The organism is Pseudomonas sp. AC112 (genome assembly GCF_979253545.1).
The window spans coordinates 1,182,572-1,294,293 of sequence record NZ_CEEDCM010000001.1 but is presented as its reverse complement, the minus strand read 5'-3'; the positions used below and the strand labels follow the sequence as shown (position 1 = coordinate 1,294,293).

The following is a 111,722-nucleotide window of genomic DNA, read 5'->3' as shown; positions in this document are numbered from 1 at the left end:
CTGCAGGGCCAGCAGCAGGTCCATGATCTGCGCTTGAATCGTTACGTCCAGCGCGGTGGTCGGTTCGTCGGCAATCAGTAGCTTTGGCTCGCCGGCAATCGCCATGGCGATTGCCACACGCTGGCTCATGCCGCCGGACAGTTGGTGCGGGTAGGCATCCATACGGCTGGCAGCGCCCGGAATTTCAACCTTTTCCAACAGCTCGATGGCCCGCTTGCGCGCTTGCTTGCCGGACATTTTCAGGTGCAGGCGCAGCACTTCTTCAATCTGGAAACCCACGGTGTAGCTGGGGTTCAGCGCGGTCATCGGGTCCTGGAACACCATCGCCAGGTCTTTGCCGACGATCTGGCGGCGCTGGCGGCTGCTCAACTTGAGCATGTCCTTGCCGTCGAAGTTCAGGGCATCGGCGGTGACGATGCCCGGGTGCTCGATCAGGCCCATCAGCGCCATCATGGTCACGGATTTACCCGAGCCCGACTCGCCAACGATTGCCAGTACTTCGCCTTTGTCGACGGAAATGTCGAGGCCATCGACCACCGGCACGGCGGTCTTGTCGCCGAAGCGGACATTGAGATTCTTGATTTCTAACAGTGACATGGGAATCTCCTCAGGCGGCGTTCTTGAGTTTCGGGTCCAGCGCGTCGCGCAGGCCGTCACCCATCAAGTTGATTGCCAGCACGCTGAGCAAAATGGTCAAACCAGGCAGGCTCACCACCCACCAGGCGCGTTCGATGTAGTCACGGGCCGACGCCAGCATGGTGCCCCACTCAGGGGTTGGCGGTTGTACGCCAAGGCCCAGGAAGCCCAGGGCCGCAGCATCGAGGATCGCCGAGGAGAAGCTCAGGGTGGCCTGGACGATCAGCGGCGCCATGCAGTTGGGCAGGACGGTGATGAACATCAGGCGTGGCAGGCCGGCGCCGGCGAGGCGGGCGGCAGTCACATAGTCGCGGTTCAGTTCGCCCATCACCGCCGCGCGGGTCAGGCGGACGTAGGACGGCAGCGATACGATGGCGATCGCAATCACGGTGTTGATCAGGCCAGGGCCGAGGATCGCGACAATGGCGACAGCCAGCAGCAGCGACGGCAGGGCCAGCATGATGTCCATCAGGCGCATGATGGTCGGGCCGAGCAAGCGCGGGAAGAACCCGGCGAAAAGACCCAGCAGGATCCCCGGGATCAGCGACATCACCACCGACGACAAACCGATCAGCAAGGACAGGCGCGAGCCCTGGATCAGGCGCGACAGCAAGTCACGGCCCAGTTCATCGGTGCCGAGCAGGAACTGCATCTGCCCGCCTTCCAGCCAAGCCGGCGGGGTCAGCAGGAAGTCGCGGTATTGTTCGCTCGGGTTATGCGGTGCAACCCACGGGGCAAAGATCGCGCAGAACACGATCAGCAACATGAACAGCAGGCCGGCAACCGCGCCTTTGTTCTTGGAGAAGGCTTGCCAGAATTCTTTGTACGGGGACGGGTACAGCAGGCTTTGATCGACTGCTGACACTTGAGTAGGTGTGGTCATGGTCATGATCTCAGCGCTGGTGACGGATGCGTGGGTTGGCGAAGCCGTAGAGGATATCCACCACGAAGTTCACCAGGATCACCAGGCAGGCGATCAGCAGGATGCCGTTCTGCACCACCGGGTAGTCCCGCGCGCCAATGGCTTCGATCAGCCATTTGCCGATGCCGGGCCAGGAGAAGATGGTTTCGGTCAAAACCGCACCGGCCAGCAGGGTGCCGACTTGCAGGCCGACCACGGTCAGTACCGGGATCAGCGCGTTACGCAGGCCGTGCACGAACACCACGCGCGCCGGCGACAGGCCCTTGGCCTTGGCGGTGCGGATGTAGTCTTCACGCAGGACTTCGAGCATCGACGAACGGGTCATCCGCGCGATCACCGCCAGCGGGATGGTGCCGAGCACGATGGCCGGCAGGATCAGGTGGTGCAGGGCGTCGAAGAATGCGTCCGGCTCGTCAGCCAGCAGGGTGTCGATCAGCATGAAGCCGGTGCGTGGCTCGATGTCGTAGAGCAGGTCGATACGCCCGGAAACCGGGGTCCAGCCCAGGCTTACCGAGAAGAACATGATCAGGATAAGGCCCCACCAGAAGATCGGCATCGAATATCCCGCCAGGGAGATGCCCATCACCCCATGGTCGAACAGGGATCCTCGCTTCAAGGCCGCGATCACCCCGGCCAACAGGCCCAGGATACCGGCGAACAGCAGGGCGGCCATGGACAGTTCCAGGGTCGCCGGGAAGAGTGCGGTGAATTCGGTCCACACGCTGGTGCGAGTACGCAGCGATTCGCCAAGGTCGCCCTGGGCTAATTTGCCGACGTAATCCAGGTATTGCGCATACAACGGCTTGTTAAGGCCAAGGCGTTCCATTGCCTGTGCGTGCATCTCGGGGTCGACGCGCCGCTCGCCCATCATGACTTCGACGGGGTCGCCAGGGATCATGCGAATCAACGCAAACGTGAGCAACGTTATGCCGAAAAACGTGGGGATCAGTAACCCCAGTCGGCGGGCAATAAAGCTAAACATCTTGTCGTGTACCTCAATCAGCCGGTTAGGCAGGTTCGGCACCGTCAGTGTCGACGGTGCCGAGCGTTTTTCTTATTTACTTCACCTGGGTAGTGGCGAAGTTATTGTTCGTCAGAGGGCTTTGGGTATAACCCTCGACGTTCTTGCGCATGGCGGTGAACATTTTCGGGTAAGCCATGGGGATCCATGGTTGGTCCTTGTCGAAAACGTCCATGGCTTGTTCATAGAGTGCAGCGCGTTGTGCGGGTTCAGCGACAGCGCGCGCCTTGTCGATCAAGTCTTGAAACTCTTTGTTACACCAGCGCGCGTAGTTTTCGCCGTTTTTCGCTGCATCGCAACTCAGGTTCGGCGTGAGGAAGTTATCCGGGTCGCCGTTATCCCCCGCCCATCCGGCGGACACCATGTCGTGTTCACCGTTTTTAGCACGCTTGAGCATTTCGCCCCATTCCATGACTTTGATATTCACCTTCAGGCCAATCTGCGCCAGATCCGCCTGCATGCGCTGGGCGCCGAGCATCGGGTTAGGGTTGGTCGGGCCGCCGCCGTTACGGGTGAACAGGGTGAACTCGGTGCCTTCCGGCACACCGGCTTCCTTGAGCAGGGCGCGGGCCTTGTCGAGGTCGCGCGGTGGGTTTTTCAGCTTGTCGTTGAAGCCCAGCAGCGTGGGGGGAAACGGGCCGGTGGCATCGACAGCGTTGCCTTTGCCGTACAGCGATTCGTTGTAGCCTTTTTTGTCGAACGCGATGTTGATCGCATGACGCACCCGCGCGTCGCTCATGTACTTGTGGGTGGTGTTCAGCGCGGTGTAGGCGGTGGTCATCGCTGCCAGTTCATCGACCTTCAGGTTCGGGTCTTTCTTGATGCTGGGCAGGTCATCGGGTTTGGGATATAGCGCGACCTGGCATTCGTTGGCCTTGAGCTTCTGCAGGCGAACGTTGTTGTCGACCGCAATGGCCAGGATCAACGGATCGGCGGGCGGCTTGCCACGGAAGTACTCCGGGTTGGCCTTGAAGCGTACCTGGGCATCTTTCTGGTAGCGGATGAAGATGAACGGGCCGGTACCGATCGGCTTACTATTGAGCTCATCGGTCTTACCGGCGGCGAGCAGTTTGTCGGCGTATTCAGCGGAGTGGATGGCGGTAAACGGCATCGCGACATCGGCCAGGAACGGTGCTTCAGGGCGCGTCAGGGTGAAGACCACCGTGTGGTCATCAGTCTTCTCGACACTTTTGAGCAGTTCCTTGAAGCCCATGCTTTCGAAATAAGGGAAACCCGTGGCGGATTTGTTATGCCAAGGGTGTTTCGGGTCCAACTGGCGCTGGAAGCTCCAGAGCACGTCATCGGCATTCAAGTTGCGCGTGGGTTTGAAGTAGTCGGTGGTGTGGAACTTGACGTCATCGCGCAGGTGGAACGTATAGGTCAGGCCGTCGTCACTGATTTCCCAGGTCTTGGCGAGCGCGGGAACGACTTCAGTGGTGCCTGGCTTGAAGTCCACCAAACGGTTGAACATGGTTTCAGCAGCGGCGTCAGCGGTCACGGCCGTGGTGTACAGGACCGGGTCGAAACCTTCCGGGCTGGCTTCGGTGCAGACCACCAGTGGTTTGGCCGAAACACTGATCGCCACGCTCAACAACGCGGCTGCCATGGCGGCTTGTAGCGGGAGCATTTTCATTCAGAGCCCTCTGCAATCGATGGGACCAGACAAGCGTAGACGGCGGGCTCGTCCTGAGCCCGCCGTCTACCTGGCGCTAATTAAAGAATGTTGAACGGAATGGTGGTGACCAGACGGAACTCTTTGATGCTGCCGTCGGATTGGAACTCGCTGCCACGGTGCTCAACGTAGGTTGCGCGTACGGTGGTAGCCTTGAGAGCGCCGCTCTGGATGGCGTAAGAGGCGCCTACACCGTATTCCTGGTGTTTTTCGCCGTCTTGTTTCTGGATGCCGTCGTAGGCGAACTTGGCCCGACCACCGTTGCCGGTGTAATGGGTGCCGTCGATGTCCCAGCCGCGCGCCGAGTAGGCGTTGAACTTCAGGCCTGGCACGCCGTATTCGGCCATGTTGATGCCGTAGGCGATCTGGAAGGACTTCTCGTTCGGACCGTTGAAGTCAGAGGTCAGGGAGTTGGCCAGGTAGATGCCGTTGGTTTCGTGCAGGTAGTCGAAGTACTCGTTACCGTTCACTTGCTGGTAGGAGAAGGTCAGGCTATGAGCCTGGTGGGCCAGGCCCAGGGACAGGGAGTAGGTATCGTTGTCGATTTCCCCCATCTCTTTTTTGCCTTCATCGACCGTCTTGTAGTAGTTGAAACCAGTGGTCAGCGCCAGTTGCTGTGCATCACCCAGCTCGTGGGTTGCGCCGAAGTAGTACTGGTTCCAGAAGTCCTTCACGTTAGCGCCGAAGACGCTGACTTTCAGGCTTTTCAGCGGCTGGTAGTTCAGGCCCAGGGTGGACACCTTATCGGTCTCCGCGCCATTGCCGTATTCGGTACGGAATTTCGACAGGCTCTGTTCGGTACGTGGCGAAACGCGGTCAAACACGCCGCCTTGGAACGACAGGTTGCTGAACTCTTCGCTGTTGAAGCTCACACCCTCGAAACTCGATGGCAGTGCACGGTTGCCGATGGTGTCGACGATGCCGCTGCTGAAGTTCTGACGACCGGCGGTCAAGGTGGTGTTCGATACGCGGAACTGCACGTTGGCCAGGCCCAGTTTGCTCCACTGGCCTACTGCATCACCGTCGGAGTCCGCCAGGGTACGGTTGGAACCACCCTTGATGTCACGCTTGCTACGGTCCAGGACCAGCGCGTTGTAGACCGCCAGTTCAGTCTTGACGCCTACGGTGCCTTGGGTGAAGCCCGAGCTGCCGTTGATGATGGTGCCCTGTACCCAGTTGGTACGGTTACGGTCGGTACGGGTTACACCGTGCTTCTGGTATTCGAAGGTGCCGCCACGGTATTTGCTTTCGTGGGAGTACCAGTTACGCGTGGTGCCGCCCAGGCTGAAATCTTCGATAAAGCCTTTGGCTTCGCTTTGAGCGCTGGTGCCGGCCAATGTGGTGGGGACGAAGTCCTGGCTGGCGGATTCAGCGTAGGCGGTGGCCGTGATGCTGCTGATGGCCAGGGCCAGAAGCGCTTTGCTGCTCAGTTTCATTGATGAAGCTCCTTTGGTTCTCTTTTTAATGCCGGTCTTTTTTGGTGATCCGGCTATTGGGTGTGTAACTCGTTCAAGCCTTTGCAAACGTTTGGCGTAGGAAAAATCCCAACAAAAGGCCGCGCGTTTGCAGCAAGGCGGGGCTCGCCTTGCACAATCCGGTTATTTTCTTATGGGGTGATACTGACGCCCGAGAACACGTTCCGGCCGAAGGGGCTTACTTTGAAACCTTCGACTTTGGCGCTTAACGGCTGGTTGACCGTCGAGTGGGCGACTGGCGTGATCGGCACCTGCTGCTTGAGCAGTTGCTGCGCCTGTTTGTACAGAACAGTCCTTTGTTCGCGGTCGGTCACGACCTTGGCTTGCTTGATCAGCTTGTCGTACGCCGGGTCACACCACATGGAGTAGTTGTTCCCGCCGATGGCGTCGCAGCTGTAGAGGGTGCCCAGCCAGTTGTCCGGGTCACCGTTGTCACCAGTCCAGCCGATCAGGCTTACATCGTGCTCACCGTTCTTGGTGCGCTTGATGTACTCGCCCCATTCGTAGCTGACGATCTTGACCTTGAGGCCGATCTTGGCCCAGTCGCTTTGCAGCATCTCGGCCATCAGCTTGGCGTTGGGGTTGTACGGCCGTTGTACCGGCATCGCCCACAGGGTGATCTCGGTACCTTCCTTCACGCCTGCGGCCTTGAGCAGTTCCTTGGCTTTTTCCGGGTTGTAGGCGGCGTCCTTGATGCTGTCGTCGTAGGACCACTGCGTCGGCGGCATGGCGTTGACCGCCAGTTGCCCCGCACCCTGGTACACGGCGTTCAGGATGCTCTGCTTGTTCACTGCCATGTCCAACGCCTGGCGCACTTCGAGCTGGTCGAAAGGTTTGTGGCGCACGTTGTAGGCGATGTAGCCGAGGTTGAAACCCGGTTTGGTCAGCAGTTGCAGGTTCGGGTCGGCCTTGAGGGCATCGACGTCAGCCGGGCGCGGATGCAGGGTCACCTGGCATTCGCCGGCCTTGAGCTTTTGCACCCGCACCGATGCGTCGGTGTTGATGGCGAAGATCAACTGGTCCAGCTTGACCTTGCTCGGGTCCCAGTACTGTTTGTTGGCCACGTAACGGATCTGCGAATCTTTCTGATACCGCTGGAACACGTAGGGGCCCGTGCCGATCGGCTTCTGATTGATGTCGCTGGGCTTGCCGGTCTTGAGCAATTGCTCGGCATATTCGGCCGAGAGGATCGCGGCGAAGCTCATGGCGATGTTCTGGATAAACGCGGCGTCCACCGTGTTCAGGGTGATCACCACGGTGTGCGGGTCGGTTTTCGCAACCTTGGCAATGTTCTTGTTCAGGCTCATCCCGTTGAAGTACGGAAATTCGGTGGGGTAGGCCTTGCGGAACGGGTGGTCGGGGTCAAGCATGCGGTTGAAGGTGAACAGCACGTCGTCGGCGTTGAAGTCGCGCGTCGGCTTGAATTCCTTGTTGCTGTGGAATTTCACCCCTTCACGCAGGTGAAAGGTGTAGGTCAGTCCGTCTGGCGAAATATCCCACTTGGTTGCCAGCGCAGGTACGACACCCGTCTCGCCCTTTTCAAACTCAACCAGGCGGTTGTACAGCGGCTCGGCCGCATCGTTATCGGTGGCGGTGGTGTATTGCGCGGTGTCAAAGCCTGCCGGGCTGCCTTCCGAGCAGAACACCAGGCTCTGCTTGTCGGCGGCATGGCCCATCGTGGCCGCAGCCAACAGGCTGGTGCCAAAAATTGCGGATAGAACGGTGGTATGGCGCATGACGATCCCGATCCTTGTTTGTAATTGTCATCAGCGAGCAATCACCCCGGCGTGCCAGGGCGACATCACTGATCCCACACGCAGCAAGTGCCTATCCATGTAAGGAGCTTCTGCTGTCCTACGACGTTATGGGTCGTGGACCTGGCAGTAAATGCACCAAATTGGATTGACCTTGTAGGCAACGGAGACACACATCGCAGTTCATTGCTGTAGGACGCAACGATTTCGAGCGTGGTCTGTTTCCTACGGTCTAGGCGGATGCAATAACGGCGACGTTATGAAACGTCGCCGTCATGGCTTCTTACTTGCCGCTTACGCTCACGCCGTAGAAGGAGTTCAAGCCAAACGGGCTGATCTTGAAGTCCTGCACGGTGTTGCGCATGGGTTGATACACCGTCGAGTGCGCGATAGGTGTCATCGGGACTGCATCTTTGAGGATATGTTGCGCCTGCTTGTACAGCTCGGTGCGTTTGGCGACATCCGATGTAGCCTTGGCTTCTTTCACGATGCCGTCGAATTTCTTGTCGCACCATTTGGAGAAGTTGTTACCGGACAGCGAGTCGCAGCCGAACAGCACGTTCAGCCAGTTGTCCGGGTCACCATTGTCACCGCTCCAGCCAATGATCATGGCCTGGTTCTCGCCACCTTTGGAGCGCTTGATGTACTCGCCCCACTCGTAGCTGGTGATCTTCACGTTGAGACCGATCTTCTTCCAGTCGTTTTGCAGCATTTCTGCCATCAGCTTGGCGTTCGGGTTGTACGGACGCTGAACCGGCATGGCCCACAGAACGATTTCAGTACCTTCCTTGACGCCGGCTTCCTTGAGCAGCGACTTGGCTTTCTCAGGGTCGTACTTGGCGTCCTTGATGGTGGTGTCATACGACCATTGGGTCGGCGGCATGGCGTTGACAGCCAGTTGGCCGGCGCCCTGGTACACGGAGTCGATGATCTGCTGTTTGTTCACCGACATGTCCAGCGCCTGGCGTACGCGCAGGTCAGCCAATGGGTTTGGCTGGTCGCTGCCCTTGACCTTGTCCATGACGTTGTAGGCGATATAGCCCAGGTTGAAACCGGCCTGGTTCGGCAGTTTCAGGTCCTTGTCCGCTTCCAGCGCCTTGAGGTCGGCCGGACGTGGGAACAGGGTGATCTGGCATTCGTTTTTCTTCAGCTTCTGGATACGCACCGACGGGTCGGTGGTGATGGCGAAGATCAGGTTGTCGATCTTCACGTCTTCAGGTTTCCAGTAATCCTTGTTGCCGGTGTAACGGATGTTCGAGTCTTTCTGGTAGCTCTTGAACACGAACGGGCCAGTGCCAACCGGCTTCTGGTTGATGTCCGCAGCCTTGCCTTCTTTCAACAGTTGGGCGGCATATTCAGCCGACTGGATCGAAGCGAAGCTCATCGCCAGGTTCTGGATGAAGGCGGCGTCCACGGTGCCAAGGGTGAACTTGACGGTGTGTTCATCGACCTTCTCGATGTTCTTGATGTTGGTGTCCATCCCCATGTCCGTGAAGTACGGGAACTCGGTGGGGTAGGCTTTGCGGAACGGATCGTCCTTGTTGATCATGCGGTTGAACGTGAACAGCACGTCATCGGCATTGAAGGTACGGGTCGGCTTGAAGTACGCGGTGGTGTGGAACTTGACGCCATCACGCAGGTGGAAGGTGTAGGTCAAGCCATCCGGGGACACGTCCCAGCTGGTGGCCAACCCAGGAATCACAGCGGTGCCGCCGCGTTCGAACTGGGTCAGGCGGTTGAACATGGTTTCGGCCGAGGCATCGAAGTCTGTTCCGGTGGTGTACTGGCCTGGGTCGAAACCGGCCGGGCTCCCTTCGGAGCAGAACACCAGGTTAGTCGCCGCTTGGGCGAAAGGAGCTGCGGCCATAAGGCCAGCGCTAACAATTAACGGAATGACTGCGTGTTTAAGCATGTTGGCCTCATGATTTGTTGTCATTTTTGGTGGTGAGGGCGACCTCGTGAGTCGGCCTGCGGATACTTATGCAGGCGCCATACCCATTGCAAGATGCTGAACCGTTGTGAGGGTGAAACAGTGGTACGAACGTACAGGAATGTCGCAATTATGAAAGTTTGTACATATTTGCGCATATTTTGAGGGTTTTTTCGGTGCAGTGGGCGCACCAAAAATGACCAACCGAGGCGTCTAGCGCACTCGGTTGGGGCGCCGCTGTTACTTATCTAGACTCACGCCATAGAACGGCGTCAGGCCAAAGGGGCTGATCTTGAAGTCCTGCACTTCCTTGCGCAGCGGTTGGAAAACCGTCGAGTTCGCAATAGGCGTTATAGGTACTTGTTCCTTAAGGATTTTTTGTGCCTGTTGATACCACTTGATGCGCTGCTCGCGGTCATTGCTGACCTTGGCTTGCTGTACCAGCTTGTCGTAGGCTGGGTTACACCATTTGGCGTAGTTGCTGCCCTTGACCGCAGCACAACTGTAGAGCACGCCCAGCCAGTTATCCGGGTCGCCATTGTCACCGGTCCAGCCATAAATCATCGCGTCGTGCTCGCCGTTTTTGGCCCGCTTGATGTATTCGCCCCATTCATAGCTGACGATATTGGCCTTGATGCCAATCTTTTCCCAATCCTGCTGGATCATTTGTGCGGACATGCGCGCGTTGGGGTTGGAGGCGCGTTGCACGGTCATTGCCCACAGGTTGATGGTGGTACCTGGTGCAACCCCTGCTTCTTTTAGTAGCGCCTTGGCCTTCACCGGATCGTGAGGTGCGTCCTTGATGTTGGGGTCATAAGACCACTGCGCAGGTGGCAGCGCGTTCTGCGCCAATTGCCCGGCGCTCTGGTACACGGCCTTGATAATTGCCGGCTTGTCGATGGCCATGTCCAAGGCCTGGCGCACCTTGAGTTGATCCAGCGGCGGGTGGGTCACGTTGTAGGCCAGAAACCCCAGGTTGAAACCGGCTTGCTGCAGTACGCGCAAGTTCGGGTCCTGCTTCATCACTTCTATATCCGCAGGGCGCGGGTAACCGCTGACCTGGCATTCGCCGGCCTTGAGCTTTTGCAGGCGCGACGCGGCGTCCGGGGTGATGGCGAACACCAGGTTGTCGAGTTTCACATCCTCGGGCTTCCAGTACTGTTTGTTGGCCACGTAGCGGATCTGCGAGTCCTTCTGGTAGCGCTTGAACACAAAAGGCCCGGTGCCGACCGGTTTCTGGTTGATCTCTTCGGCCTTGCCTTGCTTGAGCAGTTGCGCGGCGTACTCGGCGGACTGCACCGAGGCGAAGCTCATGGCCAGGTTCTGCACAAACGACGCATCGACGTTATTCAGGTTGAAGCGCACGGTGTGTTCGTCGAGTTTGTCGACGCTCTTGATCGTGGTGTTCAAGCCCATGTCGGTGAAGTACGGCGACTCGGAGGGATAGGCCTTGCGGAATGGGCTTTGCGCATCCAGCAGGCGATTGAAGGTAAACAGCACGTCATCCGCGTTGAAGTCGCGGGTAGGGGTGAAGAAATCGGTGGTGTGAAACTTGACGCCATCGCGCAGGTGGAAGGTGTAGGTCAGGCCGTCTTTGGAGATGTCCCAGCTCGTCGCCAAGCCCGGTTCCACTTCGGTGCCGCCGCGTTTGAACTGCGTGAGGCGGTTGAACACGGTTTCGGCGGAGGCATCAAAATCGGTGCCGCTGGTGTACTGGCTGGGGTCGAAACCGGCGGGGCTGGCTTCGGAGCAGTAGACCAGGGTGCTGGCGGCCTGGGCCATCGGCATGAAGGCCAGCAGGCCTGCGGCGAGGAGGAGCGGTTTTAAGGCGATTCTTTCCATGGAGACCCCTGAGGTGGCAGGTAAATGCTGCCCGAACGAAAAACGGCGGTAACCGAGGTTACCGCCGTTCAGGGAGAGCTCATAGAGGGGGCGTTTTTATCCGCCCGGCTTAGGTGTTATTTCTACACGTATAGGCGCTGACTTATCCATGACATACCCGTCACTGTCTATTTCATTGCTAGGGCGGAAAGTGACGCTCCTCGACGATTTTGTATGCAGGTCAGTAATGGGCTCAATGTCTCGAGTATTTTCGTTGATTCGGAATAGGTCGAAGTCGGTTTTACCCGTGACGGTTGTTATTTCCTTGGCCGGATCATAGTCGACGACGTAGTGTTGATTCCCCCCTCTGATATAAATTTCGTCTTTAAATCGTGATGTCCTGAATTCCTCCGGGATTGGGCCAAATATCCATTGGTTGGCTACTTCAGACACCCGTGCCCTTAGTGCCGGGTCAGGCATGAACCTTTCTAAGGCTTCGATATTTTTCTGTTTGATCGCCTTGATTTCTTCTTCCGAGGCTAAAGCGCCCTTTTTGGTGCGTTGGAGAGCCCTTAAGTCTGCGCCGACGTCGATCTCCAACGTGCTGCCATCAGGCTTTTGTATCGTAAGCCTGCTTCGATTGAGATCGCTTATGAATTGTCCGCTGTAGTCGTTTGCACCAAAGCCCGCCGTGTCGGCCTTTGGTGGCAGTGTGGCCGTGGCAGGGTTCTCCTCGGCTTCCCAGGAAATCTGCGGAATGATTTCGCCTTCATCGTTCAGGTTTACGCCATAACTGTAAGGCTGGCTTTCATCCAGGTTGAAGTATTTATCCAACGTCTCGGCACCCTTCATTTTCGAACCACTTAGTTCAAGAAATTCGTCCGAGATTTGCGGTGGTGCAGTTGGCTTGGTACTGGGCGATGGTGAAGATGCACGTGTCCACCAGCCGCCACCGTCTCCAGGGGCGCGGGTCCACTCGCCATCGCGCCCGGGAGTTACAACCCCTATTCCTCTGCCGTTATTGGGATCAATGATTTTGGCCCAACGGTTACCCGATCTGTACTGGCCCGATATTTCAAATATCTTGCTTTTCCCTGTTTCATCGGTACAGCGTATAAATTGGCGCCATGCGCCTGCGTTATCTGTCATTCGATAAACGCCTTGTGCATCACGGGTGGCGTGCTCTATCAATGCCTCACCATCGGGGACGGCGTATCGCGCCATCGGTATGAGTGACGGTGACCTTGGCAAGGGCGGCTGTGCCGGCTCATTGATAGTGCGTCCACCGCGGGAAGGTCCCGGTTGCGGCTCATCGATTTGAGGGCGTTCGGGTTGGACAGGTCGCTCCAGCGGCGTCAGCTCTTCCTCTGGCGTGATAGCAAATGGATCTTCGGGGCGGGCGCCGGCTCCAACCGAAAACAATGCGTTCAGTAAGCCATCGAACGCCTTGGACGCGCCGTCCTTGCGTTCAGCCTCGGTGTCGCCGGACGACGCTTTTTCTTCGCCTAGGACCATCTCGGTCACACTGGTGATGAAGGCTACTACGGCGACCGGCGCAGCGATGGGGGCGAGCTTCACCAATAGGCTTGCGGCTACCGTAATGTCGTTCAGCCAAGTGTCGCGGATCACTTCGCTGTTGGACTTGATCACCGTATCCGCATCGCTGCTCATGCGTTCTTTGGTGGCAGTTGCCAGCGTGTTGAAAACATCTCCCTCGATTTTCGAAGCGCCGTCCTTGATCCCTGGGCTTTGGAGTTCTCCCTTGGCCATTTTATCAAAATAGGTGTTCAGGCCCTCTGTCTTGTCACCCACATGGGTGAACCACAGTATGGGCATCAGTGCTTTTCCCACCTTTGCCGCAAATCCGGCCTCCTGATCCTGTCGGTAAATCAGCGGAAAGTGAGACAGCAGCGCTTCGCGCTTTCTTGGGTTTTTGGTCTGTTCGATGACCCATTGATCCAGTTTTTCCAGCGAATCAAACCTCAGGAAGACAGGCTCGGCGCCTGGCATTGAGAGCACTTGCCGTCCGTCCGGTGCGCTGAACCGCACCATGTCGTTGGATGTAAAACCATGGATGTTGAAGGCATGTGTCTCAACGATGCCTTTTAAAGGAGCCTTGGCCTTGAGTTGCTCGACGCTAAGTGGCGCATTTTCATCCACTGGCAGATTGGACACTGCGCCCATCACCAAGCGGTAGTCTTCGTGGGTGAATTTATGCTCAGGAGCCAGCAGTGCCCGCTCGGCGGGGGACTTAGCCTCATACGCCTTGAACTGCTTGCGGGCCTGGTAGACGAACTCGCCTTTGATCGCAGTCTCGTAACTCTCTGCATGGGTGACCCAGAATTTGTCGATTTTCTGGGTCATCTGCGCCTGGAAGTTGGTCTTCCAGCTAGTGTGCATGAGTGTGGAAGGCGCGAGGGGAAACTGGTTATGGGCGCCGTATCCACCCTTTGTGCCCTGGCCGGGGCCGTCCAAGTACAGGCCAGCTTCCAGGTCCAGGTTGCCGGGAATCCCATCGTGTTCATTGAAGTTTTTCAGCAGGGCGTCCGGCAGACGCAAGGAGGAGAACGGTTCTTCATTGCGGTGCTCCCAGCCGGTGACGGTCGCGGTGTCATTGCTAAGAGGGGTGTTGGCGCCCTTGAAGCGGTTCAAGTAGATCGTGTCAGCATCGACCTGCTTGCCGGTCAGTTCGAAGATAAGCTTTTCCGCCCATTTCTTGGCCTCTGCCCGTGTATTGGGCAGGTCGTCGGCGACGTCGACCGCCAAGCGCTTGAACTCCAAGGCCTGCGGGGCGGTGCTGTAGAACCGGGCGGCATTCTGCTTTTGCGCCTCCAGGGCGTGCGTTGAACGGCTACCGGCCTTTCGCAGGCGATCGTCTGTCGGGATAGGGTCGAACGCCTTCTGGTGTTCCAGATGCTTGATTTGCTCACTGGCCTGAGAGCGCCTGGAAGGCAGCGGTATGCCCTGGAAATTTGCTACTACCTTTGCGCTGACCTGATTGAAACCATCGCGAAATCGCACGCGCAAAGGACCTTTGTCTTCCGGGGCTATCACTTTGGCAGCGGCCAGCAGGGGACCTGAAACCTGCCCCCAGCCCGATGTGTCCGAGAGGGAAAATGTTTTCATTTCTCCGCCTACCTCGGCGGACAAGGTGCCCTTGAATGGATCAACATAAACCGGAGTGGCCTGGTTGATTTTTTGATCACTCATCCAGCGTTGCATGACCGGGTGTTCTATGTGGTCCCGATACAATTCAAGCCACTTCCCCAAGGTACTCTGGGGTGGAACTTTTATAACGCCTGCGTCGTTGTGCAGCACTTTGCGTTGTACGGCATCAATGTAGGCCGTTAACAGCTCTGCCTCATGGGGGGAGGTTGTTGCGTTGGGCTCAAATTTTGGCGCCTGCGTAGCGGAAGTATCGGTAGCCCGTTTCAACCGGGTCGATAAATCGCCGGGAGGTTGCGGCAAGTGAGAAGCAGCGTAGTGGGGAGAGATAGACATGGTTTCGATACTCGTGAGGTAAACAAGGGTTCACGCAGCACTCCCTGTAACTGCGACCCTGTTTGTGTATCGAAAACTGGAGAATTGATTCCAATGAATATGCTGCGGCTTATGACGTCATCGGATACCGTCGCGCCGTAAAAACCGGCGCAACCCTATAAGGGCTGCGTCGTTTTACCGCGCGTTATTGCAAGACTTCAATCACCCCATCAGCACTCATGCTGACCTGGCTGGTGCCGGCCTCCACTTCAGGTGTCGGTGCGGAATCGGCCATCGCGGCTTTCATCATCATCCCGCCACGGGCGTAAGGCATCGGGTAGCCATTGGTGTTGAAGTTCAGGTTGACGATCTTGTAGCCCTTGCCGCCCAACGCATCGGTGGCCAGTTGCGCGCGTGCTTTAAACGCGGCGACCGCGTCCTTGAGCAGTGCATCTTCGCTGGACTTGCGCGTGGCGTCGGCAATGGCGAAGTCCATGTTTTCCATTTTCAGGGTGTTCAGCAGTTCGCCGGTGAGCTTGGACAGTGCCGGAAAGTCCGCGCTTTCCAGGCGCAGTTCGGCACGCTCGCGCCAGCCGGTGATCTTCTGGTTCTTGTTGTCGTAGATCGGGTAGCTGTTGCGGCTGCCCTGGCGCAGGGTCACGCCTTTGACTTCGCGGGCCTGGCCCAGTGCCTTGTTCAGGGTGGTGGTGATTTCGGCAGCGAGTTTGGCCGGGTCGCTGTTCTGGGATTCGGTGTACAGCGTCACGATCATCTTGTCGCGGGCCACCTCTTGGCTGACCTCGGCGCGCAGGGAAATCTGGTTGTAGTTCAGTGCGTCAGCGGCCAGTGCTGGCAGGCTGACCAGGGTGCCCACGCTGAGGGTGATGGCGGCTGCACTGCGAGTGAAACGAGACATGGAAGCTCCTTGGGATAGTCGTGTTCGGTATGACTGTAGACGGTGGGGTGGGGTTCTTCGGGTTTACACATTAGCTACAAGTTGCGGGGGTACCGACGAACGGTCATTTGCCCGGCCTGCGGCAAAGAGCCACACGCGCCGTGCCAGCCGGCCTGCTTCGTTTATACTCCTGCCGATCCGCCTGCAGCGCTCACCGGGAGAGCTCATGCTCGCCGCCGTAAAACTGACTTCCGCCACTCGCCAGAACCTCTGGCGCCTGACGTTCATCCGTACCCTGGTCCTGGCCGCACAGGCCGGCTCCGTCGGGCTCGCCTATTGGTTCGACCTGTTGCCGCTGCCGTGGCTGCAACTGGGAGTGACCCTCGGCTTTTCCATCGTGCTCTGTGTGTTCACCGCCATCCGGTTGCGCACCACGTGGCCTGTGACCGAGTTGGAATATGCTCTGCAGTTGGCTTGCGACCTGTTTATCCACAGTGTGTTGCTGTATTTCTCTGGCGGTTCCACCAATCCGTTTGTTTCGTATTACCTGGTGCCATTGACCATCGCCGCCGTAACCCTGCCGTGGCGCTATTCGGTGGTGCTGTCGGGCATTGCCCTGACCCTGTACACCCTGCTGTTGGCGCGCTTCTACCCGCTGCAAACTTTCCCCATCGCGCGGGAAAACCTGCAGATCTATGGGATGTGGCTGAGCTTTGCCCTGTCGGCTGCGGTCATCACCTTCTTCGCCGCGCGCATGGCCGAGGAACTGCGCCGCCAGGAAGAACTGCGCGCCATTCGCCGTGAAGAAGGCCTGCGCGATCAGCAGTTGCTGGCCGTCGCCACCCAGGCCGCCGGCGCCGCCCATGAACTGGGCACGCCGCTGGCGACCATGAGTGTGCTGCTCAACGAAATGACCCAGGACCATCACGACCCGGCGCTGCAGGAAGACCTCGGTGTGCTGCGCGAACAGGTCAAGCAGTGCAAGCAGACCTTGCAACAACTGGTACGCGCCGCCGAAGCCAATCGCCGCCTGGCAGTGGAGATGCAGGACGTGACCCAGTGGCTCGACGAAGCCCTGAACCGCTGGCACCTGATGCGCCCCGAAGCCAGTTACCGCTTTCATCTATTGGGGCAGGGCACCGTGCCACGCATGGCGCCGCCACCGGATTTGACCCAGGCGCTGCTCAACCTGCTGAACAACGCCGCCGACGCTTGCCCCGAAGGTCTGGGCGTACAGCTGGACTGGGATGCGGAAGACGTGACCATCAGCATTCGTGACCACGGCGCGGGCGTGCCGCTGGCCATTGCCGAACAGATCGGCAAACCCTTCTTTACCACCAAGGGCAAAGGCTTCGGCCTGGGCCTGTTTTTGAGCAAGGCCAGCGTGACCCGCGCGGGCGGCTCAGTGAAGCTCTATAGTCATGAGGAAGGTGGCACGCTCACCGAGCTGCGCCTGCCCCGTGTCGCACGAGGAGATATCGATGAGTGACGAGATCCAAGTCGAAGGCGAAGAACTGCCGCACCTGCTGCTGGTAGATGACGACGCCACCTTTACCCGCGTGATGGCGCGCGCCATGAGCCGGCGCGGTTTCCGTGTCAGCACCGCTGGGTCTGCCGAGGAGGGCTTCACCATCGCCCAGGCCGACTTGCCGGACTACGCCGCCCTCGACCTGAAAATGGACGGCGACTCCGGCCTGGTGCTGCTGCCCAAGCTGCTGGAACTCGACCCGGAAATGCGCGTGGTGATCCTCACCGGTTATTCCAGCATCGCCACTGCCGTCGAGGCGATCAAGCGCGGCGCCTGTAACTACCTGTGTAAGCCGGCGGATGCCGATGACGTACTGGCCGCCTTGCTCTCCGAGCACGCCGACCTCGACACCCTGGTGCCGGAAAACCCGATGTCGGTGGACCGTCTGCAGTGGGAACACATCCAGCGCGTGCTGACTGAGCACGAAGGCAACATCTCCGCCACTGCCCGCGCCCTGGGCATGCACCGCCGTACCTTGCAGCGCAAGTTGCAGAAGCGCCCGGTACGCCGCTGAGGCTGATCTGAACAACAGCTGAACAATCTGCTTCAGGCCGCACGGAGCCTCGAACCGATCAACTATGATCGGTTCGAACGCCTGTCACATTTTCTTACAGAGCCTGAACGATGAATCAGAACGCTGAGTATTCCGCGGTCAACGACGCGGTGCGTGGGCAATTTTTACGGCGGGTGTGGGGGTTGATCACGCCTTACTGGCGCAGCGAAGAAAAGGCCAAGGCCTGGCTGCTGCTGTTTGTAGTGCTGGGGTTGTCGCTGTTCAGTGTCGCCGTGTCGGTGTGGTTCAACAGCTGGAACCGCGATTTCTACAACGCGCTGGAAAACAAGGACTACGACGCCTTTACCCATCTGCTGATGTACTTCAGCGTGATTGCCGTGGTGTCGATCGTAACGGGCGTATTCACCTCCTACCTGCAACAGATGCTCACCATCCGCTGGCGCCGCTGGCTGACAGAAACCTACTTCGCCCAATGGCTGGGCCATAAGAATTACTACCACCTGGAATACGGCGGCTATACCGACAACCCCGACCAGCGTATCTCCGAAGACCTCAATGCCTTTACCAGCAGCACCCTCACACTGGGGTTGGGATTTATTGCCAACCTAGTGAGCCTGGTGTCGTTCTCGGTGATCCTGTGGGGCGTGTCGGGCAGCATCGAAATCTGGGGCATCACCATTCCCGGCTACATGTTCTGGGCCGCGTTGGTCTACGCGGTGCTTGGCAGTTGGTTAACCCACCTGATCGGGCGAAAACTGATCGGCTTGAGCAACCGCCAACAACGCTTTGAGGCTGACTTGCGTTTCAGCCTGGTGCGGGTACGGGAGAACGCGGAAAGCATCGCGCTGTTCAATGGCGAGCCTAACGAACATCAGCAATTGAGCGCGCGTTTCGGGCGGGTGTGGAGCAATTTCTGGAGCATCATGCAGCTCAAGAAGCGCCTGAACTTCTTTACCAGTGGTTATTCCCAGATCGCGATCATCTTTCCTTTTGTGGTCGCGGCACCGCGTTACTTTTCCGGCAAGATCGAACTGGGTGTGTTGATGCAGGTTGCCCAGGCGTTTGGCAGTGTGCAAGGCAGCCTGAGTTGGTTTGTCGATGCCTATACGCTGTTGGCCAGTTGGCGCGCCACCTGTGATCGTCTGCTGAGTTTCGGCCAGGCCATGCAGGACAACGAAAGCCGCACCATGGACATTGGCCTGCAGCATCAGGGCGACAACTTGCAGGTCAAGGACCTGAGCCTGGACCTGGCCGACGGCCGCCATTTGCTGCAGGGTGCCGACCTGACCGTCGCCGAAGGTGAGCGCTTGATGCTCAGTGGTCGCTCGGGCAGTGGCAAATCGACCTTGTTGCGCGCGATGGGCAACCTATGGCCCAACGGCCATGGCAACATCCGCCTGCCAGCCGAGCGTTATCTGTTCCTGCCGCAAAAACCTTACCTGCCGATCGGCACGTTGAAGGCGGTATTAAGTTATCCACAGGCCGACAGCGGTTACCCCGCCGAACGTTATGCACAGGTCCTGGAAACTTGTCGTTTGCCTCATTTGGTCGAACGGCTGGATGAAGCGAACCACTGGCAGCGCATGCTCTCACCCGGCGAGCAGCAACGCCTGGCCTTTGCCCGTGCGTTGCTGTTCGCGCCGCAATGGCTGTACATGGACGAAGCCACGTCGGCCATGGATGAAGAGGATGAAGCGACGCTGTACCAGGCGCTGATCGACGAGTTGCCGGGGTTGAGTATCGTCAGCGTCGGCCACCGCAGCAGCCTCAAGCGCTTCCATGGTCGGCATGTGCGGATCGAGGGTGGGATGTTGCAAGAACAGCCGATGGCCTGACGCGGTCCCTGTAGGAGCCGGCTTGCCGGCGATAACGGTAGATAGGGCGCAAATCGGTTGCCTGACACGCCGCCATCACCGGCAAGCCGGCTCCTACACATGCCGGCTCCTACAGTAGTGCGGTGGTGTATGAGGGATCGTGACCCAACAAAAAGCCCGGCTGATCATCGATCAGCCGGGCTTTTCAGTGCCTGAAGATGATTTACTTCTTCAAGCCGTAATGCTCATCCAGCATGCCTGGGGCGTTCGGCGTCTTTGGCGCGTAGTCCCGTGGTGGCTCCTGGTTTTCCCGCGGCGGGGTCAAGCGTTCCCGTGGGGTTTGCGGGGCATCGGAATGCAACGCGGCCAGCAGGCGCTGACGGGTGATGTCGTCGAGGGCCAGGCGGTTGGCGCCATCGGCGAGGTGATCCTGTACTTCCTGGTAGCTCTGGGTGAGCTTCTTGACCAGGGTCGCGGTGCTGTTGAAGTGGGTAACAACCTCGTTCTGATAACTGTCAAAACGTTCCTGAATGTCATCCAACTGACGCTGCGTGCGGTTAGGCGCGGCATTCGGCAGCAAGCGAGCAACCAGGAAACCAATGGCGACACCGGCAACCAGGGCAAGAGTCGGCAACAACCAAACTAAGAGCGAGTGTTCCACGAGTCCTTCCTCTATAAACGGCTTTGCTTTACGTTAACGGCTCGGACCTGCGCTGTATACCGCGATTAAGCTCGCAATGATGCCAAGCACAGACTTTTAGCTAGACGAGTCGACCCCTTGAGAGGTCACGGAGTTCATTCCTTGCTCATGCGTGAAACCCCCGTTTTGATCGATGGCCCGGTAGGCCAATTGGAAGCCTTGTACCTGGATCACCCCGAGCCACGTGGCCTGGCGCTGATCTGCCACCCCAACCCGGTGCAGGGTGGGACCATGCTCAATAAAGTTGTATCGACCCTGCAACGCACCGCCCGCGATGCCGGTTTGATTACGTTGCGTTTCAATTACCGTGGCGTCGGCGCGAGTGCCGGTACCCACGACATGGCCACCGGTGAAGTGGACGATGCCGAAGCGGCTGCCACCTGGCTGCGGGCAAAACACCCTGATTTGCCGATCACCTTGCTTGGTTTTTCCTTCGGTGGCTATGTTGCGGCGAGCCTCGGTGGTCGCCTGGAAGCCAGGGGGGAAAAGCTGTCGCATCTGTTCATGGTTGCCGCGGCGGTGATGCGCCTGCGCGATACCGATGTGTTGCCACAAGGCTGCCCGCTGACCCTGATCCAGCCCGAAACCGACGAAGTGGTCGACCCGCAACTGGTCTACGACTGGTCCGCCGCCCTGAAACGCCCCCATGAGCTGCTGAAAGTGGCAGAATGCGGACACTTTTTTCACGGCAAGCTCACCGATCTCAAGGATCTGGTACTGCCGCGCCTCTCGAATTGATAGCAGTCTGATAAGCGATTACCCATGACGACTCGTACCCGTATCCTCACCGGCATCACCACCACCGGCACGCCGCACCTGGGCAACTACGCCGGTGCGATCCGCCCGGCGATCCTCGCCAGCCAGGACGCCAATGCTGATTCCTTCTACTTCCTGGCCGACTACCACGCCCTGATCAAGTGCGATGACCCGCAGCGCATCCAGCGCTCGCGCATGGAAATCGCCGCGACCTGGCTGGCCGGTGGCCTGGATGTGAACCGGGTGACGTTCTATCGCCAGTCGGACATCCCGGAAATCCCCGAGCTGACCTGGCTGCTGACCTGCGTTGCCGCCAAGGGCCTGCTCAACCGCGCCCACGCCTACAAGGCCTCGGTGGACAAGAACGTGGAAGCCGGCGAAGACCCGGATGCGGGTATCAGCATGGGCCTGTACAGCTACCCGGTGCTGATGGCGGCGGACATCCTGATGTTCAACGCGCACAAGGTGCCGGTGGGTCGCGACCAGATCCAGCACGTGGAAATGGCCCGCGACATCGGCCAACGCTTCAACCACCTGTTCGGCAACGGTAAAGAATACTTCACCATGCCCGAGGCGTTGATCGAAGAAAGCGTCGCCACCTTGCCGGGCCTGGATGGCCGCAAGATGTCGAAGAGCTACGACAACACCATCCCGCTGTTCACCAGCGCCAAGGACATGAAGGACGCGATCTCGCGGATCGTCACCGACTCCCGCGCGCCGGGCGAAGCCAAGGACCCGGACAATTCGCACCTGTTCACCCTGTACCAGGCGTTTGCCAGCAAGGCCCAGGAAGAAGAGTTCCGCGCCGAGCTGCTGCAAGGGCTGGGTTGGGGCGAGGCGAAAAACCGTCTGTTCCAACTGCTCGATGGCCAACTGGGCGAAGCCCGTGAGCGCTACCATCAATTGATGTCGCGCCCATCGGACATGGAAGACCTGCTGCTGGTCGGCGCCAAGAAGGCGCGTGCCGTGGCCGCTCCGTTCCTGGCTGAACTGCGTGAAGCGGTCGGCCTGCGTTCGTTCGTCAACCAAGCGGCAGCGCCAGTCGCGGCCAAGAAGAAAGCCGCGAAAGCCGCGCGCTTCGTGAGCTTCCGTGAAGACGACGGCAGTTTCCGCTTCCGCCTGCTGGCCGCCGACGGCGAGCAACTGCTGTTGTCGCGCAACTTTGCCGATGGCAAGGCGGCGGGCGCAGTGACCAAGCAACTGCAAAGCGGCGACGCGCTGGACCTGCGCACCGAGGCCCTGGGCTTCAGCGTGTGGTTGGACGGCGTGACGGTGGCGGACAGTGCTGACTTCGCCGACGAAGCGTCCCGCGATGCGGCCATCGCTGCTCTGCGCGTCGCGTTGACCCCCATCGAGGATTAACCCGACCAAGGGTTGATTGCCATTATCCGGGGCCGTCGTTACAGTGACGGCCCGTTTTTGTTGCCTTGCTAACGAAATTATGACGCCCCTAGAACGATATCAAGCTGATCTGAAACGCCCTGAATTCTTCCATGACGCGGCCCAGGAAAACGCGGTGCGTCATTTGCAGCGCCTGTACGACGACCTGGTCGCGGCCTCGCAGAACAAGCCAGGGATGTTCAGCAAGCTGTTTGGCAAGAAAGACCACACGCCGGTAAAGGGCCTGTATTTCTGGGGTGGCGTAGGCCGGGGCAAGACCTATCTGGTCGACACCTTCTTCGAGGCGCTGCCGTTCAAGGAAAAGGTCCGGACGCACTTCCACCGCTTCATGAAGCGCGTGCACGAAGAGATGAAGACCCTGCCGGGCGAGAAAAACCCGCTGACCATCATCGCCAAGCGGTTCTCCGAAGAAGCCCGCGTGATCTGCTTCGATGAATTCTTCGTCTCTGACATCACTGACGCCATGATCCTCGGCACCTTAATGGAAGAATTGTTCAAGAACGGTGTGACCCTGGTCGCTACCTCGAACATTGTGCCGGACGGTCTGTACAAGGATGGCCTGCAACGCGCGCGTTTCCTGCCGGCCATCGCGCTGATCAAGCAGAACACCGAGATCGTCAACGTCGACAGCGGCGTCGACTACCGCCTGCGTCACCTGGAGCAAGCGGAGCTGTTCCACTTCCCGCTGAACGAAGCCGCTCACGAAAGCCTGAAAAAGAGCTTCCGCGCCCTCACGCCGGAATGCACCCAGGCGGTGGAAAACGACAAGCTGATGATCGAGAACCGCGAAATCATCGCGCTGCGCACCTGCGATGACGTGGCCTGGTTCGAGTTCCGCCAGCTGTGCGACGGCCCGCGTAGCCAGAACGACTACATCGAACTGGGCAAGATCTTCCACGCGGTGATCCTGAGCGGCGTGGAGCAGATGAGCGTTACCACCGACGACATCGCGCGACGTTTCATCAACATGGTCGACGAGTTCTACGACCGTAACGTGAAGCTGATCATCTCGGCGGAAGTTGAGTTGAAGGACCTGTACACCGGCGGTCGCCTGAACTTCGAATTTCAGCGCACCCTGAGCCGCTTGCTGGAAATGCAGTCCCATGAGTTCCTGTCGCGTGGGCACAAGCCGTAACTTGACGTAACGCCTATAAAAGGTCCGCAGCGATTGCGGTCCTTTTATAGTTTGGGCGCTGGTTAATAAGTGATCTGGTCTGTGCTGGGTGGTGCCGGTTCTATGAGGAGCATTTCGCCCTTTTTTAACTCGTAGAGCGCGCCGTCCGGACCCTTGAATATTACTTTAAGCTCCGGCTCCGGATATTTCTTCTCCTTGTTCTTTTTCTCATCCATTTGTGGATTCAACTGATCGGTCAGATTTTCGTTGAATTGACTTGCGTCTAACTTATTTGGTTGTACAGCTGGGTTGAACGATTGAGCGTTGCTGCCTATGGATGACATGATTGAGTCTCCGTCCTGATTTCAAGTAAGTCGGTTTGGAAAAAGCCCTTTGTGCATTCGGACCGTAGCTCGGCAGAAATCAACGGCTTCGACCTCGTTTAAAATGGCAGGCGTCCAAGGCGCAACCTAGCGACTTCATCTTATTCGTCAGTAGGAATTGGGTGGGGGGCTTGTAGGCGGGCGTAGGGTTCTCAATTCGACCCTGCACCATTGCGGTGTACAGGGTCGTTTGCTTCGTCAAGCGGCGAACCTACGCCGCTTGCTGAAACTGCTGGCGATACTGGTTCGGCGACAACTCCGTGTGCTGCCTGAACAGCCGTGCAAAGAAACTCGCATCGTCGTAACCCACCTCATAACTGATGGTCTTGATGCTCTTGCGGCTGCCCGAGAGCAGGCCCTTTGCCGTCTCGATACGCAGCCGTTGCAGGTAGTGCAGCGGCTTGTCGCCGGTGGCGGTCTGGAAGCGGCGCATGAAGTTGCGGATGCTCATGCCGTGTTCCCGGGCCACGTCTTCGAAGCGGAATTTGTCGGCGAAGTGTTCTTCGAGCCAGTGCTGGATCTGCAGGATGATCACGTCCTGATGCAGCTTCTGTCCGCCAAACCCGATGCGTCCGGGTGCATAGCTGCGCTGTACTTCATAGAGAATGTCGCGGGCCACAGCCTGGGCGATGTTGGCGCCGCAGAAGCGCTCGATCAGGTAGATGTAGAGGTCGCACGCCGAGGTGGTGCCGCCCGCGCAATACAGGTTGTCGGCGTCGGTGAGGTGCTTGTCCTGGTTGAGCTGGACCTTGGGGAAGCGCTCGCTGAACGCATTGAAGAAGCGCCAATAGGTGGTCGCCTCCTTGCCATCGAGCAGGCCGGCTTCGGCCAACCAGAACACCCCGGTGGCTTCGCCGCACAACACCGCACCGCGTGCGTGCTGATCGCGCAGCCAGGGCAACACCTGCGGGTAGCGTGTGCACAAGGCGTCGAAGTCATCCCAGAAGGCTGGCAGCACGATGATGTCGGCGTCTTCCAGGCCGCCGTCCACCGGCATGATCACATCACTGAAGCTACGCACCGATTGACCGTCGGGGCTGACCAGGCGCGTTTCAAACGCGGGGGTCAGGCCCAGGCCTTGCTGTTTGCCGTAACGCAGGCTGGCGAGGTGGAAGAAATCCTTGGCTTGCATGAGGGTTGAAGCGAATACCCGATCAATGGCCAAAATGCTGACGCGCCGCAAGGGCGTGGAGATTTGGTTAGACATAATTTCATTTATTCTTATAGGGGAAAGTGGTCACCAGACGGCTGGATCGTCTTATTTTTTGTCGCATGTGTCCAGTGTCCCGTGCTGCCTTCGCGGCATAGTCTCTGTGGGCTCGTCTTTGTCCGACAATCCACGCAGGTGACCCATGATTCCCAGAACCTTGTTCAGCCCGGAACACGAACTCTTCCGCGAGAGCGTGCGCACCTTCCTCGAAAAGGACGCCGCGCCGTTCCATGGGCAATGGGAGAAACAGGGCTACATCGACCGTGGTTTGTGGACCAAGGCAGGGGAGGCGGGCATGCTGTGTTCGCACTTGCCGGAGGAATATGGCGGGCTGGGCGCCGACTTCCTGTACAGCGCGGTGGTGATCGAAGAGATCAGCCGGCTGGGCCTGACCGGCATCGGTTTTTCCCTGCACTCGGACATTGTTGCGCCGTACATCCTGCATTACGGCAGTGAGGCGCTGAAGCACAAATACCTGCCCAAGTTGATCTCCGGCGAGATGGTCACGGCCATTGCCATGACCGAGCCGGGTGCCGGTTCCGACCTGCAAGGCGTCAAGACCACTGCTGTGCTAGACGGCGATGAGTACGTGATCAATGGCTCAAAGACGTTCATCACCAATGGCTACCTAGCTGAGCTGGTGATCGTGGTCGCCAAGACCGATCCCAAGGCGGGCGCCAAGGGCACCAGCCTGTTCCTGGTGGAAGCCGACACGCCAGGCTTCGACAAGGGTAAGCGCCTGGAGAAGGTGGGCATGAAGGCCCAGGACACCTCGGAGCTGTTCTTCCAGGATGTGCGGGTGCCCAAGGAAAACCTGCTGGGCCAGGCGGGCATGGGCTTCGCGTACTTGATGCAGGAGTTGCCTCAGGAGCGCCTGACCGTGGCGATTGGCGCGTTGTCGTCAGCCGAGGCGGCGTTGCAATGGACCCTGGAATACACCCGCGAGCGCAAGGCGTTTGGCAAGGCGATTGCGGACTTTCAGAACACGCGCTTCAAGCTGGCGGAGATGGCCACCGAGATTCAGATCGGTCGAGTATTCGTCGACAAATGCATGGCGCTGCATCTGGAAGGCAAGCTGGATGTGCCCACGGCGGCGATGGCCAAGTACTGGGCCACGGATCTGCAATGCAAGGTGCTCGATGAATGCGTGCAGTTGCACGGCGGCTACGGCTTTATGTGGGAATACCCGATTGCACGGGCGTGGGCGGATGCGCGGGTGCAGCGCATTTATGCGGGAACCAACGAGATCATGAAGGAGATCATTGCGCGGGCGCTTTGATCCAGGGTACGGCTGATGACGCCATCGCCGGCAAGCCGGCTCCTACATTGGCAACGCATTCCCCTGTAGGAGCCGGCTTAGGATCAATCAAGGCGCTGGGTTCGGGTGATCCTTCTGAATCGCCTCAATCCCTTCCAATACCTCTTTCGACAGTTTCAGGTCAGCACTGGCAATGTTGCTGTCCAGCTGCTCCAGGCTGGTGGCGCCAATGATATTGCTGGTCACGAATGGCTGCTGGGTCACGAACGCCAGCGCCATCTGCGCCGGGTCCAGGCCATGTTCGCGTGCCAGTGCCACATACCGGCTGCACGCCGCTTCAGACTGCGGGTTGAAGTAACGGCTGAAGCGGCTGTATTCCGTCAGGCGTGCCTTGGCCGGACGCGCGCCGTTTTCGTACTTGCCGCTGAGCATGCCGAACGCCAGTGGCGAATACGCCAGCAAGCCGCACTGTTCACGGATCGCGACTTCCGCCAGGCCCACTTCGAAGCTGCGGTTGAGCAGGTTGTAGGGGTTCTGGATCGACACCGCACGGGTCCAGCCACGGGCTTCGGCCAGGGCCAGGAATTTCATGGTGCCCCACGGGGTTTCGTTGGACAGGCCGATGTGGCGGATCTTGCCCGCCTTCACTTGCTCGTCCAGCGCCTCGAGGGTTTCTTCCAGCGGGGTGAGGTCGTCTTCGTCCTTGTGCTTGTAGCTCAGTTGGCCGAAGAAGTTGGTGCTGCGTTCTGGCCAATGCAGCTGGTAGAGGTCGATCCAGTCCGTTTGCAGGCGCTTGAGGCTGGCATCCAGTGCGTCGACGATGTGCTTGCGGTTGTGGCGCAGGTGGCCATCGCGGATGTAGTCGATGGTGTTGCCGGGGCCGGCGATCTTGCTGGCGAGGATCCAGTCGGCACGGTCGCCACGGCTTTTGAAGTAATTACCGATGTAGCGCTCGGTCGTGGCATAGGTGTCGGCCTTGGGCGGCACCGGGTACATTTCGGCCGTGTCGAGGAAGTTGATCCCCGCACCCTTGGCCCGCTCGATCTGCGCGAAGGCCTCTGCCTCGCTGTTCTGCTCGCCCCACGTCATGGTGCCCAGGGCTATCGCGCTCACGTTCAGATCCGTACGGCCCAGCTGTCGATAATCCATCGGGTACTCCTTCGGGGAAAACAATCATAAAAGCAGGTTGAATTTTTTTTCGCAATCTGCATAATTGCCCACCTCTTTCTGCAGTGGAAGTGATGCGCCGCCTGCCGAAGAATCTTGCCGTTGAACGGACGCGCCGACCCGAGCCCCCGATAGCGTCTGTATCCGGCTGCCTTTGACTTGTCAAAGTACGCACTATTCAGTAAGATCCGCCGTCTAATTTACAGGGCGGCCCCTGAGGCTATTAAAGAATGACAACTTTTACTGCAAAACCGGAAACAGTTCAGCGCGACTGGTTTGTCGTCGACGCCGCTGGTCAGACCCTGGGTCGTCTGGCCACTGAAGTCGCCAGCCGTCTGCGTGGCAAGCACAAGCCTGAGTACACCCCTCACGTTGACACCGGTGACTACATCGTGATCATCAACGCTGAGCAGGTTCGTGTAACCGGCAACAAAGCAAGCGACAAAATGTACTACCGTCACTCCGGTTTCCCAGGCGGTATCAAGTCTTCCAACTTCGAAGGCCTGATTGCCAAGAAGCCTGAAGCCCCGATCGAAATCGCGGTCAAAGGCATGCTGCCTAAGGGCCCACTGGGTCGCGATATGTTTCGCAAGCTGAAAGTCTATGCGGGCGCTGTACACCCTCATGCTGCTCAGCAGCCCCAAGAACTGAAGTTTTAACGGAATAGTTCATTATGTCGGCGACTCAAAATTACGGCACTGGCCGTCGCAAAACCGCAACCGCACGCGTTTTCCTGCGTCCGGGCACTGGTAACATCTCGATCAACAACCGCTCCCTGGACAACTTCTTCGGCCGCGAAACTGCCCGCATGGTAGTTCGTCAGCCGCTGGAACTGACCGAGACCGTTGAAAAGTTCGACATCTACGTCACCGTTATCGGTGGCGGTGTAAGTGGTCAAGCTGGCGCAATCCGCCACGGTATCACTCGCGCTCTGATGCAGTACGACGAAACCCTGCGTGGCGCTCTGCGCAAAGCTGGCTTCGTGACTCGCGATGCCCGTGAAGTTGAACGTAAGAAAGTCGGTCTGCGTAAAGCGCGTAAGCGTCCGCAGTACTCGAAGCGTTAATTCGCTTTACGTTCCACAAAAACGCCCAGCCTCCTCACGGAGCTGGGCGTTTTTTATTGCCTGCAATTTATGCAGAAAAATCACCGTGACAACTTGCCACATCCGTAGACCCCCTATACTACAAGGCCTGGAGGCTGAGCCCAGGGCAATTCCCTTGTCATACGTGGGGCTTTTCATTACCATTCGGCAAAATTTTTATAAGTAAAGATTCAACACTTAGTAGACGCCTGATTTAACAGGCCAAAAAGCTGATGGGAGAGGACTGAATGAGCAATGACGGCGTGAATGCAGGCCGGCGTCGCTTCTTGGTAGCAGCCACATCCGTGGTGGGTGCTGCAGGAGCGGTGGGGGCTGCGGTCCCGTTCGTGGGGTCATGGTTTCCCAGTGCCAAGGCGAAAGCCGCAGGTGCACCGGTGAAGGTGAATATCAGCAAGATCGAGCCAGGACAGCAGATGATTGCTGAGTGGCGCGGCCAGCCGGTCTTCATTGTTCGTCGTACCGAGGAAATCCTGGGGAATCTGAAAAAGATCGAAGGCCAGTTGTCTGACCCTAAATCCGAGAATTCCGACCAACCCGCCTACGCCAAGAACGAAGTACGTTCGATCAAGCCAGAGATCCTGCTGCTGGTCGGTCTCTGTACCCACCTGGGTTGCTCGCCTACCTTCCGCCCGGAGGTGGCCCCGGTCGACCTGGGCAAGGATTGGGTCGGCGGTTATTTCTGCCCTTGCCACGGCTCGCATTACGACCTTGCTGGTCGCGTCTACAAGTCCCAACCCGCTCCCTTGAACCTGCCGGTTCCTCCGCACACCTACGAAACTGACGACCTCATTGTCATTGGCCTCGATAAGGAGAACGCGTGATGAGCAAGTTCATGGATTGGGTGGATGCGCGCTTCCCCGCCACTAAAATGTGGGAAGACCATCTCAGCAAATATTACGCGCCAAAAAACTTCAACTTCTTCTACTTCTTCGGCTCCCTGGCGCTGCTGGTGCTGGTCAACCAGATCGTTACCGGCGTTTGGTTGACGATGAGCTACACCCCGTCGGCGGAAGAGGCGTTCGCCTCCGTCGAGTACATCATGCGTGACGTCGAGTACGGCTCGATCCTGCGCCTGTTGCACTCTACCGGCGCCTCGGCGTTCTTTATCGTCGTCTACCTGCACATGTTCCGCGGCCTGCTCTACGGCTCCTACCAGAAGCCTCGTGAGCTGGTGTGGGTGTTCGGCATGCTGATCTACCTGGCGCTGATGGCCGAAGCCTTCATGGGGTACCTGCTGCCGTGGGGCCAGATGTCGTACTGGGGCGCCCAGGTGATCATCTCGTTGTTCGGTGCGATCCCAGTGATCGGCAACGACCTGACCCAGTGGATCCGTGGTGACTACCTGATCTCTGGCATCACCCTGAACCGCTTCTTCGCCCTGCACGTGGTGGCCTTGCCGATCGTGATCCTGGGCCTGGTGGTGTTGCACATCCTGGCGCTGCACGAAGTGGGTTCCAACAACCCGGATGGCGTGGACATCAAGAAGCACAAGGACGAAAACGGCATCCCGCTGGACGGCATTCCGTTCCACCCTTACTACACCGTGAAAGACATTGTCGGCGTGGTGGTGTTCCTGTTCGTGTTCTGCTCGATCGTGTTCTTTTTCCCGGAGATGGGCGGGTATTTCCTCGAGAAGCCTAACTTCGAACAGGCCAACGCCTTCAAGACACCTGAGCACATTGCCCCAGTCTGGTACTTCACGCCGTTCTACGCGATCTTGCGGGCGATCCCGGACAAGCTCATGGGCGTAATCGCCATGGGCGCAGCCATCGCGGTGCTGTTCGTGTTGCCTTGGCTCGACCGCAGCCCGGTCAAGTCCATGCGCTACAAGGGCTGGCTGAGCAAGATCTGGCTGTGGGTGTTCTGCATTGCGTTCGTGATCCTGGGTGTACTGGGCGTATTGGCGCCGACCCCTGAGCGTACGTTGCTGTCGCAGGTTTGCACCTTCCTGTACTTCGCCTACTTCATTCTGATGCCGTTCTACACCCGGCTCGAGAAGACCAAACCGGTTCCGGAAAGGGTGACTGGCTGATGAAAAAGTTATTCGTTGCATTGATGCTTGCGGCCCTACCGCTACTGTCCTTCGCTGCCGAGCACGGCGGTCCGGAACTGGAAAAAGTCGATATCGACGTGTCTGACAAGGCGGCCATGCAAGACGGCGCACGTACGTTCGCCAACTACTGCATGGGGTGTCACAGCGCCAAGTTCCAGCGTTACGAACGGGTGGCCGATGACCTCGGTATCCCCCATGAAATGATGCTGGAGAAGCTGGTGTTCACCGGTGCCAAGATCGGCGACCACATGACCATCGGCATGAAGCCTGCCGACGCCAAGACCTGGTTTGGCGCAGCACCGCCTGACTTGACCCTGGTGGCACGTGTACGCGGCACCGACTGGCTCTACGGCTACCTGAAATCCTTCTACGAAGACCCGGCGCGCCCTTATGGCGTGAACAACCGTGTGTTCCCGAATGTCGGCATGCCTAACGTTCTGGTCGGCCTGCAAGGCAAGCAAGTGGTAGGATGCAAGCAGATTCAGGTCGTTGAAGACGGCAAGAAGCAATACGATCCGTTGACCGGCACGCCTTTGACTCATGAAGCGTGCGATCAACTGAAGATAGAAACCCCAGGTTCGTTGACAGACGAGCAGTTCGACGAGAAGGTCAAGAACCTCGTGACCTTCCTGGCCTACTCGGCCAACCCGGTCAAACTGCAGCATCAGCGCATCGGTACGTATGTGTTGCTGTACCTGGCCTTCTTCTTCGTATTCGCCTATCTGCTCAAACGCGAATACTGGAAGGATGTGCATTGATCCAACCGTAAGCAATTGCTGTTAATCTTGCGCGCCCAGCGGCATCTCTGAATACGTAGCGGTCTGGTTGTACCAGGCGTTACAGAGATGCTCACTGGGCGCGCTCGTTTTTGAGCTTTCGATAATTTCAACAAGCGAGGAGGACCGCCATGGGCGTGACCAACCGGTTGGCCTGTTACTCCGACCCCGCCGACCACTATTCCCACCGAGTACGTATCGTGCTCGCAGAGAAGGGTGTCAGCGCCGAGATCATCAGTGTGGAAGCAGGCCGTCATCCACCCAAACTGATCGAAGTGAACCCCTACGGCAGCTTGCCCACCCTGGTCGATCGTGACCTGGCGTTGTGGGAGTCGACCGTCGTGATGGAATACCTGGATGAGCGTTACCCGCATCCACCCTTGCTGCCGGTGTACCCGGTGGCGCGTGCCAATAGCCGCCTGCTGATCCATCGGATCCAGCGTGACTGGTGCGGGCTGGTGGATGTGATTCTGGATACCCGCAGCAAAGAGGCGGCACGTGTACAGGCGCGTAAGGAATTGCGCGAGAGCCTGACCGGCGTTTCGCCGCTGTTCGCCGATAAACCTTTTTTCCTCAGTGAGGAACAAAGTTTGGTCGATTGCTGCCTATTACCGATACTCTGGCGTTTGCCGATTCTCGGTATTGAACTGCCGCGGCCTGCCAAGCCGCTGCTTGATTACATGGAGCGCCAGTTTGCGCGTGAGGCTTTCCAGGCGAGTCTGTCTGGTGTCGAACGCGATATGCGCTAAGGCTTAAGGAGCCGCTGATGAACTCCAGTCGACCCTACTTGGTCCGCGCGCTCTATGAGTGGATTGTGGACAACGATTGCACCCCGCACATGCTGGTCAATTCCGAATTTGCTGCGGTTCAGGTACCGCAGGGTTTTGCCAGTGACGGGCAGATTGTGCTGAACGTATCACCCAGCGCCGTGCGCCACCTGCACATGGACAATGAAGCGGTTAGCTTCGAAGGGCGTTTCGGCGGTGTGCCGCATACGCTGTACGTGCCGATTGGCGCCATCCTCGGCATCTATGCCCGGGAGAACGGCCAAGGCATGGTGTTCGATCTGGAGTCGCCTTTCGAGGATGACGAATCGATTGAAACCGAAGAGGGCGATGAACTGCCGCCACCGGATTCCGAGCCACCGCGCCCCAGTGGCCGGCCTAGCCTGAAAGTCGTGAAATAACGAGCTGTCCCCTTGGGGGTGGCTGGAAAAATGCCTCGACCTGTGTCGGGGCATTTTTTTGCGCGCAGGATAAGGATGAAAGTCGCGCCCAGACGGTGATCGTACAACCACCATGGGCTATGATGCGTGCTCAAGCTCACCGAGAAAGATGATTCATCATGGAAAACGCCAACACCGCCCCTCGTCTTCCCCGCAAGCGCCGCAGCCTTGCCCAGGAATTGGTCACGGTGTTGTCCGAGCAGATCCGCGACGGCCAACTCAAGCGCGGCGACAAGCTGCCCACCGAGTCAGCGATCATGGACGCCCATGGGGTCAGCCGCACCGTAGTGCGAGAAGCGATCTCGCGCTTGCAGGCGGCGGGGCAGGTTGAAACCCGGCACGGTATCGGCACCTTTGTGCTGGATACGCCAAGCCCGAGCGGTTTTCGTATCGACCCGGCCACCGTGGTGACCCTGCGTGATGTGCTGGCGATCCTGGAGTTGCGGATCAGCCTGGAAGTGGAGTCCGCAGGTCTGGCCGCATTGCGCCGCAGCGATGAACAACTGGCCGCCATGCGCGCAGCGCTCGATGCCCTGAATGAAAGCGCGGCTCACGCCGGTGACGCGGTGGCCTCCGACTTTGCCTTCCACCTGGAAATTGCCCTGTCCACTGGCAACCGCTACTTCACCGACATCATGACGCACCTGGGCACCAGCATCATTCCACGCACCCGCCTGAACTCGGCGCGCCTGGCCCATGATGACCAGCAGCACTACATGAGCCGCTTAAGCCGTGAGCACGAAGAAATCTATGAAGCGATTGCCCGCCAGGATTCCGATGCGGCGCGGGCGGCGATGCGATTGCACCTGACCAACAGCCGTGAGCGGCTGCGCCATGCCCATGAAGAGGCAGAAGCGCAGCGCGGCTAGATACTTGCACCTGAACGCTTCACTTGATGAATATCCTATGCGTTTCGGATTTGTGTTCGCCCCCTGATTCAGTGTCCATCCTGTAGCTGATCTCTGCCGACTTGCCTTTGAGTTTTGCGAGATGCTCCTTAGGTATTACCCCTCCAAGGTCTGGTTTGATGAACTCCTCTTCGGTGTCGGGATTGAAGTCGCCTGTCTGGGTACCACTGCTTTGCCAGCGAGGTTGCATTTCGCCGGCTTTGGTCAGGAGTACGTACAGGGTGTTTGTGGGTGCGATTGGCTGACCGCTTGGAACTGAAACTTTCAGGTCTTTGGCAGCATCGACGATTGTTTCGCCCGCCGCGTTTTTTGCCTGGGATTCAAGGATGGGGGGGTTATATTCTGTTGCCATGGTAAGTCTCCTCAATTACCGAGAGACGCCACTGCACACTTCGGCGCAAGCCTGAACGGGCTCTTCAGCGTACTTAACGCCGGCTGCAACAGTAATGGATACTGTTAGAAATAACAGTCCCGATGAGCGGCCCCATGTCCAAAAACCAGGTGAAGGGCACACCGCGTTAATGTAGGAGCCGGCTTGCCGGCGATAGCGTTCGTGAGATCGCCATCGCCGGCAAGCCGGCTGCTACAGTTCAACGCTATTAGCTTGCTGGTTGATTTGGCTTGTAGTCCTTGAGCAGCAGGTACGTGCTCCACCCCCACCAATCGTTGGTCCAGTGCTTGTCGTTGAGGTCATTCACGTCCTTGCGGCGCAGCACCTTATTGCCTTCTGCCTTGAACAGCGGCGAAAAGTTGTTCGCCGGGTTCTGCGCGGCATTCAGGTCCGGCACATACAGCGGTGCCTTGAAGTTGGCCGGGGAGGGCGGGACACCACTGATGAAGGTGTCGAAGATCTCATCCGCCGAGGCCTGCACCGCACGTTTGACCTGCGTCCGGTTGTCCGCGTCGATGGCATCGAAGTAGCGCTTATCCCCATACGCATGCCATTGATCGCCCATGGCATTACGCACCTTAAGCCCGAACTTGCTGTCTTCGTCATGCATGAAGCGACTGATCAGCGAACCCAGTTCACCGGGTGTCACCACCGCTGCGAGTTGTTTGCGTGGGACACGCAAGTGCCCGGCTGAGAACAGGTCGGTCAAAAAGTGATCGGCAAAGCTGTTCATGGCATACGCCAGTTCCAGCGCCTGGTCGGTGCCGGTCTGGTGGGCCACAACGGCTTGTTGCAGCGCCGCCGTGTGGCCTGCCAGGTACGCCGACAGCGCCCATTCCCCGAAGTGATCGGCGTTGTCCGCTGCCAGTTTCAAGTAACGCCCCAGCGGAATCAGCGCCGATACCGCACTGCCGCCGCCGGTGATGCGATTCCATTCTTCCGACAACGTGTCACCCAGCGCGTCGTAGGCTTCGTGAGGTTGCTTGCCATCCTTGATCGCCTGCTTGACCGCATTGATCTCCTTTTGCATCACCGCGAGGATCTTGTGCGCTTCTTCCCGCGAGGCGGGCAGTACCGCCAGGCTGTTGAATGCGGCGGTAAAGCGTTGCACACGATCGGCAGGGGAGGCGCCGTCGCTGATGGGCTGGCCGGGGATGCCATAGAAGTCGCCGCCCAGGGCGATCACTTGACCATAGGTCAGCGCCAGCCCGTTGGGCAGGTGCAGTTCGACTTGGCGTGCGGGAATGGCCGGTGCGTCTTTGACGAAACGCAACAGCGTGTCGTCGCCTATGGCGGTGTGTTCACCCCCTTCGAAGCGCAGGGTAGGCGGGTTCTTTTCGGGTGCAGCGAGTTCTAGACCTGACATGTTAGCTCCTTGCTATGTCGTAGGAATCTTCCGTGATAACTGTATGCATATACAGTTATTCCGAGCATAGAGGAAAAACTTCCTACGTCAAGAACGCACGTCTAAACACGTCACCCGATGAAGTCTGATGAATTGCAGTTGACGAATCTTTTTATAGTTGTACGATGACGTACGACATCACCAAAACCAACAACAACCTTTCGACAGAAAGTCTTCGCCCAGGGTGTTCGAATAATGAATCCACAAGAACTGAAGTCCATCCTCTCCCACGGTCTGCTGTCTTTCCCGGTGACCGATTTCAACGCCCAGGGTGACTTCCACCAGGCGGGCTACATCAAGCGCCTGGAATGGCTTGCCCCTTACGGCGCCACTGCCTTGTTCGCTGCCGGCGGTACCGGTGAGTTTTTCTCCCTCGCTGCCAGCGAATATTCCCAGGTGGTGAAAACCGCCGTTGATACCTGCGCTACCAGCGTGCCTATCCTGGCCGGTGTAGGTGGTTCGACCCGCCAGGCCATCGAGTACGCCCAGGAAGCTGAGCGCCTCGGTGCCAAAGGCCTGCTGCTGCTGCCGCACTACCTCACCGAAGCCAGCCAGGACGGGGTTGCCGCCCACGTGGAAGCGGTGTGCAAGTCAGTCAAGATCGGCGTGGTGGTGTACAACCGCAACGTCTGCCGCCTGACCGCGCCGCTGCTGGAACGCTTGGCCGAGCGCTGCCCGAACTTGATCGGCTACAAGGATGGCCTGGGTGACATCGAGTTGATGGTGTCGATCCGCCGTCGCCTCGGTGATCGTTTCAGCTACCTCGGCGGCCTGCCGACTGCAGAGGTTTACGCCGCTGCCTACAAAGCCCTCGGTGTGCCGGTGTACTCCTCGGCGGTGTTCAACTTCATCCCGAAAACCGCGATGGACTTCTACCACGCCATCGCCAAGGACGATCACGCCACTGTCGCCAAGATCATCGACGACTTCTTCCTGCCGTACCTGGACATCCGTAACCGCAAGGCCGGGTATGCGGTGAGCATCGTCAAGGCCGGTGCGAAAATCGCCGGCTATGACGCAGGCCCGGTGCGTACGCCGCTGACCGACCTGCTGCCGGAAGAATATGAAGCCCTGGCCGCGCTGATCGACAAGCAAGGCGCGCAATAACCCATCTACAAGGCCGCTGAGTAATCAGCGGCCTTTTGCGTCAGGAGAAGATTTGTGTCCCAAGCCCAACGTTTCGATAACTTCATCAACGGCCAATGGGTGGCCGGTGCCGACTATTGCGTCAACCTCAACCCATCGGAGTTGTCCGATGTCATTGGTGAATACGCCAAGGCTGATGTTGCCCAAGTCAACGCTGCCATCGACGCTGCCCGCGCCGCATTCCCGGCCTGGTCCACTTCCGGCATCCAGGCGCGCCATGACGCCCTGGATAAAGTCGGCAGCGAAATCCTCGCGCGCCGCGAAGAACTCGGCACCCTGCTGGCCCGTGAAGAGGGCAAGACCCTGCCCGAAGCCATCGGCGAAGTAACCCGTGCCGGTAACATCTTCAAGTTTTTCGCCGGTGAATGCCTGCGGCTGTCCGGCGACTACGTGCCGTCGGTGCGTCCGGGCGTCAACGTTGAAGTCACCCGCGAAGCCCTGGGTGTGGTCGGCCTGATTACGCCGTGGAACTTCCCGATCGCCATCCCCGCCTGGAAGATCGCCCCGGCCCTGGCTTACGGTAACTGCGTGGTGATCAAGCCTGCCGAGTTGGTGCCAGGCTGCGCCTGGGCCCTGGCCGAAATCATTTCCCGCGCCGGTTTCCCTGCCGGCGTGTTCAACCTGGTGATGGGCAGCGGTCGCGTCGTGGGTGATGTGCTGGTCAACAGCCCGAAGGTCGATGGCATCAGCTTTACCGGTTCCGTCGGTGTTGGGCGCCAGATTGCAGTCAGCTGTGTGTCACGCCAGGCCAAGGTGCAGTTGGAAATGGGCGGCAAGAACCCGCAGATCATCCTCGACGACGCCGACCTCAAGCAGGCCGTCGAGCTGTCGGTGCAGAGCGCGTTCTACTCCACCGGCCAGCGTTGCACGGCGTCGAGCCGCTTGATCGTCACCGCCGGTATCCACGACCAGTTCGTCGCGGCCATGGCTGAGCGCATGAAGTCGATCAAGGTCGGCCACGCCCTCAAGAGCGGCACCGACATCGGCCCGGTGGTTTCCCAGGCCCAGTTGGACCAGGACCTCAAGTACATCGACATCGGCCAGAGCGAAGGTGCGCGGCTGGTGAGCGGTGGCGGCCTGGTGACCTGTGACACCGAAGGCTATTACCTGGCACCGACGCTGTTTGCCGACAGTGAAGCCGCCATGCGTATCAGCCGTGAAGAGATCTTCGGCCCAGTGGCCAACGTGGTGCGCGTGGCGGACTACGAAGCAGCGCTGGCGATGGCCAATGACACTGAGTTCGGGTTGTCAGCGGGCATTGCCACCACGTCGCTCAAGTACGCCAACCACTTCAAGCGCCATTCCCAGGCCGGGATGGTGATGGTCAACCTGCCGACTGCCGGCGTGGACTATCACGTTCCGTTTGGTGGTCGTAAGGGCTCGTCCTATGGTTCGCGTGAGCAAGGTCGCTATGCGCAAGAGTTCTACACCGTGGTGAAGACCAGCTACATCGGTTCGTAAAACGCGACACCCGTGGCGCCCGCTTTGTGTGGGAGCTGGCTTGCCTGCGATAGCATCACCGGTGTGTGCCTGACACACCGAGGTGCCTGTATCGCGGGCAAGCCCGGCTCCCACATGAAAGCGGTCCCCACCGACAAATAGACCATTACCCGCAAAAAAAATAATTAGTGGGAGTACTTCTACATGCAAGCGACCAAGCCGACCCACGTCCGCTATTTGATCCTGCTCATGCTGTTCCTGGTGACCACGATCAACTACGCCGACCGGGCCACCATCGCTATCGCAGGCTCCAGCCTGCAAAAAGACCTCGGCATCGACGCGGTCACCCTCGGTTACATCTTCTCTGCATTCGGTTGGGCCTACGTGGCCGGGCAAATCCCCGGCGGCTGGCTGCTGGACCGGTTCGGTTCGAAAAAAGTCTATGCCCTGAGCATCTTCACCTGGTCACTGTTCACCGTGCTGCAAGGCTATGTGGGTGAGTTTGGCGTCTCCACCGCCGTCGTTGCGCTGTTCATGCTGCGCTTCATGGTGGGCCTGGCCGAAGCGCCGTCCTTTCCCGGCAATGCTCGAATTGTCGCCGCCTGGTTCCCGACCGCTGAACGCGGTACGGCATCGGCGATCTTCAACTCGGCGCAATACTTCGCCACCGTGCTGTTTGCGCCACTGATGGGCTGGATCGTCTACAGCTTTGGCTGGCAGCACGTGTTTATCGTGATGGGCGTGATCGGCATCGTGTTCTCGCTGATCTGGCTGAAAGTGATCCACAGCCCGCGCCAGCATCCGATGATCAACGAAGCCGAGTTCAACCACATCGCCGCCAATGGGGCGATGGTCGACATGGACCAGGACAAAGGCAAGGGCAAGAAAACCGATGGGCCGAAGTGGGATTACATCCGCCAGTTGCTGACCAACCGCATGATGCTCGGCGTGTACCTGGGCCAGTACTGCATCAATGGCATCACCTACTTCTTCCTCACCTGGTTCCCGGTGTACCTGGTGCAGGACCGTGGCATGACCATCCTCAAGGCCGGTTTTATTGCCTCGTTGCCGGCAATCTGCGGGTTTATTGGTGGCGTTCTTGGCGGGGTGATTTCCGATTACCTGCTGCGCAAGGGCCACTCCCTGACCTTCGCCCGCAAGGCGCCGATCATTGGTGGCCTGCTGATCTCCAGCAGCATCGTGGCCTGCAACTACGTGGATATCGAATGGATGGTGGTGGGTTTCATGGCCTTGGCCTTCTTCGGTAAAGGTGTTGGCGCACTGGGTTGGGCGGTGGTGTCCGACACCTCGCCGAAACAAATCGCCGGCCTCAGTGGCGGCTTGTTCAACACCTTCGGTAACCTCGCGTCGATTACCACGCCGATTGTCATCGGCTACATCATCAGCACCACCGGTTCGTTCAAGTGGGCCCTGGTGTTCGTGGGCGCCAACGCCCTGGTGGCGGTGTTCAGCTACCTGGTCATCGTTGGCCCGATCAAACGTGTAGTACTCAAAGAGCCGCCTACCAAGGGGCCTGAGTTGACCAACCTAACCGAAGCGCATTCCTGAGGGGCCGTGTGATGCAGTTGATTGAACATGCCGACTCGCCGCGCTCGATTCGCTTGCACGAGCGCGACAACGTGGTGATCGTGGTCAATGACCAGGGCGTACCGGCCGGGACCGAGTTCCCGGACGGCCTGGTGACCGTGGATTTCATCCCCCAGAGCCACAAGGTGACCCTGGAAGATATCCCCGAAGGCGGTCAGATTATTCGCTATGGCCAGACCATTGGTTACGCCCTGGCGCCGATTCCGCGCGGCAGTTGGGTGCAGGAAGATCAACTGCGCATGCCGACCGCGCCTCCACTGGACAGCTTGCCGCTGTCCACCGAGGTGCCTGAAACCCAGGCACCGCTGGAGGGCTTTACCTTCGAGGGTTACCGCAACGCCGACGGCACCGTGGGCACGCGCAATATTCTCGGTATCACCACCACGGTGCAGTGCGTCACGGGCGTGCTGGACCATGCGGTCAAGCGCATCAAGGACGAATTGCTGCCCAAGTACCCGCACGTCGATGACGTGGTGGCGCTGACCCACAGCTACGGCTGTGGCGTGGCGATCACTGCGACGGACGCCTACATCCCGATCCGCACCGTGCGCAACCTGGCGCGCAACCCGAACCTGGGGGGCGAAGCCTTGGTGATCAGCTTGGGCTGCGAGAAATTGCAGGCCGGGCAGGTGATGCACGACAACGACAGCTCGGTCGACCTGAGTGAGCCCTGGCTGTACCGGCTGCAGGATTCCAGCCACGGCTTTACCGAGATGATCGAGCAGATCATGGAGCTGGCCGAGACGCGCCTGAAGAAGCTCGACCAGCGTCGCCGCGAAACGGTGCCGGCGTCCGAGCTGATCCTGGGCATGCAGTGCGGCGGCAGTGATGCGTTCTCCGGCATCACCGCCAACCCGGCGCTGGGCTATGCCTCGGATCTATTACTGCGGGCTGGGGCGACGGTGATATTTTCCGAAGTGACCGAAGTTCGCGATGCGATTTACCTGCTGACCTCTCGCGCTGAAAGCGAAGCCGTTGCCCAGGAGCTGGTCCGGGAAATGGATTGGTACGATCGCTACCTGGCCAAGGGCGAGGCGGACCGCAGCGCGAACACCACGCCGGGAAACAAGAAGGGCGGCTTGTCGAACATTGTCGAGAAGTCCCTGGGCTCCATCGTCAAATCCGGCAGCAGCGCGATCAATGGCGTGCTGGGTCCGGGCGAGCGCTTCAAGAGTAAAGGCCTGATCTTTTGCGCAACCCCGGCCAGTGACTTTGTGTGTGGCACCTTGCAATTGGCGGCGGGGATGAACCTGCATGTGTTCACCACCGGGCGTGGCACGCCTTACGGGCTGGCGATGGCGCCGGTGGTGAAGGTGTCGACGCGTACGGAGCTGGCGCAGCGTTGGCCAGACCTGATCGATATTGACGCCGGGCGCATTGCCACCGGGCGCGCGACCATCGAGGAGCTGGGTTGGGAGCTGTTTCACTTCTATCTGGATGTGGCCAGCGGCAAGAAGCAGACATGGGCGGAGCACCACAAGCTGCACAACGACATCACCTTGTTCAACCCGGCGCCCATTACCTGATTGTGGTGAGCGGGCACGCCCGCTCACTACAAGGATCTAGACCAGACGAAGCGGCCTACACTGGCTTATCATTAGCCACCTGACGACGCTCACCAAGGTTCTCCCCGGCATGCTGGCAATTTTCCTCACGACCCTGACCATCACTGCGCCGGTGTTTGCCATGCTGTTCCTGGGTGTGCTGCTCAAGCGCATCAACTGGATCAACGACAACTTTATCCATACCGCCTCGTCCCTGGTGTTCAACGTCACCATGCCGGCGCTGCTGTTTCTCGGCATCCTGCATGCCGACCTGCACTCCGCGCTCAAGCCGGGTTTGCTGATCTACTTTGCCGTCGCCACATTGGTCAGCTTCGCGCTGGCCTGGGGCTGGGCGATCTTTCGTTGCCCGCGTGAAGACCGGGGCATCTATACCCAGGGTGCGTTTCGTGGCAATAACGGCGTGATCGGCCTGGCGCTGGCCGCGAGCATGTACGGCGACTACGGGATTTCCCTCGGCGCGATCCTCGCGGCGCTGGTGATCCTGTTCTACAACACCCTGTCGACCATCGTGCTGGCGGTGTACAGCCCGGTGATCAAGTCCGACCCGTGGAGCATCTGCAAGAGCGTGGTGGCCAACCCGCTGATCATCAGTGTGTTTGCGGCCACGCCGTTCGCGGTGTTCCAGATTGGCTTGCCGGGGTGGCTGGAGTCTTCGGGCCAGTACCTGGCGGACATGACGTTGCCGCTGGCGCTGATCTGCATCGGTGGCACCCTGTCGCTGGCAGCGTTGCGCAAAAGTGGCAGCATGGCCTTGAGCGCCAGCCTGGTGAAGATGATCGGCCTGCCGCTGGTTGCGACGCTGGGCGCGTGGCTGCTGGGGTTCCGGGGGCCGGAGCTGGGGATTCTGTTCCTGTACTTCGGTGCACCGACTGCGGCGGCCAGCTTTGTCATGGCCAGGGCGGCCGAGGGCAATCATGAGCTGGCGGCTGCGATTATCGTGATCACCACCTTGATGGCGGCGGTGACCACCAATATCGGGATCTTTGTGTTGCAGGCGGGTGGTTGGATCTGAGTGTTGTGGTGCCTGTGAGGACCGATCGCCGGCAAGCCGGCTCCTACGGTGCCTCGTAGGTATCGATCACTTCCTGCGCCGCCCGAAACGCATCAATCGCCGCCGGCACACCGGCATACACCGCGCAATGCAGCAGCGCTTCACGAATCTCTTCCACCGTACAGCCATTGTTCAGTGCGCCCCGCACATGGCCCTTGAGTTCCTGCGGGCACTTGAGCGCAGTGAGCGCGGCGAGGGTGATCAGGCTGCGAGTCTTCAGCGGCAGGCCTTCACGGTTCCACACGCTGCCCCAGGCATGTTCGTTGACGAAGTCCTGCAGCGGCTGGGAAAACTCGGTGGCATTGCCCAGGGCGCGGTCGACGAATGCATCGCCCATGACCTGGCGACGCATTTCAACCCCGGGCTTCTTCTGATCGGTCATTGCGATTCCCTCTTGTGTTGGCGGCGCCAGGCTCGCAGCGTGCTGAACAACAGAAAAGCCACCAGCACTGGCAGGGCGTAATACAGCATCAGTTGTTCAAGCTTGTTGGCCAGTGGCATGCCGGTGGTAAAAGCCATCACATGCAGCCCGTACGCCAGGTACAGGCCCAGCAGCACCAGGCCTTCGGCGCGGGTCACGCGGTAGCCGGTGTAGAACACCGGCAGGCACAGCACCACCACGCCGAGCATTACCGGCAGGTCGAAATCCAGGGCATTGGGCGATACCGAGAGCGGTGAGGGCGCGAGCAGGGCGGTCAGCCCCAACACGCCGAGCAGGTTGAACAGGTTGCTGCCGATCACGTTGCCCACGGCAATTTCCCGCTCGCCGCGCAGGGCGGCAATCAGGGACGTCGCCAAGCACGGCAGCGAGGTGCCGACGCCGATCAAGGTCAGGCCGATCACGCGTTCCGACAGGCCCAGGTCGCTTGCCACATCCACCGCCGCGCCCAGCAGCAAATGCCCGGCCAGCACCAGGATCAAAAAACCGCCGAGCATCAACAGCACGCTGCTCAGCCATGGCGCGCGGGCCACGGTTTCCAGCGTGCGAGGGCGGCGCGAATGGCGCGTCTGGTAATGCAAGACGCCGAGGTACGCGACCAAGGCAACCAGCAGCAACAGGCCATCGAGCGGCGTAAGTTCTTCGTTGGCGGCGAGGGTGAACACCAGCAGCCCGGCCAGGATCATCACCGGGATATCCAGGCGCACCAGTTGGCGTGAGACCCGCAGCGGGATAATCAACGCCGACAGGCCCAGGGTCACCAGGATGTTGAAGATGCTACTGCCGATCACGCTGCCCACCGCGATATCGGTATTGCCAGCCAGGGTGGCCTGCAGGCTGACGGTCATCTGCGGAGCACTGCTGCCAAAGGCGACGATCGTCAGGCCGATGATCAGCGGCCGCACCTTAAGGCTTGCGGCCAGGCGCACGGCGGCGCGCACCAGGATTTCGGCGCCGATGATCAGCAGCACCAGGCCGCTGACCAATTCCAGCAGGCTCCAGGGCGAGAGGGCGGTTAATCCGAAAATGGCCAGGGCTCCGTCTTTAGTTGCTCAGCGCTTGTACGCGCACACGCGCCGTACCACTGCCGATCATACCCAGTTGCTCGGCAGCCTTGCGTGAAAGGTCGATCAAGCGCCCACGGGTATGCGGGCCGCGATCATTGATGCGGACAACCACGGATTTGTCGTTGTCGAGATTGGTGACCTTGACCTGGGTGCCAAACGGCAGTTGCCGGTGGGCGGCGGTCAGGGCGTTCTGGTTGAAGGGTTCACCGCTGGCAGTCTTGTTGCCATGGTGCTTGGCGCCGTAATAGGAGGCGGTGCCGGTTTCGTCGTAGCCGTTGGGGTTGATGATGCCGCTGGCGCAACCGGCCAGTAGGGAGAACAGGGCCAGCAGGCCGAGTAGACGCTTCATGCAAGGAGTCCCATTACAAATGTTGGAGTTGGCTCGTGTGGGAGCTGGCTTGCCTGCGATGGGCTTCACCTCGGTGTAACTGGTGCACCGAGGCGCCTGCATCGCGGGCAAGCCCGGCTCCCACAGAAGCCGGGTCCTACACGTGTCAGCCTTCGAGCTTGCTTTTCAGCAGTTCGTTCACCTGTTGCGGGTTGGCCTTGCCTTTGGAGGCTTTCATCGCCTGGCCCACAAAGAAGCCGAACATCTTGCCGCGCTTGGCTTCGTCGGCCGCGCGGTACTGCTCGACCTGCTCGGCGTTGGCCGCGAGCATTTCATCCAGCACGGCCGAGATCGCGCCGCTGTCGGTGACTTGCTTGAGGCCGCGCTTGTCGATGATCTCATCGGCACTGCCTTCACCGCTGGCCATCGCTTCAAACACCGTCTTGGCGATTTTGCCGGAGATGGTGTTGTCCTTGATGCGCAGCAGCATGCCGCCCAATTGCTCGGCGGTGACCGGGGCTTCGTCGATTTCCAGGCCCTGCTTGTTCAGCAGGCTGCCCAGCTCAACCATGACCCAGTTGGCTGCCAGCTTGGCGTCGCCGGCAATGCTCACGACTTTTTCAAAGTAGTTGGCTTGCTCACGGCTGGAGGCCAGCACGCTGGCATCGTAGACCGACAGCCCGAACTGCGCCTGGAAGCGCTCGCGTTTCTGCTGCGGCAGCTCCGGCAGGGTGGCGCGGATGTCATTGAGGAACGAGTCCTCAAGCACCACCGGCAACAGGTCCGGGTCGGGGAAGTAACGGTAGTCGTTGGCTTCCTCTTTGCTGCGCATGGCGCGGGTTTCGTCTTTGTTCGGGTCGTACAGGCGGGTTTGCTGTATGACCTTGCCGCCGTCTTCGATCAGCTCGATCTGGCGACGCACTTCGCTGTTGATCGCCTTCTCGATGAAGCGGAACGAGTTAACGTTCTTGATCTCGCAGCGGGTGCCGAACTCGACCTGGCCCTTGGGACGGATCGACACGTTGCAGTCGCAACGCAGCGAACCTTCGGCCATGTTGCCGTCGCAGATGCCCAGGTAGCGCACCAGCGCGTGGATGGTCTTGACGTAGGCCACGGCTTCCTTGGCGCTGCGCATATCCGGCTCGGAAACGATCTCCAGCAGCGGCGTGCCGGCACGGTTCAGGTCGATACCGGTCGCGCCCGGGAATTCTTCATGCAGGCTCTTGCCGGCATCTTCTTCCAGGTGTGCACGGGTCACACCGACGCGCTTGATGGTGCCGTCTTCCAGAGGGATGTCCAGGTGGCCCTTGCCGACGATCGGCAGTTCCATCTGGCTGATCTGGTAGCCCTTGGGCAGGTCCGGGTAGAAGTAGTTCTTGCGCGCGAACACGTTGTGCTGGCCGATCTCGGCGTCAATCGCCAGGCCGAACATCACCGCCATGCGCACCGCTTCCTGGTTCAGCACCGGCAGTACGCCGGGCATGCCCAGGTCGACCAGGCTGGCCTGGGTGTTCGGCTCGGAGCCGAACGTGGTGGCGCTACCGGAGAAAATCTTCGATTGGGTGGCGAGCTGGGTATGAATCTCCAGCCCGATCACAACTTCCCATTGCATAGTGTTCTCCTCAGAAGCCGGTAGGGGTGCGAATGTGCCAGTCAGTGTTCAACTGGTACTGGTGCGCCACATTGAGCAGGCGGCCTTCCTGGAAATACGGGGCGAGCAGTTGCACGCCGACCGGCAGGCCATCGACGAAACCGGCAGGCATGGACAAGCCCGGCAGACCCGCGAGGTTGGCGGTGATGGTGTACAGGTCTTCGAGGTAGGCAGCCACCGGGTCGCCGTTCTTGGCGCCGAGCTTCCAGGCCGGGTTCGGCGTGGTTGGGCCGAGGATCACGTCGACCTGTTCAAAGGCGGCCATGAAGTCGTTCTTCACCAGGCGCCGGATTTTCTGGGCCTTGAGGTAGTACGCGTCGTAGTAACCGGCCGACAGGGCGTAGGCGCCGACCATGATTCGGCGCTGAACTTCGGCGCCGAAGCCTTCGCCACGGGAGCGTTTGTACAGGTCGGTAAGGTCTTTCGGGTTTTCGCAGCGGTAGCCGAAGCGCACGCCGTCGAAACGCGACAGGTTCGAGGAGGCTTCTGCCGGCGCGATCACGTAGTACGCAGGAATCGCGTGCTGGTTGTTCGGCAGGCTGATCTCTTTGATCACGGCACCGAGGCTTTCAAGCGTCTTGACGCTGTTGTGCACCAGTTCAGCAATGCGCGGGTCGAGACCGGCGCTGAAGTATTCCTTCGGCACACCGATGCGCAGGCCCTTGATCGAGGTGTTCAGGCTGGCGCTGTAGTCCGGCACAGGTTCATCGATGCTGGTGGAGTCCTGTTTATCGAAGCCTGCCATGCCTTGTAACAAAATTGCGCAGTCTTCAGCAGTGCGGGCCAGGGGGCCACCCTGATCCAGGCTGGAGGCGTAGGCGATCATGCCCCAACGGGAAACGCGACCGTAGGTCGGTTTCAGGCCGGTGAGGTTGGTGAAGGCCGCAGGCTGGCGGATCGAGCCGCCGGTGTCGGTGGCTGTAGCGGCGGGCAGGAAGCGTGCGGCTACGGCGGCAGCCGAGCCACCCGACGAACCGCCGGGCACATGGTCCAGGTTCCACGGGTTTTTCACTGCGCCGTAGTAGCTCGACTCGTTGGCCGAACCCATGGCGAATTCATCCATGTTGGTCTTGCCCAGGGTCACGGCCCCGGCGGCGGCCAGCTTGGACACCACGGTGGCGTCATAGGGAGCTTTGAAGTTGTCGAGCATCTTCGAGCCGCAACTGGTGCGAATGCCCTGGGTGCAGAACAGGTCCTTGTGGGCGATCGGTGCGCCCAGCAGTGCGCCGTTTTCACCGTTGGCGCGACGTGCGTCGGCGGCCTTGGCCTGGCTCAAGGCCAGTTCTTCGGTGAGGCTGATGAAGCTGTTGACCTTTGGATCGTGCTCGGCGATGCGCGCCAGCAGGGTCTTGGTCAGCTCTTCGGAAGAAAACTTTTTGTCGGCGAGACCGCGGGCGATCTCGGCCAGAGTCATGTGATGCATTGCAGGCTCTTTCCCTTTAGTCGATGACTTTCGGAACCAGGTACAGGCCGTTTTCGACCGCTGGCGCGATGGACTGGTAGGCCTCGCGATTATTACTCTCGGTCACGACGTCTGCGCGCAGGCGCTGGCTGGCTTCCAGCGGGTGAGCCAGAGGCTCGATGCCGTCGGTATTCACGGCCTGCATTTGGTCGACCAGCCCGAGAATGCTGTTCAGGGCTGCGGTGGTCTGTGGAAGATCGGCATCATTGAGGCCAAGCGAGGCCAGGTGCGCGATTTTTTCCACGTCGGAGCGTTCAAGCGTCATGGGAATCTCCAGTGGAAAACAGAACGGAGGCTGTCCGTGTGTTAGATTGTCGGAACACTACCGCATTTCTACGGTCTTACGGCCGCGATTGTGGGGTTAGGTGCACAGAAAGTCGGCCAATTTAGCACATTGGCGCCTTGCCCAAAATCCCTGTCGTTGTTAGAGTTTGCCGCACTTTTTTACCCACGCGTTGCCTAGGGTCCCTTTCCCATGTTCAAGAAACTGCGTGGCATGTTTTCCAGCGATCTTTCCATTGACCTGGGCACTGCCAACACCCTTATTTACGTGCGCGAGCGCGGTATCGTCCTGAATGAGCCATCGGTTGTGGCCATTCGGACCCATGGTAATCAGAAAAGTGTCGTTGCCGTCGGCACCGAGGCCAAGCGCATGCTCGGCCGTACACCAGGCAATATTGCTGCCATTCGTCCGATGAAAGACGGCGTGATCGCCGACTTCAGTGTCTGCGAGAAGATGCTGCAGTACTTCATCAACAAGGTTCACGAAAACAGTTTCCTGCAGCCCAGCCCTCGTGTGCTGATCTGCGTTCCATGCAAATCCACCCAGGTTGAGCGTCGTGCCATCCGTGAATCGGCCCTCGGTGCCGGTGCCCGTGAAGTGTTCCTGATCGAAGAGCCAATGGCTGCCGCGATCGGTGCCGGCTTGCCGGTAGAGGAAGCGCGCGGTTCGATGGTGGTGGATATCGGTGGTGGTACCACTGAAATCGCCCTGATCTCCCTGAATGGTGTGGTGTATGCCGAATCCGTACGCGTCGGCGGCGACCGCTTCGACGAAGCGATCATCACCTATGTGCGTCGCAACTACGGCAGCCTGATCGGCGAATCCACTGCCGAGCGCATCAAGCAGGAAATCGGTACTGCCTACCCGGGCGGCGAAGTGCGCGAAGTCGATGTGCGCGGTCGCAACCTGGCCGAAGGCGTTCCACGTGCCTTCACCCTGAACTCCAATGAAGTGCTGGAAGCTCTGCAAGAGTCCCTGGCCACCATCGTTCAGGCCGTGAAAAGCGCGCTGGAGCAATCGCCGCCGGAACTGGCTTCCGACATCGCCGAGCGTGGCCTGGTGCTGACCGGTGGTGGCGCCTTGCTGCGCGACCTCGACAAGCTGCTGGCCCAGGAAACCGGCCTGCCGGTGATCGTTGCCGAAGACCCGCTGACCTGCGTCGCCCGTGGCGGTGGCCGTGCACTGGAAATGATGGATAAACACACCATGGACCTGCTTTCCAGCGAATAAGCCTTTGCTGATTAGCCCATGTTTCGCTCGCAGGCAGCACTTTGCAGTGCTGCCTGTTGGCGTTTATCTTCTTCAATCTGCATCCAGGCCGGTTAGATGCCGTATGAATAAAGAGAACATTTGCCTGGGAGGAGCGGCCTATTAAACCGCTTTTCGCTAAAGGCCCCTCATTGGGCGTGCGCCTGTTGGTGCTGGTTGTGCTTTCGGTCGCGCTGATGGTGGTCGATGCCCGCTTTGCACTGCTCAAGCCCGTGCGTAGCCAGATGTCGCTGGTGTTGATGCAGACCTACTGGATCACCGACCTGCCGCAACGTCTGTACCAGGGCGTGGCCAGCCAATTCGGCAGCCGCACCGAGCTGGTCGCCGAGAACGAAAAACTCAAGACCGAAAACCTGCTGTTGCAGGGGCGCATGCAGAAGCTCGCGGCCCTCACCGAGCAGAACGTTCGGCTGCGCGAGTTGCTCAATTCCTCCGCGTTGGTCAATGAAAAGGTCGAAGTGGCCGAGTTGATCGGCATGGACCCCAACCCCTTTACCCATCGCATCATCATCAACAAGGGTGAGCGCGACGGTGTGGTCCTTGGCCAGCCGGTGCTTGACGCCCGTGGCCTGATGGGCCAGGTGGTAGAGCTGATGCCCTACACCTCGCGGGTATTGCTGCTGACGGACACCACCCACAGCATTCCGGTGCAGGTAAACCGCAACGGCTTGCGTGCGATTGCCAGCGGTACCGGTAACCCTGAGCGGCTGGAACTGCGACATGTGGCCGATACCGCTGATATCAAGGAAGGCGACCTCCTGGTCAGTTCCGGCCTCGGTCAGCGTTTTCCGGCGGGTTACCCGGTAGCAACGGTCAAGGAAGTGATCCACGACTCAGGTCAGCCGTTCGCCATCGTGCGTGCCGTGCCCACCGCCGCACTGAACCGCAGCCGCTACCTTTTGCTGGTGTTCAGCGACAATCGCACCCCCGAAGAGCGCGCCAACGAAGCCGCCCAGGCCCAGGAAGCGGAAGACAAGAAGAACGGCACCGCGCCGATCATTCCTGCCACCGTACCCAAGCCGGCCGCTGCCACGCCGACCACGCCTGCGCCGGCAACTGCGGCGCCGGTGGCTACACCCGTCAAGCCTGCGGCGCATCCGGTTAAACCGGCCGCGACCAAACCTCCCGCGTCGACGCCGGCCACCACCACGCCGGCCACCAAACCGCCTGCTGCTGCCCCGGCTGCCCGCCCAGCGGCGACCGCCCCGGCCACCACGCGCCAGAGGGAGGAATAATGGCCAATACTCATTCACGCAACGGCTGGATCGTCTGGCTGACCTTCGCCATCGGTTTGCTGCTGAGCGTATCGCCGCTGCCGCAATTCATGGAAATCCTGCGACCGCTCTGGCTGGCATTGCTGCTGGCCTTCTGGTCGCTGAACCTGCCGCACAAAGTCGGCATGGTCACCGCGATGTTCCTGGGCTTGGCAGAAGATGTGCTCTATGGCACGTTGCTGGGCCAGAACGCGTTGATCCTGACCCTGATCACCTTCCTGGTGCTGTCGTTGCAGCAACGCCTGCGCATGTTCCCGATGTGGCAACAGTGCCTGGTGATCCTGGTGATCTTTGGCCTGGCACAGCTTGTCCAGCTCTGGCTCAGCGCCCTGACCGGCAACCGCCAGCCCACCCTGGCGCTGGTGCTGCCGGCGCTGGTGAGTGCTTTGCTGTGGCCATGGATCAGCTTCGGTCTGCGTGGGTTGCGTCGTCGCTATAAAATCAATTGAAGGGATTGCGAGGCTCTGCCTGGTTATCGAACCCTACAGGGAGAGTCTGCAATGAATTCGCTTTACCTGGCCTCGGGCTCTCCGAGGCGGCGTGAACTGCTAACACAGATCGGTGTGCCCTTCACCGTGGTCAGCGCCGCTATTGATGAAACACCTCTTACTAATGAACCCGCCGTTGCCTACGTCGAGCGCCTTGCGCGCGGCAAGGCTGCGGCGGGTTTTGCTGCGCTCGGGCAAACCTCGGGCGCTTGTGTGCTGGGGGCTGATACTGCAGTGATTGTCGATGGCAAGATCCTCGGCAAACCCGTGGATCAAGCCGATGCCCTGGCCATGTTGATGGCCTTGGCGGGGCGTGAACACGAAGTGCTCACCGCCATTGCCCTCACTGATGGCCAGCGCAACGAGACTGTTTGTGTAAGCAGTCGTGTACGTTTTCGCGGCATTTCTGTCGAGGAGGCTACAACCTACTGGCACAGTGGCGAACCCCAGGACAAGGCGGGCGGCTATGCTATCCAAGGGCTGGGCTCGGTGTTTGTCGCCGGGCTCAATGGCAGTTATTCGGCCGTGGTAGGCCTGCCGGTGTGCGAAACCGCGCAACTGCTCGACCAATTCGGCATACCCTGTTGGCAAAACCTTACCGTGCGCTGAGCGTCGTATCCCAGCGCCCAGCCTTAAGCGACCGGTCACTATTGTGAAAACGCCTGAACGAGACCCAGCCATGAGTGAAGAGATTCTGATCAATATCACGCCGATGGAATCGCGCGTGGCGGTGGTAGAGAACGGTGTTCTGCAAGAAGTCCACGTTGAGCGCACCCAAAAGCGCGGGATCGTCGGCAACATCTACAAAGGCAAGGTAGTGCGCGTATTGCCGGGAATGCAGGCCGCATTCGTCGATATCGGCCTGGACCGTGCCGCCTTCATCCATGCTTCGGAAATATCCCTGCGCGAAGGCCCTGCGGTAGAAAGTATCAGCGCCCTGGTGCATGAAGGGCAGAGCCTGGTGGTGCAAGTCACCAAGGACCCCATCGGTTCCAAGGGCGCTCGCCTGACCACGCAGTTGTCGATTCCTTCACGCTACCTGGTCTACATGCCGCGCACCGCGCATGTGGGTATTTCACTGAAGATCGAAGACGAAGCCGAGCGCGAACGCCTGAAGAAGGTGGTCAGCGACTGCGTGGCCGCCGAAGGCATCAAGGAAGCCGGTGGCTTTATCCTGCGCACCGCCGCTGAAGGCGCGGGTGCCGATGAAATCCTCATGGACATCCGCTACCTGCGACGCCTGTGGGACCAGATTGATGCACAGATCAAGACCATCGGCGCGCCCAGCGTGATCTATGAAGACCTGGGCCTGGCCCTGCGCACGCTGCGCGACCTGGTCAGCCCGAAGATTGAGAAAATTCGCATCGATTCGCGGGAAACCTTCCAGCGCACTACGCAATTTGTTGCCGAGCTGATGCCGGAAATTGCCGACCGCCTAGAGCACTACCCCGGCGAGCGGCCGATCTTCGACCTGTATGGCGTCGAAGATGAAATCCAGAAAGCCCTGGAGCGCAAGGTGCCACTCAAGTCCGGTGGCTACCTGGTGGTGGACCCGGCGGAAGCCATGACCACCATTGACGTCAACACTGGCGCGTTCGTGGGCCATCGCAACCTCGAAGAGACCATCTTTAAGACCAACCTCGAAGCGGCCACCGCGATTGCTCGCCAACTGCGCCTACGCAACCTGGGTGGCATCATCATCATCGACTTCATCGACATGGAAGATGAAGAGCATCAGCGCCAGGTACTGCGTACTCTCGAAAAGCAACTGGAGCGCGATCACGCCAAGACCAACATCATTGGCATCACCGAGCTGGGCCTGGTGCAGATGACCCGCAAGCGCACCCGCGAAAGCCTGGAGCAGGTGCTGTGCGAGCCGTGCAGCAGTTGCCAGGGCCGCGGTAAATTGAAGACCCCGGAAACGGTTTGCTACGAGATTTTCCGTGAGATCCTACGGGAGGCGCGGGCCTACCAGGCCGAGGGTTACAGGGTGCTTGCCAATCAGAAAGTGGTCGACCGTCTGCTGGATGAAGAATCCGGTAATGTTGCCGAGCTGGAGGGCTTTATCGGCCGCACGATACGCTTCCAGGTCGAAACCATGTATTCCCAGGAACAATACGACGTGGTGCTGCTCTGATCCCCAATCGTTTTCCTTTTATGAGACGAGCAGGCCTTGATCTGCCGTCCGACTACCGCCTTGAGGGTCGCCTGACATGGAGCGTCTGATACGCTTTTTTGCCGCTTTGACCCGTTGGGGGCTGGGCCTCTGTGCCTTGCTGCTGGTATTGGCAGCCTTGTATGTGAGCCTGGGCCGTGAATTGACGCCGCTGGTAGCCGAGTACCGTGCAGAAGTCGAGGCCAAGGCCCAGGCTGCTGTGGACATGCCCCTGCATATCGGCAGCCTGGAAGGCCGCTGGAGCGGCTTTGCGCCGGTATTGCTGGCCCACGATGTGATGGTGGGCGAGGGCAGCAGTGCCCTACGCCTGGATCAGGTCGAAGTGGTGCCGGATATCTGGGCCAGCCTGATGGCCCGCGAAGTGCGCATTGCACACCTGCAAGTCAGTGGCCTGCAACTCAGTGTGAAGGAAGACAAGGACGGCAAATGGGCCCTGCAGGGCCTGCCCGTGCAAGACGACCAGCCGCTGGATCCGGAGCAGGTGCTAAAGCGGATGCAGACGGTCAAGCGTGTGTCGCTGCTCGACAGCCAGGTGACGTTGCAGCCGTTTGACCAGGCGCCGGTGACCCTGACGTATGTCGGCCTGAGCCTGCATACAGGCGCCGTCCGTCAGCGCCTCGATGCGCGCCTGACCCTGCCCGACGGCCAGCCGCTCGCCGTTAACCTGCGCACCCGCATTCGTGCCAGCCAATGGAAGGACGCCGAAATCCAGGCCTACCTGAGCCTGCCGCAAAGCGACTGGGCCAAGTGGATCCCGGCCAAGCTGACCCAACAGTGGAAACTCACGCAATTCAAGGCTGGCGGCGAATTCTGGCTGAGTTGGGCCAAGGGCACCGTGCAAAGCGCGGTGGTGCGCCTCAACTCGCCACAGGTGAAGGGCAGCTACGCCGACCGTAAGCCTGTCCATATCGAAAATCTCGCCCTTACCGCCTACCTGCAGCGCAGTGAAACTGGCCTCAAGGTGTTGTTCGATTCCCTGGCGATGAACCTGGGTGAAACACGTTGGGAATCGCGCCTGCAGTTGCAGCAGACCTTGGCTACCGACAAGGAGCAGGAAGTCTGGAAGCTTCAGGCCGACCGCCTGGACCTCACGCCGATCACGCCGCTGCTTAATGCGTTGGCGCCGTTGCCGGAGGGGTTTGCCAAGACCGTGCAGCATCTCAAGGCCACCGGCCTGCTACGTAACGTGCTGGTAGACTTCCGTCCACAAGACGCCACCGATCAAAAAGTCAGCTTCGCTGCCAACCTTGAGCGCATTGGCTTTGATGCTTACTTCGGCGCGCCGGCCGCGCGCAATGTGTCCGGCAGCATCAGCGGCGACCTGGGTCATGGCGAGTTGCGTATGGACAGCAAGGATTTTTCCCTGCACCTCGACCCGATCTTTGCCAAGCCTTGGCAGTACATCCAGGCCAACGCGCGCCTGACGTGGAAACTGGACAAGGAAGGCTTCACCCTGATCGCGCCGTACATCAAGGTGCTGGGCGAAGAGGGCAAGGTGGCTGCCGACTTCCTGATCCGCCTGCATTTCGACCACAACCAGGAAGACTACATGGACCTGCGGGTCGGCATGGTCGATGGCGATGGGCGCTTCACCCCTAAATACCTGCCGGCGGTGTTGAGCCCGGCGTTGGATGAATGGTTGCGCACCGCGATTCTCAAGGGCGCGGTGGATCAAGGCTTCTTCCAGTATCAGGGGTCGTTGAACCACGACGCACTGCCGGCCTCGCGCAATATCAGTCTGTTCTTCAAGGTGCACGACGCCGAATTGGCATTCCAGCCGGGCTGGCCTCATGTGAGCAAGGTCAACGGCGAAGTGTTTGTCGAGGAAAGCGGCGTGCGAATCCTGGCCAGCAAGGGCCAATTGCTCGACACCAAGGTCAAGGACGTCTACGTCAATATTCCCCACGCGCCTGCGGGCAAGGACAGCCATCTGCTGCTCACGGGTGGTTTTGCCGGTGGCTTGGGCGATGGGCTCAAAATCCTCCAGGAAGCGCCGATCGGCACCGCCTCGACCTTCGCTGGCTGGAAAGGCGAGGGCGACCTGCAGGGTAGCCTGGACCTCGATATTCCGCTGGCCAAGGGCGCCGAGCCGAAGATCGTAGTGGACTTCAAGACCGATAAGTCGCGCCTGCAACTGGCTGAACCCACCCTGGACCTGAATCAGCTCAAGGGCGACTTCCGTTTCGACAGCGCCAAGGGTCTCAGTGGCCAGAACATCACGGCCCAGGCATTTGACCGCCCGATCACCGCGCAGATCTTTGCCGACGGCAAGCCGGGCAATATCAGCACTCGCGTGACTGCCAAGGGCCAGGTCACGGTCAAGCGGCTGACGGACTGGCTGAAAATCACCCAGCCGTTGCCGGTATCCGGCGATATTCCGTACCAGTTGCAACTGACCCTGGACGGCGCCGACAGCCAGCTGATGGTCAGCTCCAACCTCAAGGGCGTGGCGGTGGATTTGCCGGCGCCGTTCGGCATGCCGGCCAGCCAGGGGCGCGACAGCGTGTTCCGCATGACCTTGCAGGGTGCCGAGCGCCGTTATTGGTTCGATTATGGCGAGCTGGCAAACTTTACCTTTGCCGCGCCGCCGGACAAATTCAATGATGGCCGTGGTGAGCTGTTCCTGGGGGATGGCGATGCCGTGCTGCCGGGTGCCAAGGGCTTGCGCATTCGTGGGGTCTTGTCGGAACTCGATATCGACCCGTGGAAAAAACTGGTGGACCGCTACGCGGGCAACGATCCGGGTGGCAGTGCCAAGCAACTGCTCAGCGGCGCCGACTTCAAGGTGGGCAAGCTGACCGGGATGGGTACCCAGTTTGATCAGGTCAATTTGCAGCTGGACCGCAAGCCTGCGGCGTGGGGACTGCAATTCAGCAGCCAGCAAGCCAAGGGCACGGTGAACCTGCCTGACGCCAAAGGCGCGCCGATTGCGATCAACCTGCAATACGTGAAGCTGCCGGCGGTAGACCCAACCGTGCAGGCGGATGAAAACGCACCGGACCCCTTGGCAAATATCGATCCCAAGGACATTCCGGCGCTGGATATCGCCATTGATCAGTTGTTCCAAGGCCCGGACCTGATAGGCGCCTGGTCGCTGAAGATCCGCCCGACCGCCAAGGGCCTGGCCTTCAGCAATCTGGACCTGGGCCTGAAGGGCATGCAGCTCAAGGGGGCCGGAGGCTGGGAAGGCGGGGCCGGTGACAGCAGCAGTTGGTATAAGGGCCGCCTGGACGGCAAGAATATCGGCGATGTCCTCAAAGGCTGGGGTTATGCGCCCACTGTGACCAGTCAGGATTTCCACCTGGATGTAGACGGACGCTGGCCCGGTTCGCCGGCCTATGTCGGGCCCAAGCGCTTCTCCGGCAGCCTGGATGCGGCGTTCCGCAACGGCCAGTTCGTGGAAGTCGAGGGGGGCGCCCAGGCCCTGCGGGTGTTCGGCCTGCTGAACTTCAACTCCATCGGGCGTCGGCTGCGCCTGGACTTCTCGGACTTGCTCGGCAAGGGCTTGAGCTATGACCGGGTCAAAGGCTTGCTGGCGGCCAGCAATGGCGTGTTCGTGACCCGCGAGCCGATCACCATGACCGGACCGTCAAGCAATCTGGAGCTCAATGGCACCCTGGACCTGGTGGCTGACCGCGTGGATGCCAAGTTGCTTGTGACGCTGCCGGTGACCAACAACCTGCCGATCGCGGCGTTGATCGTCGGGGCGCCAGCCATTGGCGGTGCGCTGTTCCTGATCGACAAGTTGATCGGTGACCGTGTTTCACGCTTCGCCAGCGTGCAATACAAGGTCGAAGGCCCGTGGAAGGATCCGAAAATCACCTTCGACAAGCCATTTGAAAAGCCAAACTGAGAGCCTGTGGAGTAGCATGGCCGCATGCCCTTTATGGAGTGTCGGCCCATGTCCTTTGCGGTAATTCAAATGGTCAGCCAGAGCGATGTGCTGGCCAACCTGGCCCAGGCCCGGCGCTTGCTGGAAGAAGCGGCGGCAGGCGGTGCGAAGCTGGCGGTATTGCCGGAAAACTTCGCTGCCATGGGCCGCCGTGACGTGGCCGACATCGGCCGCGCCGAAGCGCTGGGCGAAGGCCCGATCCTGCCATGGTTGAAACAGACCGCCCGCGACCTCACCTTATGGATAGTGGCGGGTACTTTGCCATTGCCGCCCAAGGACCAACCGCACGCCAAGTCCAATGCCTGCTCGCTGCTGGTCGATGATCAGGGTGAAATAGTTGCCCGTTACGACAAGCTGCACTTGTTCGATGTGGACGTTGCCGACGCTCGCGGTCGTTATCGCGAATCCGACGACTATGCTTTCGGGGGCAATGTGGTGGTGGCGGATACACCCGTTGGTCGCTTGGGCCTGACAGTGTGTTACGACCTGCGCTTCCCTGAGCTGTACAGCGAATTGCGTGCGGCGGGGGCTGAATTGATCACTGCGCCTTCGGCGTTTACGGCCGTAACCGGCGCTGCGCACTGGGACGTGCTGATTCGCGCGCGGGCCATCGAGACCCAGTGCTACCTGCTGGCGGCCGCCCAGGGCGGCGTGCATCCGGGGCCACGGGAAACCCATGGCCATGCAGCGATTGTCGATCCTTGGGGGCGTGTGCTGGTACAACAGGATCAGGGCGAAGCGGTGTTGCTGGCCGAGCGCGATAGCAGTGAACAAGCGTCGATAAGGGCGCGCATGCCGGTGGTCAACCATCGGCGCTTTTTCTCGCAGGGCGCGCAGCGGCCTGCTTCGGAACGATGAATTTAAGGCCATACCTATGAGCGAGTTGTTGTCCTCAGTCAGTGAACACCTCCTGGCACCCGGTGGCGTGACCATCGAAAGTTTGCAAACCGTGCTGGGCGATCTCGCCGGGCCGGGCATTGACGCGGCCGACCTGTATTTCCAGGGGCAGATCTCCGAGTCCTGGGCCCTGGAAGACGGCATTGTCAAGGAAGGCAGTTTCAACCTTGACCAAGGTGTGGGCGTGCGTGCGCAATCCGGCGAAAAAACCGGCTTTGCCTACAGCAATGCGATCACCCTTGAGGCCTTGGGCCTGGCCGCCCGTGCCGCGCGCTCTATTTCCCGGGCCGGGCAAAACGGCACGGTGCAGGCGTTCAGCACCCAGGACGTGACCCAGTTGTATGGGCCGGACAACCCGTTGGAAGTGATGACCCGTGCCGAAAAAGTCGACTTGCTCAAGCGTGTCGATGCCGCGACCCGTGCGTTGGACCCGCGTATCCAGCAGGTAACCGTGAGCATGGCCGGCGTGTGGGAACGCATTCTGGTGGCGTCCACCGATGGCAGCCTGGCGGCGGATGTGCGCCCCTTGGTACGCTTCAATGTCAGTGTGATCGTCGAGCAGAATGGTCGTCGCGAGCGCGGCGGCCATGGCGGCGGCGGGCGTACCGACTACCGCTATTTCCTCACCGACGACCGTGCCATGGGGTATGCCCGCGAAGCGCTGCGCCAGGCGCTGGTCAACCTGGAAGCGATTCCCGCACCGGCCGGGACTTTGCCGGTGGTGCTGGGTTCGGGTTGGTCCGGCGTGCTGCTGCACGAAGCGGTCGGTCATGGCCTGGAAGGCGACTTCAACCGCAAGGGCAGCTCGGCCTACAGCGGGCGTATGGGCGAGAGGGTTGCGTCCAAACTCTGCACCATCGTCGATGACGGCACCCTGGCCGGGCGCCGTGGCTCGCTGAGTGTCGATGACGAAGGCACCCCGACCGAGTGCACCACCCTGATCGAAAACGGTGTGCTCAAGGGCTACATGCAAGACAAGCTCAACGCCCGCCTGATGGGCGTGGCCCGCACCGGTAATGGTCGCCGTGAATCCTATGCGCACCTGCCGATGCCACGCATGACCAACACCTACATGCTCGGTGGCGAAAGCGACCCGGCAGAAATCATTGCGTCGGTGAAGCGTGGCATCTATTGCGCCAACCTCGGTGGTGGCCAGGTGGATATCACCAGCGGCAAGTTCGTGTTTTCCACCAGCGAGGCTTACCTGATCGAAGACGGCAAGATTACCGCGCCGGTCAAGGGCGCAACGTTGATCGGTAACGGTCCGGAAGCCATGAGCAAGGTGTCGATGGTCGGTAACGACCTGTCGCTGGACAGCGGCGTAGGCACGTGCGGGAAAGATGGGCAGTCGGTGCCGGTGGGTGTCGGCCAGCCAACGCTGAAGATTGATGCGATCACCGTGGGTGGCACGGGGTCGTAGGCGTGGGAGCTTCGGGTGGCGAAGGCCGCCACCCGGGGAAGAGGATCAGCGCAGGCCGCGTTGAGTCTCGTCCAGCTCACGGATGTATTTGAAGATTTTACGGCTGGTGGCCGGCGCCTTGTTATGCGCCTGCTCGTGCTGGGCCTGACGGATCAGGGAGCGCAGTTGCTGGCGGTCCGCGTCCGGGTAGTCCAGTACGAATTTTTCCAGCACGGCGTCATCGCCCGAGATCAGGCGGTCACGCCAACGTTCCAGGTTATGGAAGCGTTCGTTGTACTGGCGAGTGGAGGCATCGGTTTGATCGAGCAAGGCCAGAATGGCGTCAGTGTCCTGATCGCGCATCAGTTTGCCGATAAACATGATGTGCCGTTTACGCGCGATATTCGCGGTGTGCTTGGGCGCATCCGCCAAGGCCCGGCGCATTTCGTCGGTCAATGGCAGTTTTGCAATCAAATCCTTCTTGAGCGTTGTAAGGCGCTCGCCGAGGTCAACCAGAGCATGCAGCTCACGTTTGACCTGGGTTTTGCTTTTCTCCCCATCGAGGGAGTCGTCGTAAGAATCAACCATGGTGGCAGTCCGCAAAGAAACGCCGCCATGATAACCAGTCGGGGGCCTCTTGTCCGGCCCGGTCGCTCGATGGCCTTAACCGAAAGCAGAATTTGAGTGGAGAAAACCATGAGTGCAGCCCAAAGCGTCGGTCCGCAAGCGTTACCGGCACTGCAGGAACAAGTCGAGCAGATCCTTGCCGAAGCCAAGCGCCAGGGGGCTAGCGCCTGTGAAGTGGCGGTGTCGCTGGAGCAGGGGCTCTCGACATCGGTGCGCCAGCGGGAAGTAGAGACCGTGGAGTTCAACCGCGACCAGGGCTTTGGCATCACCTTGTATTTAGGGCAGCGCAAAGGCTCGGCCAGCACTTCGGCCAGTGGCCCGGAGGCTGTTCGCGAGACCGTGGCGGCTGCGTTGGCGATCGCCAAGCACACCTCCGAGGATGAAAGCTCGGGCTTGGCTGACAAGGCGTTGATGGCCAAGGACTTGAAAGACTTTGATCTGTTCCACGCCTGGGACATCACGCCCGAGCAGGCCATTGAACAGGCACTGACCTGTGAAGCCGCCGCGTTCGACGCCGATACCCGCATCAAGAACGCTGATGGCACCACGTTGAGCACCCATCAGGGCTGTCGCGTGTATGGCAACAGCCATGGTTTTATTGGCGGTTACGCGTCCACGCGTCATAGCCTGAGCTGCGTGATGATCGCCGAAGCCAATGGCCAGATGCAGCGCGATTACTGGTATGACGTGAACCGCCAGGGCGATTTACTGGCCGATCCGATCAGCATCGGCCAGCGTGCTGCACAGCGTGCCGCGAGCCGCCTGGGCGCGCGTCCCGTGCCGACCTGTGAAGTGCCGGTGCTGTTTTCGGCGGAATTGGCCGGTGGCTTGTTCGGCAGCTTCCTGGGCGCGATTTCCGGTGGCAACCTTTACCGCAAGTCCTCGTTCCTGGAGGGGGCGATTGGGCAGAAGCTGTTTCCAGAATGGTTGACCATCGATGAGCGCCCACACCTGATGCGCGCCATGGGCAGTTCCGCGTTTGACGGTGATGGCCTGGCGACGTACGCCAAGCCGTTTGTCGAAAACGGTGAATTGGTGTCCTACGTGCTCGGTACCTACGCCGGCCGCAAACTTGGCTTGCCGAGCACCGCCAACTCCGGTGGCGTGCACAACCTGTTCGTCACCCATGGCGACGAAGACCAGGCAGCGTTGCTACGGAAGATGGGGCGCGGCCTGCTGGTGACTGAGTTGATGGGCCACGGCCTGAACATGGTCACGGGCGATTATTCCCGTGGCGCGGCAGGCTTCTGGGTGGAAAACGGCGAGATTCAATTTGCCGTCCAGGAGGTGACTATCGCCGGCAACATGCGCGATATGTTCAAGCAGATCATTGCGGTCGGGAACGACCTGGAACTGCGCAGCAATATCCGCACGGGTTCGGTGTTGATCGAACGGATGACCGTCGCCGGTAGCTGATCCTCCCGACCCGCTTCAACAAGAAAGGCGCGCCATCTTAAAGTTGGCGCGCCTTTTTTTTGTGGCCAAGTGTCAGCGGGATTAACGTGCCACCCTTGTTTTGATTCTCAATATCATTTAATAATAAATATCATTACCGGATGAGTGTGGATCATGAGTTCTGTCCTGCATGAGGATCCCTACCTTGAGAGCTGGCGCTGGATGAGTCGCCAGATTCGCTGCGGCCTCGACCCCAACGAACCGCGCCTGATCGAACATTACCTCAATGAAGGTCGATACCTGGCGTGCTGCACTGCGACCCATCCGTGGACGATCGCCGAAACCTCATTCCGCCTGTTGCTCGACACTGCCAGCGATATTGCGCTGCCTTGGCACTGGCGCTCCTTGTGCCTGGACCAGGCCTGGCGCCCTCTGCGTGACCTGGAAAAACTCTCTCACTGTGCCTGCCGCCTCAAGCGCTGGCAGACCTTTGCCTGGCAATTGGCGACGTGCGAATTGCTGCCCTCGATTTCTGTTTCTGACCTGGTGCAAGGATCTTCCGATGAGTAACACCCGTATCGAACGCGACAGCATGGGCGAGCTGCACGTGCCTGCCGAGGCCCTGTATGGCGCCCAGACCCAGCGCGCGGTGAACAACTTCCCGATCAGCCACCAACGCATGCCAGCGCAATTCATTCGCGCGCTCATCCTGGCCAAGGCCGCCGCTGCCAAGGTCAACGTTGACCTCAAGCAGATCAGTGAGGGGCAGGGCAAGGCCATTGTCGATGCCGCCCAAGGCTTGCTGGAAGGCGATTTCATGCCGCACTTCCCGGTGGATATCTTCCAGACCGGCTCCGGCACCAGCTCCAACATGAATGCCAACGAGGTGATTGCAACCCTCGCCAGCCGTTTGCTGGGCGAGTCGGTCAACCCCAACGATCACGTGAATTGCGGCCAAAGCAGCAACGACATCATCCCGACCACCCTCCACGTCAGTGCCGCGCTGGTCCTGCACGAGCAAACTCTGCCGGCCCTGCTGCACTTGGTGCAGGTAATCGAGCGGAAGGCCGAAGAGGTCCACCCGTTCATCAAGACCGGCCGCACGCACCTGATGGACGCCATGCCGGTGCGCATGAGCCAGGTGCTCAACGGTTGGGCGCAGCAGCTCAAGGCCAATATCGGGCATTTGCAGGACCTTCTGCCGAGTTTGCAAGCCCTGGCCCAGGGCGGCACGGCAGTGGGCACAGGGATCAACGCACACCCTCAATTCGCTGCGCGTTTCAGCCAGCAACTGAGCAGCCTGACGGGCGTGAAATTCACTCCTGGCAAAAACCTGTTCGCCCTGATTGGCTCCCAAGACACCGCCGTGGCCGTGTCCGGCCAGTTGAAAACCACCGCTGTGTCGCTGATGAAAATCGCCAACGACCTGCGCTGGATGAACTCCGGTCCGCTTGCCGGCCTGGGTGAAATCGAACTGGAAGGCCTGCAGCCTGGCTCGTCGATCATGCCCGGCAAGGTCAACCCGGTGATCCCGGAAGCGACTGCGATGGTCGCCGCGCAGGTGATTGGCAATGACACGGTGATCACCGTCGCCGGTCAGTCAGGCAACTTCGAGCTGAACGTGATGCTGCCGATCATTGCGCAGAACCTGCTCAGCAGCCTTGAACTGCTGGCCAATTCCAGTCGCCTGCTGGCGGACAAGGCCATTGCCAGTTTCAAGGTCAATGAAGCCAAACTCAAGGAGGCGCTGTCGCGCAATCCGATCCTGGTCACCGCACTCAACCCGATCATCGGTTACCAAAAGGCCGCTGAAATCGCCAAGAACGCCTATCAGCAAGGCCGCCCGGTGATTGACGTCGCCCTGGAGCACACCGACTTGTCGCGCAGCCAACTGGAGATCCTGCTGGATCCGGAAAAGCTCACGGCTGGCGGCGTGTAATCACCGACCCTGCTTTGGAGGCTCACCATGGAGCACTGGAAACGCACGATCGAACGGGCCAATCGCTGCTTTATGGCAGGCGAACTGGTCGATGCTCGCGAGGCCTATCTGCAAGCCCTGGCCCTGGCTCAAGTGTTGTTCGAACGTTGGGCGGATGCCGACGAAGCAGTGGCGGCTTGCGTCATTTCCCATCACAACCTGGCGGATTTGCACCTGCGGCTGAATCAGCCGGAGGAGAGCGCGGAATACCTCTGCGCTATTCACCAGCGCCTGTTGCAGACCATGCAGGACTCGCGTTTGAGCCCGCAATTACGGGAGGCGGCCCTGCGTCAGAGCAGCAAAACCTACGTCGAGCTGTTGAATTTCATCAGCGACCACGGCGAATACCCGCGTACCCATCGCTTGCTGGGCGGTACTGCGGCACAGCCGACTACTCCTCATTACGGAGCACATTGATATGACTTATACCTTGCCTGCCTTGCCTTACGCGTACGACGCCCTGGAACCGCATATCGATGCGCAAACCATGGAGATCCATTACACCAAGCACCACCAGACGTACATCAACAACCTTAATGCGGCTGTCGAAGGCACTGAGTTTGCCGGCTGGCCGGTGGAGAAGCTGGTGTCCAGTGTGCAGCAACTGCCGGAAAAACTGCGTGCAGCGGTCATCAACCAGGGTGGCGGCCATGCCAATCACTCGTTGTTCTGGGCAGTGATGTCGCCCAAAGGTGGCGGCAAACCCGAAGGCGCGTTGGGCAAAGCCATTGACGAACAGTTGGGTGGCTTCGACAGTTTCAAAGAGGCCTTCACCAAGGCTGCATTGACCCGTTTCGGCAGCGGCTGGGCCTGGTTGAGTGTGACTCCGCAGAAGACCCTGGTGGTGGAAAGCAGTGGCAACCAGGACAGCCCACTGATGAACGGCAATACGCCGATTCTCGGTCTGGACGTCTGGGAACACGCCTACTACCTGCTGTACCAGAACCGCCGCCCGGAATACATCAATGCCTTCTACAGTGTTATCAACTGGCCAGAAGTCGCCGCCCGCTATCAGGCCGCCGTGGCCTGACTTTCACTTTCATAACAAGATCTAAGGCCGACTATGGGCACTGAAACACTGGCGATCAGCAGCGGGCGAATGTTTCGTTATGCGTTTGGCTCGCTGCTGCTATTGGCAGGTATTGCATTGCTGGTGGCCCACGGGCTGGCCTGGCTGGACCTGGAACCGCGTATTCTACGCGCTCTGCAGGGCGGCGCCATCTGTGCGCTCGGCACGGCACTTGGCGCCGTGCCGGTGCTGGTCATCCGACGTATGCCGGTGGCTTTGAGCGATACATTGCTGGGCTTTGGTGCCGGGGTGATGCTGGCGGCGACGGCGTTTTCGCTGATCGTGCCGGGCATTGCCGCGGCTGAAGGCCTGGGGCTCTCGCCCTGGGGGGCAAGTGGCCTGATCAGTTTTGGCATTATGCTGGGAGCATTCGGGCTGTATCTGGTTGACCGCAAGGTCTCCGGCGCTAGCCCGGAAATGCTGGTGGGCACGCCGGACAAACCGGTGATTCCACCGCGCATTTGGTTGTTCGTGTTTGCCATCATCGCCCACAACATCCCCGAAGGCATGGCGGTCGGCGTCTCTGCAGGCGGCGGTATGCCGGATGCAGACAGCCTGGCCATGGGCATTGCGTTGCAGGACGTGCCTGAAGGCCTGGTGATTGCGTTGGTGTTGGCCGGGGCAGGGATGTCGCGGGTCAAGGCGTTTCTGATCGGTGCGGCGTCAGGGCTGGTTGAGCCGGTGTTTGCGGTGCTCTGTGCCTGGTTGGTCAGCCTGGCCGAGGTATTGTTGCCATTAGGTCTGGCCCTGGCCGCCGGCGCGATGCTACTGGTGGTGACCCACGAGGTCATTCCTGAATCGCGGCGCAATGGTCACGAAAAGCTCGCCAGTTTGGGGTTGTGCATCGGGTTTTGCTTGATGATGGTGATGGACACGGCTTTGGGATAACGCCCGCTCCCTTGTAGGAGCCGGCTTGCCGGCGATCAATCCTGAGACGTGCGGTGCGCTGGGCGACGCCATTGCCGGCAAGTCGGGCTTCTACAGAGGTTTATTCGCCTTCGTCGAAGTAGTTGTTGATCAGCGCCACCAGGGCGTCCATCGCTTCCTGGTCCTGCTCACCTTCGGTCTTCAAGTGAATCTTGGTGCCCTTGCCCGCCGCCAGCATCATCATCGCCATAATGCTTTTACCGTCGACCATCGATTCCGGTGAGCGCCCGGCGCGGATCTGACAGGGAAACTGCCCAGCCACACCCACGAATTTAGCCGAGGCCCGGGCGTGCAGGCCCAGTTTGTTGATGATTTCAATTTCCAGAGCGGGCATCGCGCAGGTGTTCCTTTCAGCTAAGGTCGCGGTGGCGGACCTGGACGTTCTTGAGGGTTTGTTGCAGCACCAGGCCCAGGCGCTCGGTCAGGTACACGGAACGGTGGTGGCCGCCGGTGCAGCCGATGGCGATGGTGACGTAGGCGCGGTTGCTGGCGGCAAAGCGTGGCAACCATTTGAGCAAGTAGCTGGAAATGTCTTGGAACATCTCCTCCACATCCGGCTGCGCTGCGAGGTAATCAGCCACGGGCTGATCCAGCCCGGATTGTTCGCGCAGTTCCGGCTTCCAGTAAGGGTTGGGCAGGCAGCGCACATCGAACACCAAGTCGGCGTCCACCGGCATGCCACGCTTGAATCCGAATGACTCGACAAGAAATGCCGTACCGGGCTCCGGCTGATTCAGCAGGCGCAGCTTGATGGCGTCGCGCAGCTGATACAGGTTGAGGCTGGTGGTATTGATCTTGAGGTCAGCGAGGTCAATGATCGGCCCCAGCAGCTTGGTTTCGTCTTCGATGGCTTCTGCCAGGGAACGGTGGGGGCTGCTGAGGGGGTGGCGTCGACGGGTTTCGGAGAAGCGCTTGAGCAGGGTCTCTTCGTCGGCGTCTAGGTAAAGCACATCGCAATGAATATGCTTGGCGCGCACTTCCTCGAGCAATTGCGGGAATCGCTCAAGATGGCTGGGCAGGTTGCGGGCATCAATCGAAACGGCAACCAGGGGTTGCGCCAGTTCGGTATGGATCAGCGCACGCTCCGCCAATTCCGGCAGCAGGCCGGCGGGCAGGTTGTCGATGCAATAGAAACCGCTGTCCTCAAGAACATTGAGGGCGGTACTTTTACCCGAGCCGGAACGGCCGCTGACGATGATCAAGCGCATGGTTACTGCCCGTTCTGTTCATCCAGGACAACCTGGTACAGCGCCTCGTTGCTGCTGGCACTGCGCAGTTTGTCGCGTACTTCCTTGCGGTCGAGCATGCTGGCGATCTGCCGGAGCAGTTCCAGGTGCGCATCGGTGGCGGCTTCCGGGACCAGCAGCACAAACAGCAGGTCGACCGGAGCACCATCGATAGCATCGAAATCAATGGGTTTTTCCAGGTGCAGCAAGGCGCTGACGGGTGTCTCGCAGCCTTTGAGGCGGCAGTGGGGGATGGCGATGCCGTTGCCAAAACCGGTCGAACCGAGTTTTTCACGGGCAATCAGAGCCTCGAAGACATCCTGCATCTCCAGATCAGGCACTTGGCTGCTGATCAGGTTGGCAATTTGTTCAAGGGCTTTCTTTTTACTGCCGCCCGGCGCGTTCACAAGGGAACGGCCGGGGGTCAGGATGGTTTCAAGTCGGATCATGGGGGGAGAGTTAACGACCTGTACCTTGCATCAGGTGCAGATTCTTTTCCTTATGCTTTATGAGTTGGCGGTCCAGCTTGTCGTAGAGCGAGTCGATCGCCGCGTACATGTCTTCATGCTCCGCATTGGCGACGAGCTTTGCATTCGGTACGTGCAGGGTGGCCTCGATTTTCTGCTTGAGCTTATCGACCTCCATGATGACCTGCACGTTGGTGATCTTGTCAAAATGCCCTGCCAGCTTGTTCAGCTTGCTTTCGGTGTATTCACGCAGGGGTTTGGTGACTTCCAGCTGGTGTCCACTGATGTTGACTTGCATACAGCTTCTCCTTCGTTGCCAGTGCATAAAGCGGCAGGCAGAAGCGCCTGCCACTGGAACGCTGTGGCCCGCCCGTCACATCAAACGCTTACGCTCGCTGGAAGGCGCGATCCCGAGGGACTCGCGGTACTTGGCGACGGTTCGACGGGCGACCTGAATGCCTTGTGCCTCCAGTAAACCAGCGATCTTACTGTCACTCAATGGCTTTTTCTGATTTTCCGCGGCAACCAGTTTTTTGATGATCGCGCGGATCGCCGTGGACGAGCATTCACCGCCTTCGGAGGTGCTGACGTGGCTGGAGAAAAAGTATTTCAGTTCATAAATACCCCGTGGGGTATGCATGAATTTCTGCGTGGTCACCCGTGAAATCGTCGATTCATGCATGCCAACCGCTTCGGCGATGTCATGCAGTACCAGCGGTTTCATCGCTTCGTCGCCGTATTCCAGGAAGCCGCGCTGGTGCTCGACGATTTGGGTGGCGACTTTCATGAGGGTTTCGTTGCGGCTTTGCAGGCTCTTGATGAACCAGCGGGCCTCCTGCAACTGGTTGCGCATGAAAGTGTTGTCGGCACTGGTGTCGGCGCGCCGTACGAAGCCTGCGTATTGAGGGTTGACCCGCAGGCGCGGCACCGATTCCTGGTTCAGTTCGACCAGCCAGCGCTCGTTGTCCTTGCGCACGATGACATCGGGCACCACGTATTCGGCTTCGCTGGATTCGATTTGCGAGCCGGGACGCGGGTTGAGGCTCTGTACCAGCTCGATGATCTGGCGCAGGTCGTCTTCCTTGAGCTTCATGCGACGCATCAATTGGCTGTAGTCGCGGCTGCCCAGCAGGTCGATGTAATCGGTAACTAGGCGCTGGGCTTCGGCGAGCCATGGGGTCTTGGCCGGTAGCTGGCGCAATTGCAGCAACAGGCATTCGCTGAGCGTGCGCGCGCCGATACCGGCAGGCTCGAACTGCTGGATACGGTGTAGGACGGCTTCGATCTCGTCCAGCTCGATATCCAGTTCAGGGTCGAAGGCTTCGAGAATTTCTTCGAGCGTCTCGTCTAGATAACCCTGGTTGTTGATGCAGTCGATCAGGGTCACCGCGATCAGGCGATCGGTGTCCGACATCGGCGCAAGGTTCAGTTGCCACAGCAGGTGGCTCTGCAGGCTCTCGCCGGCGGAGGTGCGGGTGGTGAAGTCCCACTCGTCGTCATCGTTGCTGGGCAGGCTGCTGGCGCTGGTCTGGTAGACGTCTTCCCAGGCGGTATCGACCGGGAGCTCGTTGGGAATGCGTTCGTTCCATTCGCCTTCCTCAAGGTTATCCACCGTAGGGGCGGTTTCCTGATAGGAGGGTTCCTGCACGTCGGAATTGGGTTTTTGCTCGATGTTATCGGCCAGTGGGTCTGCGTTATCGAAGTCGTCGCCTTCTTCCTGGCGTTCGAGCATCGGATTGGACTCCAGGGCCTCCTGGATTTCCTGTTGCAGGTCCAGTGTCGACAATTGGAGCAGGCGGATGGCCTGTTGCAGCTGCGGTGTCATCGTCAGCTGCTGGCCCATTCTCAGGACTAGCGATGGTTTCATGGCAGGGGCTTAACACCTTATTCGCCGGCGCAATGCGCCATCCACGACAGGGCGCGTGAGCGCCAAACATAAGCAAATTATATGCCTGATGTCGGGGGCTTTGCCTAGAGCGCGGTAACAATAAAAATCCGGAGGTTTTCATTGACTCCCGCGCACCTTGACAAACGGCCGTGACACCACGGTGTTTACAGGCGGAACTCGTGACCCAGGTACACTTCCTTGACCAATTCGTTGGCCAGGATAGTGGCGGAATCGCCTTCGGCAATCAGCTGGCCATCGTTGACGATATACGCGGTTTCGCAGATATCGAGGGTCTCACGGACGTTGTGGTCAGTGATCAGCACGCCAATGCCCTTGGCCTTGAGGTGATGGATGATCTGCTTGATGTCGCCCACCGAGATCGGGTCGACGCCGGCAAACGGTTCGTCCAGCAGGATGAACTTGGGCGCGGTGGCCAGGGCGCGGGCGATTTCCACGCGGCGACGCTCACCACCGGACAGGCTCATGCCGAGGTTGTCGCGGATATGGTTGATGTGGAATTCCTGTAGCAGGCTTTCCAGCTCCTTGCGACGGCCGTCACGGTCGAGTTCCTTGCGGGTCTCGAGGATGGCCATGATGTTATCGGCGACCGACAGTTTGCGGAAGATCGATGCTTCCTGAGGGAGATAGCCGATACCGGCGCGGGCGCGGCCGTGCATCGGCTGGTGGCTCACGTCCAGGTCGTCGATCAGGACGCGGCCCTGATCCGCCTGGACCAGGCCGACGATCATGTAGAAGCAGGTGGTCTTGCCGGCGCCGTTGGGGCCGAGCAAGCCGACGATCTGGCCGCTGTCGATCGACAGGCTGACGTCGCGCACGACCTGACGGCTTTTATAGGCCTTGGCCAGATGCTGGGCTTTCAGGGTTGCCATTACTCGGCCTTCTTCTTCGGCTGGATAACCATGTCGATGCGTGGACGAGGCGCGGTGACCTTGTTGCCATTGGCACGACCGGCGTTAGCGATCTGTTTCACGGTGTCATAGGTGATCTTCTCACCTTCCGTCGAGTTGCCATCGGGGCTGAGCACCTTGGCCTGGTCGATCAGGACGATGCGGTTCTGCTGGGCATGGTACTGGATAGTCTTGCCGTAGCCTTTCATCGGGCCGGTATCGGTCGCGGACTGCTTCTGTTCGAAGTAAGCCAGGTTGCCCACCGACGTTACCACGTCGATATCGCCCGATTGGGTGCGCGTCAGTGTCACCGTATTGCCGGTGATCTTCATCGAGCCCTGGGTGATGATCACACCGCCGGTATAGGTGGCGACGCCTTGCTTGTCATCGAGCTGTGCATCGTCAGCCGAGATGTGGATCGGTTGCTGGCTATCGTTCGGCAGAGCCCAGGCGCTCACGCTTCCCAGTGCTGCGCCCAGACCGAGCAAAATAGGGAGAGTTTTAACGAGCCTCATACTGTCCTCTTACGTTCGATAGCAGGTGTATCCTGCTTTCTTTCAAATACGCTTTCATTCCCTTGCCAGTCGATACACCGCCAGCGCCGTCGATTCTAACGTCTTGCTCGGTCTGCGCATATTGCTTCTGCGGGAATACGGTCATGCGACTGCTGGTAATCACGGTCTCACGTTTTTTATCGTCCGTGCGCGCAACGCGCACCGAGTCGATCAGTTCCACCTCGGTACCGTCCGGGTTGACCTCACCACGTTTGCTGGTGACGTGCCATGGGAACTCGGTACCGCGGTAAATGTTCATGTCCGGATTGGTCAGCAGCGTGACTTCGCTGGCCTTTACATGCTCGACCTTGTCCGACGTCATCTCGTACTGAACCTTGCCGTCTGGCAGGAATTGCACGCTCTTGGCATTGATGGCGTAGTAGTCGATAGCGCCCTCGTCAACCTGCGCAGCAGGCTGGTCGAGAAAGCGCTCCGGGCTGATATTCCAGTAGCCCACCGCCAGGAACAGCGCGGCGATGACCCCGAATAGCAGGAAGTTGCGAATCTTTTTGCTCAGCATAAAACGCTCTATAAGTAGGCGGCGTGGGCCGCTTCAAGGCTACCCTGGGCACGCAGGATCAGCTCGCAGAACTCGCGGGCGGCACCTTCACCGCCACGGGCGGTAGTGATGCCATGGGCGTGCTCGCGAACAAATGCCGCCGCATTGGCGACAGCCATGCCCAAGCCCACCCGACGAATCACCGGCAGGTCTGGCAGGTCATCGCCCAAGTAGGCGACCTGCTCATAGCTTAGGTTGAGTTGGCCAAGAAGCTCGTCCAGAACCACCAGTTTATCCTCGCGGCCCTGATACAGGTGAGGAATCCCCAGGTTTTGTGCACGGCGTTCCACAACGGGGGTTTTTCGGCCGCTGATAATCGCCGTTTGCACGCCCGCCGCCATCAGCATCTTGATGCCCTGGCCATCGAGGGTGTTGAACGTCTTGAATTCGCTGCCGTCTTCGAGGAAGTACAGGCGGCCATCGGTCAGCACGCCGTCGACGTCGAAAATCGCCAGCTTGATGTTTTTGCCGCGTTGCAACAGGTCGCTGGTCATTTACATCACTCCCGCACGCAACAAATCGTGCATGTTCAGGGCGCCAATCGGATGGTCATTGCCATCGACCACCACCAGTGCGCCTATCTTGTGGTCTTCCATGATCTTCAAGGCTTCGGCTGCCAGCATTTCAGGGCGTGCGGTCTTGCCATGGGGGGTCATCACCGCATCGATGGTGGCGGTGTGGATATCAATGGTGCGGTCCAGGGTGCGGCGCAGGTCGCCGTCGGTGAAGACCCCGGCCAGGCGGCCGTCGGCTTCCAGGATCACGGTCATGCCCAGGCCCTTGCGGGTCATTTCCATCAGCGCGTCCTTCAGCAAGGTGCCGCGCTGGACGTGGGGCAATTCATCGCCCGAGTGCATGACGTTTTCCACTTTCAGCAGCAAGCGGCGGCCCAGGGCGCCACCCGGGTGAGAAAATGCGAAGTCCTCGGCGGTAAAGCCACGGGCTTCCAGCAGCGCCACGGCCAGGGCATCGCCCATGACCAGTGCGGCGGTGGTGGAGGAGGTCGGTGCCAGGTTCAACGGGCACGCCTCGTGGGCCACATGAACATTCAGGTTTACTTCGGCAGCCTTGGCCAGCGTCGACTCCGGGTTGCCGGTGATGCTGATCATCTGGATGCCCAGGCGCTTGATCAGCGGCAGGAGGGTCACGATTTCGTTGGTGCTGCCGGAGTTGGACAGTGCCAGGATGATGTCATCCTTGGTGATCATGCCCATGTCGCCGTGGCTGGCTTCGGCGGGGTGCACGAAAAATGCAGTGGTCCCGGTGCTGGCCAGGGTGGCGGCGATCTTGTTGCCGACGTGGCCCGACTTGCCCATGCCGACCACGACAACGCGGCCCTTGCTGGCCAGAATCATCTCGCACGCGCGTACGAAATCTGCGTCGATATGCGCCAGCAAGCCTTCTACGGCTTCAAGCTCGAGGCGGATGGTGCGTTGTGCAGATTGAATAAGGTCGCTGGATTGGCTCATGTCTGAAATCGTATAGCCTGACGAAAAGTCGGCGATTATAACGGTAATGATCAATTCCCTCACGCAAGTTCGTCAGGGTTTGTTTGCGATGCGCTTGAGATTCCATCCTTGGCAACATAGCCGGCAACGTTTTTTCCCTGTCCTCAATCTGAACAAGCACCGTTCCGGCCTTGGGCGCCCTGTACCAGCAGTGATATAGTTCGCCGCCAGTTCGGTCCGCTCGGCCCATGTGGCCAAGTATTGCGCGAATGATGCAAACGTTTGTCGCAAGCGTGGTGTCTGAGTGAGAGGCTGCATCCCAAGGAGTTTAGATGAGTGCCGATAACGCCTACGCGGTCGAGCTGAAGGGACTGACCTTCAAGCGCGGGACGCGCAGCATCTTCAATAACGTCGACATCCGCATTCCGCGCGGCAAGGTCACGGGCATCATGGGGCCTTCCGGTTGCGGCAAGACCACCCTGTTGCGCCTGATGGGCATGCAATTGCGGCCCAGCGCCGGCGAAGTGTGGGTCAATGGCCAGAATCTGCCGACGCTGTCGCGCAGCGATCTGTTCGACGCGCGCAAGCACATGGGTGTGCTGTTCCAGAGCGGTGCACTGTTCACCGACCTCGATGTATTCGAGAACGTCGCCTTTCCGCTGCGGGTGCATACCCAGCTGTCTGACGAAATGATTCGTGACATTGTCTTGCTGAAACTGCAGGCCGTAGGCCTTCGCGGTGCCATCGACCTGATGCCCGATGAACTGTCCGGTGGCATGAAGCGCCGTGTGGCCCTGGCGCGTGCCATCGCCCTCGACCCGCAAATCCTCATGTATGACGAGCCTTTTGTCGGCCAGGACCCCATTGCCATGGGGGTGTTAGTACGTCTTATCCGCTTGCTCAACGATGCTTTGGGCATTACCAGCATCGTGGTCTCCCATGATCTTGCAGAAACCGCGAGCATTGCCGATTACCTTTATGTAGTCGGCGATGGCCAGGTGCTGGGGCAGGGCACACCGCAAGAGCTGATGAACGCCGATAACCCGCGCATTCGCCAGTTCATGACCGGCGATCCCGATGGCCCGGTGCCTTTTCACTTTCCGGCAGCGGACTACCGCTCAGATCTTCTGGGGAAGCGCTGATGCGCAAGACATCTCTCATCGAGAAGGTTCGCCTTTTCGGTCGCTCGGGCATCGACATTGTCGAGGTTCTGGGCCGTTCGACGATTTTCCTGTTCCACGCCCTGCTCGGTCGCGGCGGCATTGGCGGCGGCTTTGGCCTGCTGGTCAAGCAGCTGCATTCGGTAGGTGTCATGTCCCTGGTGATCATCGTGGTCTCCGGCGTGTTCATTGGCATGGTGCTGGCATTGCAGGGCTTCAATATCCTCTCCAGCTACGGTTCGGAGCAGGCGGTCGGGCAGATGGTCGCCCTGACGCTGTTGCGTGAACTGGGGCCGGTGGTCACCGCTTTGCTGTTCGCCGGGCGCGCGGGTTCCGCGTTGACTGCCGAAATCGGCAACATGAAATCCACCGAGCAGCTGTCCAGCCTGGAAATGATCGGCGTGGACCCGCTCAAGTACATTGTTGCCCCGCGCCTGTGGGCTGGCTTCATTTCCCTGCCATTGCTGGCGATGATCTTCAGCGTGGTCGGTATCTGGGGCGGTTCGTGGGTGGCAGTGGACTGGCTGGGCGTCTACGACGGCTCCTACTGGGCCAACATGCAAAACAGCGTGACGTTCACGGGCGACGTGCTCAACGGCGTCATAAAGAGCATCGTCTTCGCCTTTGTTGTCACCTGGATCGCCGTATTCCAAGGCTACGACTGTGAGCCCACCTCAGAAGGGATCAGTCGCGCCACCACCAAGACCGTTGTGTACGCCTCGCTGGCGGTACTGGGCCTTGACTTCATTTTGACCGCCTTGATGTTTGGAGATTTCTGATGCAAAACCGCACTGTGGAAATCGGTGTCGGCCTTTTCTTGCTGGCTGGCATCCTGGCTTTACTGTTGTTGGCCCTGCGAGTCAGCGGTCTTTCGGCCAGCCCCACCGCCGATACTTATAAACTTTACGCGTACTTCGACAATATCGCCGGTTTGACTGTCAGAGCTAAAGTGACCATGGCCGGTGTAACCATCGGCAAGGTCACGGCAATCGATCTGGACCGCGACAGCTTCACCGGCCGGGTGACGATGCAGTTGGACAAGAAGGTAGATAATCTGCCGACCGACTCCACTGCATCTATCCTCACTGCTGGTCTGCTGGGCGAGAAGTACATCGGTGTCAGCGTGGGCGGGGAAACAGCCCTGCTCAAGGATGGCTCGACAATCCACGACACACAGTCGTCGTTGGTACTTGAAGACCTGATCGGTAAATTCCTGCTCAATACGGTCAATAAAGACGCCAAATGAGGAATTCGTACATGATCTCTACCTTGCGACGTGGCCTTCTGGTACTGCTTGCAGCGCTGCCGTTGATGGCCAACGCAGCAGGTTCTGCGCACGATCTGGTGCAGGACACTACTAACAAGATGTTGGCTGACCTGTCGGCCAACAAGGAAAAGTACAAGCAGGACCCGAGTCAGTTCTATAACGCACTCAACACCATTGTTGGCCCGGTGGTCGACGCTGAAGGCATTTCCCGCAGCATCATGACGGTCAAGTATTCGCGCAAGGCTACCCCGGCGCAGATGCAGACCTTCCAGGAAAACTTCAAGAAAGGCCTGTTCCAGTTCTACGGTAACGCACTGCTCGAGTACAACAACCAGGGCATTACCGTAGCTCCCGCCGGCGATGAGTCGGGTGATCGCACCAGCGTCAACATGAGCGTCAAGGGCAACAATGGTGCTGTCTACCCTGTGCAGTACACGCTGGAGAAGGTCAACGGCGAGTGGAAGCTGCGTAACGTGATCATCAACGGCATCAACATCGGCAAGCTGTTCCGTGACCAGTTCGCCGACGCCATGCAGCGTAATGGCAACGATCTGGACAAAACCATCAATGGTTGGGCCGGTGAAGTCGCCAAGGCCAAGGAAGAAACCGATAAAGCTGCCGGGAAGCCTGCGCAATGACCGAGTCGGCTGTTCGTCTAGGCGATGCCGGCGAGCTGTTCATCAGTGGCGTGCTCGACTACCGCTCCGGGCCTGACCTGCGCAAGCAAGGCCAGGCCTTGATCAAGACCAGCACTGCCCCTGAGGTGGTGCTGGATTGTTCGGCTGTGACCAAGTCCAGCAGCGTCGGCTTATCGTTGTTGCTGTGCTTCATGCGTGATGCCGAAGCGGCCAAAAAGCCCGTCAGCATCCGTGCTATGCCCGAAGACATGCGTGAAATTGCCGAAGTTTCCGGTCTGACCGAGTTGCTGGCGCACCCTTAATACACATTATTAAAGAGGCCCCCCGTCAGAGTCCTGCTATGCGGGGTTCGCAGGCGCGGGGCTTTTTTGTATGATGTGCGACCCGCGCGCACTGGGCGCCGATAGAGGTTGAGCATGCAGGCCCTAGAAGTTAAGCGCTTTCTTGAAGGAAAGCTGCCGGAAACGACCGTAGAAGTTGAAGGCGAAGGCTGCAACTTCCAGCTGAACGTGATTAGCGATGAACTGGCGGCACTCAGCCCGGTCAAGCGTCAGCAGCAGATCTATGCCCATTTGAACCCGTGGATCACCGATGGCAGCATCCATGCGGTCACTATGAAATTTTTCAGCCGCGCGGCCTGGGCCGAGCGCACCTGAGCCCCCAAGGCGTCGAGATTCTTATGGATAAATTGATTATTACCGGCGGTGCCCGCCTTGATGGCGAGATTCGCATCTCCGGTGCAAAAAACTCCGCCTTGCCGATCCTGGCAGCGACCCTGCTGTGCGATGGCCCGGTTACCGTGGCCAACCTGCCGCACCTGCACGACATCACCACCATGATCGAGCTGTTCGGTCGCATGGGTATCGAGCCGGTGATCGACGAGAAATTGGCCGTCGAAATCGACCCGCGCACCATCAAGACCCTGATCGCCCCGTACGAGCTGGTGAAAACCATGCGCGCGTCGATCCTGGTGCTGGGCCCGATGGTCGCCCGTTTCGGCGAAGCCGAAGTCGCATTGCCTGGCGGTTGCGCCATCGGCTCGCGTCCGGTTGACCTGCATATCCGTGGCCTTGAAGCCATGGGCGCGACCATCGACGTCGAAGGCGGCTACATCAAGGCCAAAGCGCCGGAAGGCGGCCTGCGTGGCGCCAACTTCTTCTTTGATACCGTCAGCGTGACCGGTACCGAGAACATCATGATGGCCGCTGCCCTGGCCAACGGCCGCAGCGTCCTGCAAAACGCCGCGCGCGAGCCGGAAGTAGTCGACCTGGCCAACTTCCTGATCGCCATGGGTGCCAACATCACCGGCGCCGGCACCGACACTATTACCATCGACGGTGTGAAACGCCTGCACCCGGCCACCTACAAAGTGATGCCGGACCGCATCGAGACCGGTACCTACCTGGTTGCTGCTGCCGTCACCGGTGGTCGCGTCAAGGTCAAGGACACCGATCCGACCATCCTGGAAGCGGTCCTGGAAAAGTTGCGCGAAGCCGGTGCCGAAATCACTACCGGCGAAGACTGGATCGAGCTGAACATGCACGGCAAGCGTCCTAAAGCCGTCAACGTGCGTACCGCTCCCTATCCAGCGTTCCCGACCGACATGCAAGCGCAGTTCATCTCCCTGAACGCGATTGCCGAAGGCACCGGTGCCGTGATCGAGACCATCTTCGAAAACCGCTTCATGCACGTGTACGAACTGCACCGCATGGGCGCGAAGATCCAGGTCGAAGGCAACACCGCCATCGTGACCGGCACCGAGAAACTCAAGGGCGCGCCAGTCATGGCGACCGACCTGCGGGCCTCGGCCAGCCTGGTGATCTCGGCGCTGATCGCCGAAGGCGACACCCTGATCGACCGCATCTACCACATAGACCGTGGCTACGAGTGCATCGAAGAAAAACTGCAGATGCTCGGCGCCAAAATCCGTCGCGTACCGGGCTAGTCCCGCCGCTGATGTAGTGAGCGGGCTTCTTGTGGTGAGCGGGCTTGCCCCGCGCTGGGCTGCGAAGCGGCCCTAAAGTCTGGGGAACGCTGCGCACTCCAGCGCGGGGCAAGCCCGCTCACTACTAGAGGCTTGCTGTAAATTTGTTCAAAATCGAGGCTGTAATGGCCTCGAGCTGTGTCTGGCGCCGATTGCGACCGGACAGCAATAGCCTGATGAAGGACTGACGCTTCCATGTTGACCATCGCACTGTCCAAGGGCCGCATCCTTGACGACACATTGCCGCTTCTGGCTGAAGCGGGCATCGTGCCGACCGAGAATCCGGACAAGAGCCGCAAGCTGATCATCCCCACGACCCAGGACGACGTGCGCCTGTTGATCGTGCGGGCTACCGACGTGCCGACCTACGTTGAACATGGCGCGGCCGACCTCGGTGTTGCCGGTAAAGACGTGCTGATGGAATACGGCGGCCAGGGCCTATACGAGCCATTGGACCTGCGGATTGCCCTGTGCAAGCTGATGACTGCCGGCCGTGTCGGTGATGTCGAGCCCAAGGGCCGCTTGCGTGTGGCGACCAAGTTCGTCAACGTCGCCAAGCGTTACTACGCCGAACAAGGTCGCCAAGTCGACATCATCAAGCTCTACGGCTCGATGGAGCTGGCGCCGCTGATCGGCCTGGCTGACAAGATCATCGACGTGGTCGACACCGGTAACACCCTGCGTGCCAACGGTCTTGAGCCGCAAGAATTCATTGCCGACATCAGCTCCCGCCTGATCGTCAACAAAGCTTCGATGAAGATGCAGCATGCCCGTATCCAGGCGTTGATCGACACCCTGCGCACGGCAGTGGAGTCGCGACACCGCGGTTGACTTACCCGCGTAGCCGGAAGGCTGCGCCCGTCTATCCGCCTCATAGCCAGAATTCTCAGGTGCCCAAGCGGAAACGACTGCTAGTTTAGGGCGCCTGAGTTTTTGCCAATTCTATTGAGGCCCTCGCTATGACCACGTCCACTGCAATTGCCCGACTCAACGCTGCCGACCCGGATTTCGCCCATCATCTGGATCATCTGCTGAGCTGGGAAAGCGTGTCCGACGATTCGGTCAACCAGCGGGTGCTCGACATCATCAAGGCCGTGCGCGAGCGCGGTGATGCGGCGCTGGTGGACTTCACCCGCCAGTTCGACGGCCTGGACGTCAAGTCCATGGCTGACCTGATCCTGCCCCGCGAACGCCTGGAATTGGCCCTGACGCGCATTACTGCACCTCAGCGCGAAGCCCTGGAAGTGGCGGCGGCGCGCGTGCGCAGCTACCACGAAAAACAGAAACAGGACTCCTGGAGCTACACCGAGGCCGACGGCACGGTGCTGGGCCAGAAGGTCACCCCACTCGACCGCGCTGGCCTGTACGTGCCGGGCGGCAAGGCGTCGTACCCGTCGTCGGTGTTGATGAACGCGATCCCGGCCAAAGTGGCGGGCGTGACCGAAGTGGTCATGGTCGTGCCGACCCCGCGCGGTGAAATCAACGAGCTGGTGCTGGCTGCGGCCTGCATCGCCGGTGTGGATCGCGTGTTTACCATCGGCGGCGCCCAAGCCGTTGCCGCCCTGGCGTATGGCACTGAAAGCGTGCCGAAAGTCGACAAAGTGGTCGGTCCGGGCAATATCTATGTCGCCACCGCCAAACGCCACGTATTTGGCCAGGTGGGCATCGACATGATCGCCGGCCCTTCGGAAATCCTGGTGGTATGCGACGGCCAGACCGACCCGGACTGGATCGCCATGGACCTGTTCTCTCAGGCCGAGCATGACGAAGACGCCCAGGCGATCCTGGTCAGCCCGGACGCCGAGTTCCTCGACAAGGTCGCGGCCAGCATCAATAAGCTGCTGCCGACCATGGACCGCGCCGAGATCATCGAGAAGTCGATCAATGGCCGTGGCGCGTTGATCCTGGTGCGCGATATGGAGCAGGCCATCGAAGTGGCCAACCGTATCGCCCCGGAGCATTTGGAGCTGTCGGTGGCCGACCCACAAGCCTGGCTGCCGTCGATTCGCCACGCCGGTGCGATCTTCATGGGCCGCCACACCAGCGAAGCCCTGGGCGACTACTGCGCGGGCCCGAACCACGTGCTGCCGACCTCCGGCACTGCGCGGTTCTCGTCGCCACTGGGGGTGTATGACTTCCAGAAGCGTTCGTCGATCATCTTCTGCTCGCCCCAGGGCGCTTCCGAACTGGGCAAGACTGCTTCGGTGCTGGCCCGTGGTGAATCCCTGAGTGCCCACGCCCGCAGCGCCGAATACCGCATCCTTGAAGAGAAGGGGAACTGAGACATGAGCAAATTCTGGAGCCCTTTCGTCAAGGACCTCGTGCCTTACGTGCCCGGCGAACAACCCAAGCTGACCAAGCTGGTCAAGCTCAACACCAATGAAAACCCCTACGGGCCATCGCCCAAGGCCTTGGCAGCGATGCAGGCCGAGTTGAACGACAACCTGCGCCTGTACCCGGACCCCAACAGCGACCTGCTCAAGCAGGCGGTGGCCAAGTATTACGGGATCGACGCCGGCAAAGTGTTCCTTGGCAACGGTTCCGACGAAGTCCTCGCGCACATCTTCCACGGCCTGTTCCAGCACGATCTGCCGTTGCTGTTCCCGGATATCAGCTACAGCTTCTATCCGGTTTACTGCGGGCTCTATGGCATCAAGTCGGCCCCGGTGCCGCTGGACGAACAGTTCCAGATTCGCGTGGCGGACTACGCCAAGCCGAACGGCGGGATCATCTTCCCCAACCCGAACGCGCCCACCGGCTGCGTGCTGGCGCTGGACGCCGTGGAGCAGATCCTCAAGGCCAGCCCGGACTCGGTGGTGGTGGTCGATGAAGCCTATATCGACTTCGGCGGTGAAACTGCCATCAGCCTGGTGGACCGCTACCCGAACCTGCTGGTAACCCAGACCCTGTCCAAATCGCGCTCACTGGCTGGTTTGCGCGTGGGCCTGGCCGTGGGTCACCCGGACCTGATCGAAGCGCTGGAGCGGGTCAAGAACAGCTTCAACTCCTACCCGCTGGATCGCCTGGCGATTGTCGGCGCAGCGGCGGCGTTCGAGGACCGTGAGCACTTCGAGAAGACCTGCCGATTGGTTGTCGATAGCCGTAACAAGCTAGTCGCCCAATTGGAGGAGAAGGGGTTTGAGGTGTTGCCGTCGGCAGCGAACTTCATTTTTGCCCGTCACCCCCAGCATGACGCGGCGGGCCTGGCGGCCAAGTTGCGTGAGCAAGGGGTGATTGTTCGTCACTTCAAGCAGGAGCGGATTGCCCAGTTCCTGCGGATCAGCATTGGTACGCCGGAGCAGAACCAGACGCTGATTGATGGGCTCGGTGAGATCTAGGCGTTAGACCTTTATTGGCTTGACGGGCCTCATCGCGGGCAAGCCCGGCTCCCACATTGGAATGCATTTCCCTGTGGGAGCCGGGCTTGCCCGCGATGAGGCCATCAGCAACACTGCATCGTTACAGCAACGGCTCATCCGGCTTCTTGTTCTTCCAGCCATCATTGCCCGGCAGCAACAGGTTCAACCCAATCGCCACCACCGCGCACAGGGCAATGCCCTTGAGGCCGAAGTCATCCGGGCCGGTGCCGGTACCGACCAGCACACCGCCAATCCCGAACACCAGGGTCACTGACACAATCACCAGGTTGCGAGCTTCGCCCAGGTCGATCTTGTGGCGGATCAGCGTGTTCATCCCCACCGCGGCAATCGAGCCGAACAGCAGGCACAGGATCCCGCCCATCACCGGTACCGGGATGCTCTGCAGCAATGCGCCGAACTTACCGATAAACGCCAGGCTGATAGCAAACACTGCCGCCCAGGTCATGATTTTCGGGTTGTAGTTCTTGGTCAGCATCACCGCGCCGGTCACTTCGGCGTAGGTGGTGTTCGGCGGGCCGCCAAACAGGCCGGCAGCCGTGGTGGCAATGCCGTCGCCCAACAGGGTGCGGTGCAGGCCTGGCTTCTTCAGGTAGTCGCGACCGGTCACGCTGCCCACCGCAATCACACCACCGATATGTTCGATCGCCGGGGCCAGGGCCACCGGGACGATAAACAGGATCGCTTGCCAGTTGAATTCCGGCGCGGTGAAGTGGGGCAGGGCAAACCAGGGGGCGGCGGCGATCTTCGCCGTGTCGACCACGCCAAAGTAGAACGACATGGCAAAGCCCACCAGCACACCGGAGATGATCGGCACCAGGCGGAAAATCCCCTTGCCGAACACCGCCACGATCAAGGTGGTCAGCAGCGCTGGCATCGAGATCATCATCGCCGTCTGGTAATGGATCAGCTCGGTGCCGTCACCGGCTTTACCCATCGCCATGTTGGCGGCGATCGGTGCCATGGCCAGGCCGATGGAGATAATCACCGGCCCGATCACCACGGGCGGCAGCAGCCGGTCGATAAACCCGGTGCCTTTGATCTTCACGGCCAGGCCCAGGAAGGTATAAACGAAGCCGGCGGCCATCACCCCGCCCATGGTCGCCGCGAGGCCGAACTGGCCCTTGGCGAGAATGATCGGGGTGATGAAGGCAAAGCTCGACGCCAGGAAGACCGGCACCTGCCGCCCTGTCACCACCTGGAACAGCAACGTGCCCAGGCCCGCGGTGAACAGTGCGACGTTTGGATCAAGACCTGTGATCAGCGGCATCAACACCAGCGCGCCAAATGCTACGAAGAGCATTTGTGCGCCAGACAGGATCTGGCGCCAAAGCGGGTCGTTGAATTCATCCTGCATGCTCACGCGTCCTTCTGCTTGGTGCCGAAGATCTTGTCACCGGCATCGCCCAGGCCTGGGATGATGTAGCCGTGTTCGTTCAGGCGCTCATCGATGGACGCGGTGTAGATCTGCACGTCCGGGTGGGCCTTCTCGACGGCCGCAATGCCTTCGGGCGCAGCGACGAGAACCATGGCGCGGATGTCCCGGCAACCGGCTTTTTTCAGCAGGTCGATGGTGGCAACCATGGAACTGCCGGTAGCCAGCATCGGGTCGATGATCATCGCCAGGCGCTCGTTGATTTCCGGAACGAGTTTTTCCAGGTAGGTGTGGGCTTCCAGCGTCTCTTCGTTGCGGGCTACGCCTACGGCGCTGACCTTGGCGCCGGGGATCAGGCTGAGGACGCCTTCAAGCATGCCGATACCGGCGCGCAGGATCGGGACCACGGTGATTTTCTTACCAGCGATTTTTTCTACCTGGACGGGACCGGCCCAACCGGGGATCTCGTAGGTTTCCAGGGGTAAATCCTTGGTGGCTTCGTAAGTGAGCAACGCTCCGACTTCCTGAGCAAGCTCACGGAAGTTCTTCGTGCTAATGTCGGCGCGGCGCATAAGGCCGAGCTTGTGTCGGATCAGCGGATGGCGGATCTCGCGAGTGGGCATGGGAAAGGCTCCGGCGGCGGGCAAAAAAACCGGCCTAGATTAATCTATCCGAGGGTGTTGTCCTATAGACATCTAGTACGTTAGTCCATTAAGGCTTGCTCGGAGCGCACGAGAAGCGTACCTTCGCCCGCTTTTCTTGCCACAGCACCCCCTTGGAGAGCGCCATGTCCGCTGATCTCGAGCATATCCGTCAAATCATGCGCGAGGCTGACTGCCTGTACACCGAAGCGCAAGTCGAAGAAGCGATCGCCAAGGTCGGCGCACACATCACCCGCGAAATGGCCGACACCAACCCGGTGGTCTTCTGCGTGATGAACGGTGGCCTGATCTTCGCTGGCAAATTGCTGACCCACCTGCAATTCCCGCTGGAAGCGTCCTACCTGCACGCCACCCGTTATCGCAACGAAACCAGCGGCGGCGACCTGTTCTGGAAAGCCAAGCCGGAAGTCTCGTTCATCGACCGCGACGTGCTGATCATTGATGACATCCTCGACGAAGGTCACACCCTGGGCGCAATCATCGACTTCTGCAAACACGCCGGCGCGCGCAAAGTGCACACCGCCGTGCTGATCGACAAAGACCACAACCGCAAGGCGCGCCCGGACTTGAAGGCCGATTACGTCGGCCTGCCGTGCATCGACCGCTACATCTTCGGTTACGGCATGGACTACAAAGGCTACTGGCGCAACGCCAATGGGATCTTCGCCGTCAAAGGAATGTAAGCATGGCCCGCTTTCTTGATCAGACGCTGTTTGCCGAACTGGCCGAGAAAGCGGCCGCCAGCCCTCGTGGCCGACACCACCACAACTTTCATCAGATGGAAGAACCCTGCCATCGCCTGGCGGTGGGCCTGCAACCGGACACCTATGTGCCGCCTCATCGGCACTTGAGTGCGGACAAGGCGGAAACCTTGCTGGTGCTGCAGGGCCGTTTGGGGGTGCTGGTGTTCAGCGAAACCGGCGAGGTGCTCGCCAAGCGCGTCATGCAGGCGGGCGGTGAGTGCGCGGGTGTCGACCTGCCGCCGGGCGTGTTCCATGGCCTGGTGGTGCTGGAGCCCGACACGGTGATGTTCGAGTGCAAGGCCGGCCCTTATCGTCCGGTGGGCGAGGGCGAACTGGCCGACTGGGCACCCCGAAGGTGACGCTGGCGTGGCCGAGTATCAACGCTGGATGCTTGCCCAGTTCGATTGAGCTACAGTGCTGGGCCCACCTTGCCGGAGCGGCCCATGAGCCTGTTGATACGCACCTGCGCCGCCCTGGCGTTGACCCTCAGTTTGCCCCTGGCCGCGGCGCCTGCGCCGATGCACAGCCAGTTCTTGCCCTCGGATGACCTGAGCCTGCGCGCCGACGCGCCGGACCAGCAGCAACTGCTGCAAGTCACTGAGTACGCGGTGGTGGTGGGCAACCAGCGCCAATCCAGCCAGCAACCGATCCCGGTGACTTCGCCGCTGATGATTCGCCTCAAGGGCAAGTCCCTCAACAAGGGAGCGACGATCAGCCAAGTGGTGCTCAATTTTGATGCTGAAAGCAAAAGCCTGAAAAAGCCCGCTTACGATGACAAGAGCAAGACACTGACCTTGTCGTACCCGGTGGCCCAGTACCGCGTGATTGTCGACTTGCTGCGCAATGACACGGTGTATGTGCAGTTCCTCAGTTATGCCAACGGGCATATCTGGGCGGATTTGCATACCGGAGCCGTTCGCGCGAAGTAGTCAGGCGCCACAGATTCCGCTATGTCGATGCAATTCACATAAGTGTTTGGTTGTTTTCGAAGGTGGTGTCTGGCAGGTAGACTTCAAGCCCCGTGTAAATGTCTGCAGGCTGGAGTCGGTAATGCGTAAAGATAAGAAACAGGTGATTGGTGACGAGATCGGCGACGATCAGATCAAGTTGTTCCTGGACTTCGAGCCGGTCGACGCCACTTCACCGTCCCTGCACAAACTGATCAAGGCCTACCGTGGCCTGCGTATCGACGACTTCGAACGGTTCCTGGGCTTCTTCAAGGAAGCCGGCCTGGACCTCGACGGCAAGGATGATCATGGCCAGACCTTCGTCGATCTGATCAAGGACCAGCGTAATGCCGCCGAGTACATCGAGCTGATTGATAACGCCCGCGGCTGATTATCCGAGACACACAAAAACGCCCCGTTCTCATCACGAGAGCGGGGCGTTTTTTATGGCGTCACGACCTCAAGCGTAGCTTTCGGTCTCGGCGGCAGGTGCCACCAGCTCAAGGCTGATGTTGTTCTGCGTGTTGATCTTGCGATACAGCTCGGCATCCGTCTCCAGGACTTTCTCACGTGCCGGGAAGATCTCCTGCAACTTGGTCGCCCATTCGCCTGCCGTTTTCTGCGGGAAGCAACGCTCGATCAGTTCCAGCATGATCGAAACCGTCACCGAAGCACCTGGGGATGCACCCAGGAGCGCCGCCAGCGAACCATCCTTGGCCGCGACCAGCTCGGTACCGAATTGCAGCACGCCGCCTTTCTTCGGGTCTTTCTTGATGATCTGCACCCGTTGACCGGCCACTTCCAGGCGCCAGTCTTCGGCTTTCGCCTCAGGGTAGAAGCGGCGTAGGGATTCCAGGCGCTGCTCCATGGATTGGCGCACTTCGCTGACCAGGTACTTGGTCAGGTCCATGTTGTCGCGCGCCACGGCCAGCATCGGGCCGATGTTGCCGGCACGAATCGACAGGGGCAGGTCGAGGAACGAACCGTGCTTGAGGAACTTGGTGGTGAAACCGGCGTATGGCCCGAACAGCAGGGACTTCTTGCCATCCACCACACGGGTGTCCAGGTGCGGCACGGACATCGGTGGCGAACCCACGGCAGCCTGGCTGTAGACCTTGGCCTGGTGGTGCTTGACCACTTCCGGGTTGTCGCAACGCAGCCACTGGCCGCTGACCGGGAAGCCGCCAAAACCTTTGCTTTCCTCGATGCCCGAGGCTTGCAGCAGCGGCAGGGCCGCGCCACCGGCGCCGAGGAACACGAACTTGGCGTCCACTTCACGGCTGTTGCCGCTGTTGACGTCCTTGATGCTCACGGTCCAGCCCGCGCCGTTGCGCTTGAGGCCGGTCACACGCTTGCTGTACTTGACCTGGGCGTCTGCCGAGCTGGTCAGGTGGCTGAGCAGTTGGTTGGTCAGCGCGCCGAAGTTGACGTCCGTGCCGTTCATCACACGGGTGGCTGCGATTTTTTCGTCGAGCGGACGGCCCGGCATCATCAGCGGCATCCACTCGGCCATTTCGTTGCGGTCTTCGGTGTAGTGCATGTCCGAGAACGCGTGATGCTGGCTGAGTGATTCGAAGCGCTTCTTGAGGAAGTCCACGCCTTTTTCGCCCTGCACGAAGCTCAGGTGCGGCACCGGGCTGATAAAGGACTTGGACGAGCCAAAGGTGCCCTTTTTGGTCAGGTACGCCCAGAACTGCTTCGACACCTCGAACTGGGTGTTGATGTGCACGGCTTTCTTGATGTCGATGGAGCCATCGGCAGCCTGCGGTGTGTAGTTCAGCTCACACAGGCCGGCGTGGCCGGTACCGGCGTTGTTCCACGGGTTGGAACTTTCCGCGGCACCCGAATCCATCAGCTCAACGACTTCCAGCTTGAGGCCGGGGTCGAGCTCTTTGAGCAGTACGGCCAGGGTGGCACTCATGATGCCGGCCCCTACCAGTACTACGTCGACTGCTTCGTTATGCGCCATTTAACGCGTCTCCAAAATCTGCAGCACCAAATTGACGGCATGGCTGCCAGGAGTGACGGGGCGGTTCACGTGTTGCCCCAGGTTACCCATGGCCAGGATCGCCATGTCCGATTCGCAATTCTTTGCAACTTCAGCGCACGCTTCCTGCCGGGCTAATCTGCCTATGAACGCATTCATGGGCGCCTGTGGCAATTCGACTTATGGTCAAAGCGTGCGACTCGTGCAACCAATCCGTAGCGGACAGGCTCAAGCTCCGGTTTTTGAGGCGTGCTCGGTCCTGTGTGGTTGGGCTGTTCCAGACGCTGATGGTGCTTGTACAAACGCCAAACTATTCATTTGCTCGCCACACTCTTGTGAAGTTGTGAAAACCCGTTTTTTCACGCTCTTTTGAAGACGTGAACCTCAAAAAAGGGCTGCCCCAGCCTGGCACCTGGCCCGGATACCTTGCCGACACGCGGCAAAACGGGCAAACAACTCAAGTGGCCGAGCGCAATGGCAGCTCTGGCAGATTCGGTAAAGGCGGAGGGTTTGCAGGGAAAACAGCAAGCACGCCAGCTTCACTCGATCTGTGTGGGCGGCTCTCTGTGGGCGATTCTTGGGCTAATGCCGAGGCATTAACGATGCTGCGAGGCCCGATCAGGAGACGTCCTTATAATCGGGGGGAGATTGTAGCGAAGAACGCCAGGGAAATGGGCGTGTTTTATGACTTTTATTAGGTGTTCGGTCAGGCGGCCAACGGCTGGTGGCGGGACGACCGCGCAGGACGCGGGCTGACGCGGGCCCGGGCAGGCAACGGGTGGTGCATCCAGCTCAGGCGGATTTCATCGATTTCCACCCAGCCGTCGCCAACTGGAGGCTGGCTGCACTCTTTGAACGCCTGGCAACGCCCCTGTGCATCGAGCAGGGCGAACTGGCGAAGGGCGGTCTTGCGCGTGAACAGTGACCAGAGAAAATGCATGGCGATCAACCTCCTGAGATTGGGGCCAAGCATGCCTGCCCGGGATGACGAGCCCATGTAACGGGTGTGACATATCGGTGACATCGAACCGCGTTCCAGGCAAGGGGTCACAGGTTGTAACTGATGCTAGTTCCCGGCAGTGGCGCCCCGCTATACTGCCGGCCTGTCGGTACCTGATTTCTGGAGAGAAGAGCATGTTGCAACGCCTGTTGTTCGGTTTGATCACTGTGACCAGTTTGACCCTGGTTGGCTGCGCCAACAGCCCGCAACAACTGACCCCGGAACCGAAGATCACCACGCAGCTGGCGCCAGTGGGCCACGGCCAGCCGGTGTCGGTACGGGTGGTGGATGGTCGTCCATCGCCGACGCTCGGCTCGCGCGGTGGCCTGTACCCGGAAACCGCCCTGGTGTCGGTGAACGCTCAAGACGTGCTGCCCAAGCTGCAGGCCCAGGCCGAAGCCGCCGTGCGCCTGCTGGGCTTTACCCCAAGCCCCAACGCCCCGGGCGCTCCGCAGTTGACGATCACCCTGGCCGAATTGAAGTATCAGTCGCCTAAAGACGGCCTGTACGTGACCGAAGCGTCCATCGGCGCGACCTTCAAGTCCGACGTCAGCGCCGGCACCCGTCGCTACAGCGGTCGCTACGGCGCGTCCCTGAACCAGCGTTTCGGTATGTCGCCGAACCAGGAGACCAACACCAAGCTGGTCAGCGACGTCCTGAGCGACGCCTTGACCCGTCTGTTCAAGGACCCAAGCATCGGTTCGCTGCTCAGCGCGCAATAACCGATCCGATAAAAAACCGGGCTCAATGATGAGCCCGGTTTTTTTTCGCCTTCAGTTTCATGCGGCAGTGTCGATACAGAAATCCAGCAGGCTTACCCCCGTCAACAGATCGGCCTCCGGCAGGTCCGCATGCTGGTGCCCGCCAAGGGCGCAATACACCAGCCAGTGGCGGTCCTGGACGTTGAACGCCAGGCCGCCGATCAGTGCCTCTTGCTCATCGCTCTGGGCGATCAGGTACAACCGATCCTGGTTTTGCGCGTGCAGCATGACAAGCTCCTAAGCGTCGAAGGGCAACAGAGTGGCTTGTTAAGGTGACGTTCAGGTGACGGTGTAAATTACTGGATACATTAACCGTCCATGGGGGAGGGAGCATTAGCGGCGCCGGAGGCCACTATCGTTCAGGTTTGTATCTGAACTGATACCAAGACACTGTTTTACCGAGGTTTGCGATGGCGCTGCCCGCACTATTGATCAATGTTGTGGCTTTATTGGTGGCCTGCCCGGGTGCGGCGCTGCTGTTTATCACCCGCCTGCGCGAACAGCGCGCGATGGCCGAGTTGACCGCGCAAAGCGAAGACCGGGCAATCGACCAACCAATGTTGTTTCTGGATGTGCGCACCGAACGGGCGCATCGTCTGGCTTACCGCATCGGGTTCGCCTGCCTGGGGCTGGCGATGGCCATTTCCTGGCTCAGCACCCACCTCTAAAAATGCCACAACACAAATGTGTGTGGGCTTGCTCGCGAATGCGGTGTATCAGTCAGTCATGTATCGAATGACATTCCGCATTCGCGAGCAAGCCCGCTCCCACATTTTGATCAGTGTTTACAAAGGTATTCCGGCTTTAACTCGATATTGATTACGCACCGGGGTTGCATATTGCACCACCAGGAATGGCCGGTGCTCGGCCGGGCATTCGTTCAGGCGGCGCTCCCATTCAGCCTTGGCCTTGGCCAGTTCGTCCGCCGGGAACACTTCGGCTGCCGTCGGCACCTGCAATTGCGGGTCGGCGTCGCTCCATTGCTGGTACGCCAGGTAGTGCACCGGGAACAACCGGTAACCGCCGAGAATCTGCCGGTCCATTTCCACCGCCAGCAGCTTGGTGTCTTCGAAGCGCTCGGTAATCGGCGGCGCGAAGTTGATGTGCACCCGGCCTTTGTAGCCCGTGATGCCCAGGGCGATGCTGACATCATCCTCGCCCGGTGCCTTGCTGTAGGTGCCGGTGGTTGCGCGGATGTACAACTCGCGTGCCTTGGCGGTATCGCAGGGGTCGTACTCGTAGCTGATCGACACGGGCGTCAGGTTCAGCGACTGGATCACCTCGGCAAACGGCTCGTCCTTGCGGCTGACATGGAACATCTTGAGGATCGCTGATTCGGTGCGATCATCCCCATCCTTGGCGCGGCCTTCGGCCTGGGCGATCCAGATCGACGCCCCGTCGTTGCGGATCGAATGGTTGATATAGGCCGACAGCAGGTTGAATGCCGCCATCTTTTCCTTTCGCCCGGTGATCGAGCGGTGCACGATAAAACTCTTGTTCAGGCGCATCAGGTCGCTGACGAACGGCTTTTGCAGCAGGTTGTCGCCAATGGCGATGCGCGGCGTCGGCAGGCCGGCGTGGTACACGGCGTAGTTGACGAAGGCCGGGTCCATCACGATATCGCGGTGGTTGGCCAGGAACAGGTAGGCGGTGCCGGACTTGAGCTGCTCGACGCCGGTGTAGGTCACACCGTCGGTCGCGCGGTCAATGGTGTGGTCGACGTAATACTCGACTTTGTCCTGCAGCGTGGCCACGGTGGTGACGCCGGCGAATTCACGGCGCAATTTGCGGGCGATCATCGGCTTGAGCAGCCAGCCCAGGGCGCCGGCAAAGCGCGGGAAGCGGAAGTGGGTCAGGATGTCCAGAAAGGCCTTGTCACTAAACAGACGTGCCAGCACTGCCGGGACTTCGCTGTCGTTGTAAGGTCGGATGGTATCGAATTCGCCCATCATGCTCTCTTGTTAGAAACGGCTAGGGTAAGTAAAGGAAATACCAGGGCGCGGCGCGAGTAATGGGCTCGGCCGAACGATAACCCTGTAAATAGACCGGCGATTATACGCACAAGTCACCTTGGAGGCTGCGATGCTGGAAAATGCGACGTACGATTGTCCTTATTGCGGTGAAGAGGTCGAGACAACCGTGGATTTGTCTGGCGGTGACCAGACTTATATCGAGGACTGCCAAGTCTGTTGCCGGCCGATCACTTTCGATCTGCAGGTGCATGGGGATGAGTGGATGCTCGAAACCCGAAGCGAAAACGAATAACGGATACATCTATGCAGCGAATCTACGAACCGGAAAACCTGATGGAAGGCGAGTTGCTGCAGCAGATGCTCGCCAGCGAGGGCATCGAAGCGCACCTGGTGGGCCGCCATTTGCTGGGTGGCACCGGCGAATTGCCGATCTTCGGCCTATTGGGCCTGGAGGTGGACAACGACCGGGCCGTTGACGCCCGCGAGCTGATCACTGCCTATATTGGCGCGCAACCCTTGCCCGGCGACGAACCGGACAGCTTCCCCGACGTGCTGGTCTGTTAGGCTGTCGGTCGGTTTACCCAAGAGTCGTGTTGCCCCATGTGTGGACGTTATGCCCTGTTTCGCTGGACCCCCGCTTTTGCTGCGTTGCCGGGCTTCCCGGCTGACCAGCAGGCCCAGTGGAACATCTCCCCGAATGATTCGGTGCTGATCCAGCGCCTGAGCGACGGCCAGCGCACCCTGGCGCGCGCGCGCTGGGGGCTTACGCCACCCTGGCTCACCGACCTTTCCCGTACGCCCGCCCATGCCCGCGCCGAAACCCTGGCCGAGCAACCGATGTTTCGCGAAGCGTTCCGTCAACGCCGCTGCCTGCTGCCGGCCAATGGGTTCTACGAATGGCGCGGCACCCAGCGCAAACGCCCGTACTGGCTCACGCCGGGGGAGGGCTCCGCGTTGTTTTTTGCCGCGATCTGGGAGGCTTACCCCGTGCAGGAGCAGGTGTGGCTGAGCACGGCGGTGGTGACCCAAGCGGCGCAGGCCCAGCGTCGCCCGCTGATTCTGGATGAGGCCGGGCAGGCAGCCTGGCTCAATCCCGAGACGCCGTTGCATGTATTGCAAGGCCTGCTGGCCAGTGAACCGACCGCGTTGCGCGAGCGGGTTTTGGCCAACATGGTCAATGATCCGAAGCTCAATGGGCCTGAGTGCCTGACGCCGGCGTGAGTCAGTAAGTGTTGGGTTAGGCTGACTGGCCCCGAAGGCGGCTTCAAGCCACCGAAAATCCCTAGACCTTGAACTGATTGATCAACCGGCGCTGCTGCTCCGCCAGCTTGGTCAAGTCCGCGCTGGCCGCGCTGGATTCATCCGCGCCGCCTGCTACTTCATTGGCCACCTGGCCGATATTGATCACGTTGCGATTGATGTCCTCGGCCACCGCGCTCTGTTCTTCGGCCGCACTGGCGATCTGGGTGTTCATGTCGTTGATCACTGACACCGCCTGGGTGATGGTCTCCAGTGCTTCAGCTGCCTTGGCCGCATGCTGCACGCTTTCATCGGTGCGGTTCTGGCTGTCTTCCATCACCCGCACCACATCCCGCGTGCCTTGTTGCAACTGCTGGATCATGGTCTGGATTTCTTCGGTGGCTTTTTGGGTCTTCTGCGCCAGGTTGCGCACTTCGTCAGCCACGACGGCAAAACCACGGCCTTGTTCTCCGGCACGGGCCGCCTCAATGGCTGCGTTCAGCGCCAGCAGGTTGGTCTGTTCCGCGATCCCACGAATCGCGGTAAGGATGGCGTTGATGTTCTCGCTGTCCTTGGCCAGGGTTTGCACCACGCCCACGGCCTTGCCGATTTCCTCGGCCAACGCGCCGATGGAGGTGGAGGTGTCGCGCACAATGCGCATGCCCTGGCTCGCGGCCTGGTCGGCATGGCTGGCGGCTTGCGCGGCCTGGGTGGCGTTGCGCGCAACGTCCTGCGCAGTGGCTGTCATCTCATGCACCGCGGTGGCCACCTGATCGATCTCCACCATCTGCTTATGCACACCCTGGTTGGTACGGATCGCGATGTCGGCGGTGTGTTCCGATGAGTCACTGACCTTCTGCACCGAACTGACCACCTGGGTGATCATGCCTTGCAGCTTGATCAGGAAGGTGTTGAAGCCGGCGGCAATCGCGCCCAGTTCATCGGCGCGGTCGCTGGTCAGGCGTCGCGTCAAGTCGCCTTCGCCCTGGGCGATGTCATTGAGCATGGCCACCATTTGCTTGAGCGGGCGGGCGATGCCGTGACCGACCAGCCAGATCACCAGCAGGCCGATACCGGCGATCAACAGGCCGGCGATGGTCATGCCGAAAATGTCGGTCTTGCGTTGGGCTTCCAGGTCGCTTTGCAGTTTCTGCGAGTCAGCCATCACCGCGCTGAGGGGCAGTTGCAGCATCAGGGTCCAGCGTGCGTCGGTCTGGCCGATAGTGAACGGCAGGAACAACTCGATATGCCCGTGTTCCTTGTCGATGTCGTAGCGTACTTCGCCGACGTTCAGTTGGTTGAGGTTGGTCAGTTCGTTGCTGTCGAGCAGGTCGGTGGCCTTTTCACCGAGTTTGCTGGCGTCCTTGGTGTAGGCCACCAGGCGGCCGTTGCTGGAGATCAGCGCCAGCTCACCGGCACCGTTGTAGAGCTTTTGATCGGCGCTGGTGAGCATGTCCTGGATGAAGTTCACCGACAGATCGGCACCGACGATGCCCTGGAAGCTGCCGTCGATCATGATCGGTTCGATAAACGAAGCGAGCATCACCATGGCATTGCCGACCTTGTAAGGGGCAGGGTCGATGGCGCAGGCCTTTTTGTTTTCCTTGGAGCACAGGTAGTACTCGCTGGCGCGCACACCGGTGGACAAAATGTTCTGGTCGTTGACGTCGGCAAGCTTATCCAAGCCCAGGCTGCCATCTGCGTTGCGGTACCACCACGGCAGGAAACGTCCGTCGGTGCCCATGCCGATAATCGGGCTGTTCACGTAGGCGGCGTCGTTGTGATCGATGGCGTTGGGCTCCCAGCCAATGTAGGCGCCGAGGATCTTCGGGTTGCGCACCACGGTTTCGTGCAGCAGGTTGACCAGTTGCTCGCGACCGACCTGCAGGGCCGGCTCGCCCTTGGCGTCTTTCATGCCGAGCAGGGCGTTGGCGGTGGCCAGGCTCTTGGCGGTCACCAACGGGGCTTCCAGTTCGCGCTGGATCAAGGTGGCCTGGGTTTGCGCCAGGGCGGTCAGGCGCTGCTCGATGATCTGGTCGAATTGCACCTGGGTACGATCCTGCACCATTTCCTGGGTCCGCGCTCCGGCAAACAAGGCGTACAGCACCAGCACCGCGACCACGCTCAGGACAATCGCCCCGGCCAGTGCCGCGACAGAAAATTGGATCGACTTGAATTTCATGAAAACTCCGGGCACAGGGGAGAGAGTCCGCCTTTTTGTATCGGCCACGGGCGAGCTGGGCATGAGGGGGTGTCCTGCAAAAATGTTCGGGGTGTCGCAAATGGAAAGCCCGTCGCCGTTATTGGCGCCGTGGGATGTATCCGAAAATCAGCGGTTAAACGTCTGGTGTATCTGGCGTCGATACAAACGAGCGCCTACGATACGCGCCATGTTTTAAGCGCGTGTTTTCAGGGAGAGGTTCATGAAGAAGTCATTGGCAGTCAGCGGTCTGGTTGCAGCGATGCTGCTGGCCGGGTGTCAGTCGGTCAACACCACCAGCGGCGGCGCCGTTGGGGTCGAGCGCAAGCAGTACATGTTCAGTATGCTGTCGAGCCAGGAAGTCGACCAGATGTATGCCCAGTCCTACCAGCAGACCCTGGGGGAGGCCAGCAGCAAGGGCCAACTGGACAAGACCAGCGCCAACGCCAAGCGCGTGCAGGCCATCGCCAACCGCTTGATCGCCCAGGCGCCGACGTTCCGTGCGGATGCCGCGCAGTGGAAGTGGGAAGTGAACCTGATCAAGAGCGACGAGATGAACGCCAACTGCGGGCCTGGCGGCAAGATCTTCGTGTACAGCGCCTTGATCGACAACCTCAAGCTCACCGATGACGAGCTGGCCGCCGTGATGGGCCATGAAATCGCCCACGCCTTGCGTGAACACGGGCGTGAAGCCATGTCCAAGGCCTACGGGATCGAAATGGCCAAGCAGGGTGCCGGTGCGTTGTTCGGCCTGGGCCAGGACAGCCTGGCATTGGCCGACACCGTGGCCAACTACGGCATGACCTTACCCAACAGCCGCAGCAATGAAAACGAAGCCGACTTGATCGGCCTGGAACTGTCAGCCCGTGCGGGCTACAACCCGAACGCCGCCATTACGCTGTGGAACAAGATGGCCAAGGCTTCGGAAGGCGCGCCGCCGGAGTTCATGAGCACTCACCCGGCGTCCGACAGCCGAATCGCCTCGTTGCAGGCGGCGATTCCGAAGGTGATGCCGCTGTATCAGCAGGCAAAAAAATCCTGAGTTAACGCAGATCAATGTGGGAGCCGGGCTTGCCCGCGATGCAGGCGGCTCGGTCTCTCCGTTGCACCGGGTTGCTGCCATCGCAGGCAAGCCAGCTCCCACAGGGATCGGGTTTGCAGCCTTAGATCCAGCCGCTGCTTTGCATGGCTTTGTACACGGCCACAATCGCCAGGACGAAGAACGCAGTAGCCGCCAGTCGACGAATCAGCGTCAACGGCAGTTTCTCCGCCGCAAAATTCCCCGCCAATACCACCGGCACGTTGGCAATCAGCATGCCCAGGGTCGTCCCGATAATCACCAGCCACAGTTCCGGATACTGCGCCGCCAGCATCACCGTGGCGATCTGGGTCTTGTCACCGATTTCCGCCAGGAAGAACGCAATCAGCGTGGTCAGGAATGGCCCGAATTTGCGTGTGGTGCTGGCTTCGTCATCGTCGAGTTTATCCGGCACCAGGGTCCAGAGCGCCGTGGCACAGAAGCTCGCGGCGAGGATCCAGTGCAACACCGCATCCGAGAAGAAACTGCCGAACCAGGCCCCCACGGCACCGGCCGCCGCATGGTTGGCCAGGGTCGCGGCAACGATGCCGGCGATGATCGGCCAGGGTTTGCGAAAGCGTGCGGCAAGGATGAGCGCGAGCAGTTGCGTCTTGTCGCCGATTTCGGCCAAGGCAACGATTGCGGTAGGAACGAGTAGTGAATCCAGCATCAGGTAAGTTTCCAGGGGCGGGTCGACACGGCTATGACACGTACAGCCTTCCCGCCCCGGGTAAGGTGTGCGTGTCATAGGTCTTGTCAAACCCCGGTCCGTCTGTGCGGACTCCTGGGTCGCATACGCCATGGTCTGCTGACCAAGTATGTTGACGTATGCCGGACGAGCGTGGCGCTCGTGGGAGACTACTCCCCTAGGACGGAGCGGATTCTGCCTAGGCAAAATCCATTCGGCAAGCCTTCTTTTTCAAACGCCCGTCAGCCGCGCTTGGCACGGTAGATACGAAAACCGTTGCCTTCGGCCTTCACCGCACACACGCCCAGATGCTCTTCGATCAAAGGCTGGTACTTCAGGAAGCTGTTGGCGACCAAGCGAAGTTCGCCACCTTTTGCCAGGTGTTTAGCCGCTTTTCGCAGCAGGTTCTCAGTGGCGAAGTAATCGGTATGCACGCCGACATGGAACGGTGGGTTGCTCAAAATCGCGTTCAAACCCATCGGCGCGGCATCGATGCCATCACCGGTCAGCACCTCGGCTTCCAGGCCGTTGGCGGCCAGGGTCAGGCGGCTGCTGGCGGCGGCAAAGGCGTCCACATCCAGCATCGTCACGCTGTTGTGCGGGTAGCGACGTTTGACCGCAGCCCCCAGTACCCCGGCGCCACAACCGAAGTCCAGCAAATGGCCGCTTGGCAGCTTGTCCAGGTGCTCCAGCAACAGCTCGGTGCCGCGATCCAGTCGACCGTGGCTGAACACGCCTGGCAGGCTCACCACCTTCAGCGGGCCTTCGGCCAGCGGTACCTCGAAGACCTGTGCCAGGCTTTCCAGCTCGACCGCTTGCGGCGCGTTGGCCACAGTGACCTGCCACAGCTGGCAGTGCCGCGCGTTGTCGAGCTTGCGGGGCTTGCCGAAAGGGATCATCTGCTTGGCGGCGCTTTCGATGCCGGATTTTTTCTCGCCGACCAGAAACAACTCGGCGCCGGGCAAGCGAGAGGCCACAGCGTTGAGCAGGTAGTCGGTCAGGTCCTTGGACTTGGGCAGGAAGATCACCGCCGCCTCAAAGGCGCGCTCCGGCACGTTTACGCCAAAGTGGCTGCGCTCGGCGAAGCGTGCATCAAGCGCCGCCTGGTCGCCGGCATGCCAGCTCCAACCGTGGGCGTTGGGCAGGCGGCCGAGCAGGTCGTCGGCAGGCAACCCCACCAACAGCAGGTTGCCTTGAAAAAGTTCGGCCTGACGAAGCAGTACTTCACTGCGCGGATCCATGGTCTGCTCCTTGAAAAGGGGCGCAGTTTATCAACTCACAACGCGCAGCGGGGCGCCGCTGAAAAAGCCCCGGGCGTTTTCCGCCAGTTGGCCGACGATGCGTTGGCGCGCTTCGCGACTGCCCCAGGCATTGTGTGGCGTGACGAGCAGGCGGGGGATATCGCCGGCCAGCAGCGGGTTGCCGTTGACCGGCGGCTCCACGCTCAGCACATCGGTGGCCGCACCGCCCAGATGACCGCTGCGCAAGGCGTCGGCCAAGGCTTGCTCGTTGATCAAGCCACCGCGTGCGGTATTGACCACAAACGCGCCGGGCTTGAGCAACGCCAGTTCACGGGCGCCGATAAAGTCGCGGGTGTGTTCGTTGAGCGGGCAATGCAGGGTGAGGGCGTCGACTTGGGTCAACAGTTCATCCAGTGGCACGCGGTCGGCACGGGCAGGGCGGCCCGGGATAGCGCCGAGCAGCACGCGCATGCCGAAGGCTTCGGCCAGGCGTGCCACGGCGCCGCCCAACTCGCCATGGCCGAGCAGGCCGAGGGTTTTGCCTTCCAGTTCGACGATGGGGTGGTCGAGCAGGCAGAACTGCTTGGCCTCCTGCCACTTGCCGGCGCTAACATCCCGTTGGTAATCCTTCAAGCGCGTGGCCAGGTTGAGCAGCAGCATGATCGTGTGCTGCGCCACCGATGGTGTGCCATAGCCCTGGCAGTTGCTTACAGTGATGCCATGGGCGCGGGCGGCTTCGAGGTCGACGTTGTTGGTGCCGGTGGCCGAGACGAGGATCAACTTGAGTTCCGGGGAGGCCGCCAGGGTTGCGCTGTTGAGGGCGATCTTGTTACTGATCACCACTTGGGCGCCCTGCAGGCGTTCAACCAGGTTCTGCGGCGTGGTGTTCGAAAACAGCTGCAACTCGCTGAAACTATTGCGCAGGTCGCTGAGGTCAAGGTCCCCCAGGTCCAGGGACGGATGATCAAGGAAGACGGCGCGGCGATTGTTCGTCATCAACTGTACCTTTTGCGACAGGGTTCGAAGGCGTAATCTGCCGAGCCTATCAGATGAAATAATCAGTTACTTAATTGGAGTGAGCATGTACGCCGCCGAGTTCTTGACCGTAGCCCTGATTCACTTATTGGCGGTGGCCAGCCCTGGCCCGGATTTCGCGGTGGTGGTGCGTGAAAGTGTTACCCACGGTCGCCGCGCCGGCACCTGGACCGCACTGGGTGTGGGGTCGGCGATTTTCCTGCACGTGGGTTACTCGTTGCTCGGTATCGGCTTGATCGTCTCCCAGTCCATCGTGCTGTTCAACGCGCTCAAGTGGGCGGCGGCGGCCTACCTGTTGTACATCGGCTTCAAGGCCCTGCGCGCGCAGCCGGCCAAGCCTGCCGCCGAGGGCGAGCTGCACCGCGAAGCCGGCGAGCGGACCCCGCGCGGCGCGTTCACAGCCGGTTTCGTGACCAATGGCTTGAACCCCAAGGCCACGCTGTTTTTCCTGTCGCTGTTCACCGTGGTGATCAACCCGCACACGCCGCTGGCGATCCAGGCCGGTTACGGCGTGTACCTGGCGGTGGCGACGGCGCTGTGGTTCTGCCTGGTGGCGATGTTGTTCAGCCAGCAGCGCGTGCGCGCCGGGTTTGCGCGGATGGGGCATTGGTTTGATCGGACCATGGGCGCGGTGTTGATTGCGATTGGGGTAAAGCTGGCTTTCACCAGCATGAAATAGGCCGGATGCTGGCGCAAAGCTAGCATCCATTGGGGTCTGCAAATCATTCCTTTGGCTGATTTGGCTGAAACATAAGGTCTCTAAAGTGCAGATCTTCAAGCCAAGACTGTGCAGTCATAAAAAGGGATTCGTATGTTGCAGACCCGTGTTATCCCGCCCGCCGAAGGTGCGTACCAGTACCCGCTGTTGATCAAACGCCTGTTGATGTCCGGCACCCGTTACGAGAAGACCCGGGAAATCGTCTACCGCGACAAACTGCGCTACACCTACCCGACCCTGATCGAGCGGGTCGCGCGGCTGGCCAATGTGCTGACCGAGGCGGGCGTCAAGGCTGGTGATACCGTGGCGGTGATGGACTGGGACAGCCATCGTTACCTGGAGTGCATGTTCGCCATCCCGATGATCGGCGCGGTGATCCACACCATCAACGTGCGCCTGTCGCCGGAACAGATCCTGTACACCATGAACCATGCCGAGGACCGCTTCGTGCTGGTCAACAGTGAGTTCGTGGGGCTCTACCAGGCGATTGCGGGGCACCTGACCACAGTCGACAAGACGCTGCTGCTCACCGACGGGGATGCCAAGACCGCCGAGCTGCCCAACCTGGTCGGCGAGTATGAAACCCTGCTGGCGGCCGCCAGCCCGAAGTATGACTTCCAGGACTTCGACGAACACTCCGTCGCCACCACTTTCTACACCACCGGTACCACCGGCAACCCCAAGGGCGTGTACTTCACTCACCGCCAACTGGTGCTGCACACCATGGGCGTGGCGACCATCATGGGCAGCGTCGACAGTGTGCGGCTGCTGGGCACCAACGATGTGTACATGCCGATCACGCCGATGTTCCACGTGCACGCCTGGGGGTTGCCGTACGTGGCGACCATGCTGGGCCTGAAGCAGGTCTATCCCGGCCGTTACGACCCGGAATACCTGGTGGAGCTGTGGCGCAAGGAAAAGGTCACCTTCTCCCACTGCGTGCCGACCATCCTGCAAATGGTGCTCAATGCCAAGGCTGCCCAGGACGTGGATTTCGGTGGCTGGAAAATCGTCATTGGCGGCAGTGCGCTCAATCGTTCGCTGTATGAGGCGTCCAAGGCACGCGGGATTCAATTGACTGCCGCCTACGGTATGTCCGAGACCGGGCCACTGGTGTCCTGCGCCCACCTCAACGAAGAGCTGATGGCGGGCAGCGAGGATGAACGCACGACTTACCGCATCAAGGCCGGCGTGCCCGGGCCGTTGGTAGAAGCTGCGATCATCGACAGTGACGGCAACTTCCTGCCGGCCGACGGTGAGTCCCAGGGCGAGCTGGTATTGCGCGCGCCGTGGCTCAGCGAAGGCTATTTCAACGAGCCACAAAAGGGCGCCGAACTGTGGGAGGGCGGCTGGATGCACACCGGCGACGTGGCCACGCTGGATGCCTTCGGCGTGATCGACATTCGCGACCGCATCAAGGACGTGATCAAGACCGGCGGCGAGTGGATCTCTTCCCTGGCCCTCGAAGACCTGGTCAGTCGCCACCCGGCGGTACGCGAAGTAGCGGTGGTGGGCATTGCCGACCCGCAATGGGGCGAGCGCCCGTTTGCCTTGCTGGTGGTGCGTGATGGCCATGTGATAGGGGCCCGCGAGCTCAAGGAACACCTCAAGCCGTTTGTGGAGCTGGGCCACTTGAGCAAGTGGGCGATTCCGAGCCAGATCGCCGTTGTTACGGAAATTCCCAAGACGAGTGTAGGAAAACTCGACAAAAAACGTATCCGTATCGACATCATCGAATGGCAGGCCAACAACAGTACCTTCCTGTCCACCCTCTGAGCCGGTTCGCCGTGCCCGTATGGCACGGCAATGCTCTATCTCGCGCCTTCACTTGTGATTTGCCGATTTTCAGCCATCCTTGCCGCGTCGACCTTCGTCGACGTGGCGAAAGGGTCGTGGCAGACGGGTCGGTGATGCAAATCACACTTTAGAGGGATCAAGCACTACCCCCTGCTGGCTATAGTCCCTTCCAGAGTTTTTCACGGATGTTCCGCTACGGGCCATGGGGGCTCGACTGCCGAGCGGCATTGGAATCGTTGTATTCCGGCCGTTACACGCATCACAGAAAGAACTCACTGCCATAACAATAATGCACATGGAGTAGCGTCGATGACCTCAGTAAACCAGTTCTGGCGCCGGGCAAGACTGCCCCTGGCCGTCAGTCTCGCCTCTACGCTCGCCGGGCCCGCATTCGGCGTCAGTTTCAATATCGGTGAAATCGAAGGGAGTTTTGACTCGTCTCTTTCCGTGGGTGCGAGCTGGTCGACGGCCAAGCCCAACAGCGATCTGATTGGTGTCAACAACGGTGGCAAGGGCCTGTCCCAGACCTCCGATGACGGTCACTTGAACTTCAAGCGTGGGGAGACCTTCTCGAAGATTTTCAAGGGCATTCATGACCTGGAACTGAAGTATGGCGATACCGGTGTGTTTGTGCGGGGCAAGTACTGGTATGACTTTGAGCTCAAAGACGAAAGCCGTCCCTTCAAGGACATCAGTGACAACAACCGCAAAGAAGGCGCCAAGTCCTCTGGCGGGCAGATTCTCGATGCGTTCATTTACCACAACTACAGCGTTGCCGATCAGCCAGGCAATGTGCGTTTCGGCAAGCAGGTAGTGAGCTGGGGTGAAAGTACCTTCATCGGTGGCGGCATCAACTCTATCAACCCGATCGACGTGTCTGCGTTCCGTCGTCCCGGCGCCGAGATTAAGGAAGGCTTGATCCCGGTCAACATGTTCTATGTGTCACAAACCTTGACCGATAATCTCTCGGCCGAAGCGTTCTATCAGCTTGAGTGGGACCAGACGGTTACCGATAACTGCGGCACGTTCTTCTCCCAGCCCGATGTGATTTCTGACGGTTGCACTAATAATCTGCGCGTGCTGAACAGCCGTCGCACCTTGACTCCAGCCCAACTGGCGGGTCTGGGAGCGTTTGGTGTGGACGTTAACAATGAGGGCGTCCTGGTTCGTCGTGGTCCGGACCGTGACGCTCGCGACAGCGGCCAGTTCGGCGCTGCATTTCATTACAACTATGAGCCTCTGGACACAGAGTTCGGTGCTTATTTCATGAACTACCACAGCCGGGCGCCGATCTTTAGTGCACAAGGCGCGCGACCCTCTGTTTATGCAACGAATAACCCGCTGATTGTCGCGGGCAACTCCAACTACTTCGTCGAGTATCCGGAAGATATCCGCCTCTACGGCTTGAGCTTCTCCACCACGCTGCCTACTGGCACTGCCTGGAGTGGCGAGTTGAGCTATCGGCCGAATGCGCCTGTGCAACTGAGCACGACCGACATCCTTTTCGCGGGTGTCACGCCGATTCCTGGTTACGGCAACGCGTCGGTGCTCAAAGGCAAACCCGGCCAGGACCTGCACGGCTACAACCGGAAGGAAGTCACCCAGTTCCAAACCACCTTCACGCACTTCTTCGATCAAGTCATGGGCGCCAGCCGCTTGACCACCGTCGGTGAAATCGGCGTGACCCACGTCGGTGGGCTCGAAAGTAAATCCGATGCCCGTTATGGCCGTGACCCGGTCTTTGGCCCGGGTTCGTTGCCAGGTGGTTTCTGCAACACGCTCAACAACTCCACAGCGCAAGGGGGTGGTTTGGCCAACGCCGCCAGCCTGAACACCAACTGCAACAACGACGGTTACACCACCGCCACCTCCTGGGGCTACCGCGCTCGCGCCATCTGGGAATACCCGGACGTGTTCGCCGGCGTCAACCTCAAGCCAAACGTGGCGTGGTCCCACGACGTCAAAGGTTACTCGCCAGGCCCTGGCGGTAACTTCGAAGAAGGTCGCAAGGCGGTCAGCCTGGGCCTGGATGCCGAGTATCAGAACACCTACACCGCCAGCCTGGCCTACACCAACTTCTTTGGTGGCAAGTTCAGTACGGTGGATGACCGCGACTTCGTCGCTTTGAGCTTCGGCGCCAACTTCTAAGCACACGCATTTCAGGAAGACCAGAAGATGAAAATAACCAAAAGTCTGTTGCACGTGGGTGTGCTTGGGCTGTCGATCCTGGCGAGCAACGTCATGGCGGCAGTCTCGGCGGATGAAGCCGCCAAGCTGGGCACGACCCTGACCCCGATGGGCGCCGAAATGGCCGGCAACGCCGCCGGCACCATTCCAAAATGGTCGCCACTGCCCACCAACGCCGGTGCCGTCGATGCCCGTGGGTTCCTGGCTAACCCGTACGCCAGTGAGCAACCGCAATTCACCATCACTGCGGCAAACGTCGAGCAGTACAAAGACAAGCTGGCGCCGGGGCAGTACGCGATGTTCAAGCGTTACCCGGAGACCTTCAAGATGCCGGTCTACCCGACTCATCGCGGCGCTACCGTGCCGGCCGATGTGTTTGCGGCCATCAAGAAGAACGCCACCACCACCAACCTGGTGTCTGGCGGCAACGGCCTGGAAAACTTTGAAACCGCCGTGCCGTTCCCGATTCCAAAAAGCGGCGTTGAGGTGATCTGGAACCACATCACCCGTTATCGCGGCGGCAGCGTGACCCGCCTGGTCACCCAGGCCACGCCGCAAACCAACGGCTCGTTCAGCCTGGTGTATTTCAAAGACCAGTTCGTGTTCCGCGACAAAATGAAAGACTTCGACCCGAAAAATCCGGGCAACGTGCTGTTCTACTTCAAGCAACAAGTGACCGCGCCAGCGCGCCTGGCCGGTGGTGTGCTGCTGGTGCACGAAACCTTGGACCAAGTGAAGGAACCGCGTTCGGCGTGGGTCTACAACGCCGGCCAGCGCCGCGTTCGTCGGGCGCCACAAGTGTCCTATGACGGCCCGGGTACTGCCGCCGACGGCCTGCGTACCTCCGACAACCTCGACATGTACAACGGTGCACCGGATCGTTACGACTGGAAGCTGGAAGGCAAAAAAGAAATCTACATCGCCTCCAACAGCTACAAGATCGACGATCCGAAGCTCAAGTACGCCGACATCATCAAGGCCGGCCACATCAACCAGGACCTGACCCGCTACGAGCTGCGCCGCGTCTGGCATGTGGTCGCCACCCTGAAGGAAGGCCAGCGCCACATCTACGCCAAGCGTGACTTCTTCATCGATGAAGACACCTGGCAAGCGGCGGTTATCGACCACTACGACGGTCGTGGCCAACTGTGGCGCGTCGCCGAAGCCCATGCCGAGAACTACTACGACAAGCAAGTGCCGTGGTATGCCCTGGAAACCCTCTACGACCTGCAGTCTGGCCGCTACCTGGCGCTGGGCATGAAGAACGAAGAGAAGCAGGCGTATGACTTCGGCTTCACCGCCACCACCAGCGACTTCACCCCGGCAGCCCTGCGCCAGGACGGCGTCCGCTAAGCCCAAGCCCCCCAATCTGGGAGCCGTCCTCTGTAGGAGCTGGCTTGCCAGCGATAGCATCCCCTCGGTGTGACAGACACACCGAGGTGCCTGCATCGCCAGCAAGCCGGCTCCTACTTTTTTGTGAGGAGATTTTTTGTCGCAGTTCTTTTCAGGCAAATGTTGCAAAGATCTACAAACCTGCCGCTTTTACCGCTAGTCTGCGGACATCTGCAATGCCGACAACAGCCTTCTACAAGAGCCCGGCGATGACTGATCTGTCCCGAATCCAAGGGCCTGCCAGTGCGGTAATCCCCACCCTGGAAGGTCGCTTCTACAGGCCACCCCTGCCTGACGGCTACGTGCTGCGCCCGCGCCTGTGCGAGCGGCTGAGTGCCGGGTTGGAAGGGCGGTTGCTGCTGGTCAGCGCGCCGGCGGGCTTCGGCAAGAGTTCGTTGGCGGTGGAGTTCTGCCAGAGCCTCCCGGCCCATTGGCAAAGCCTGTGGCTGGGCTTGAGCCCACGGGACAACGACCCTGGGCGTTTCCTCGAGCGCCTGCTCGACGGCTTGCAGCAATTCTTCCCGCAACTTGGCGCCCAGTCCCTGGGCCTGCTGAAAATGCGCCAGCGCCACCAACCCTTTGCCTTTGAAGAATGGCTGGACGGCGTGCTCGATGAGCTGACCGTGCAGCTGTCCACCCGCGCGCCGCTGTTGCTGGTGCTGGACGATTACCATCTGGCCCAAGGGCCGGTGCTCGACCGTTGCCTGCAGTTTTTCCTCAACCATCTGCCTGATGGCCTGGTGGTACTGGTCACCAGCCGCCAGCGCCCGGACTGGCATCTGGCGCGGCTGCGGTTATCGCGCCACCTGCTGGAGCTGCATGAGCAAGATCTGCGCCTGACGCACGACGAATCCCTGGCGGTGCTTGATCGCCACAGCAGTTCGTTACGCGGCGAAGCCCTCGACAACCTGATCCGCCGCAGCGAAGGCTGGGTCGCCGGCCTGCGCTTCTGGTTACTGGCCGCGTCCGAAGCCGGCAGTGACGGCGCCTTGCCACAAAGCCTGCACGGTGGCGAAGGGTTGATCCGCGATTACTTGCTGGAAGAAGTCATCGACTGCCTGCCGGCCGACGTGCAGGCGTTTCTTTACGACACCGCGCCGCAGGATCGTTTTTGCAGCGAACTCTGCGACGCCGTGCGTGAAGCCCATGACAGCGCCGACATCCTGCGTTACCTGCAAGCCCACCAGGTGTTCCTGGTGCCCCTGGACGAGCAGGGCCACTGGTACCGTTATCACCATCTGTTTTCCGACCTATTGCGCACCCGACGCGCCAGTAGCAATGTGCTGCCGGCCGCCAGCCTGCACCTGCGCGCCTGCCGCTGGTTCAATGCCCAAGGCTTGATCGATGAGGCGGTGGAGCAAGCCTTGCGCGCCGGTCACCTGGATGTGGCGGCCAATCTGGTGCAGAACCTGTCCGAAGAGCAGCTGTTGGCCGAGCAGAATGTCGGCATGCTGCTGCGCTGGAAAATGGACTTGCCCGACAGCCTGCTGATCAGCACGCCTCGGTTGATCGTGCTCTACAGCTGGGCCTTGGGCCTGGCCTGCCAGTTGGACGCGGCGGAAGAATTGTCCAGCTACCTCAGCCGCTTCCTGCCGGCACCGTCGGCCACCGCGCAAAAATCGATGTTGGCCCAATGGCTGGCGCTGAGCGGGATCATCGCCCGGGGCCGGGGTGATCGCGAGCTGACCCAACGCTATTGCAGCGAAGCCCTGGAAAGCCTGCCGCAACGGCGTTATGGCCAGCGGCTGATGTGCTTGTCGACCCTCTCCAACCTGGCGATTGTCGATGCCGACCTGTGGCGTGCCCGTGGCTTGAATCGCGAATCCCTGGAACTGGCACAGCGCGTCGGCAACCCGTTGTTCGAGGCCCTGGCCCATTACGACCGTGCGCGGGTGTTGCAGGCGCGCGGTGAAATCCTGCGCGCCCTGGACGAGGTGCGCCAGGGCCTGCAACGCTTGCACGGCCTGGCGCCGCAGCGGTTGTACGCGGTGCGTGCGCGCTTATCGCTCTATGAAGGTTATTTGCTGCTGGTGCGGTTCCAGCCCGAGGCCGGGCTCGCGCGCCTGCGCGCCGGCCTTGCCGAAGCCCGCGCTTGCCGCGATATCAGCGTGTTGATCGGCCATTGTGTGATCGCCAGTTTCGAAGGGCGCCGCGGTGACTTCGCCAAAGCCTTTGCCGAACTCGCCGAGGCCGAGCGCCTGATGCATATCTGGGACGTGCCACCGATCTACTACCTGGCGATGATCACCCTGATCAAGTGCGAGCTGTGGTTGGCCCAGGGGCGCACCGACCTGGCCGACGCCTGGCTGACTCGCCTGGGCCAGACCTACAACGGTGAGCATGCCGCCGCCGCACCGGAGTTTCACCCACATCTGCCGCAGCACATCGGATTGCAACAAGCCGCGTTGGACGCCACTCGGCACCAACCCGCCGCGGCGCTGCAACGCCTTGAGGCGTTGGCGCAACAGGCCCACAACAGCGGACGCCAGATGATCGCCCTCATGGCTCTCACTCAACAGGCGCAACTGCTGTTGGAAAGCGGCCAGGAAGCCAAGGCGCGTCCGATACTCGCCCAGGCACTGGAAGCGGGGGCCGGTGGCGCGTTGCAACCTTTCCAGCGTTTGCTGGAAAAGCACCCGGATTGGATGCGCGAACAACTCGCCAAAGTCCCCCATGGCCTGCTGATCCAGAGCCTGCTTGCGCTGTTGCCGGCGGTCGTGGTGGTGGAGGCCGCATCGACCCACGAGACCTTGAGTGCGCGCGAGCTGGCGGTGCTGCAATTGATTGCCCAGGGGTGTTCCAACCAGGAGATCAGCAATCGGCTGTTCATCTCTTTACACACGGTCAAGACCCACGCGAGCCATATCAACAGCAAGCTGGGTGTGGAGCGGCGTACGCAGGCGGTGGCGCGGGCGCAGGAGCTGAGGCTGATTGGTTAGAGGTGTCCTGTGGCGAGCGAGCTTGCTCGCGTTGGGCTGCTAAGCGGCCCCAGTCTGTTTTAATAGTGCAATTATTCTGGCGAAATTCGTCCGAAAACGACATTTCATTTGCACGAGAGCCCCTTAATGGAACTTGCCAAGCCGACCCTCATCCGCGAAACCTTTCCCGTAGGTCCCCTACAGTGCAACTGCACCATCATCGGCGACCCGATCAGCAAGAAAGCCATCGTGGTCGATCCGGGCGGCAACCATGAATTGATCCTGGCACGCCTCGATGCCCTGGGTCTCAAGGTGGTCAGCATCATCCACACCCATGCTCACCTGGATCACTTCCTGGCGTCGGGCCAGTTGAAGGAGAAGACCGGCGCCACCTTGCACCTGCACAAAGAGGATCAATTCCTCTGGGACAATCTGGAAATGCAATGCCAGATGTTTCGTGTGCCCTACACCCCGGTGCCGTCGCCGGACCGTTGGCTGGAAGACGATGAAGAGCTGGCGTGTGGCTGCGGCGTGGCGTTGCACACGCCGGGGCATACACCCGGGTCGATGAGCTTCTGGTTTGCCGATGCGAAGCTGCTGATTGCCGGCGATACGCTGTTCCGTCGAGGGGTGGGCCGCACGGATTTATGGGGTGGCGACCAGGCCACCATCGTGCGTTCGATCAAGCAACGCCTGTACACCTTGGATGAGGGCGCGACGGTGGTTACCGGTCATGGGCCGGATACCCGCTTGGGGGATGAAATGCGTGAGAACCCTTTCGTGCGAGCGTGAAGGAATAATTACCTCTCAGGGGCTGTTCTATAACAGGCAAGCGTTGTCGCAAAAAACTCAGGTCGTGTTCAGCGAGCGTCTGCTACGGTTTCTGTACCCACGGAATTTTTACCGTTTGTCGCGTTCCAAACTCGGCACAGGTCCATTGCCAATGTCCTTTGCACCATAGAATGCAAAAGTAGGAGCTCCCTTCATGTTCACTTCGCGTCGTCTGCTTGTTGTCGCTACCTGCGTAGCCTTGTTGTCCGGCTGCGCATCCCCTAACCCTTATGACGGCAGCAGCCAGGGGCAGGCAAGTAATGAGTCTGGCGGGATGAGCAAGACCGCCAAGTACGGTGGGCTGGGCGCCCTGGCCGGTGCATTGGCCGGCGCGGCCATCGACCATAACAACCGTGGCAAGGGCGCGCTGATCGGTGGTGCGATTGCCGGTCTCGGCGCTGCGGGCTACGGCTACTACGCCGACCAGCAGGAAAAGAAACTGCGTGAAAGCATGGCCAATACCGGTGTTGAAGTTCAGCGCCAGGGCGACCAGATCAAGCTGATCATGCCGGGCAACATCACCTTCGCAACCAACTCGGATGCGATCTCCAGCAGCTTCTACCAGCCGCTGAACAACCTGGCCAACTCCCTCAAGCAGTTCAACCAGAACACTATCCAGATTGTCGGCTACACCGACAGCACCGGTAGCCGCCAGTTGAACATGGACCTGTCCCAGCGTCGCGCGCAGAGCGTGGCCAACTACCTGACCTCGCAAGGTGTCAGCCCGACCAACCTGAGCGCTCGCGGTGCCGGCCCGGATAACCCGATTGCCAGCAACGCCGACGTCAACGGCCGTGCACAGAACCGTCGCGTGGAAGTGAACCTTGGCCCGATCCCAGGCCAGCAGTACGGTCAGCCAGGTGCCCAGCAACAGGCGCCGCAGCAGAACAACCAGTTCCAGGGCAACCCGTACTCGCAGTACCAGTAAACATTCGCTAATAAAAAAGGGCGCCTGAGTAGGGCGCCCTTTTTTGTGGCCGTCGGTTAGATCAATCGATGTACTCGAAGACCTTGACGATTTTTTGCACGCCGGACACACCCTGCACCAGGTTGGCGGCGCGAGTGGCTTCGGCTTGGGTGAGCAGGCCCATCAGGTAGACGATACCGTTGTCGGTCACGACCTTGATGCGCGAACCTGGGATCGCATTATCGGTGAGCATCTGTGCCTTGATCTTGGTGGTCAGCAAGGCGTCGTTGCTGATGGCCAGCAGGGTGATCGGGTCCATCACCTGCAGTTCGTTGTGCACCTTCTTCACGCGCTGTACCGCGGCGGCGGCTTGCTCGGCCTGGGCCTTGAGGTCGGCACGTGGGGTCTGGCCGGCGAGCAGCACAACGCCGTTGAAGCTGGTCACCACGATGCGCGAAGCACCGTTGCCCAGGTCGGGCGCGGCCTTGGCGACGTTGACTTCGACCTTGGTTTCGATCAGCGAGTCATCGATCTTGCTGCCGAAGGTGCGGGTGCCCTTGTCATCCTGAATAGGGGTGTCACGTGTTGCAGTGATGGCCGTGCTGCAGCCGCTGATAGCGAGGCACAGGGTGATGGCCAAAAGGCTGAGGCGGTTAACGGTCATTCTTCACTCCCAAACAGTTGGCTGTCGATCAGATCGCACAGGCAGTGGATCGCCAGCAGGTGGACTTCCTGGATACGTGCGGTGACATTGGCCGGGACGCGAATCTCCACGTCTTCAGGCAACAGCAGCGAGGCCATGCCGCCGCCATCGCGTCCGGTCAATGCTACGACAATCATTTCGCGATCATGTGCGGCCTGGATCGCTTGAATAATATTCGCCGAGTTGCCGCTGGTGGAAATCGCCAGCAGCACATCGCCTGGTTGGCCCAGGGCGCGGATCTGCTTAGAGAAGATTTCGTTGTAGCTGTAGTCGTTGGCAATCGAGGTGATCGTCGACGAATCGGTAGTCAAGGCGATAGCCGGCAGGCTCGGACGCTCACGCTCGAAGCGGTTGAGCAACTCGGACGAGAAATGCTGGGCATCGCCGGCCGAACCGCCGTTGCCGCACGAAAGCATTTTGCCCTCGTTGAGCAAGGCATTGACCATGACCTGACTGGCTTGCTCGATGTGCGGTGCAAGTACGTCCATCGCCTGTTGCTTGGTGTCGATACTGGCCTGGAAAAGCTGGCGAATTCGGGATTGCATGTCCATCTGTGTGACCTTAAGTAGCGCGGCTGTTCGGCACAGGAATGTGCAGCCCGCAAAGCAAAGAGCAAAAGTGTGTGGTGAAGATGTCCGGCGAATCAGCTGTCGAAGGCATTTTTGAGCCAGTTCAGATCAGCCTGACCAGACGGTGTGCTTTCTATGGCAACCACATCGAAACGGCAGGGGGCGTCGGCCCAGCGATGCTCTTTTTGCAGGAAGAACTGCGCGGCGAGTATCAGTTTCTGACGCTTGCGCCCGTCGATACTGGCGAGCGCGCCACCCCATTGTGCGTGTTTTCTGTAGCGGACTTCGACAAATACTACTGTATCGCCGTCAAGCATGACCAGATCAAGCTCGCCACGTTTACATAACCAGTTCTGCGCCAATAGGCGCAGACCTTGTTGTTGCAAGTGCTTGAGGGCGTGAAGCTCGGCGTCCTTGCCGCTTTGTGCGCTGGACCGCTCGGGCATCAGCGCGGGGTATCCGGCAGGCGCTGGATCTCGCCGCCGACAAACTTGGCCCATGGCATCTGGCGATCAACGCGCTGGTTGGCGCTGATGCCCAGGTTGCCCGAAAGACCGTCGACACGGGTATCCGGCAGTGCCTTGAGCTGGCCCAGGCGCGGCGCCAGACGGTAGGCATCGACGCCCATTGCGTACAGGCGGCCAAGGCTGCCGTTGGCTTGCGGCCATTGTGCGGCAACCTGGTTGCGCAGCGGGTCGGTGGTGTTGAGCAGCCAAGGGGTTTCGCAGAACATCACATTGGTCATGTCCAGGTACTGGTTCTTGTCGCCGCTGGCGCTGAACACGTGGGACGTGGCGTACACCGGCACATCGCCGGCGTATTGGAAGTTCAGGGTCGGCTTGATCTGCTGGGCCAGTTGCGGCGTGACGGCCAGGAAAATGAACTCGATGTCCTGGCGACGCGATGGCTGCGCGGCTACGTCGGTACCGACGGTGCTTTGCAGGCTCTTGGCGCGGCCTTCGCTTTTGCGCAGTTGGAACAAATCGGCAATCTGCTGGGCGAGGGCAACCGGCTGGTCAACGTACTCGACGCCAACAACCGTGCCGCCATTGGCTTCCCAATCCTGGCGGAAGGCCTTGTAGACACGCTCACCCCATTCGCCACGCGGCACCATCGCTGCGGCGCGGTGCAGGCCGTCGGCACGGGCGCGACGCGACACTTCGCGGGCTTCGTCTTCTGCGGCAAGGCCGAACTGGAACAGTTGAGCCGGGCCCTGGTCCGTCTCGCTGTAGTTCAGCGCGAGGGTGGTGATGGGCAGTTGTGGGCGGGCGCTGAGCTGTTTGACCAGCGGTTTTTCCAGCGGGCCGACCACCAGTTGCACGCCGGCAGCCTGGGCCTTGGCGTAGAAGTCATCGAGGGAGGTCAGGCGCGAGCTGTCGTAGAACTCGATCACCGGTGGCTTCTGCCCGGCTTGTTCAGCCTGGTAGTGCGCCGCCATGAAGCCTTCGCGCAGCGCTTTGCCGACGGAGGCCAGGGGGCCATCCTGCGGCAGCAGCAAGGCGATCTTGGTCAGCGGTTGGCTGGCCAGTTCCTTGAGCTTGGTCAGCGGCGTCGGCAATTGCACGGCGGCCGGGTGGCCCGGGTTCTGTGCGCGCCAGGTGTCGATGGCGGCCTGTTGTTGCTCCAGCGTGCCGGCGCCCTTGACCGACTGGGCCAGGGTAATCCAGCCGTCCAGCACCGGGTTGCCGCTGGCTTGCAACTGTTCGGCCGGCAGCGCGGCGATCAATACCCAGATGGCTTCGTGGTTGGCTTTGGCGGCATCGCCCGTGAGCAGCGGGGCCATGGCGACACGTTCCCGCGCGGCCGCCAGGGTCTGGCCGTCGGCTTCATAAGCACGGGCGTGTACGCTGCCGGTACGGATCTGCTGTTCAGGCGGCAGGTCCTTCAGGCTTTGCAGGCTCGGGTGGTTCAGGGCGGTCAACGCCGCCTTGGGCTGATTGCGCGCCATGGCCAGTTCGGCGGCCAGGGTGCTGGCAAACACTTGCGCGGCCGGCTTGAGGACATCCAGGGGCACCTGCGCAAGAATCTGCGACGAGCGGCCGGGGTTGTTCTGTTTGTAGGCCATGTCTGCCGCACTCAGGCGCAGCAATGCCGCCTTTTCTGGCGTCTTGGCGGTGGTGGCCTGTTCGAGCAGTTGCTCGATACTGGCGTCCGGGGTCCGTGGAAGGTCGCCAAGGCTGGACGAGGGCGAGCTGGCACACGCGGCCAGCAAGGCAGCGAGGCAGAGGGCGGAGAGCAGCCGCAGGCAAGCGATCATGTAAGTGTTCCTGATACCGATCAAATTAGCGTGGAATTGTACCCAAGCACTGGCCCAGGCGCGATGTTACTGGCGTGAAACCGTCGATTTAGGTCGTGCAAATGTTGCAGTTGGCTATTAACGGCGTGAAAGGCATCGGCCGTGATGGCATATTTTCAAGGCGCCTACGCGCTACAATGTCGCTTTTGCCAACCATCGAGGTGTGCGTTTTGACTGCTCCAGGTCCTTTGAATTCCACTGCAGGCTCGCTTTTTGTCGTGGCGACGCCCATTGGCAACCTGGACGACATCAGT

General features: G+C 60.1%; 108 protein-coding genes, 2 pseudogenes and 1 riboswitch (2 of these 111 running past the window's edge). Of the genes and pseudogenes, 62 read left to right on the top strand and 48 right to left on the bottom strand.

Going from position 1 to position 111,722, the window contains the following annotated elements; genetic code table 11:
* The 10 genes from AC0IYN_RS06125 to AC0IYN_RS06080 form a co-directional block, all read right to left on the bottom strand.
* Positions 1–597 carry the 5' portion of an ABC transporter ATP-binding protein gene (locus tag AC0IYN_RS06125; RefSeq protein WP_406596916.1) on the bottom strand. The gene continues 372 nt to the left of window position 1, outside the view, so only the first 597 of its 969 coding nucleotides appear in the window; the start codon lies at positions 595–597; its stop codon lies beyond the left edge, outside the window.
* A 10-nt stretch (positions 598–607) separates the two neighbouring features.
* Positions 608–1,519, bottom strand: a complete 912-nt coding sequence (locus AC0IYN_RS06120) for an ABC transporter permease subunit (protein ID WP_003188486.1) — start codon at positions 1,517–1,519, stop codon at positions 608–610.
* Between the two features lie 10 nt (positions 1,520–1,529).
* Entirely contained in the window at positions 1,530–2,540 is a 1,011-nt protein-coding gene (locus AC0IYN_RS06115; protein ID WP_017739471.1) for an ABC transporter permease subunit, read from the bottom strand.
* 76 nt (positions 2,541–2,616) lie between these two features.
* A complete protein-coding gene (locus tag AC0IYN_RS06110) occupies positions 2,617–4,212 on the bottom strand; it encodes an ABC transporter substrate-binding protein (protein WP_406596917.1) in 1,596 nt (531 codons plus the stop codon).
* A gap of 80 nt (positions 4,213–4,292) precedes the next feature.
* Complete coding sequence (locus AC0IYN_RS06105; RefSeq protein WP_406596918.1) at positions 4,293–5,687, bottom strand: OprD family outer membrane porin; 1,395 nt, start codon at positions 5,685–5,687, stop codon at positions 4,293–4,295.
* Between the two features lie 170 nt (positions 5,688–5,857).
* Positions 5,858–7,462, bottom strand: coding sequence for an ABC transporter substrate-binding protein (locus tag AC0IYN_RS06100; RefSeq protein WP_457239582.1), 1,605 nt, complete (start codon positions 7,460–7,462; stop codon positions 5,858–5,860).
* Between the two features lie 301 nt (positions 7,463–7,763).
* A complete protein-coding gene (locus tag AC0IYN_RS06095; RefSeq protein WP_457267284.1) occupies positions 7,764–9,392 on the bottom strand; it encodes an ABC transporter substrate-binding protein in 1,629 nt (542 codons plus the stop codon).
* Positions 9,393–9,650: 258 nt separating this feature from the next.
* The gene (locus AC0IYN_RS06090; protein ID WP_406596921.1) at positions 9,651–11,252 is read right to left on the bottom strand and encodes an ABC transporter substrate-binding protein; all 1,602 of its coding nucleotides are present in this window, start codon (positions 11,250–11,252) and stop codon (positions 9,651–9,653) included.
* A 96-nt stretch (positions 11,253–11,348) separates the two neighbouring features.
* Positions 11,349–14,732 (bottom strand): dermonecrotic toxin domain-containing protein, encoded by a 3,384-nt coding sequence (locus AC0IYN_RS06085; protein ID WP_471840801.1) that lies wholly within the window; start codon positions 14,730–14,732, stop codon positions 11,349–11,351.
* A gap of 184 nt (positions 14,733–14,916) precedes the next feature.
* Positions 14,917–15,627 carry an SIMPL domain-containing protein gene (locus AC0IYN_RS06080; protein WP_368945981.1) on the bottom strand — a complete coding sequence of 237 codons (711 nt, stop codon included), beginning with the start codon at positions 15,625–15,627 and terminating at the stop codon, positions 14,917–14,919.
* 205 nt (positions 15,628–15,832) lie between these two features.
* On the opposite strand from AC0IYN_RS06080, the gene AC0IYN_RS06075 reads away from it, so the two are divergent.
* The 3 genes from AC0IYN_RS06075 to AC0IYN_RS06065 all read left to right on the top strand — a co-directional run bounded on the left by AC0IYN_RS06075 (position 15,833) and on the right by AC0IYN_RS06065 (position 19,483).
* On the top strand, positions 15,833–17,095 hold the full coding sequence (locus AC0IYN_RS06075) for an ATP-binding protein (RefSeq protein ID WP_058423028.1): 1,263 nt from the start codon (positions 15,833–15,835) through the stop codon (positions 17,093–17,095).
* Positions 17,088–17,648: a response regulator transcription factor gene (locus tag AC0IYN_RS06070; protein ID WP_010213178.1), complete on the top strand. Its 561-nt coding sequence runs from the start codon at positions 17,088–17,090 to the stop codon at positions 17,646–17,648. Before AC0IYN_RS06075 ends, AC0IYN_RS06070 begins: the two co-directional genes overlap by 8 nt.
* Positions 17,649–17,758: 110 nt before the next feature.
* Complete coding sequence (locus tag AC0IYN_RS06065; protein WP_471840800.1) at positions 17,759–19,483, top strand: ABC transporter ATP-binding protein/permease; 1,725 nt, start codon at positions 17,759–17,761, stop codon at positions 19,481–19,483.
* A gap of 202 nt (positions 19,484–19,685) precedes the next feature.
* On the opposite strand, the gene AC0IYN_RS06060 is transcribed toward AC0IYN_RS06065, so the two are convergent.
* On the bottom strand, positions 19,686–20,123 hold the full coding sequence (locus AC0IYN_RS06060) for a Z-ring associated ZapG family protein (RefSeq protein WP_003171734.1): 438 nt from the start codon (positions 20,121–20,123) through the stop codon (positions 19,686–19,688).
* A gap of 147 nt (positions 20,124–20,270) precedes the next feature.
* On the opposite strand from AC0IYN_RS06060, the gene AC0IYN_RS06055 reads away from it, so the two are divergent.
* From AC0IYN_RS06055 to zapE, 3 genes are all read left to right on the top strand, one after another.
* The gene (locus AC0IYN_RS06055) at positions 20,271–20,900 is read left to right on the top strand and encodes an alpha/beta hydrolase (protein ID WP_406596992.1); all 630 of its coding nucleotides are present in this window, start codon (positions 20,271–20,273) and stop codon (positions 20,898–20,900) included.
* Between the two features lie 24 nt (positions 20,901–20,924).
* Positions 20,925–22,280 (top strand): tryptophan--tRNA ligase, encoded by a 1,356-nt coding sequence (locus AC0IYN_RS06050; protein ID WP_471840797.1) that lies wholly within the window; start codon positions 20,925–20,927, stop codon positions 22,278–22,280.
* A gap of 79 nt (positions 22,281–22,359) precedes the next feature.
* On the top strand, positions 22,360–23,454 hold the full coding sequence (gene zapE / locus AC0IYN_RS06045; protein ID WP_233893868.1) for a cell division protein ZapE: 1,095 nt from the start codon (positions 22,360–22,362) through the stop codon (positions 23,452–23,454).
* A gap of 62 nt (positions 23,455–23,516) precedes the next feature.
* Here zapE and AC0IYN_RS06040 read toward each other — a convergent pair whose 3' ends face one another.
* Together AC0IYN_RS06040 and AC0IYN_RS06035 are read right to left on the bottom strand one after the other, a co-directional pair.
* Complete coding sequence (locus AC0IYN_RS06040) at positions 23,517–23,777, bottom strand: hypothetical protein (protein ID WP_406596926.1); 261 nt, start codon at positions 23,775–23,777, stop codon at positions 23,517–23,519.
* A 250-nt stretch (positions 23,778–24,027) separates the two neighbouring features.
* Positions 24,028–24,948 carry a GlxA family transcriptional regulator gene (locus tag AC0IYN_RS06035; protein ID WP_178076864.1) on the bottom strand — a complete coding sequence of 307 codons (921 nt, stop codon included), beginning with the start codon at positions 24,946–24,948 and terminating at the stop codon, positions 24,028–24,030.
* 220 nt (positions 24,949–25,168) lie between these two features.
* On the opposite strand from AC0IYN_RS06035, the gene AC0IYN_RS06030 reads away from it, so the two are divergent.
* Positions 25,169–26,305: an acyl-CoA dehydrogenase family protein gene (locus AC0IYN_RS06030; protein WP_457239577.1), complete on the top strand. Its 1,137-nt coding sequence runs from the start codon at positions 25,169–25,171 to the stop codon at positions 26,303–26,305.
* Between the two features lie 87 nt (positions 26,306–26,392).
* Here AC0IYN_RS06030 and AC0IYN_RS06025 read toward each other — a convergent pair whose 3' ends face one another.
* Positions 26,393–27,433, bottom strand: a complete 1,041-nt coding sequence (locus AC0IYN_RS06025) for an NADP(H)-dependent aldo-keto reductase (protein WP_122723722.1) — start codon at positions 27,431–27,433, stop codon at positions 26,393–26,395.
* A gap of 248 nt (positions 27,434–27,681) precedes the next feature.
* Here AC0IYN_RS06025 and rplM point away from each other — a divergent pair, with 248 nt between their 5' ends.
* The 8 genes from rplM (at position 27,682) to AC0IYN_RS05985 (ending at position 33,479) form a co-directional block, all read left to right on the top strand.
* Complete coding sequence (rplM, locus tag AC0IYN_RS06020) at positions 27,682–28,110, top strand: 50S ribosomal protein L13 (protein WP_003188508.1); 429 nt, start codon at positions 27,682–27,684, stop codon at positions 28,108–28,110.
* A 14-nt stretch (positions 28,111–28,124) separates the two neighbouring features.
* Positions 28,125–28,517, top strand: a complete 393-nt coding sequence (rpsI, locus tag AC0IYN_RS06015) for a 30S ribosomal protein S9 (RefSeq protein WP_002555064.1) — start codon at positions 28,125–28,127, stop codon at positions 28,515–28,517.
* A gap of 266 nt (positions 28,518–28,783) precedes the next feature.
* Complete coding sequence (petA, locus tag AC0IYN_RS06010; protein ID WP_034102161.1) at positions 28,784–29,377, top strand: ubiquinol-cytochrome c reductase iron-sulfur subunit; 594 nt, start codon at positions 28,784–28,786, stop codon at positions 29,375–29,377.
* Positions 29,377–30,588 carry a cytochrome b gene (locus AC0IYN_RS06005; protein WP_003171746.1) on the top strand — a complete coding sequence of 404 codons (1,212 nt, stop codon included), beginning with the start codon at positions 29,377–29,379 and terminating at the stop codon, positions 30,586–30,588. Before petA ends, AC0IYN_RS06005 begins: the two co-directional genes overlap by 1 nt.
* A complete protein-coding gene (locus AC0IYN_RS06000) occupies positions 30,588–31,367 on the top strand; it encodes a cytochrome c1 (protein WP_034102164.1) in 780 nt (259 codons plus the stop codon). The genes AC0IYN_RS06005 and AC0IYN_RS06000 overlap by 1 nt, the downstream gene beginning before the upstream one ends.
* Before the next feature lie 149 nt (positions 31,368–31,516).
* The gene (locus AC0IYN_RS05995) at positions 31,517–32,134 is read left to right on the top strand and encodes a glutathione S-transferase N-terminal domain-containing protein (protein WP_024073431.1); all 618 of its coding nucleotides are present in this window, start codon (positions 31,517–31,519) and stop codon (positions 32,132–32,134) included.
* Positions 32,135–32,151: 17 nt separating this feature from the next.
* Positions 32,152–32,571 carry a ClpXP protease specificity-enhancing factor gene (locus AC0IYN_RS05990; RefSeq protein WP_406596930.1) on the top strand — a complete coding sequence of 140 codons (420 nt, stop codon included), beginning with the start codon at positions 32,152–32,154 and terminating at the stop codon, positions 32,569–32,571.
* A 158-nt stretch (positions 32,572–32,729) separates the two neighbouring features.
* Positions 32,730–33,479, top strand: a complete 750-nt coding sequence (locus AC0IYN_RS05985; RefSeq protein WP_025856285.1) for a FadR/GntR family transcriptional regulator — start codon at positions 32,730–32,732, stop codon at positions 33,477–33,479.
* Between the two features lie 19 nt (positions 33,480–33,498).
* Here AC0IYN_RS05985 and AC0IYN_RS05980 read toward each other — a convergent pair whose 3' ends face one another.
* Complete coding sequence (locus tag AC0IYN_RS05980; RefSeq protein WP_406596931.1) at positions 33,499–33,870, bottom strand: hypothetical protein; 372 nt, start codon at positions 33,868–33,870, stop codon at positions 33,499–33,501.
* A 247-nt stretch (positions 33,871–34,117) separates the two neighbouring features.
* Entirely contained in the window at positions 34,118–35,275 is a 1,158-nt protein-coding gene (locus tag AC0IYN_RS05975; protein WP_406596932.1) for a phospholipase, read from the bottom strand.
* 234 nt (positions 35,276–35,509) lie between these two features.
* Between AC0IYN_RS05975 and kdgD the strand changes: the two genes are divergently transcribed.
* The 5 genes from kdgD to AC0IYN_RS05950 all read left to right on the top strand — a co-directional run bounded on the left by kdgD (position 35,510) and on the right by AC0IYN_RS05950 (position 42,085).
* Positions 35,510–36,421, top strand: a complete 912-nt coding sequence (gene kdgD / locus AC0IYN_RS05970; RefSeq protein WP_034102171.1) for a 5-dehydro-4-deoxyglucarate dehydratase — start codon at positions 35,510–35,512, stop codon at positions 36,419–36,421.
* Between the two features lie 54 nt (positions 36,422–36,475).
* Entirely contained in the window at positions 36,476–37,921 is a 1,446-nt protein-coding gene (locus AC0IYN_RS05965; RefSeq protein ID WP_406596933.1) for an aldehyde dehydrogenase family protein, read from the top strand.
* A gap of 183 nt (positions 37,922–38,104) precedes the next feature.
* On the top strand, positions 38,105–39,469 hold the full coding sequence (locus tag AC0IYN_RS05960; protein WP_078046872.1) for an MFS transporter: 1,365 nt from the start codon (positions 38,105–38,107) through the stop codon (positions 39,467–39,469).
* A gap of 11 nt (positions 39,470–39,480) precedes the next feature.
* Positions 39,481–41,034, top strand: a complete 1,554-nt coding sequence (gene garD, locus AC0IYN_RS05955; protein WP_471840794.1) for a galactarate dehydratase — start codon at positions 39,481–39,483, stop codon at positions 41,032–41,034.
* 109 nt (positions 41,035–41,143) lie between these two features.
* On the top strand, positions 41,144–42,085 hold the full coding sequence (locus AC0IYN_RS05950; RefSeq protein WP_078046874.1) for an AEC family transporter: 942 nt from the start codon (positions 41,144–41,146) through the stop codon (positions 42,083–42,085).
* A 43-nt stretch (positions 42,086–42,128) separates the two neighbouring features.
* Here the strand turns inward: AC0IYN_RS05950 and AC0IYN_RS05945 are convergent, their stop codons facing one another.
* The 6 genes from AC0IYN_RS05945 to gatC all read right to left on the bottom strand — a co-directional run bounded on the left by AC0IYN_RS05945 (position 42,129) and on the right by gatC (position 47,336).
* Complete coding sequence (locus tag AC0IYN_RS05945) at positions 42,129–42,506, bottom strand: carboxymuconolactone decarboxylase family protein (RefSeq protein ID WP_078046875.1); 378 nt, start codon at positions 42,504–42,506, stop codon at positions 42,129–42,131.
* Positions 42,503–43,549, bottom strand: coding sequence for a calcium/sodium antiporter (locus tag AC0IYN_RS05940; protein ID WP_471840792.1), 1,047 nt, complete (start codon positions 43,547–43,549; stop codon positions 42,503–42,505). The genes AC0IYN_RS05945 and AC0IYN_RS05940 overlap by 4 nt, the downstream gene beginning before the upstream one ends.
* 58 nt (positions 43,550–43,607) lie before the next feature.
* Positions 43,608–43,979, bottom strand: a complete 372-nt coding sequence (locus AC0IYN_RS05935) for a septal ring lytic transglycosylase RlpA family protein (RefSeq protein ID WP_078046877.1) — start codon at positions 43,977–43,979, stop codon at positions 43,608–43,610.
* Between the two features lie 145 nt (positions 43,980–44,124).
* A complete protein-coding gene (gatB, locus tag AC0IYN_RS05930; RefSeq protein WP_078046878.1) occupies positions 44,125–45,570 on the bottom strand; it encodes an Asp-tRNA(Asn)/Glu-tRNA(Gln) amidotransferase subunit GatB in 1,446 nt (481 codons plus the stop codon).
* A gap of 10 nt (positions 45,571–45,580) precedes the next feature.
* Entirely contained in the window at positions 45,581–47,032 is a 1,452-nt protein-coding gene (gene gatA, locus AC0IYN_RS05925) for an Asp-tRNA(Asn)/Glu-tRNA(Gln) amidotransferase subunit GatA (protein WP_471840790.1), read from the bottom strand.
* A 16-nt stretch (positions 47,033–47,048) separates the two neighbouring features.
* Positions 47,049–47,336 (bottom strand): Asp-tRNA(Asn)/Glu-tRNA(Gln) amidotransferase subunit GatC, encoded by a 288-nt coding sequence (gene gatC, locus AC0IYN_RS05920; RefSeq protein WP_010213142.1) that lies wholly within the window; start codon positions 47,334–47,336, stop codon positions 47,049–47,051.
* A gap of 210 nt (positions 47,337–47,546) precedes the next feature.
* Here gatC and mreB point away from each other — a divergent pair, with 210 nt between their 5' ends.
* From mreB to tldD, 8 genes are all read left to right on the top strand, one after another.
* Entirely contained in the window at positions 47,547–48,584 is a 1,038-nt protein-coding gene (gene mreB, locus AC0IYN_RS05915) for a rod shape-determining protein MreB (RefSeq protein WP_002555108.1), read from the top strand.
* A gap of 140 nt (positions 48,585–48,724) precedes the next feature.
* Positions 48,725–49,858, top strand: a complete 1,134-nt coding sequence (mreC, locus tag AC0IYN_RS05910) for a rod shape-determining protein MreC (protein ID WP_406596993.1) — start codon at positions 48,725–48,727, stop codon at positions 49,856–49,858.
* Positions 49,858–50,346 (top strand): rod shape-determining protein MreD, encoded by a 489-nt coding sequence (gene mreD / locus AC0IYN_RS05905; RefSeq protein ID WP_406596935.1) that lies wholly within the window; start codon positions 49,858–49,860, stop codon positions 50,344–50,346. Before mreC ends, mreD begins: the two co-directional genes overlap by 1 nt.
* Positions 50,347–50,397: 51 nt before the next feature.
* Positions 50,398–50,994: a Maf family protein gene (locus AC0IYN_RS05900; protein WP_406596936.1), complete on the top strand. Its 597-nt coding sequence runs from the start codon at positions 50,398–50,400 to the stop codon at positions 50,992–50,994.
* A gap of 70 nt (positions 50,995–51,064) precedes the next feature.
* Positions 51,065–52,522 carry a ribonuclease G gene (rng, locus tag AC0IYN_RS05895; protein ID WP_071491141.1) on the top strand — a complete coding sequence of 486 codons (1,458 nt, stop codon included), beginning with the start codon at positions 51,065–51,067 and terminating at the stop codon, positions 52,520–52,522.
* Positions 52,523–52,598: 76 nt separating this feature from the next.
* Positions 52,599–56,414, top strand: a complete 3,816-nt coding sequence (locus tag AC0IYN_RS05890; RefSeq protein WP_457248562.1) for a YhdP family protein — start codon at positions 52,599–52,601, stop codon at positions 56,412–56,414.
* Between the two features lie 48 nt (positions 56,415–56,462).
* Positions 56,463–57,311: a carbon-nitrogen hydrolase family protein gene (locus tag AC0IYN_RS05885; RefSeq protein WP_471840787.1), complete on the top strand. Its 849-nt coding sequence runs from the start codon at positions 56,463–56,465 to the stop codon at positions 57,309–57,311.
* A 16-nt stretch (positions 57,312–57,327) separates the two neighbouring features.
* The gene (tldD, locus tag AC0IYN_RS05880; RefSeq protein WP_406596938.1) at positions 57,328–58,770 is read left to right on the top strand and encodes a metalloprotease TldD; all 1,443 of its coding nucleotides are present in this window, start codon (positions 57,328–57,330) and stop codon (positions 58,768–58,770) included.
* 45 nt (positions 58,771–58,815) lie between these two features.
* On the opposite strand, the gene yjgA is transcribed toward tldD, so the two are convergent.
* Positions 58,816–59,337: a ribosome biogenesis factor YjgA gene (gene yjgA, locus AC0IYN_RS05875; protein WP_017138246.1), complete on the bottom strand. Its 522-nt coding sequence runs from the start codon at positions 59,335–59,337 to the stop codon at positions 58,816–58,818.
* A gap of 108 nt (positions 59,338–59,445) precedes the next feature.
* On the opposite strand from yjgA, the gene pmbA reads away from it, so the two are divergent.
* The 6 genes from pmbA to AC0IYN_RS05845 all read left to right on the top strand — a co-directional run bounded on the left by pmbA (position 59,446) and on the right by AC0IYN_RS05845 (position 64,706).
* Positions 59,446–60,792, top strand: a complete 1,347-nt coding sequence (gene pmbA, locus AC0IYN_RS05870; RefSeq protein ID WP_471840784.1) for a metalloprotease PmbA — start codon at positions 59,446–59,448, stop codon at positions 60,790–60,792.
* Positions 60,793–60,945: 153 nt separating this feature from the next.
* The gene (locus AC0IYN_RS05865; RefSeq protein ID WP_078046886.1) at positions 60,946–61,341 is read left to right on the top strand and encodes a FagA protein; all 396 of its coding nucleotides are present in this window, start codon (positions 60,946–60,948) and stop codon (positions 61,339–61,341) included.
* Positions 61,334–62,710, top strand: a complete 1,377-nt coding sequence (locus tag AC0IYN_RS05860) for a class II fumarate hydratase (protein WP_471840783.1) — start codon at positions 61,334–61,336, stop codon at positions 62,708–62,710. Before AC0IYN_RS05865 ends, AC0IYN_RS05860 begins: the two co-directional genes overlap by 8 nt.
* Before the next feature lie 27 nt (positions 62,711–62,737).
* Positions 62,738–63,166 (top strand): hypothetical protein, encoded by a 429-nt coding sequence (locus tag AC0IYN_RS05855; protein WP_078046888.1) that lies wholly within the window; start codon positions 62,738–62,740, stop codon positions 63,164–63,166.
* A gap of 1 nt (position 63,167) precedes the next feature.
* Positions 63,168–63,779 carry a superoxide dismutase gene (locus tag AC0IYN_RS05850; protein WP_078046889.1) on the top strand — a complete coding sequence of 204 codons (612 nt, stop codon included), beginning with the start codon at positions 63,168–63,170 and terminating at the stop codon, positions 63,777–63,779.
* 33 nt (positions 63,780–63,812) lie between these two features.
* Positions 63,813–64,706, top strand: a complete 894-nt coding sequence (locus AC0IYN_RS05845) for a ZIP family metal transporter (protein ID WP_078046890.1) — start codon at positions 63,813–63,815, stop codon at positions 64,704–64,706.
* A 100-nt stretch (positions 64,707–64,806) separates the two neighbouring features.
* Here the strand turns inward: AC0IYN_RS05845 and AC0IYN_RS05840 are convergent, their stop codons facing one another.
* The 10 genes from AC0IYN_RS05840 to AC0IYN_RS05795 all read right to left on the bottom strand — a co-directional run bounded on the left by AC0IYN_RS05840 (position 64,807) and on the right by AC0IYN_RS05795 (position 71,816).
* Positions 64,807–65,079: an HPr family phosphocarrier protein gene (locus AC0IYN_RS05840; RefSeq protein ID WP_406596941.1), complete on the bottom strand. Its 273-nt coding sequence runs from the start codon at positions 65,077–65,079 to the stop codon at positions 64,807–64,809.
* Positions 65,080–65,095: 16 nt separating this feature from the next.
* Positions 65,096–65,953: an RNase adapter RapZ gene (gene rapZ / locus AC0IYN_RS05835; RefSeq protein WP_406596942.1), complete on the bottom strand. Its 858-nt coding sequence runs from the start codon at positions 65,951–65,953 to the stop codon at positions 65,096–65,098.
* 2 nt (positions 65,954–65,955) lie between these two features.
* A complete protein-coding gene (ptsN, locus tag AC0IYN_RS05830; RefSeq protein ID WP_068936525.1) occupies positions 65,956–66,420 on the bottom strand; it encodes a PTS IIA-like nitrogen regulatory protein PtsN in 465 nt (154 codons plus the stop codon).
* Between the two features lie 10 nt (positions 66,421–66,430).
* Entirely contained in the window at positions 66,431–66,736 is a 306-nt protein-coding gene (hpf, locus tag AC0IYN_RS05825) for a ribosome hibernation-promoting factor, HPF/YfiA family (RefSeq protein WP_003171804.1), read from the bottom strand.
* Positions 66,737–66,811: 75 nt separating this feature from the next.
* Positions 66,812–68,305, bottom strand: a complete 1,494-nt coding sequence (locus tag AC0IYN_RS05820; protein WP_406596943.1) for an RNA polymerase factor sigma-54 — start codon at positions 68,303–68,305, stop codon at positions 66,812–66,814.
* Positions 68,306–68,490: 185 nt separating this feature from the next.
* Positions 68,491–69,216 carry an LPS export ABC transporter ATP-binding protein gene (lptB, locus tag AC0IYN_RS05815; protein WP_003171806.1) on the bottom strand — a complete coding sequence of 242 codons (726 nt, stop codon included), beginning with the start codon at positions 69,214–69,216 and terminating at the stop codon, positions 68,491–68,493.
* Positions 69,216–69,749 (bottom strand): lipopolysaccharide transport periplasmic protein LptA, encoded by a 534-nt coding sequence (lptA, locus tag AC0IYN_RS05810; RefSeq protein ID WP_078046892.1) that lies wholly within the window; start codon positions 69,747–69,749, stop codon positions 69,216–69,218. The genes lptB and lptA overlap by 1 nt, the downstream gene beginning before the upstream one ends.
* Positions 69,736–70,308 carry an LPS export ABC transporter periplasmic protein LptC gene (gene lptC / locus AC0IYN_RS05805; RefSeq protein WP_078046893.1) on the bottom strand — a complete coding sequence of 191 codons (573 nt, stop codon included), beginning with the start codon at positions 70,306–70,308 and terminating at the stop codon, positions 69,736–69,738. The genes lptA and lptC overlap by 14 nt, the downstream gene beginning before the upstream one ends.
* Before the next feature lie 8 nt (positions 70,309–70,316).
* A complete protein-coding gene (locus tag AC0IYN_RS05800) occupies positions 70,317–70,841 on the bottom strand; it encodes a KdsC family phosphatase (protein WP_034118123.1) in 525 nt (174 codons plus the stop codon).
* On the bottom strand, positions 70,842–71,816 hold the full coding sequence (locus AC0IYN_RS05795) for a KpsF/GutQ family sugar-phosphate isomerase (protein ID WP_078046894.1): 975 nt from the start codon (positions 71,814–71,816) through the stop codon (positions 70,842–70,844). It abuts the gene before it with no gap.
* A gap of 311 nt (positions 71,817–72,127) precedes the next feature.
* On the opposite strand from AC0IYN_RS05795, the gene AC0IYN_RS05790 reads away from it, so the two are divergent.
* The 10 genes from AC0IYN_RS05790 to hisC all read left to right on the top strand — a co-directional run bounded on the left by AC0IYN_RS05790 (position 72,128) and on the right by hisC (position 80,182).
* Positions 72,128–72,937 (top strand): ATP-binding cassette domain-containing protein, encoded by an 810-nt coding sequence (locus AC0IYN_RS05790; RefSeq protein WP_078046895.1) that lies wholly within the window; start codon positions 72,128–72,130, stop codon positions 72,935–72,937.
* Positions 72,937–73,734: a lipid asymmetry maintenance ABC transporter permease subunit MlaE gene (gene mlaE / locus AC0IYN_RS05785; RefSeq protein ID WP_099494054.1), complete on the top strand. Its 798-nt coding sequence runs from the start codon at positions 72,937–72,939 to the stop codon at positions 73,732–73,734. Before AC0IYN_RS05790 ends, mlaE begins: the two co-directional genes overlap by 1 nt.
* Positions 73,734–74,201 (top strand): outer membrane lipid asymmetry maintenance protein MlaD, encoded by a 468-nt coding sequence (gene mlaD / locus AC0IYN_RS05780; protein WP_003171814.1) that lies wholly within the window; start codon positions 73,734–73,736, stop codon positions 74,199–74,201. The genes mlaE and mlaD overlap by 1 nt, the downstream gene beginning before the upstream one ends.
* Before the next feature lie 11 nt (positions 74,202–74,212).
* The gene (locus AC0IYN_RS05775) at positions 74,213–74,860 is read left to right on the top strand and encodes an MlaC/ttg2D family ABC transporter substrate-binding protein (protein WP_078046897.1); all 648 of its coding nucleotides are present in this window, start codon (positions 74,213–74,215) and stop codon (positions 74,858–74,860) included.
* Positions 74,857–75,162, top strand: coding sequence for an STAS domain-containing protein (locus AC0IYN_RS05770; RefSeq protein ID WP_406596944.1), 306 nt, complete (start codon positions 74,857–74,859; stop codon positions 75,160–75,162). The genes AC0IYN_RS05775 and AC0IYN_RS05770 overlap by 4 nt, the downstream gene beginning before the upstream one ends.
* Before the next feature lie 114 nt (positions 75,163–75,276).
* Positions 75,277–75,516, top strand: a complete 240-nt coding sequence (locus AC0IYN_RS05765; RefSeq protein ID WP_034102215.1) for a BolA family protein — start codon at positions 75,277–75,279, stop codon at positions 75,514–75,516.
* Between the two features lie 23 nt (positions 75,517–75,539).
* The gene (gene murA / locus AC0IYN_RS05760; protein WP_034102217.1) at positions 75,540–76,805 is read left to right on the top strand and encodes a UDP-N-acetylglucosamine 1-carboxyvinyltransferase; all 1,266 of its coding nucleotides are present in this window, start codon (positions 75,540–75,542) and stop codon (positions 76,803–76,805) included.
* Between the two features lie 234 nt (positions 76,806–77,039).
* Complete coding sequence (gene hisG, locus AC0IYN_RS05755) at positions 77,040–77,675, top strand: ATP phosphoribosyltransferase (protein WP_071494135.1); 636 nt, start codon at positions 77,040–77,042, stop codon at positions 77,673–77,675.
* A 128-nt stretch (positions 77,676–77,803) separates the two neighbouring features.
* A complete protein-coding gene (hisD, locus tag AC0IYN_RS05750) occupies positions 77,804–79,126 on the top strand; it encodes a histidinol dehydrogenase (RefSeq protein ID WP_406596945.1) in 1,323 nt (440 codons plus the stop codon).
* A 3-nt stretch (positions 79,127–79,129) separates the two neighbouring features.
* Positions 79,130–80,182: a histidinol-phosphate transaminase gene (gene hisC, locus AC0IYN_RS05745; protein WP_471840772.1), complete on the top strand. Its 1,053-nt coding sequence runs from the start codon at positions 79,130–79,132 to the stop codon at positions 80,180–80,182.
* Between the two features lie 121 nt (positions 80,183–80,303).
* On the opposite strand, the gene AC0IYN_RS05740 is transcribed toward hisC, so the two are convergent.
* Positions 80,304–81,578, bottom strand: a complete 1,275-nt coding sequence (locus AC0IYN_RS05740; RefSeq protein ID WP_034102220.1) for a uracil-xanthine permease family protein — start codon at positions 81,576–81,578, stop codon at positions 80,304–80,306.
* A 2-nt stretch (positions 81,579–81,580) separates the two neighbouring features.
* Positions 81,581–82,219: a uracil phosphoribosyltransferase gene (gene upp, locus AC0IYN_RS05735; protein ID WP_010213094.1), complete on the bottom strand. Its 639-nt coding sequence runs from the start codon at positions 82,217–82,219 to the stop codon at positions 81,581–81,583.
* A 164-nt stretch (positions 82,220–82,383) separates the two neighbouring features.
* Here upp and AC0IYN_RS05730 point away from each other — a divergent pair, with 164 nt between their 5' ends.
* From AC0IYN_RS05730 to AC0IYN_RS05715, 4 genes and pseudogenes are all read left to right on the top strand, one after another.
* The gene (locus tag AC0IYN_RS05730; protein ID WP_406596947.1) at positions 82,384–82,941 is read left to right on the top strand and encodes a hypoxanthine-guanine phosphoribosyltransferase; all 558 of its coding nucleotides are present in this window, start codon (positions 82,384–82,386) and stop codon (positions 82,939–82,941) included.
* Positions 82,942–82,943: 2 nt separating this feature from the next.
* Positions 82,944–83,409: pseudogene (locus tag AC0IYN_RS05725) on the top strand (WbuC family cupin fold metalloprotein).
* Positions 83,410–83,444: 35 nt separating this feature from the next.
* On the top strand, positions 83,445–83,930 hold the full coding sequence (locus AC0IYN_RS05720) for a hypothetical protein (RefSeq protein ID WP_406596949.1): 486 nt from the start codon (positions 83,445–83,447) through the stop codon (positions 83,928–83,930).
* A 121-nt stretch (positions 83,931–84,051) separates the two neighbouring features.
* Entirely contained in the window at positions 84,052–84,339 is a 288-nt protein-coding gene (locus tag AC0IYN_RS05715) for a PA4642 family protein (RefSeq protein ID WP_406596950.1), read from the top strand.
* A gap of 69 nt (positions 84,340–84,408) precedes the next feature.
* Here AC0IYN_RS05715 and mqo read toward each other — a convergent pair whose 3' ends face one another.
* Positions 84,409–85,917 carry a malate dehydrogenase (quinone) gene (mqo, locus tag AC0IYN_RS05710; RefSeq protein WP_406596951.1) on the bottom strand — a complete coding sequence of 503 codons (1,509 nt, stop codon included), beginning with the start codon at positions 85,915–85,917 and terminating at the stop codon, positions 84,409–84,411.
* A gap of 724 nt (positions 85,918–86,641) precedes the next feature.
* A complete protein-coding gene (locus AC0IYN_RS05705; RefSeq protein ID WP_078046904.1) occupies positions 86,642–86,875 on the bottom strand; it encodes a hypothetical protein in 234 nt (77 codons plus the stop codon).
* Between the two features lie 194 nt (positions 86,876–87,069).
* Here AC0IYN_RS05705 and AC0IYN_RS05700 point away from each other — a divergent pair, with 194 nt between their 5' ends.
* Positions 87,070–87,657 (top strand): YajG family lipoprotein, encoded by a 588-nt coding sequence (locus AC0IYN_RS05700; protein ID WP_078046905.1) that lies wholly within the window; start codon positions 87,070–87,072, stop codon positions 87,655–87,657.
* Positions 87,658–87,714: 57 nt separating this feature from the next.
* On the opposite strand, the gene AC0IYN_RS05695 is transcribed toward AC0IYN_RS05700, so the two are convergent.
* The gene (locus tag AC0IYN_RS05695) at positions 87,715–87,924 is read right to left on the bottom strand and encodes a hypothetical protein (RefSeq protein ID WP_058422975.1); all 210 of its coding nucleotides are present in this window, start codon (positions 87,922–87,924) and stop codon (positions 87,715–87,717) included.
* 182 nt (positions 87,925–88,106) lie between these two features.
* On the opposite strand from AC0IYN_RS05695, the gene AC0IYN_RS05690 reads away from it, so the two are divergent.
* Positions 88,107–88,364, top strand: a complete 258-nt coding sequence (locus AC0IYN_RS05690; RefSeq protein WP_406596952.1) for a hypothetical protein — start codon at positions 88,107–88,109, stop codon at positions 88,362–88,364.
* 117 nt (positions 88,365–88,481) lie between these two features.
* Here AC0IYN_RS05690 and AC0IYN_RS05685 read toward each other — a convergent pair whose 3' ends face one another.
* A complete protein-coding gene (locus tag AC0IYN_RS05685) occupies positions 88,482–89,645 on the bottom strand; it encodes a 1-acyl-sn-glycerol-3-phosphate acyltransferase (RefSeq protein WP_406596953.1) in 1,164 nt (387 codons plus the stop codon).
* 133 nt (positions 89,646–89,778) lie between these two features.
* Here AC0IYN_RS05685 and AC0IYN_RS05680 point away from each other — a divergent pair, with 133 nt between their 5' ends.
* The 3 genes from AC0IYN_RS05680 to AC0IYN_RS05670 are packed head-to-tail and all read left to right on the top strand — an operon-like array spanning position 89,779 to position 90,890.
* Entirely contained in the window at positions 89,779–89,961 is a 183-nt protein-coding gene (locus AC0IYN_RS05680; protein ID WP_126570422.1) for a CPXCG motif-containing cysteine-rich protein, read from the top strand.
* 11 nt (positions 89,962–89,972) lie between these two features.
* Positions 89,973–90,233 (top strand): putative signal transducing protein, encoded by a 261-nt coding sequence (locus tag AC0IYN_RS05675; RefSeq protein ID WP_003171843.1) that lies wholly within the window; start codon positions 89,973–89,975, stop codon positions 90,231–90,233.
* 36 nt (positions 90,234–90,269) lie between these two features.
* The gene (locus AC0IYN_RS05670; RefSeq protein ID WP_406596954.1) at positions 90,270–90,890 is read left to right on the top strand and encodes an SOS response-associated peptidase; all 621 of its coding nucleotides are present in this window, start codon (positions 90,270–90,272) and stop codon (positions 90,888–90,890) included.
* Between the two features lie 61 nt (positions 90,891–90,951).
* Here the strand turns inward: AC0IYN_RS05670 and AC0IYN_RS05665 are convergent, their stop codons facing one another.
* A complete protein-coding gene (locus AC0IYN_RS05665; RefSeq protein WP_371319328.1) occupies positions 90,952–91,695 on the bottom strand; it encodes a methyl-accepting chemotaxis protein in 744 nt (247 codons plus the stop codon).
* A 114-nt stretch (positions 91,696–91,809) separates the two neighbouring features.
* A pseudogene (locus tag AC0IYN_RS05660) lies at positions 91,810–92,010 on the bottom strand (HAMP domain-containing protein); the annotation flags it as partial.
* 1,321 nt (positions 92,011–93,331) lie between these two features.
* Here AC0IYN_RS05660 and AC0IYN_RS05655 point away from each other — a divergent pair.
* Positions 93,332–94,150: a M48 family metallopeptidase gene (locus AC0IYN_RS05655; protein ID WP_016978301.1), complete on the top strand. Its 819-nt coding sequence runs from the start codon at positions 93,332–93,334 to the stop codon at positions 94,148–94,150.
* 121 nt (positions 94,151–94,271) lie between these two features.
* Here AC0IYN_RS05655 and AC0IYN_RS05650 read toward each other — a convergent pair whose 3' ends face one another.
* The 3 genes from AC0IYN_RS05650 to AC0IYN_RS05640 form a co-directional block, all read right to left on the bottom strand.
* Positions 94,272–94,856, bottom strand: a complete 585-nt coding sequence (locus AC0IYN_RS05650) for a TMEM165/GDT1 family protein (protein ID WP_005784895.1) — start codon at positions 94,854–94,856, stop codon at positions 94,272–94,274.
* Positions 94,857–94,944: 88 nt separating this feature from the next.
* A riboswitch (yybP-ykoY riboswitch) is annotated at positions 94,945–95,066 on the bottom strand.
* Between the two features lie 50 nt (positions 95,067–95,116).
* The gene (locus AC0IYN_RS05645) at positions 95,117–96,115 is read right to left on the bottom strand and encodes a class I SAM-dependent methyltransferase (RefSeq protein ID WP_099494062.1); all 999 of its coding nucleotides are present in this window, start codon (positions 96,113–96,115) and stop codon (positions 95,117–95,119) included.
* A 30-nt stretch (positions 96,116–96,145) separates the two neighbouring features.
* Entirely contained in the window at positions 96,146–97,111 is a 966-nt protein-coding gene (locus AC0IYN_RS05640) for a 2-hydroxyacid dehydrogenase (RefSeq protein WP_471840766.1), read from the bottom strand.
* 85 nt (positions 97,112–97,196) lie between these two features.
* On the opposite strand from AC0IYN_RS05640, the gene AC0IYN_RS05635 reads away from it, so the two are divergent.
* The 7 genes from AC0IYN_RS05635 (at position 97,197) to AC0IYN_RS05605 (ending at position 107,921) form a co-directional block, all read left to right on the top strand.
* Positions 97,197–97,829, top strand: a complete 633-nt coding sequence (locus AC0IYN_RS05635) for a LysE family translocator (RefSeq protein ID WP_010213066.1) — start codon at positions 97,197–97,199, stop codon at positions 97,827–97,829.
* Between the two features lie 132 nt (positions 97,830–97,961).
* Entirely contained in the window at positions 97,962–99,644 is a 1,683-nt protein-coding gene (locus tag AC0IYN_RS05630; protein ID WP_406596958.1) for a fatty acid--CoA ligase, read from the top strand.
* Between the two features lie 330 nt (positions 99,645–99,974).
* Complete coding sequence (locus AC0IYN_RS05625; protein WP_406596959.1) at positions 99,975–101,813, top strand: DUF1302 domain-containing protein; 1,839 nt, start codon at positions 99,975–99,977, stop codon at positions 101,811–101,813.
* Positions 101,814–101,840: 27 nt separating this feature from the next.
* Positions 101,841–103,205: a DUF1329 domain-containing protein gene (locus AC0IYN_RS05620; RefSeq protein WP_078046915.1), complete on the top strand. Its 1,365-nt coding sequence runs from the start codon at positions 101,841–101,843 to the stop codon at positions 103,203–103,205.
* Between the two features lie 248 nt (positions 103,206–103,453).
* Positions 103,454–106,183: a winged helix-turn-helix domain-containing protein gene (locus AC0IYN_RS05615; RefSeq protein WP_471840764.1), complete on the top strand. Its 2,730-nt coding sequence runs from the start codon at positions 103,454–103,456 to the stop codon at positions 106,181–106,183.
* A gap of 126 nt (positions 106,184–106,309) precedes the next feature.
* Positions 106,310–106,954, top strand: a complete 645-nt coding sequence (locus tag AC0IYN_RS05610) for an MBL fold metallo-hydrolase (RefSeq protein ID WP_406596961.1) — start codon at positions 106,310–106,312, stop codon at positions 106,952–106,954.
* 193 nt (positions 106,955–107,147) lie between these two features.
* Complete coding sequence (locus AC0IYN_RS05605) at positions 107,148–107,921, top strand: YiaD family glycine zipper/OmpA-like lipoprotein (protein ID WP_406596962.1); 774 nt, start codon at positions 107,148–107,150, stop codon at positions 107,919–107,921.
* 61 nt (positions 107,922–107,982) lie between these two features.
* Here the strand turns inward: AC0IYN_RS05605 and AC0IYN_RS05600 are convergent, their stop codons facing one another.
* From AC0IYN_RS05600 to AC0IYN_RS05585, 4 genes are all read right to left on the bottom strand, one after another.
* A complete protein-coding gene (locus AC0IYN_RS05600; RefSeq protein ID WP_012722284.1) occupies positions 107,983–108,564 on the bottom strand; it encodes a BON domain-containing protein in 582 nt (193 codons plus the stop codon).
* Entirely contained in the window at positions 108,561–109,154 is a 594-nt protein-coding gene (locus AC0IYN_RS05595) for a phosphoheptose isomerase (protein ID WP_007904374.1), read from the bottom strand. The genes AC0IYN_RS05600 and AC0IYN_RS05595 overlap by 4 nt, the downstream gene beginning before the upstream one ends.
* 92 nt (positions 109,155–109,246) lie before the next feature.
* Positions 109,247–109,618 (bottom strand): YraN family protein, encoded by a 372-nt coding sequence (locus tag AC0IYN_RS05590; RefSeq protein WP_078046953.1) that lies wholly within the window; start codon positions 109,616–109,618, stop codon positions 109,247–109,249.
* Positions 109,618–111,429 (bottom strand): penicillin-binding protein activator, encoded by a 1,812-nt coding sequence (locus AC0IYN_RS05585; protein WP_457248137.1) that lies wholly within the window; start codon positions 111,427–111,429, stop codon positions 109,618–109,620. The genes AC0IYN_RS05590 and AC0IYN_RS05585 overlap by 1 nt, the downstream gene beginning before the upstream one ends.
* Before the next feature lie 176 nt (positions 111,430–111,605).
* Between AC0IYN_RS05585 and rsmI the strand changes: the two genes are divergently transcribed.
* Positions 111,606–111,722 carry the beginning of a 16S rRNA (cytidine(1402)-2'-O)-methyltransferase gene (gene rsmI, locus AC0IYN_RS05580; RefSeq protein WP_177409475.1) on the top strand. 789 nt of this gene lie beyond the right edge of the window, so only the first 117 of its 906 coding nucleotides appear in the window; its start codon is at positions 111,606–111,608; its stop codon lies off the right edge, out of view.

Excerpts from the sequence above, each read along its gene's own strand:
- AC0IYN_RS05765 (WP_034102215.1), top strand. The coding sequence starts at position 75,277 with ATGCAGGCCCTAGAAGTTAAGCGCTTTCTTGAAGGAAAGCTGCCGGAA.
- AC0IYN_RS05625 (WP_406596959.1), top strand. The coding sequence starts at position 99,975 with ATGACCTCAGTAAACCAGTTCTGGCGCCGGGCAAGACTGCCCCTGGCC.
- hpf (WP_003171804.1), bottom strand. The coding sequence starts at position 66,736 with ATGCAAGTCAACATCAGTGGACACCAGCTGGAAGTCACCAAACCCCTG.
- AC0IYN_RS05775 (WP_078046897.1), top strand. The coding sequence starts at position 74,213 with ATGATCTCTACCTTGCGACGTGGCCTTCTGGTACTGCTTGCAGCGCTG.
- AC0IYN_RS05670 (WP_406596954.1), top strand. The coding sequence starts at position 90,270 with ATGTGTGGACGTTATGCCCTGTTTCGCTGGACCCCCGCTTTTGCTGCG.
- gatC (WP_010213142.1), bottom strand. The coding sequence starts at position 47,336 with ATGACGCTTGAACGCTCCGACGTGGAAAAAATCGCGCACCTGGCCTCG.
- AC0IYN_RS06025 (WP_122723722.1), bottom strand. The coding sequence starts at position 27,433 with ATGGATTATCGACAGCTGGGCCGTACGGATCTGAACGTGAGCGCGATA.
- AC0IYN_RS05615 (WP_471840764.1), top strand. The coding sequence starts at position 103,454 with ATGACTGATCTGTCCCGAATCCAAGGGCCTGCCAGTGCGGTAATCCCC.
- hisD (WP_406596945.1), top strand. The coding sequence starts at position 77,804 with ATGACCACGTCCACTGCAATTGCCCGACTCAACGCTGCCGACCCGGAT.
- AC0IYN_RS05705 (WP_078046904.1), bottom strand. The coding sequence starts at position 86,875 with ATGCATTTTCTCTGGTCACTGTTCACGCGCAAGACCGCCCTTCGCCAG.
- AC0IYN_RS05635 (WP_010213066.1), top strand. The coding sequence starts at position 97,197 with ATGTACGCCGCCGAGTTCTTGACCGTAGCCCTGATTCACTTATTGGCG.
- AC0IYN_RS05890 (WP_457248562.1), top strand. The coding sequence starts at position 52,599 with ATGGAGCGTCTGATACGCTTTTTTGCCGCTTTGACCCGTTGGGGGCTG.
- mlaD (WP_003171814.1), top strand. The coding sequence starts at position 73,734 with ATGCAAAACCGCACTGTGGAAATCGGTGTCGGCCTTTTCTTGCTGGCT.
- AC0IYN_RS05715 (WP_406596950.1), top strand. The coding sequence starts at position 84,052 with ATGCGTAAAGATAAGAAACAGGTGATTGGTGACGAGATCGGCGACGAT.
- AC0IYN_RS05800 (WP_034118123.1), bottom strand. The coding sequence starts at position 70,841 with ATGACCAGCGACCTGTTGCAACGCGGCAAAAACATCAAGCTGGCGATT.
- yjgA (WP_017138246.1), bottom strand. The coding sequence starts at position 59,337 with ATGGTTGATTCTTACGACGACTCCCTCGATGGGGAGAAAAGCAAAACC.
- AC0IYN_RS05645 (WP_099494062.1), bottom strand. The coding sequence starts at position 96,115 with ATGGATCCGCGCAGTGAAGTACTGCTTCGTCAGGCCGAACTTTTTCAA.
- AC0IYN_RS05590 (WP_078046953.1), bottom strand. The coding sequence starts at position 109,618 with ATGCCCGAGCGGTCCAGCGCACAAAGCGGCAAGGACGCCGAGCTTCAC.
- AC0IYN_RS05820 (WP_406596943.1), bottom strand. The coding sequence starts at position 68,305 with ATGAAACCATCGCTAGTCCTGAGAATGGGCCAGCAGCTGACGATGACA.
- AC0IYN_RS05840 (WP_406596941.1), bottom strand. The coding sequence starts at position 65,079 with ATGCCCGCTCTGGAAATTGAAATCATCAACAAACTGGGCCTGCACGCC.
- AC0IYN_RS06115 (WP_017739471.1), bottom strand. The coding sequence starts at position 2,540 with ATGTTTAGCTTTATTGCCCGCCGACTGGGGTTACTGATCCCCACGTTT.
- upp (WP_010213094.1), bottom strand. The coding sequence starts at position 82,219 with ATGCCCACTCGCGAGATCCGCCATCCGCTGATCCGACACAAGCTCGGC.
- AC0IYN_RS05790 (WP_078046895.1), top strand. The coding sequence starts at position 72,128 with ATGAGTGCCGATAACGCCTACGCGGTCGAGCTGAAGGGACTGACCTTC.
- murA (WP_034102217.1), top strand. The coding sequence starts at position 75,540 with ATGGATAAATTGATTATTACCGGCGGTGCCCGCCTTGATGGCGAGATT.
- AC0IYN_RS05640 (WP_471840766.1), bottom strand. The coding sequence starts at position 97,111 with ATGACGAACAATCGCCGCGCCGTCTTCCTTGATCATCCGTCCCTGGAC.
- AC0IYN_RS05630 (WP_406596958.1), top strand. The coding sequence starts at position 97,962 with ATGTTGCAGACCCGTGTTATCCCGCCCGCCGAAGGTGCGTACCAGTAC.
- mlaE (WP_099494054.1), top strand. The coding sequence starts at position 72,937 with ATGCGCAAGACATCTCTCATCGAGAAGGTTCGCCTTTTCGGTCGCTCG.
- AC0IYN_RS05885 (WP_471840787.1), top strand. The coding sequence starts at position 56,463 with ATGTCCTTTGCGGTAATTCAAATGGTCAGCCAGAGCGATGTGCTGGCC.
- lptC (WP_078046893.1), bottom strand. The coding sequence starts at position 70,308 with ATGCTGAGCAAAAAGATTCGCAACTTCCTGCTATTCGGGGTCATCGCC.
- AC0IYN_RS05605 (WP_406596962.1), top strand. The coding sequence starts at position 107,148 with ATGTTCACTTCGCGTCGTCTGCTTGTTGTCGCTACCTGCGTAGCCTTG.
- AC0IYN_RS05600 (WP_012722284.1), bottom strand. The coding sequence starts at position 108,564 with ATGACCGTTAACCGCCTCAGCCTTTTGGCCATCACCCTGTGCCTCGCT.
- rplM (WP_003188508.1), top strand. The coding sequence starts at position 27,682 with ATGACAACTTTTACTGCAAAACCGGAAACAGTTCAGCGCGACTGGTTT.
- ptsN (WP_068936525.1), bottom strand. The coding sequence starts at position 66,420 with ATGATCCGACTTGAAACCATCCTGACCCCCGGCCGTTCCCTTGTGAAC.
- gatB (WP_078046878.1), bottom strand. The coding sequence starts at position 45,570 with ATGCAATGGGAAGTTGTGATCGGGCTGGAGATTCATACCCAGCTCGCC.
- AC0IYN_RS06030 (WP_457239577.1), top strand. The coding sequence starts at position 25,169 with ATGATTCCCAGAACCTTGTTCAGCCCGGAACACGAACTCTTCCGCGAG.
- AC0IYN_RS05720 (WP_406596949.1), top strand. The coding sequence starts at position 83,445 with ATGAGCCTGTTGATACGCACCTGCGCCGCCCTGGCGTTGACCCTCAGT.
- AC0IYN_RS05690 (WP_406596952.1), top strand. The coding sequence starts at position 88,107 with ATGGCGCTGCCCGCACTATTGATCAATGTTGTGGCTTTATTGGTGGCC.
- garD (WP_471840794.1), top strand. The coding sequence starts at position 39,481 with ATGCAGTTGATTGAACATGCCGACTCGCCGCGCTCGATTCGCTTGCAC.
- rapZ (WP_406596942.1), bottom strand. The coding sequence starts at position 65,953 with ATGCGCTTGATCATCGTCAGCGGCCGTTCCGGCTCGGGTAAAAGTACC.
- AC0IYN_RS06050 (WP_471840797.1), top strand. The coding sequence starts at position 20,925 with ATGACGACTCGTACCCGTATCCTCACCGGCATCACCACCACCGGCACG.
- kdgD (WP_034102171.1), top strand. The coding sequence starts at position 35,510 with ATGAATCCACAAGAACTGAAGTCCATCCTCTCCCACGGTCTGCTGTCT.
- AC0IYN_RS05980 (WP_406596931.1), bottom strand. The coding sequence starts at position 33,870 with ATGGCAACAGAATATAACCCCCCCATCCTTGAATCCCAGGCAAAAAAC.
- AC0IYN_RS06110 (WP_406596917.1), bottom strand. The coding sequence starts at position 4,212 with ATGAAAATGCTCCCGCTACAAGCCGCCATGGCAGCCGCGTTGTTGAGC.
- AC0IYN_RS05730 (WP_406596947.1), top strand. The coding sequence starts at position 82,384 with ATGTCCGCTGATCTCGAGCATATCCGTCAAATCATGCGCGAGGCTGAC.
- AC0IYN_RS05850 (WP_078046889.1), top strand. The coding sequence starts at position 63,168 with ATGACTTATACCTTGCCTGCCTTGCCTTACGCGTACGACGCCCTGGAA.
- AC0IYN_RS06035 (WP_178076864.1), bottom strand. The coding sequence starts at position 24,948 with ATGCAAGCCAAGGATTTCTTCCACCTCGCCAGCCTGCGTTACGGCAAA.
- AC0IYN_RS06075 (WP_058423028.1), top strand. The coding sequence starts at position 15,833 with ATGCTCGCCGCCGTAAAACTGACTTCCGCCACTCGCCAGAACCTCTGG.
- AC0IYN_RS06005 (WP_003171746.1), top strand. The coding sequence starts at position 29,377 with ATGAGCAAGTTCATGGATTGGGTGGATGCGCGCTTCCCCGCCACTAAA.
- AC0IYN_RS05585 (WP_457248137.1), bottom strand. The coding sequence starts at position 111,429 with ATGATCGCTTGCCTGCGGCTGCTCTCCGCCCTCTGCCTCGCTGCCTTG.
- AC0IYN_RS05665 (WP_371319328.1), bottom strand. The coding sequence starts at position 91,695 with ATGGTGGAGATCGATCAGGTGGCCACCGCGGTGCATGAGATGACAGCC.
- AC0IYN_RS05935 (WP_078046877.1), bottom strand. The coding sequence starts at position 43,979 with ATGAAGCGTCTACTCGGCCTGCTGGCCCTGTTCTCCCTACTGGCCGGT.
- AC0IYN_RS05610 (WP_406596961.1), top strand. The coding sequence starts at position 106,310 with ATGGAACTTGCCAAGCCGACCCTCATCCGCGAAACCTTTCCCGTAGGT.
- AC0IYN_RS05650 (WP_005784895.1), bottom strand. The coding sequence starts at position 94,856 with ATGCTGGATTCACTACTCGTTCCTACCGCAATCGTTGCCTTGGCCGAA.
- AC0IYN_RS06000 (WP_034102164.1), top strand. The coding sequence starts at position 30,588 with ATGAAAAAGTTATTCGTTGCATTGATGCTTGCGGCCCTACCGCTACTG.
- AC0IYN_RS06055 (WP_406596992.1), top strand. The coding sequence starts at position 20,271 with ATGCGTGAAACCCCCGTTTTGATCGATGGCCCGGTAGGCCAATTGGAA.
- AC0IYN_RS05945 (WP_078046875.1), bottom strand. The coding sequence starts at position 42,506 with ATGACCGATCAGAAGAAGCCCGGGGTTGAAATGCGTCGCCAGGTCATG.
- AC0IYN_RS05985 (WP_025856285.1), top strand. The coding sequence starts at position 32,730 with ATGGAAAACGCCAACACCGCCCCTCGTCTTCCCCGCAAGCGCCGCAGC.
- AC0IYN_RS06080 (WP_368945981.1), bottom strand. The coding sequence starts at position 15,627 with ATGTCTCGTTTCACTCGCAGTGCAGCCGCCATCACCCTCAGCGTGGGC.
- rpsI (WP_002555064.1), top strand. The coding sequence starts at position 28,125 with ATGTCGGCGACTCAAAATTACGGCACTGGCCGTCGCAAAACCGCAACC.
- lptA (WP_078046892.1), bottom strand. The coding sequence starts at position 69,749 with ATGAGGCTCGTTAAAACTCTCCCTATTTTGCTCGGTCTGGGCGCAGCA.
- AC0IYN_RS06100 (WP_457239582.1), bottom strand. The coding sequence starts at position 7,462 with ATGCGCCATACCACCGTTCTATCCGCAATTTTTGGCACCAGCCTGTTG.
- AC0IYN_RS05960 (WP_078046872.1), top strand. The coding sequence starts at position 38,105 with ATGCAAGCGACCAAGCCGACCCACGTCCGCTATTTGATCCTGCTCATG.
- AC0IYN_RS05680 (WP_126570422.1), top strand. The coding sequence starts at position 89,779 with ATGCTGGAAAATGCGACGTACGATTGTCCTTATTGCGGTGAAGAGGTC.
- AC0IYN_RS06070 (WP_010213178.1), top strand. The coding sequence starts at position 17,088 with ATGAGTGACGAGATCCAAGTCGAAGGCGAAGAACTGCCGCACCTGCTG.
- AC0IYN_RS05975 (WP_406596932.1), bottom strand. The coding sequence starts at position 35,275 with ATGTCAGGTCTAGAACTCGCTGCACCCGAAAAGAACCCGCCTACCCTG.
- AC0IYN_RS05620 (WP_078046915.1), top strand. The coding sequence starts at position 101,841 with ATGAAAATAACCAAAAGTCTGTTGCACGTGGGTGTGCTTGGGCTGTCG.
- AC0IYN_RS05655 (WP_016978301.1), top strand. The coding sequence starts at position 93,332 with ATGAAGAAGTCATTGGCAGTCAGCGGTCTGGTTGCAGCGATGCTGCTG.
- petA (WP_034102161.1), top strand. The coding sequence starts at position 28,784 with ATGAGCAATGACGGCGTGAATGCAGGCCGGCGTCGCTTCTTGGTAGCA.
- AC0IYN_RS06120 (WP_003188486.1), bottom strand. The coding sequence starts at position 1,519 with ATGACCACACCTACTCAAGTGTCAGCAGTCGATCAAAGCCTGCTGTAC.
- AC0IYN_RS06090 (WP_406596921.1), bottom strand. The coding sequence starts at position 11,252 with ATGGAAAGAATCGCCTTAAAACCGCTCCTCCTCGCCGCAGGCCTGCTG.
- mreB (WP_002555108.1), top strand. The coding sequence starts at position 47,547 with ATGTTCAAGAAACTGCGTGGCATGTTTTCCAGCGATCTTTCCATTGAC.
- AC0IYN_RS05740 (WP_034102220.1), bottom strand. The coding sequence starts at position 81,578 with ATGCAGGATGAATTCAACGACCCGCTTTGGCGCCAGATCCTGTCTGGC.
- tldD (WP_406596938.1), top strand. The coding sequence starts at position 57,328 with ATGAGCGAGTTGTTGTCCTCAGTCAGTGAACACCTCCTGGCACCCGGT.
- AC0IYN_RS05695 (WP_058422975.1), bottom strand. The coding sequence starts at position 87,924 with ATGCTGCACGCGCAAAACCAGGATCGGTTGTACCTGATCGCCCAGAGC.
- AC0IYN_RS05990 (WP_406596930.1), top strand. The coding sequence starts at position 32,152 with ATGAACTCCAGTCGACCCTACTTGGTCCGCGCGCTCTATGAGTGGATT.
- pmbA (WP_471840784.1), top strand. The coding sequence starts at position 59,446 with ATGAGTGCAGCCCAAAGCGTCGGTCCGCAAGCGTTACCGGCACTGCAG.
- AC0IYN_RS06065 (WP_471840800.1), top strand. The coding sequence starts at position 17,759 with ATGAATCAGAACGCTGAGTATTCCGCGGTCAACGACGCGGTGCGTGGG.
- AC0IYN_RS05950 (WP_078046874.1), top strand. The coding sequence starts at position 41,144 with ATGCTGGCAATTTTCCTCACGACCCTGACCATCACTGCGCCGGTGTTT.
- AC0IYN_RS05860 (WP_471840783.1), top strand. The coding sequence starts at position 61,334 with ATGAGTAACACCCGTATCGAACGCGACAGCATGGGCGAGCTGCACGTG.
- AC0IYN_RS06105 (WP_406596918.1), bottom strand. The coding sequence starts at position 5,687 with ATGAAACTGAGCAGCAAAGCGCTTCTGGCCCTGGCCATCAGCAGCATC.
- lptB (WP_003171806.1), bottom strand. The coding sequence starts at position 69,216 with ATGGCAACCCTGAAAGCCCAGCATCTGGCCAAGGCCTATAAAAGCCGT.
- AC0IYN_RS05700 (WP_078046905.1), top strand. The coding sequence starts at position 87,070 with ATGTTGCAACGCCTGTTGTTCGGTTTGATCACTGTGACCAGTTTGACC.
- zapE (WP_233893868.1), top strand. The coding sequence starts at position 22,360 with ATGACGCCCCTAGAACGATATCAAGCTGATCTGAAACGCCCTGAATTC.
- AC0IYN_RS06095 (WP_457267284.1), bottom strand. The coding sequence starts at position 9,392 with ATGCTTAAACACGCAGTCATTCCGTTAATTGTTAGCGCTGGCCTTATG.
- AC0IYN_RS05865 (WP_078046886.1), top strand. The coding sequence starts at position 60,946 with ATGAGTTCTGTCCTGCATGAGGATCCCTACCTTGAGAGCTGGCGCTGG.
- AC0IYN_RS05595 (WP_007904374.1), bottom strand. The coding sequence starts at position 109,154 with ATGGACATGCAATCCCGAATTCGCCAGCTTTTCCAGGCCAGTATCGAC.
- mqo (WP_406596951.1), bottom strand. The coding sequence starts at position 85,917 with ATGGCGCATAACGAAGCAGTCGACGTAGTACTGGTAGGGGCCGGCATC.
- AC0IYN_RS05770 (WP_406596944.1), top strand. The coding sequence starts at position 74,857 with ATGACCGAGTCGGCTGTTCGTCTAGGCGATGCCGGCGAGCTGTTCATC.
- AC0IYN_RS05855 (WP_078046888.1), top strand. The coding sequence starts at position 62,738 with ATGGAGCACTGGAAACGCACGATCGAACGGGCCAATCGCTGCTTTATG.
- hisC (WP_471840772.1), top strand. The coding sequence starts at position 79,130 with ATGAGCAAATTCTGGAGCCCTTTCGTCAAGGACCTCGTGCCTTACGTG.
- hisG (WP_071494135.1), top strand. The coding sequence starts at position 77,040 with ATGTTGACCATCGCACTGTCCAAGGGCCGCATCCTTGACGACACATTG.
- AC0IYN_RS05795 (WP_078046894.1), bottom strand. The coding sequence starts at position 71,816 with ATGAGCCAATCCAGCGACCTTATTCAATCTGCACAACGCACCATCCGC.
- gatA (WP_471840790.1), bottom strand. The coding sequence starts at position 47,032 with ATGCATCACATGACTCTGGCCGAGATCGCCCGCGGTCTCGCCGACAAA.
- AC0IYN_RS05900 (WP_406596936.1), top strand. The coding sequence starts at position 50,398 with ATGAATTCGCTTTACCTGGCCTCGGGCTCTCCGAGGCGGCGTGAACTG.
- AC0IYN_RS05995 (WP_024073431.1), top strand. The coding sequence starts at position 31,517 with ATGGGCGTGACCAACCGGTTGGCCTGTTACTCCGACCCCGCCGACCAC.
- AC0IYN_RS05685 (WP_406596953.1), bottom strand. The coding sequence starts at position 89,645 with ATGGGCGAATTCGATACCATCCGACCTTACAACGACAGCGAAGTCCCG.
- mreD (WP_406596935.1), top strand. The coding sequence starts at position 49,858 with ATGGCCAATACTCATTCACGCAACGGCTGGATCGTCTGGCTGACCTTC.
- AC0IYN_RS06040 (WP_406596926.1), bottom strand. The coding sequence starts at position 23,777 with ATGTCATCCATAGGCAGCAACGCTCAATCGTTCAACCCAGCTGTACAA.
- rng (WP_071491141.1), top strand. The coding sequence starts at position 51,065 with ATGAGTGAAGAGATTCTGATCAATATCACGCCGATGGAATCGCGCGTG.
- AC0IYN_RS05845 (WP_078046890.1), top strand. The coding sequence starts at position 63,813 with ATGGGCACTGAAACACTGGCGATCAGCAGCGGGCGAATGTTTCGTTAT.
- AC0IYN_RS05675 (WP_003171843.1), top strand. The coding sequence starts at position 89,973 with ATGCAGCGAATCTACGAACCGGAAAACCTGATGGAAGGCGAGTTGCTG.
- AC0IYN_RS06085 (WP_471840801.1), bottom strand. The coding sequence starts at position 14,732 with ATGTCTATCTCTCCCCACTACGCTGCTTCTCACTTGCCGCAACCTCCC.